The organism is Moraxella sp. K02, assembly GCF_041154755.1.
Taxonomy (GTDB): Bacteria; Pseudomonadota; Gammaproteobacteria; order Pseudomonadales; family Moraxellaceae; genus Faucicola.
This window is the reverse complement of record NZ_AP031590.1, coordinates 2,306,854-2,422,196: the sequence shown is the minus strand read 5'-3', so window position 1 is coordinate 2,422,196 and position 115,343 is coordinate 2,306,854. Positions and strand designations below refer to the sequence as shown.

The 115,343-nt window shown below is 44.7% G+C and carries 106 protein-coding genes, 3 tRNA genes and 1 pseudogene (2 of these 110 only partly in view); 59 read left to right on the top strand and 51 right to left on the bottom strand.

Annotated features, from left to right (window positions below; all coding sequences use genetic code 11):
• Positions 1-1,258: the start of an insulinase family protein gene (locus tag ACAM39_RS10980; protein WP_369627700.1), read on the bottom strand. It extends 1,709 nt beyond the left edge of the window; the window shows 1,258 of its 2,967 coding nt (coding positions 1-1,258); its start codon is at positions 1,256-1,258; its stop codon lies beyond the left edge, outside the window.
• A gap of 281 nt (positions 1,259-1,539) precedes the next feature.
• Here ACAM39_RS10980 and ACAM39_RS10975 point away from each other — a divergent pair, with 281 nt between their 5' ends.
• Entirely contained in the window at positions 1,540-2,553 is a 1,014-nt protein-coding gene (locus tag ACAM39_RS10975; RefSeq protein ID WP_369627699.1) for an adenosine kinase, read from the top strand.
• Between the two features lie 95 nt (positions 2,554-2,648).
• Here ACAM39_RS10975 and ACAM39_RS10970 read toward each other — a convergent pair whose 3' ends face one another.
• From ACAM39_RS10970 to ACAM39_RS10920, 11 genes are all read right to left on the bottom strand, one after another.
• The gene (locus ACAM39_RS10970) at positions 2,649-3,824 is read right to left on the bottom strand and encodes an isovaleryl-CoA dehydrogenase (RefSeq protein WP_062333259.1); all 1,176 of its coding nucleotides are present in this window, start codon (positions 3,822-3,824) and stop codon (positions 2,649-2,651) included.
• 16 nt (positions 3,825-3,840) lie between these two features.
• Positions 3,841-4,773, bottom strand: a complete 933-nt coding sequence (locus ACAM39_RS10965) for a hydroxymethylglutaryl-CoA lyase (RefSeq protein ID WP_369627698.1) — start codon at positions 4,771-4,773, stop codon at positions 3,841-3,843.
• Positions 4,770-6,878, bottom strand: a complete 2,109-nt coding sequence (locus ACAM39_RS10960) for an acetyl/propionyl/methylcrotonyl-CoA carboxylase subunit alpha (protein WP_369627697.1) — start codon at positions 6,876-6,878, stop codon at positions 4,770-4,772. Before ACAM39_RS10960 ends, ACAM39_RS10965 begins: the two co-directional genes overlap by 4 nt.
• 124 nt (positions 6,879-7,002) lie before the next feature.
• A complete protein-coding gene (locus ACAM39_RS10955) occupies positions 7,003-7,797 on the bottom strand; it encodes an enoyl-CoA hydratase/isomerase family protein (RefSeq protein ID WP_369627696.1) in 795 nt (264 codons plus the stop codon).
• 104 nt (positions 7,798-7,901) lie between these two features.
• Positions 7,902-9,518 (bottom strand): carboxyl transferase domain-containing protein, encoded by a 1,617-nt coding sequence (locus ACAM39_RS10950; RefSeq protein WP_369627695.1) that lies wholly within the window; start codon positions 9,516-9,518, stop codon positions 7,902-7,904.
• Positions 9,519-9,606: 88 nt separating this feature from the next.
• Complete coding sequence (locus ACAM39_RS10945) at positions 9,607-11,343, bottom strand: AMP-binding protein (RefSeq protein WP_369627694.1); 1,737 nt, start codon at positions 11,341-11,343, stop codon at positions 9,607-9,609.
• A 442-nt stretch (positions 11,344-11,785) separates the two neighbouring features.
• Complete coding sequence (locus tag ACAM39_RS10940; RefSeq protein WP_036589715.1) at positions 11,786-12,178, bottom strand: hypothetical protein; 393 nt, start codon at positions 12,176-12,178, stop codon at positions 11,786-11,788.
• Positions 12,179-12,210: 32 nt separating this feature from the next.
• The gene (locus ACAM39_RS10935; protein WP_369627693.1) at positions 12,211-12,576 is read right to left on the bottom strand and encodes a SirB2 family protein; all 366 of its coding nucleotides are present in this window, start codon (positions 12,574-12,576) and stop codon (positions 12,211-12,213) included.
• Positions 12,577-12,676: 100 nt separating this feature from the next.
• Positions 12,677-13,012 (bottom strand): BolA family protein, encoded by a 336-nt coding sequence (locus ACAM39_RS10930; RefSeq protein WP_369627692.1) that lies wholly within the window; start codon positions 13,010-13,012, stop codon positions 12,677-12,679.
• 203 nt (positions 13,013-13,215) lie between these two features.
• Positions 13,216-13,671: a DUF441 domain-containing protein gene (locus tag ACAM39_RS10925; protein WP_060996159.1), complete on the bottom strand. Its 456-nt coding sequence runs from the start codon at positions 13,669-13,671 to the stop codon at positions 13,216-13,218.
• A gap of 278 nt (positions 13,672-13,949) precedes the next feature.
• Positions 13,950-14,774 carry a M48 family metallopeptidase gene (locus tag ACAM39_RS10920; protein ID WP_472828212.1) on the bottom strand — a complete coding sequence of 275 codons (825 nt, stop codon included), beginning with the start codon at positions 14,772-14,774 and terminating at the stop codon, positions 13,950-13,952.
• Between the two features lie 367 nt (positions 14,775-15,141).
• Between ACAM39_RS10920 and ACAM39_RS10915 the strand changes: the two genes are divergently transcribed.
• Positions 15,142-15,217 (top strand) — tRNA-Gly (locus ACAM39_RS10915).
• A 350-nt stretch (positions 15,218-15,567) separates the two neighbouring features.
• Here ACAM39_RS10915 and ACAM39_RS10910 read toward each other — a convergent pair.
• From ACAM39_RS10910 to ACAM39_RS10900, 3 genes are all read right to left on the bottom strand, one after another.
• Positions 15,568-17,460 (bottom strand): FtsK/SpoIIIE domain-containing protein, encoded by a 1,893-nt coding sequence (locus ACAM39_RS10910; protein WP_369627691.1) that lies wholly within the window; start codon positions 17,458-17,460, stop codon positions 15,568-15,570.
• A gap of 40 nt (positions 17,461-17,500) precedes the next feature.
• Positions 17,501-17,818 (bottom strand): hypothetical protein, encoded by a 318-nt coding sequence (locus ACAM39_RS10905; RefSeq protein ID WP_369627690.1) that lies wholly within the window; start codon positions 17,816-17,818, stop codon positions 17,501-17,503.
• Between the two features lie 102 nt (positions 17,819-17,920).
• Positions 17,921-18,235 carry a hypothetical protein gene (locus ACAM39_RS10900; protein WP_369627689.1) on the bottom strand — a complete coding sequence of 105 codons (315 nt, stop codon included), beginning with the start codon at positions 18,233-18,235 and terminating at the stop codon, positions 17,921-17,923.
• A 305-nt stretch (positions 18,236-18,540) separates the two neighbouring features.
• Here ACAM39_RS10900 and ACAM39_RS10895 point away from each other — a divergent pair, with 305 nt between their 5' ends.
• Positions 18,541-19,560, top strand: a complete 1,020-nt coding sequence (locus ACAM39_RS10895; RefSeq protein WP_282841997.1) for an IS701 family transposase — start codon at positions 18,541-18,543, stop codon at positions 19,558-19,560.
• Here ACAM39_RS10895 and ACAM39_RS10890 read toward each other — a convergent pair.
• Both ACAM39_RS10890 and ACAM39_RS10885 read right to left on the bottom strand, forming a co-directional pair.
• Positions 19,508-20,146, bottom strand: coding sequence for a phospholipase D-like domain-containing protein (locus tag ACAM39_RS10890; protein WP_369627688.1), 639 nt, complete (start codon positions 20,144-20,146; stop codon positions 19,508-19,510). The two genes, ACAM39_RS10895 and ACAM39_RS10890, sit on opposite strands and share 53 nt — an antisense overlap.
• A gap of 20 nt (positions 20,147-20,166) precedes the next feature.
• Positions 20,167-20,784 (bottom strand): hypothetical protein, encoded by a 618-nt coding sequence (locus tag ACAM39_RS10885; RefSeq protein ID WP_369627687.1) that lies wholly within the window; start codon positions 20,782-20,784, stop codon positions 20,167-20,169.
• Between the two features lie 179 nt (positions 20,785-20,963).
• Here ACAM39_RS10885 and ACAM39_RS10880 point away from each other — a divergent pair, with 179 nt between their 5' ends.
• The 7 genes from ACAM39_RS10880 to ACAM39_RS10850 all read left to right on the top strand — a co-directional run bounded on the left by ACAM39_RS10880 (position 20,964) and on the right by ACAM39_RS10850 (position 29,285).
• A complete protein-coding gene (locus tag ACAM39_RS10880; protein ID WP_369627686.1) occupies positions 20,964-21,743 on the top strand; it encodes a nucleotidyltransferase domain-containing protein in 780 nt (259 codons plus the stop codon).
• A gap of 20 nt (positions 21,744-21,763) precedes the next feature.
• Positions 21,764-22,831, top strand: coding sequence for a DNA polymerase beta superfamily protein (locus tag ACAM39_RS10875; protein ID WP_369627685.1), 1,068 nt, complete (start codon positions 21,764-21,766; stop codon positions 22,829-22,831).
• 134 nt (positions 22,832-22,965) lie between these two features.
• Entirely contained in the window at positions 22,966-25,281 is a 2,316-nt protein-coding gene (locus tag ACAM39_RS10870; RefSeq protein ID WP_369627684.1) for a TerD family protein, read from the top strand.
• Positions 25,282-25,283: 2 nt separating this feature from the next.
• The gene (locus ACAM39_RS10865) at positions 25,284-26,357 is read left to right on the top strand and encodes an HNH endonuclease family protein (RefSeq protein ID WP_369627683.1); all 1,074 of its coding nucleotides are present in this window, start codon (positions 25,284-25,286) and stop codon (positions 26,355-26,357) included.
• Positions 26,357-26,953, top strand: coding sequence for a class I SAM-dependent methyltransferase (locus ACAM39_RS10860; RefSeq protein WP_369627682.1), 597 nt, complete (start codon positions 26,357-26,359; stop codon positions 26,951-26,953). Before ACAM39_RS10865 ends, ACAM39_RS10860 begins: the two co-directional genes overlap by 1 nt.
• Entirely contained in the window at positions 26,950-28,029 is a 1,080-nt protein-coding gene (locus tag ACAM39_RS10855; protein ID WP_369628611.1) for a cysteine desulfurase family protein, read from the top strand. The genes ACAM39_RS10860 and ACAM39_RS10855 overlap by 4 nt, the downstream gene beginning before the upstream one ends.
• 362 nt (positions 28,030-28,391) lie before the next feature.
• Entirely contained in the window at positions 28,392-29,285 is an 894-nt protein-coding gene (locus ACAM39_RS10850) for a RepB family plasmid replication initiator protein (RefSeq protein ID WP_369627681.1), read from the top strand.
• 162 nt (positions 29,286-29,447) lie between these two features.
• On the opposite strand, the gene ACAM39_RS10845 is transcribed toward ACAM39_RS10850, so the two are convergent.
• The 6 genes from ACAM39_RS10845 to ACAM39_RS10820 all read right to left on the bottom strand — a co-directional run bounded on the left by ACAM39_RS10845 (position 29,448) and on the right by ACAM39_RS10820 (position 35,172).
• Positions 29,448-30,638, bottom strand: coding sequence for a S1 family peptidase (locus tag ACAM39_RS10845; RefSeq protein ID WP_369627680.1), 1,191 nt, complete (start codon positions 30,636-30,638; stop codon positions 29,448-29,450).
• Positions 30,639-30,724: 86 nt separating this feature from the next.
• Positions 30,725-31,327: a TerD family protein gene (locus ACAM39_RS10840; RefSeq protein ID WP_313423341.1), complete on the bottom strand. Its 603-nt coding sequence runs from the start codon at positions 31,325-31,327 to the stop codon at positions 30,725-30,727.
• A 67-nt stretch (positions 31,328-31,394) separates the two neighbouring features.
• Positions 31,395-31,973 (bottom strand): TerD family protein, encoded by a 579-nt coding sequence (locus ACAM39_RS10835; protein ID WP_369627679.1) that lies wholly within the window; start codon positions 31,971-31,973, stop codon positions 31,395-31,397.
• Between the two features lie 468 nt (positions 31,974-32,441).
• Entirely contained in the window at positions 32,442-33,731 is a 1,290-nt protein-coding gene (locus ACAM39_RS10830) for a vWA domain-containing protein (RefSeq protein ID WP_369627678.1), read from the bottom strand.
• Between the two features lie 86 nt (positions 33,732-33,817).
• On the bottom strand, positions 33,818-34,960 hold the full coding sequence (locus ACAM39_RS10825) for a glycerate kinase (RefSeq protein ID WP_369627677.1): 1,143 nt from the start codon (positions 34,958-34,960) through the stop codon (positions 33,818-33,820).
• A 38-nt stretch (positions 34,961-34,998) separates the two neighbouring features.
• Positions 34,999-35,172, bottom strand: coding sequence for a GntT/GntP/DsdX family permease (locus ACAM39_RS10820; protein ID WP_369628610.1), 174 nt, complete (start codon positions 35,170-35,172; stop codon positions 34,999-35,001).
• 206 nt (positions 35,173-35,378) lie between these two features.
• Between ACAM39_RS10820 and ACAM39_RS10815 the strand changes: the two genes are divergently transcribed.
• Entirely contained in the window at positions 35,379-37,310 is a 1,932-nt protein-coding gene (locus tag ACAM39_RS10815) for an acyl-CoA synthetase (protein ID WP_369627676.1), read from the top strand.
• 58 nt (positions 37,311-37,368) lie between these two features.
• Here ACAM39_RS10815 and ACAM39_RS10810 read toward each other — a convergent pair whose 3' ends face one another.
• Positions 37,369-38,319: a GlxA family transcriptional regulator gene (locus ACAM39_RS10810; RefSeq protein WP_369627675.1), complete on the bottom strand. Its 951-nt coding sequence runs from the start codon at positions 38,317-38,319 to the stop codon at positions 37,369-37,371.
• A gap of 151 nt (positions 38,320-38,470) precedes the next feature.
• Between ACAM39_RS10810 and ACAM39_RS10805 the strand changes: the two genes are divergently transcribed.
• From ACAM39_RS10805 to urtE, 15 genes are all read left to right on the top strand, one after another.
• Complete coding sequence (locus ACAM39_RS10805; protein WP_369627674.1) at positions 38,471-39,733, top strand: aminopeptidase P family protein; 1,263 nt, start codon at positions 38,471-38,473, stop codon at positions 39,731-39,733.
• A gap of 77 nt (positions 39,734-39,810) precedes the next feature.
• The gene (locus ACAM39_RS10800) at positions 39,811-41,118 is read left to right on the top strand and encodes an MFS transporter (RefSeq protein ID WP_313422011.1); all 1,308 of its coding nucleotides are present in this window, start codon (positions 39,811-39,813) and stop codon (positions 41,116-41,118) included.
• A 140-nt stretch (positions 41,119-41,258) separates the two neighbouring features.
• Complete coding sequence (locus ACAM39_RS10795) at positions 41,259-42,221, top strand: DMT family transporter (RefSeq protein WP_369627673.1); 963 nt, start codon at positions 41,259-41,261, stop codon at positions 42,219-42,221.
• A 128-nt stretch (positions 42,222-42,349) separates the two neighbouring features.
• A complete protein-coding gene (locus ACAM39_RS10790) occupies positions 42,350-43,303 on the top strand; it encodes an urease accessory protein UreD (protein WP_369627672.1) in 954 nt (317 codons plus the stop codon).
• 50 nt (positions 43,304-43,353) lie between these two features.
• Positions 43,354-43,656 carry an urease subunit gamma gene (gene ureA / locus ACAM39_RS10785; RefSeq protein WP_309577455.1) on the top strand — a complete coding sequence of 101 codons (303 nt, stop codon included), beginning with the start codon at positions 43,354-43,356 and terminating at the stop codon, positions 43,654-43,656.
• Between the two features lie 24 nt (positions 43,657-43,680).
• Positions 43,681-45,786 carry an urease subunit alpha gene (gene ureC / locus ACAM39_RS10780; protein WP_369627671.1) on the top strand — a complete coding sequence of 702 codons (2,106 nt, stop codon included), beginning with the start codon at positions 43,681-43,683 and terminating at the stop codon, positions 45,784-45,786.
• Positions 45,787-46,057: 271 nt separating this feature from the next.
• Entirely contained in the window at positions 46,058-46,627 is a 570-nt protein-coding gene (ureE, locus tag ACAM39_RS10775; RefSeq protein WP_369627670.1) for an urease accessory protein UreE, read from the top strand.
• 5 nt (positions 46,628-46,632) lie between these two features.
• Entirely contained in the window at positions 46,633-47,460 is an 828-nt protein-coding gene (locus ACAM39_RS10770) for an urease accessory protein UreF (RefSeq protein WP_369627669.1), read from the top strand.
• Positions 47,461-47,508: 48 nt separating this feature from the next.
• Positions 47,509-48,210 (top strand): urease accessory protein UreG, encoded by a 702-nt coding sequence (gene ureG / locus ACAM39_RS10765; protein ID WP_369627668.1) that lies wholly within the window; start codon positions 47,509-47,511, stop codon positions 48,208-48,210.
• A gap of 27 nt (positions 48,211-48,237) precedes the next feature.
• Positions 48,238-48,906, top strand: coding sequence for a HupE/UreJ family protein (locus ACAM39_RS10760; RefSeq protein WP_369627667.1), 669 nt, complete (start codon positions 48,238-48,240; stop codon positions 48,904-48,906).
• Between the two features lie 582 nt (positions 48,907-49,488).
• A complete protein-coding gene (gene urtA / locus ACAM39_RS10755; RefSeq protein ID WP_051500570.1) occupies positions 49,489-50,742 on the top strand; it encodes an urea ABC transporter substrate-binding protein in 1,254 nt (417 codons plus the stop codon).
• Between the two features lie 356 nt (positions 50,743-51,098).
• Complete coding sequence (gene urtB / locus ACAM39_RS10750; RefSeq protein WP_369628609.1) at positions 51,099-52,676, top strand: urea ABC transporter permease subunit UrtB; 1,578 nt, start codon at positions 51,099-51,101, stop codon at positions 52,674-52,676.
• An 18-nt stretch (positions 52,677-52,694) separates the two neighbouring features.
• Positions 52,695-53,822, top strand: coding sequence for an urea ABC transporter permease subunit UrtC (gene urtC, locus ACAM39_RS10745; RefSeq protein WP_369627666.1), 1,128 nt, complete (start codon positions 52,695-52,697; stop codon positions 53,820-53,822).
• Positions 53,823-53,948: 126 nt separating this feature from the next.
• Positions 53,949-54,767 carry an urea ABC transporter ATP-binding protein UrtD gene (gene urtD / locus ACAM39_RS10740; RefSeq protein ID WP_076774723.1) on the top strand — a complete coding sequence of 273 codons (819 nt, stop codon included), beginning with the start codon at positions 53,949-53,951 and terminating at the stop codon, positions 54,765-54,767.
• A gap of 9 nt (positions 54,768-54,776) precedes the next feature.
• Complete coding sequence (gene urtE / locus ACAM39_RS10735) at positions 54,777-55,475, top strand: urea ABC transporter ATP-binding subunit UrtE (protein ID WP_369627665.1); 699 nt, start codon at positions 54,777-54,779, stop codon at positions 55,473-55,475.
• A 116-nt stretch (positions 55,476-55,591) separates the two neighbouring features.
• Here the strand turns inward: urtE and fumC are convergent, their stop codons facing one another.
• Complete coding sequence (gene fumC, locus ACAM39_RS10730) at positions 55,592-57,007, bottom strand: class II fumarate hydratase (protein WP_369627664.1); 1,416 nt, start codon at positions 57,005-57,007, stop codon at positions 55,592-55,594.
• Positions 57,008-57,396: 389 nt separating this feature from the next.
• On the opposite strand from fumC, the gene ACAM39_RS10725 reads away from it, so the two are divergent.
• Together ACAM39_RS10725 and ACAM39_RS10720 are read left to right on the top strand one after the other, a co-directional pair.
• Positions 57,397-58,773, top strand: a complete 1,377-nt coding sequence (locus ACAM39_RS10725) for an MATE family efflux transporter (RefSeq protein WP_128681592.1) — start codon at positions 57,397-57,399, stop codon at positions 58,771-58,773.
• Between the two features lie 294 nt (positions 58,774-59,067).
• Positions 59,068-59,640, top strand: coding sequence for a MarR family winged helix-turn-helix transcriptional regulator (locus tag ACAM39_RS10720; protein ID WP_369627663.1), 573 nt, complete (start codon positions 59,068-59,070; stop codon positions 59,638-59,640).
• A gap of 39 nt (positions 59,641-59,679) precedes the next feature.
• Here ACAM39_RS10720 and ACAM39_RS10715 read toward each other — a convergent pair whose 3' ends face one another.
• From ACAM39_RS10715 to ACAM39_RS10695, 5 genes are all read right to left on the bottom strand, one after another.
• Complete coding sequence (locus ACAM39_RS10715) at positions 59,680-60,336, bottom strand: trimeric intracellular cation channel family protein (RefSeq protein ID WP_369627662.1); 657 nt, start codon at positions 60,334-60,336, stop codon at positions 59,680-59,682.
• 293 nt (positions 60,337-60,629) lie between these two features.
• A complete protein-coding gene (locus tag ACAM39_RS10710) occupies positions 60,630-61,367 on the bottom strand; it encodes a proteasome-type protease (protein WP_135887651.1) in 738 nt (245 codons plus the stop codon).
• 59 nt (positions 61,368-61,426) lie between these two features.
• Positions 61,427-62,278 (bottom strand): transglutaminase family protein, encoded by an 852-nt coding sequence (locus ACAM39_RS10705; protein WP_369627661.1) that lies wholly within the window; start codon positions 62,276-62,278, stop codon positions 61,427-61,429.
• Between the two features lie 60 nt (positions 62,279-62,338).
• Positions 62,339-64,489 carry a circularly permuted type 2 ATP-grasp protein gene (locus tag ACAM39_RS10700; RefSeq protein WP_369627660.1) on the bottom strand — a complete coding sequence of 717 codons (2,151 nt, stop codon included), beginning with the start codon at positions 64,487-64,489 and terminating at the stop codon, positions 62,339-62,341.
• 521 nt (positions 64,490-65,010) lie between these two features.
• On the bottom strand, positions 65,011-65,442 hold the full coding sequence (locus ACAM39_RS10695; protein WP_369627659.1) for a LysR substrate-binding domain-containing protein: 432 nt from the start codon (positions 65,440-65,442) through the stop codon (positions 65,011-65,013).
• Here ACAM39_RS10695 and ACAM39_RS10690 point away from each other — a divergent pair.
• The 4 genes from ACAM39_RS10690 (at position 65,430) to ACAM39_RS10675 (ending at position 69,447) form a co-directional block, all read left to right on the top strand.
• Complete coding sequence (locus ACAM39_RS10690; protein ID WP_472828211.1) at positions 65,430-65,561, top strand: hypothetical protein; 132 nt, start codon at positions 65,430-65,432, stop codon at positions 65,559-65,561. The genes ACAM39_RS10695 and ACAM39_RS10690 overlap by 13 nt on opposite strands.
• A 344-nt stretch (positions 65,562-65,905) precedes the next feature.
• Positions 65,906-67,771, top strand: a complete 1,866-nt coding sequence (locus ACAM39_RS10685) for an ABC transporter ATP-binding protein (protein ID WP_369627658.1) — start codon at positions 65,906-65,908, stop codon at positions 67,769-67,771.
• A gap of 172 nt (positions 67,772-67,943) precedes the next feature.
• Complete coding sequence (locus tag ACAM39_RS10680) at positions 67,944-68,828, top strand: alpha/beta fold hydrolase (protein ID WP_369627657.1); 885 nt, start codon at positions 67,944-67,946, stop codon at positions 68,826-68,828.
• Position 68,829: 1 nt separating this feature from the next.
• Positions 68,830-69,447 carry an alpha-ketoglutarate-dependent dioxygenase AlkB family protein gene (locus ACAM39_RS10675; RefSeq protein ID WP_369627656.1) on the top strand — a complete coding sequence of 206 codons (618 nt, stop codon included), beginning with the start codon at positions 68,830-68,832 and terminating at the stop codon, positions 69,445-69,447.
• A 28-nt stretch (positions 69,448-69,475) separates the two neighbouring features.
• On the opposite strand, the gene hisA is transcribed toward ACAM39_RS10675, so the two are convergent.
• Positions 69,476-70,225, bottom strand: a complete 750-nt coding sequence (gene hisA, locus ACAM39_RS10670) for a 1-(5-phosphoribosyl)-5-[(5-phosphoribosylamino)methylideneamino]imidazole-4-carboxamide isomerase (protein WP_060995998.1) — start codon at positions 70,223-70,225, stop codon at positions 69,476-69,478.
• Between the two features lie 179 nt (positions 70,226-70,404).
• The gene (locus ACAM39_RS10665; protein WP_369627655.1) at positions 70,405-70,536 is read right to left on the bottom strand and encodes a hypothetical protein; all 132 of its coding nucleotides are present in this window, start codon (positions 70,534-70,536) and stop codon (positions 70,405-70,407) included.
• A gap of 213 nt (positions 70,537-70,749) precedes the next feature.
• Here ACAM39_RS10665 and rpsP point away from each other — a divergent pair, with 213 nt between their 5' ends.
• The 4 genes from rpsP to rplS all read left to right on the top strand — a co-directional run bounded on the left by rpsP (position 70,750) and on the right by rplS (position 73,000).
• Positions 70,750-71,007, top strand: a complete 258-nt coding sequence (gene rpsP, locus ACAM39_RS10660) for a 30S ribosomal protein S16 (protein ID WP_007115987.1) — start codon at positions 70,750-70,752, stop codon at positions 71,005-71,007.
• Positions 71,008-71,041: 34 nt separating this feature from the next.
• A complete protein-coding gene (rimM, locus tag ACAM39_RS10655; RefSeq protein ID WP_062333456.1) occupies positions 71,042-71,599 on the top strand; it encodes a ribosome maturation factor RimM in 558 nt (185 codons plus the stop codon).
• 126 nt (positions 71,600-71,725) lie between these two features.
• Positions 71,726-72,496: a tRNA (guanosine(37)-N1)-methyltransferase TrmD gene (trmD, locus tag ACAM39_RS10650; protein WP_219333364.1), complete on the top strand. Its 771-nt coding sequence runs from the start codon at positions 71,726-71,728 to the stop codon at positions 72,494-72,496.
• A 123-nt stretch (positions 72,497-72,619) separates the two neighbouring features.
• Positions 72,620-73,000: a 50S ribosomal protein L19 gene (rplS, locus tag ACAM39_RS10645; RefSeq protein ID WP_062333462.1), complete on the top strand. Its 381-nt coding sequence runs from the start codon at positions 72,620-72,622 to the stop codon at positions 72,998-73,000.
• A 126-nt stretch (positions 73,001-73,126) separates the two neighbouring features.
• Here rplS and ACAM39_RS10640 read toward each other — a convergent pair whose 3' ends face one another.
• From ACAM39_RS10640 to argH, 3 genes are read right to left on the bottom strand one after another with little or no spacing between them, the layout of a single operon-like run.
• Positions 73,127-73,414, bottom strand: coding sequence for an oxidative damage protection protein (locus ACAM39_RS10640; protein ID WP_007115982.1), 288 nt, complete (start codon positions 73,412-73,414; stop codon positions 73,127-73,129).
• 21 nt (positions 73,415-73,435) lie between these two features.
• Positions 73,436-73,780 carry a gamma-glutamylcyclotransferase family protein gene (locus tag ACAM39_RS10635; protein WP_369627654.1) on the bottom strand — a complete coding sequence of 115 codons (345 nt, stop codon included), beginning with the start codon at positions 73,778-73,780 and terminating at the stop codon, positions 73,436-73,438.
• 1 nt (position 73,781) lies between these two features.
• The gene (gene argH, locus ACAM39_RS10630) at positions 73,782-75,158 is read right to left on the bottom strand and encodes an argininosuccinate lyase (protein ID WP_369628608.1); all 1,377 of its coding nucleotides are present in this window, start codon (positions 75,156-75,158) and stop codon (positions 73,782-73,784) included.
• An 81-nt stretch (positions 75,159-75,239) separates the two neighbouring features.
• Here argH and ACAM39_RS10625 point away from each other — a divergent pair, with 81 nt between their 5' ends.
• The 4 genes from ACAM39_RS10625 to ACAM39_RS10610 all read left to right on the top strand — a co-directional run bounded on the left by ACAM39_RS10625 (position 75,240) and on the right by ACAM39_RS10610 (position 79,373).
• The gene (locus ACAM39_RS10625; RefSeq protein WP_369627653.1) at positions 75,240-76,418 is read left to right on the top strand and encodes a sensor histidine kinase; all 1,179 of its coding nucleotides are present in this window, start codon (positions 75,240-75,242) and stop codon (positions 76,416-76,418) included.
• A 270-nt stretch (positions 76,419-76,688) separates the two neighbouring features.
• Positions 76,689-77,426 carry a LytR/AlgR family response regulator transcription factor gene (locus ACAM39_RS10620; RefSeq protein WP_101964397.1) on the top strand — a complete coding sequence of 246 codons (738 nt, stop codon included), beginning with the start codon at positions 76,689-76,691 and terminating at the stop codon, positions 77,424-77,426.
• Between the two features lie 177 nt (positions 77,427-77,603).
• Positions 77,604-78,563: a hydroxymethylbilane synthase gene (gene hemC, locus ACAM39_RS10615; RefSeq protein WP_369627652.1), complete on the top strand. Its 960-nt coding sequence runs from the start codon at positions 77,604-77,606 to the stop codon at positions 78,561-78,563.
• A 21-nt stretch (positions 78,564-78,584) separates the two neighbouring features.
• On the top strand, positions 78,585-79,373 hold the full coding sequence (locus ACAM39_RS10610; protein WP_369627651.1) for a uroporphyrinogen-III synthase: 789 nt from the start codon (positions 78,585-78,587) through the stop codon (positions 79,371-79,373).
• Here the strand turns inward: ACAM39_RS10610 and mutY are convergent.
• A complete protein-coding gene (mutY, locus tag ACAM39_RS10605; RefSeq protein WP_472828279.1) occupies positions 79,356-80,597 on the bottom strand; it encodes an A/G-specific adenine glycosylase in 1,242 nt (413 codons plus the stop codon). The genes ACAM39_RS10610 and mutY overlap by 18 nt on opposite strands.
• Before the next feature lie 200 nt (positions 80,598-80,797).
• Positions 80,798-81,538, bottom strand: a complete 741-nt coding sequence (locus ACAM39_RS10600) for a dienelactone hydrolase family protein (RefSeq protein WP_248106267.1) — start codon at positions 81,536-81,538, stop codon at positions 80,798-80,800.
• Between the two features lie 218 nt (positions 81,539-81,756).
• On the opposite strand from ACAM39_RS10600, the gene ACAM39_RS10595 reads away from it, so the two are divergent.
• The 4 genes from ACAM39_RS10595 to ACAM39_RS10580 all read left to right on the top strand — a co-directional run bounded on the left by ACAM39_RS10595 (position 81,757) and on the right by ACAM39_RS10580 (position 85,548).
• Positions 81,757-82,230: a YcgN family cysteine cluster protein gene (locus tag ACAM39_RS10595; protein ID WP_278931298.1), complete on the top strand. Its 474-nt coding sequence runs from the start codon at positions 81,757-81,759 to the stop codon at positions 82,228-82,230.
• A 156-nt stretch (positions 82,231-82,386) separates the two neighbouring features.
• Entirely contained in the window at positions 82,387-83,286 is a 900-nt protein-coding gene (locus ACAM39_RS10590; RefSeq protein ID WP_100269391.1) for a CBS domain-containing protein, read from the top strand.
• A gap of 52 nt (positions 83,287-83,338) precedes the next feature.
• Positions 83,339-84,913: an apolipoprotein N-acyltransferase gene (gene lnt / locus ACAM39_RS10585; RefSeq protein ID WP_159768125.1), complete on the top strand. Its 1,575-nt coding sequence runs from the start codon at positions 83,339-83,341 to the stop codon at positions 84,911-84,913.
• Positions 84,914-85,059: 146 nt separating this feature from the next.
• Positions 85,060-85,548 (top strand): hypothetical protein, encoded by a 489-nt coding sequence (locus ACAM39_RS10580; protein ID WP_159768128.1) that lies wholly within the window; start codon positions 85,060-85,062, stop codon positions 85,546-85,548.
• Positions 85,549-85,619: 71 nt separating this feature from the next.
• On the opposite strand, the gene ACAM39_RS10575 is transcribed toward ACAM39_RS10580, so the two are convergent.
• From ACAM39_RS10575 to hisF, 4 genes are all read right to left on the bottom strand, one after another.
• Entirely contained in the window at positions 85,620-86,147 is a 528-nt protein-coding gene (locus ACAM39_RS10575) for a dihydrofolate reductase (protein ID WP_159768131.1), read from the bottom strand.
• A 43-nt stretch (positions 86,148-86,190) separates the two neighbouring features.
• A complete protein-coding gene (locus ACAM39_RS10570) occupies positions 86,191-87,051 on the bottom strand; it encodes a thymidylate synthase (RefSeq protein WP_369627649.1) in 861 nt (286 codons plus the stop codon).
• Between the two features lie 31 nt (positions 87,052-87,082).
• Complete coding sequence (gene lgt / locus ACAM39_RS10565) at positions 87,083-87,982, bottom strand: prolipoprotein diacylglyceryl transferase (RefSeq protein WP_369628607.1); 900 nt, start codon at positions 87,980-87,982, stop codon at positions 87,083-87,085.
• A 145-nt stretch (positions 87,983-88,127) separates the two neighbouring features.
• Positions 88,128-88,886 carry an imidazole glycerol phosphate synthase subunit HisF gene (gene hisF / locus ACAM39_RS10560; RefSeq protein ID WP_062333504.1) on the bottom strand — a complete coding sequence of 253 codons (759 nt, stop codon included), beginning with the start codon at positions 88,884-88,886 and terminating at the stop codon, positions 88,128-88,130.
• A 92-nt stretch (positions 88,887-88,978) separates the two neighbouring features.
• Between hisF and ACAM39_RS10555 the strand changes: the two genes are divergently transcribed.
• From ACAM39_RS10555 to ACAM39_RS10540, 4 genes are all read left to right on the top strand, one after another.
• Positions 88,979-89,965, top strand: coding sequence for a homoserine kinase (locus tag ACAM39_RS10555; protein WP_369627648.1), 987 nt, complete (start codon positions 88,979-88,981; stop codon positions 89,963-89,965).
• Between the two features lie 235 nt (positions 89,966-90,200).
• A complete protein-coding gene (locus ACAM39_RS10550; RefSeq protein ID WP_369627647.1) occupies positions 90,201-90,464 on the top strand; it encodes a hypothetical protein in 264 nt (87 codons plus the stop codon).
• A gap of 18 nt (positions 90,465-90,482) precedes the next feature.
• Positions 90,483-91,367 carry a class II glutamine amidotransferase gene (locus tag ACAM39_RS10545; RefSeq protein WP_369627646.1) on the top strand — a complete coding sequence of 295 codons (885 nt, stop codon included), beginning with the start codon at positions 90,483-90,485 and terminating at the stop codon, positions 91,365-91,367.
• 1 nt (position 91,368) lies between these two features.
• Complete coding sequence (locus ACAM39_RS10540) at positions 91,369-92,271, top strand: histone deacetylase family protein (protein WP_369627645.1); 903 nt, start codon at positions 91,369-91,371, stop codon at positions 92,269-92,271.
• A gap of 107 nt (positions 92,272-92,378) precedes the next feature.
• Here ACAM39_RS10540 and ACAM39_RS10535 read toward each other — a convergent pair whose 3' ends face one another.
• The 5 genes and pseudogenes from ACAM39_RS10535 to ACAM39_RS10515 all read right to left on the bottom strand — a co-directional run bounded on the left by ACAM39_RS10535 (position 92,379) and on the right by ACAM39_RS10515 (position 95,185).
• Positions 92,379-93,521: an aminotransferase class V-fold PLP-dependent enzyme gene (locus ACAM39_RS10535; protein WP_369627644.1), complete on the bottom strand. Its 1,143-nt coding sequence runs from the start codon at positions 93,519-93,521 to the stop codon at positions 92,379-92,381.
• A 131-nt stretch (positions 93,522-93,652) separates the two neighbouring features.
• Positions 93,653-93,814, bottom strand: a pseudogene (locus ACAM39_RS10530) (SEC-C metal-binding domain-containing protein); the annotation flags it as partial.
• A gap of 66 nt (positions 93,815-93,880) precedes the next feature.
• Entirely contained in the window at positions 93,881-94,600 is a 720-nt protein-coding gene (locus tag ACAM39_RS10525) for a metal-dependent hydrolase (RefSeq protein ID WP_062333526.1), read from the bottom strand.
• 398 nt (positions 94,601-94,998) lie between these two features.
• Positions 94,999-95,074: transfer RNA gene (locus tag ACAM39_RS10520), tRNA-Glu, on the bottom strand.
• A 35-nt stretch (positions 95,075-95,109) separates the two neighbouring features.
• Positions 95,110-95,185, bottom strand: a tRNA-Ala gene (locus ACAM39_RS10515).
• A gap of 204 nt (positions 95,186-95,389) precedes the next feature.
• Here ACAM39_RS10515 and ACAM39_RS10510 point away from each other — a divergent pair.
• The 8 genes from ACAM39_RS10510 (at position 95,390) to glmS (ending at position 103,968) form a co-directional block, all read left to right on the top strand.
• Positions 95,390-96,016, top strand: a complete 627-nt coding sequence (locus tag ACAM39_RS10510) for a DedA family protein (protein ID WP_100269401.1) — start codon at positions 95,390-95,392, stop codon at positions 96,014-96,016.
• 173 nt (positions 96,017-96,189) lie between these two features.
• Positions 96,190-97,686 (top strand): glutamate--tRNA ligase, encoded by a 1,497-nt coding sequence (gene gltX / locus ACAM39_RS10505; RefSeq protein WP_369627643.1) that lies wholly within the window; start codon positions 96,190-96,192, stop codon positions 97,684-97,686.
• Between the two features lie 158 nt (positions 97,687-97,844).
• The gene (gene ribH / locus ACAM39_RS10500) at positions 97,845-98,360 is read left to right on the top strand and encodes a 6,7-dimethyl-8-ribityllumazine synthase (protein WP_007115135.1); all 516 of its coding nucleotides are present in this window, start codon (positions 97,845-97,847) and stop codon (positions 98,358-98,360) included.
• Between the two features lie 9 nt (positions 98,361-98,369).
• A complete protein-coding gene (nusB, locus tag ACAM39_RS10495; RefSeq protein WP_369627642.1) occupies positions 98,370-98,930 on the top strand; it encodes a transcription antitermination factor NusB in 561 nt (186 codons plus the stop codon).
• Positions 98,931-98,984: 54 nt separating this feature from the next.
• Complete coding sequence (thiL, locus tag ACAM39_RS10490; RefSeq protein ID WP_369627641.1) at positions 98,985-99,950, top strand: thiamine-phosphate kinase; 966 nt, start codon at positions 98,985-98,987, stop codon at positions 99,948-99,950.
• A gap of 14 nt (positions 99,951-99,964) precedes the next feature.
• Complete coding sequence (locus ACAM39_RS10485; RefSeq protein WP_062333543.1) at positions 99,965-100,543, top strand: phosphatidylglycerophosphatase A family protein; 579 nt, start codon at positions 99,965-99,967, stop codon at positions 100,541-100,543.
• A 45-nt stretch (positions 100,544-100,588) separates the two neighbouring features.
• Positions 100,589-101,947 (top strand): bifunctional UDP-N-acetylglucosamine diphosphorylase/glucosamine-1-phosphate N-acetyltransferase GlmU, encoded by a 1,359-nt coding sequence (gene glmU, locus ACAM39_RS10480; protein ID WP_369627640.1) that lies wholly within the window; start codon positions 100,589-100,591, stop codon positions 101,945-101,947.
• Between the two features lie 182 nt (positions 101,948-102,129).
• Positions 102,130-103,968 carry a glutamine--fructose-6-phosphate transaminase (isomerizing) gene (gene glmS / locus ACAM39_RS10475; protein WP_369627639.1) on the top strand — a complete coding sequence of 613 codons (1,839 nt, stop codon included), beginning with the start codon at positions 102,130-102,132 and terminating at the stop codon, positions 103,966-103,968.
• A gap of 57 nt (positions 103,969-104,025) precedes the next feature.
• Here the strand turns inward: glmS and ACAM39_RS10470 are convergent, their stop codons facing one another.
• The 4 genes from ACAM39_RS10470 to acs form a co-directional block, all read right to left on the bottom strand.
• Positions 104,026-105,813: an FMN-binding glutamate synthase family protein gene (locus ACAM39_RS10470; RefSeq protein ID WP_369627638.1), complete on the bottom strand. Its 1,788-nt coding sequence runs from the start codon at positions 105,811-105,813 to the stop codon at positions 104,026-104,028.
• A gap of 147 nt (positions 105,814-105,960) precedes the next feature.
• Positions 105,961-106,845: an S-formylglutathione hydrolase gene (fghA, locus tag ACAM39_RS10465; protein ID WP_369627637.1), complete on the bottom strand. Its 885-nt coding sequence runs from the start codon at positions 106,843-106,845 to the stop codon at positions 105,961-105,963.
• A gap of 42 nt (positions 106,846-106,887) precedes the next feature.
• Positions 106,888-107,997, bottom strand: coding sequence for an S-(hydroxymethyl)glutathione dehydrogenase/class III alcohol dehydrogenase (locus tag ACAM39_RS10460; RefSeq protein WP_248106446.1), 1,110 nt, complete (start codon positions 107,995-107,997; stop codon positions 106,888-106,890).
• Positions 107,998-108,277: 280 nt separating this feature from the next.
• Positions 108,278-110,227 (bottom strand): acetate--CoA ligase, encoded by a 1,950-nt coding sequence (acs, locus tag ACAM39_RS10455; RefSeq protein WP_369627636.1) that lies wholly within the window; start codon positions 110,225-110,227, stop codon positions 108,278-108,280.
• A 366-nt stretch (positions 110,228-110,593) separates the two neighbouring features.
• Here acs and ACAM39_RS10450 point away from each other — a divergent pair, with 366 nt between their 5' ends.
• Complete coding sequence (locus ACAM39_RS10450) at positions 110,594-111,946, top strand: BaiN/RdsA family NAD(P)/FAD-dependent oxidoreductase (RefSeq protein WP_369627635.1); 1,353 nt, start codon at positions 110,594-110,596, stop codon at positions 111,944-111,946.
• A 169-nt stretch (positions 111,947-112,115) separates the two neighbouring features.
• Here the strand turns inward: ACAM39_RS10450 and ygfZ are convergent, their stop codons facing one another.
• The gene (gene ygfZ, locus ACAM39_RS10445) at positions 112,116-112,844 is read right to left on the bottom strand and encodes a CAF17-like 4Fe-4S cluster assembly/insertion protein YgfZ (RefSeq protein ID WP_369627634.1); all 729 of its coding nucleotides are present in this window, start codon (positions 112,842-112,844) and stop codon (positions 112,116-112,118) included.
• 254 nt (positions 112,845-113,098) lie between these two features.
• Between ygfZ and ACAM39_RS10440 the strand changes: the two genes are divergently transcribed.
• Together ACAM39_RS10440 and lepA are read left to right on the top strand one after the other, a co-directional pair.
• A complete protein-coding gene (locus tag ACAM39_RS10440) occupies positions 113,099-113,464 on the top strand; it encodes a zinc ribbon domain-containing protein YjdM (protein ID WP_248147380.1) in 366 nt (121 codons plus the stop codon).
• 178 nt (positions 113,465-113,642) lie between these two features.
• Positions 113,643-115,343 carry the 5' portion of a translation elongation factor 4 gene (lepA, locus tag ACAM39_RS10435; protein WP_100269413.1) on the top strand. Its footprint extends 105 nt past the window's final position, so 1,701 of the gene's 1,806 nt are visible here — the first part of the coding sequence; it begins with the start codon at positions 113,643-113,645; the stop codon falls past the right edge of the window.

Sequence of the window (115,343 nt, the reverse complement as noted above, 5' to 3'; positions counted from 1 at the left end):
AGCCTTCTAGCATCAAATTTAGACCATATGGCATACTATCGCCACCGATATGACGCTGGTCGATTTCGATTTGGTGCAAAATGGTTTCAATCGCTTCACTGTCCACAGGCTGGTCCGCCACTTGTTTGAGTAAGTCCAAAATTCCTTGCTCAATGGCATCGCCATGCTCAGGCTCAGAGCCACGGACACCCGCATAAAACACCATCTGATAATGGCTGTCATCCAAGCCCAGTAGCGGCGTTGGGGCAGATGCCAGCGGATGGCTATCGAGATACGCCCGCAGCGGCGAACCTGCATGTTCAACCAATACGCCTTCAAGTAGTCGCATAGCCAAGCGCTGCTTACCGTCTAAAATTGATGGTAATAACCATGCCATGACGTGATGGGTTTGTTTGGGTTTCACCATATCGACACTGTAAGTGTCCGTCACGCTGATTGGCGCGGTCAATGATTTTTCGAGTCGTGAGGCGTGTTTTTGCCCTTTAGCAAACGCTTTGCCTGCCACCGCCAATGCATCCTCATGGATACGGGCTTGGGTCTCTGCCACAGGGATATTGCCAAAGCTCATCACCACCGCATTGCTTGGATGATAGTGACTTTGATGAAACTTGACCAAATCAGCATGAGTCAGCTCAGTAATTGCAGCAGGCTCACCGCCAGAATTGTAGTGATAAGTGGTTGTGGGGAATAAATGACGCGCCAGCGTATGATACAACTGGTCAATCTCGCCACTCATCGCGCCTTTCATTTCATTAAACACAATGCCCTTGTAGTGTGGTTTGCCGTCTTCATCAAGCTCCACGCGAATCCCTTCTTGGGCAAAATCGAGCGGATTTAAACTTGGGAAAAATGTCGCATCTAGATACACCGACAACAAGTTAAAATAATCTTGACGGTTTTGGGTGGCAAACGGATACGCCGTCCAATCTGCCGCGGTAAACGCATTCATAAACGTATTGAGCGAGCGCTTAATCATGCTAAAAAACGGGTCGCGCACGGGATATTTTTCAGAACCACACAGACTGGTATGCTCTAAAATATGCGCTTCACCGCGGTCGGTCATCGGCTGGGTGCGAAAGCCAATCATAAAGGCATTTTCATCACTCGGGTGGGCGAGGTGATAATGAATCAACCCAGTGGCGTTATGTTCGCTCACCAGCACATCAAGCGATAGCGCATCGATACGCTCATGAGAGCGTAGGGTAAAAGCAGGGTGCAGGGTCAAATCTAAAGCAGAGTCGTGAGAAGTTGCGGGCATGAAGTTACCTGTGTGTCATCATAATATTTGTCAGAATTTATCAGCAAAACTAACTGTAAAAACAGAAAGTATAGCAGTTTTGTCGGATTTATTTTGAGTTAAATGGGGTCAAAACCTGCTTTATAAAGGCAAAAAACACAGATACCACAGATAACACAGCGCCAATCATTTGCCCGTGTCAGCCAATTTTCAGATATTAACTTTGACGGTTTTAATTTACAATGACACCACGTTGAATTTAACTCATCTATTTTTTTTAAAATCGTTAAAAAGGAACCACAATGGCAAAAATCGTCGCCATCGGCAATGCGTTAGTCGACAGTGAGTTTGTCGTCACCGATGCACAGCTTAACGCCACAGGCCTGAACAAAGGTAACATGACCCTAGCCAGTCACAGTGAGCAAGCTGACCTCATCGCCTCGCTCACTACGCAAAATATCACCGCAACCAAACAAGCCGGCGGTGGCTCGGCTGCCAACAGTATTTATGCCGCCGCAAGCCTTGGTAGCGACTGTTTTTACGCGTGCCGTGTCGGTGAAGACGATGCAGGGCATTTTTATTTGGCGGATTTAAATGCCGCAGGTATCAAGACATCTACCAAGTCATTTGCTGATGGTACCACAGGTAGCTGTATGGTGATGGTGACCCCAGATGGCGAGCGCACCATGCAAACGCATTTGGGCACTTCAGCAGAAATCAGTGAAACCGATATTGACTTTGATGCGCTTAATGATGCTGATTGGTTGTACCTTGAGGGTTATCTTGCTATGTCACCCTCGGTACAGCAGGCGATTGCTCAGCTAAAACAACAAGCCAAAGACAAAGGGGCTAAAATCGCGGTCAGTTTTGCCGACCCTGCCGTGGTCAAATTTGGTCGTGAAGGACTTGATGCCATGCTAGAAGGTGGCGTGGATGCGGTGTTTTGTAACTGTGATGAAGCGCAGCTATTTACCACCCAAACCAGTCACTCGCAAGCGGCAGCAGCGTTATTGTCAGCTGCCAATATGGCAGTGGTGACCAATGGCGCAGCAGGGTCAATCATTGCAGTAAGGGACGATGTTTCACGTGAAACAAAATTGATTGACGTGGCATCGCTACCCGTTGATCAAGTGCTAGATACCAATGGCGCAGGGGATAATTTTGCGGGAAGTTTTTTATACGCGCTATCGCACGGTCATGCTTTGGCAGATTGTGGCAAATTAGCCAGTAGCGTCGCAAGCCAAATCATTCAGCAGTTCGGACCCCGTCTCAAACCGGCGCAATACCAAGCGATTTTACAATCAACCTTAACATAGCAACAGCTGATCAGGCGGATTTTGACAACCTATTTTGACAATCTAATAAAAAAGCCCTAGTTTTAGCTAGGGCTTTTGCTGAAAAACCTAATCAATTAGGCGGTTTCGTTGAACAGCTCACGACCAATCAGCATACGCCGTACTTCGCTGGTACCTGCGCCAATCTCATATAGCTTGGCATCACGCCAAATACGACCCAGTGGGTATTCATTGGTATAGCCATTGCCGCCAAAGATTTGGATACCTTCTCCTGCCATCCAAGTGGCTTTTTCCGCTGTCCACAAAATCACGCTGGCGCAGTCTTTGCGTACTTGGCGCACATGGTCTGAGCCTAGCATATCCAAGTTTTTGCCCACAGTGTAAAGAAAGCTGCGTCCTGCCTGTAAGGTGGTGTACATGTCCGCCACTTTACCTTGAATCAACTGGAATTCACCGATGGCTTGACCAAATTGCTTGCGGTCGTGGATGTAGGGAATGACATTGTCCATCACCGCTTGCATCAGCCCAATGGGACCTGCGGCGAGTACCGCACGCTCGTAGTCCAAGCCACTCATCAAGACTTTAACGCCGTTGTTAAGACCGCCCAAAATGTTGTCGCTTGGGACTTCGACATTGTCAAACACCATCTCGCCTGTGTGGCTGCCGCGCATACCGAGTTTGTCAAGTTTTTGCGCGGTATAAAAGCCTTTCATGCCTTTTTCTACCAAAAACGCGGTGATGCCTTTTGCCCCAAGCTCTGGGTTGGTTTTGGCATACACCACCATCACATCGGCATCCGGTCCATTGGTAATCCACATTTTTGAGCCGTTTAATACATATACGCCACCTTTGTCTTCGGCACGTAGTTTCATACTGGTCACGTCTGAGCCGGCACCGGGCTCACTCATGGCTAAGGCACCAATGAATTCACCGCTGATGAGCTTTGGCAAGTATTTTTGTTTTTGGGCGTCTGTGCCGTTGCGTTTGATTTGGTTGATACATAAGTTGGAGTGCGCGCCATAGCTTAGCGCCACTGAGCCGGATGCGCGGCTGATTTCTTCCATGGCGACCATGTGCGCCACATAGCCCATGTCCACGCCGCCGTAAGTTTCGGGTACGGTGATGCCATGTAGCCCAAGCTCGCCCATTTTTTGCCACAAGTCCATCGGGAATTGGTCGGTGCGGTCAAGCTCGGCAGCGCGTGGGGCGATTTCGGCATCAGCAAAGGCTTTGACGGTTTCGCGTAGGGCGTTGATGTCATCGCCAAGTTGGTAATCGAGTCCTAAGTTCATAGTCATTCCTTGTTTATTAACTGACTGTTAAAGCTTTACGTTTATTTAAAATCGCTGTTGCCACCTTTGAGCCGTTTTGTCTGCCCAAAAACGCGCTAATTTTTTGTCCGACATCGACCAGTTTATCGAGGTCAATGCCCGTCTCAATACCCATGCCATGTAGCAGATATACCACATCTTCGGTGGCAACATTGCCAGTTGCGCCTTTGGCATACGGACAGCCGCCAAGCCCTGCCACCGAGGTATCAAACTGCCATACCCCCATTTGTAATGCCGCTAAGGTATTGCTAAGTGCTTGACCATAGGTGTCATGAAAATGCCCAGAAATATTGTCAATATCAATATAACGCAAGGCAGCATCCAACGCTTTTTGCACCTTGATAGGGGTGCCCACGCCGATGGTATCAGCAATGCCAATATGCTGAGCGTCAATGGCAACGAGCTTTTCTGTCACATAGGCGACTTTATCAGCTGAAATATCCCCTTCATACGGGCAGCCCACGGTACAAGAGATGACACCGCGCACTTTGATGCCATGCGCTTTAGCAGCGTCAGCCACGGGGGCAAAACGCTCGATACTCTCAGCGATGCTACAGTTGATATTTTTTTGGCTAAAAGCTTCACTCGCTGAGCCAAAAATCACCACTTCATAATTGGCAAATTGGTCACGGTGGGCAAGGGCGGCATCAAACCCTTTCATATTGGGCGTGAGTACCGAATAGACCACGTCATCGCGCTTGCTAATGCCATTTAATACGGCATCATTGTCTGCCATTTGTGGTACCCACTTTGGCGACACAAAGCTAGTGGCTTCAAGTTTGCGTACCCCTGCATCAATCAAGCCGTTAATCAAATCGATTTTGACGTCGCTGGGTACGGTTTGTTTTTCGTTTTGCAGCCCGTCTCTTGCACCCACGTCAATGATTTTGACAAAGTTTGGATAGTTCATGATTGGCTGCCCGTATCAAGTTTTAATAGCTCATCGCCATCGGATACCAAATCCCCTGCTTTGAACAGCAACTCTGCCACCGTGCCATCACTAGGGGCATTGATGGTATGCTCAATTTTCATCGCTTCAATCACCGCCAAGGCTTGACCTTTTTTCACTTCATCGCCCACATTGACCCGAAACGCCACCACTTGACCCGGCATGGGCGATTTTAAACTGCCGCCATCTTGGGCTTCCTCACCCACATGCGCCATGCTATCGACTAAAGTAATGGTATCGCTGGCATGATTTGAGAACACATGCATTTGCTCATTGTGTCGCCATGCCTGCATCTGTTGGCGCTTGCCGGCTGTTTCTCCGTCACTTAGCCATAGGGTAAAAGTATCATCGGCAGTGGGCAAATAACGAACATCGCCTTGATAGATGCGCGTGACAACGTCCGCGCCTTGTTTTTCCGCTTTGGCAATGGCGTTAATCGTTAGATGAAATGCTTGATCCTTGGCTTGCCCCTGAACTTGCTTGTTAATTTGGCTGATAACCGCCCACAATGGCTTGTCGTGATACACCAAATCAAACGGACGCTCATAGTGGCTATACGCGCGCCATGCGTCAGTTTTGCTAAAGGGGTCGTGGTTTTGGGTTTGCGTTTCTTGGGCAAGCTCGTTGACAATCGCGGTGGCTACCAGCCAAGGTAGCTCACCACGCTGCTGCCCAAACAGTACGTCTTTTTCACGTTCAATCAATGCGGTGTCAAGATTGGCGTATTTGAACGAATCTGATTGCACCACATGACGCAAAAACGCCACGTTGTTGGGCAGACCGACAATACGGGTTTCTGCTAAGGCTTTGTCTAGTTTGGCAAGCGCTTGCTCACGGGTTGGCGCATGGACAATGAGTTTGGCAATCATCGAGTCGTAGTAAGGACTGATGATATCGCCTTCGCGTACCCCATCATCTATACGCACATCTGACACCCTAAACTCGCTGTGAGTTGGCGTGCGATAAATATTTAGCGTACCTGTGGCGGGCAAGAAGTTGTTGTCTGGGTTTTCAGCATTGATACGCGCTTCAATCGCATGACCGTTGATGGTCAAGTCTGCTTGTTGTTTTGGTAACGGCTCGCCGCTGGCAACACGCAGTTGCCATTCGACAAGGTCAGTACCGGTAATTGCTTCAGTGACGGGATGCTCAACTTGCAGGCGGGTGTTCATTTCCATAAAGTAGAAATTCATGCCGCCAAATTTATCTTCGGGTGAACACTCACGCTGCTCCACGATAAATTCAACCGTACCCGCCCCCACATAATTGACCGCTTTTGCCGCCGCGATCGCCGCCGCGCCCATTGCCTCCCGCATTGCTACGCTGACACCGGGGGCAGGGGCTTCTTCGAGCACTTTTTGGTGGCGGCGCTGTACCGAGCAATCACGCTCAAATAAATACACATAGTTGCCGTGGCTGTCCCCAAAGACTTGAATTTCAATATGGCGGGGACGCAGGGCGTATTTTTCAATCAATACGCTGTCATTGCCAAAGCTACTAATGGCTTCACGTTGACATGAACCTAAGGCATCAATAAAATCTTCAGTTTTTTCAACTAACCGCATCCCTTTGCCGCCGCCACCAGAACTGGCTTTAATCAGCACAGGGTAGCCAATTTTGTCGGCCTCGCTATGTAAAAAATCAGGGTCTTGGTTGGTACCATGATACCCTGGAATGAGTGGTACATTGGCAGCTTCCATCAAGCGTTTGGACTCGGCTTTAAGCCCCATGGCGGTGATGGCAGACGCAGGGGGACCGATAAACACCAAACCCGCATCTACGCACGCTTGGGCAAATTCGTCGTTTTCACTCAAAAACCCATAGCCAGGGTGAATCGCTTGTGCGCCTGTTTGTTTGGCAGCCTCCAAAATGCGCTCCCAACGCAGGTAGCTGTCTTTGGGCGCAGAACCACCTATATAAATGGCTTCATCACACACGGCTACGTGCTTGGCAAAGCGGTCAGCGTCTGAATAGACCGCAACGGTACGCACGCCCAGTTTTTTGGCTGTGGCTGCCACGCGGCAAGCAATCTCACCCCGATTGGCTATTAAGATTTTTGAAAACATAATCGTCCCTTTTTATTTTTTCAACACCGCATCACCGCGGATCTAACTTGGTATTCTGATATAATATAGCTTATAAAACCTAGCTTTTTACCCCAGTCATTTGGGCTCAGTTATTTTGGCTCAGTCATTCAAGCCAGCTTGGTTTACGTTTTTGCAAAAATGACTGTACCCCTTCTTTACCCTCGGCGGATGCACGAATATCGGCAATGCCTGCAACAGTATCTTTGATTAACTGCTCATTAATCTCGGTATACGCCACATCCTCCACCAGTTTTTTACACACCTTGACAGCATTTGGGCTGGCGTTAACCAAGTGTTTGACCAAATTATCAAGGGTTTGTTTAAACTCTTCTTCATCCACCCGCTCATGGATAAAACCGATTTTTTTGGCTTCTTTGGCATCAAATATTTCAGCGGTTAAGAAGTAGCGATGCGCCGCACGTGCACCCATCGCACGAATCACATACGGGCTAATGGTCGCAGGAATCAAGCCAAGTTTGACTTCACTTAAGCAAAAATTGGCATTTTTGACGCTAATGGCGATATCACAAGCTGCAACCAGACCCATACCACCGGCATATACATCGCCTTGAATGGCAGCGACAGTCGGTTTTGGACAGTGGTAGATGGTCGCTAGCATTTGCGCAAGCTTGCCAGCGTCTGCCAAGTTCTCATCGTGGCTATAATCCGCCATCGCGCGCATCCAGTTTAGGTCTGCCCCGGCACAGAAAGCTTTGCCATTGGCAGTCAATACCACCGCACGCACTTCGTCTTGCTCAGCGCAAAATTGAAACACATCGGTTAGTTCTTGAATGACATCGTCATTAAAGGCATTGCGTTTGTCGGGGCGATTGAGGGTAATAGTCGCCACATGCTGGTCAATGTCTAACAGTAAGCTATCATAAGTCGGTAATTTCATCGTGTTCTTCCTTTTTTATTGTTAGGTAAAGTTGAAGCGTTTTTGATGCTTGCTCAATGGTGATAGAACAAACAACCAAGACTTCCGATTTTACACGCTGAAAATTACATTCTAAATACACCAAAGGTGGTGTCTTCAATCGGTGCGTTGTAGGCGGCACTTAAGCCGAGTGCCAATACTCGCCGGGTATCGGCTGGGTCAATCACGCCATCATCCCACAGTCTAGCCGAGGCATAATAGGGATGACCTTGCTCGTCAAATTGCTGACGTACTGGCGCTTTGAACGCTTCTTCGTCCTCGCTTGACCAGTTCTCACCTTTAGCATGGTATTGGCTGCGTTTGACCGTTGCTAATACCGACGCGGCTTGCTCGCCACCCATCACCGAGATACGCGCATTTGGCCACATCCACAAGAAACGTGGACTGTACGCACGACCACACATACCGTAGTTACCTGCACCGAATGAGCCGCCGACAATCACGGTAAACTTCGGCACTTTGGCATTGGCAACTGCCATGACCATTTTGGCACCATGACGGGCAATCCCTTCATTTTCGTATTTGCGCCCCACCATAAAGCCTGTGATATTTTGCAGAAACACGAGCGGAATTTTACGTTTGCAGCATAGCTCGATAAAATGGGTGGCTTTTTGCGCTGATTCGCTAAATAAAATACCGTTGTTCGCGATAATACCCACTGGCATACCTTCAATATGCGCAAAACCACACACCAGCGTCGTGCCAAAACGGGCTTTAAACTCATCAAATTCACTGCCATCGACGATACGTGCAATGATTTCACGGATATCAAAGGGCTTACGGGTCTCAGTTGGGATGATGCCGTACAATTCTTTGGCGTCGTATTTGGGTGGACGCGGGGTTTTTTGCGCGGTAGCGTGGTGGATAGGCATTTTTTGTTGGTTTAAATTGCCGATGATGTTGCGCGCAAGTGATAACGCGTGCAAATCGTTTTGGGCAAGGTGGTCAACCACGCCTGATAGACGGGTATGCACATCGCCACCGCCTAAGTCTTCGGCGGTCACTTCTTCACCTGTGGCAGCTTTGACCAGCGGCGGTCCACCCAAAAAGATCGTCCCTTGATCTTTGACGATAATCGACTCGTCACTCATGGCGGGTACATAGGCACCACCCGCGGTACAGCTACCCATGACGACGGCGATTTGGGGAATGCCTTCGGCGCTCATGTTGGCTTGGTTAAAAAAAATACGACCAAAGTGGTCTTTATCTGGGAATACTTCATCTTGGTTGGGTAAGTTCGCGCCGCCAGAGTCGACCAAATAGATACATGGCAAGCGGTTTTCTCGCGCGATTTCTTGCGCCCGTAAATGTTTTTTGACCGTCATCGGGTAGTAAGTCCCGCCTTTGACGGTGGCATCGTTACACACAATCATACAGTCAATACCAGCGACGCGACCAATGCCAGCAATCACACCTGCGGCAGGGATATCGGCATCATACATGCCATACGCTGCCATCGGTGAGACTTCCAAAAATGGCGTACCGGCATCTAGCAAGCGCTCGACGCGCTCACGCGGCAATAGCTTACCCCGAGCCACATGTTTGGCGCGGGCAGACGCTGAACCACCCTGAGCAATGACCGCAAGTTTGGCTTTGAGGTCATCAACGATAGTTTGCATGGCAGCGGCATTGGCTTGAAATTCCGCACCATTTGGGCTTAATTTACTTTGGATAACCGTCATTGTAAATCCTAATTCTGTCAAAGGGTGCAGCTAAATTGCTATCAGATGCCCCCTGTATTTATGTTAAGTTTTTGCTGAAGTTGAAAATTTAGAGTCCCAATTCTTGTTTCATCGCTTCCACGATTTTGAATTTTTGAATTTTACCCGTGACGGTCATTGGGAACTCGTCGACAAACTTCATATAGGTTGGGATTTTGTAGTGGGCGATATGGTCGCGGCAGAATTCGCGAATTTCTTCCTCGGTTAAGTTACAGTCTTTCTTCGGCACAATCCAAGCCGCCAAGACTTCACCAAATTTCTTGTCAGGTACGCCCACGATTTGGACGTCACGGATTTTTGGGTGGCGATATAGGTAGTTTTCGATTTCAACAGGGTAAATGTTTTCACCACCGCGAATCACCATGTCTTTACTACGCCCGACGATTTTGACATAGCCTTCTTCGTCCATGGTTGCCAAGTCACCGGTATACATCCAGCCATCGACAATGGCTTCCGCCGTTTTATTGGTGTCATTCCAATAGCCGAGCATGATTGAGTAACCTTTGGTACACAGCTCACCTGTCTCACCGATGCCAAGCGTTTCGCCTGTCTCTGGGTTGACGATTTTGACTTCTAGGTTTGGCTGTACCAGACCTACGGTTGAGACTTGTTTTTCAAGTGGCGTGTGCTGGTTGGTTTGACAAGATACCGGCGATGTTTCGGTCATGCCATAGGCAATGGTGACTTCTTTCATGTGCATTTGGTCAATCACGCGGCGCATGACCTCAATCGGACAACTTGAGCCTGCCATGATGCCAGTACGCAAAGTCGATAAGTCATAATTGGCAAAATCTGGGTGGTCAAGCTCGGCAATAAACATGGTCGGTACCCCATGCAGACCTGTACATTGTTCTTTTTGCACGGTTTCAAGTACAGTGATGGGGTCAAAGCCATCATTGGGATACACAATCGTGCCACCGTGGGTCAAGATGGCAAGATTGCCCAGTACCATGCCAAAGCAGTGGTAGAGCGGGACAGGGATACACAAACGGTCATCGGCAGTGAGGTTCATGGCTTCACCGATGAAATAACCGTTGTTTAAAATATTGCGGTGGGTAAGCGTCGCGCCTTTGGGCGTGCCTGTGGTACCACTGGTAAATTGGATATTGATCGGGTTATTGGGGTTGAGCTTTTTGGCACGTTCCGCCACTGCCGGATCATCGGCATCGCCTTCGGCAATCCACGCTGAGAATTTTTGCATATAGCTAAAATCCTCAGTGGACTTTGGGCTATCAATCCAGATGACCCGTTTGAGATTGGGTAATTGCACGAGCTCTAAATTGTGGTAACTTTGGTGACGCGCTTCAGGGGCAAGCTCTTGAAGCATCACCGCATAGTCGCTAGATCTGAAGTGACGCATCAATACCAGCACTTGGCAGTCGACTTTGTTGATGGCGTATTCAAGCTCAAAGATACGATACGCGGGGTTGATGTTGACCAGTATGATACCGGCTTTGGCTGTCGCCAATTGCATGATGACCCATTCAACGTTGTTGTGTGACCAAATACCCACGCGGTCGCCTTTTTGCAGACCCATACGAATCATGCTGCTGGCTAACTGATTGACTTTACGCTGTAGCTCGCGGTAGGTGAGACGAATGTTTTGATGAGCAGAAATTAAGGCGTCTTTATCGGGATTTTGTTCCACCATCTGATCGAAAAAATCACCAATGGTCAATTCTATCAGTGGTGTGACAGGGCCTTTATCATAACTTTGGGTGAGTGGGGCATTGGCAGATTTCGCACCCATTACGATGCGTGGCAGGGTTAGCACGTCTTTGGTCATGGTAGCATCCTTACTATCGTGTCTTTTTATCGTGTTTTTTTATCGTTTTTTTGGGGTGTTTACTAAAGGTATTGACGAAAGCTAGGGAAAACCTCGTGCTTACCTGAGTAAAAAATTTTACCCACTGATTAATACCCAAGTATTCCTTGACTTAAAGTATTGTTATAACACTTGTTTTAATGCATTTTTTTAAAATTTTTACCGTGTTTAACCATCAATATGTGACATATTAATCAATAAATTATGAACTTGTCAATCTAAAACGAGACAATCTTTATCGAAATAAAAATTATCTTTAGGCTAAAAAAATATTCAATAAATATTCCATAAATACTCAATGACACTTACTAGCGCTAACCTAGCCGATGATTTGGCTGACCATAAAAAAACCCATCTCACTATGAAAGATGGGTTTGGGTGTCAACTGGTAAAATGGGATAAATTATTTTTCGCTATAGAGTTTGATGCCGGTAGCAAAGGGGCATTGTTTCAACCGAGCGGCTTGTAGCATGGCATCACGTTGTCCCATAGCAATCGATAGATTATGACGGTTGCCGCCATTGATTGAGCCTAAACCGACACTCACGGTAGGATAAATACCATGGCGATTGCCCGATACGCCAATCCCAATGCCTGAAGCTTGCAAACCGGTGCGCTGGTTGGCATTGGCATCAATGTATTGATTGACGCGTGTGTATTCATTGGCAAGCGCAACACAGTCATAGCTTTGGTAATTGTTGGCGGATACGTATTCAGGGGTAGGCGTGGTCATACACCCTGTCAAACCTGCCGTAGTGGCAGTCGCTAAAAGTATTGAAATAGCTAATTTTTTCATCATCCTACTCCCTTATGTTCACTGCTGCATCCTCAAAATAGGTTGAGCGGTTTAACAAACGCTAGCGTCAAAATACCCAAATAGGCAATAAAAGCAATCAACATACCTATTTTGGCTTGATTGGGCGTAGTCGTCTGCCGCGTGGCTTTGACAGTCGCTGATATGGCAACAATGAGTAACACCATCTTGGCAATCAACCAATGCGGTACTATACCTGCGCCAAACAAAGGCATCGCCGTCACCGCGCCTGTTAAAATCACCAAGGCATACATCACGTGTGCGCCGATTTTGGCAGATCTTGGCAAGCCTTGTCCTTTTGGTGCGGTAAATACCAACACGGCTTGCCACAAGAATAAGGCAATTAAAATCAATGCCATCAGCATATGTGCGTGTTTCATACATCAACCTTTTTTATCATAATATAGCGTAAATTAACTCAAGAGGTCTGTGGTTTTAGCTTATGTTGACACTCTTTTTTATCATGTTACTTTTATCTTGTTACCCTGCGTTTTGTCCCGCGCAATTGGGACTTTCGGGAGATTGCCCAATCGCTTGCCATTCTGCTTGTGTATAAGCATGAATTGAAAACGCGTGAATTTGCCCACCGCCTTGTGACAGTAACGCATGGATAAGTCCATACACCAACTGATGACGCTGTACCAAGCGTTTGCCTGCAAATGCCTCACTGACAATGGTCAGTTTAAAATGGGTTTCTTTGCCTTCAAAATAGCCAGCATGGCGCATTGACTCGTTTTCTAGCTGATAGACACTGGGTTGTAACGTTTGCAAACGCGCCGTCACGGCATCGGCAATCGGGGTAGCAAGTTGACTCATGTCGTCCTCGGTTCACTAATTTTATGCATCAAAAATGGGTAGCCAATGACAAACCTAACTGGTCACCACTTACCGCATTTTAACCATTTTAGCATAGTTTTAAGGTAGCCTAATCTATCAAATTGGCTCGACTGGCAAAAATAATCTTGTGTCAATCGCTCTCAAATTTTCTCTATGTTTGATGGCTCACTAGCTTCTATGATTCACTTAGACCAATATAGCAAGGATAAAATCCCTGCGGCAATTAACGGACCCACCGCCACCCCGCGAAACAATACCACCCCTGCCACTGTGCCAATCATCAAACCCGTGACCACGTTGGGGTCAACTTTCATTAAATTCACTCCTCTTGCGCCCAGCCAAGTCACCAGCAATCCCACGGCGATGGCCAATAATGAGCGCCAACTGGCAAAAGAGGTCATCAAGGCTTTGCTACTGACTTGTTCGGAGGCGATAGGCGCAATGACGGCAATGGTGAGCAGCAAAATACCCAAGTTGAGTCCATATTGCTGAATATAAGAAAAGATAGGTTGGTTGTGGGGTAAAAATTTGATGATAATCAGCGCAGTCGCACTGACCCAAATCGTGGGGTTGTGCACAAAAATACCGCAGCCCAAAATGACGAACAAGACTAGCAAATTAATATCAAGCTGATTCATGAATTTACCCTATAACTGTGACCAAACGCTTATTATGCCACTGACGATGCCGCTGTGCTGTTGAGATAGTTAAAAAACTTCAATCCATCGGTTTTTTTGACAACTTGTTAGGCTGGCTAGATAAATTGATGGGTAGGTAAATTGTTGGGTAGATTGATGGGCAATGGATTATTAGGGATCAGCAATTTTTTAATCAATCCCTTATTTTGATTACTAAATTTGCTCACTAAAAAAGCCAATATCAACCGAATATTGGCTTATAAAATACAAAGTTAAAATTAACGGTAACGGCTTTGTTGGTACAATGGCATCACACGTGGCAATAATGATTGAATGGTGGCAATACGTGTCGAGCTCACCGGGTGAGTACTTAAAAACTGAGGTGGCTCACCGCGACCGCCCGCACTCTGCATTTTACGCCATAGGCTAATTGCTGCATTAGGGTCGTAACCTGCCCGTGCCATCAACTCTAGCCCCATCAAATCAGCTTCCGTTTCTTGGGTACGGCTATTGGGACGGGAAATACCCAAATCCCCAGCTAAGCCTGCTAATTGTGCCTGACCTTGAGATAAACCTAAGACGCTCGCGGCAATACCAATCCCTGTTTGGGTCGCCACCTGACGCGATAGACGCTCACGGGTATGCTCACGCAATGCGTGCGCCATCTCATGACCCATAATCGCAGCAATCTCAGCATCGGTTAGATTCAAGCGATCGATAATACCTGAGTAGAAGACAATTTTACCACCTGGTAGTACGTGCGCATTGAGCTCATTACTCTTAATGACATGCACTTCCCAAGCCCATTGTCTTGCATCGCTGCGATAGGCACCTGTCTGTGCAATCAAACGTTGAGAAATTTTCTTCAAACGTGCCAACTGAGCCGGATTGGTATCAAGCAGACCTTTGGCACGGGCAGCGGCAATTTCTTGTTGAAAAGCTTGATTTGAAAGTTGTTGCACCTGCTGGTTAGATACCACCAACAGCTGATTGCGGTCAACGCCAATTGCACCCGTATCAGTGGTAGTCGAGCAACCGGTGGCACCTACCGCAATGACCGATGCCGCCAAACTTGACATCATGAGTTTTTGTGAAATTTTCATCTTATCGTTATCTCCAAATACAGCAAAAAGGACCAAGAGAAATAGGAAGTTTAAACGCATTATAGCGAAGTCGCTAAAAAACAATCTGCTGAGATTTGCAGTAATTGCGTAACGATAGATACATGGTGTGTTTCAGAGTGTGATAAAACAAACTAATAATTATGGTTAGAAAGGGAAAAGGTCATACGAGAATAGACATTTAAAAAAGCTATTTCTCAATAAAACCCAGTAAAAACAGTTAAATTTAAAAAAAACGTATTTTTTTAAATTTTTTTTGCAAAAATGCTTGACGCAGTGTCAAAAATCCTTATAATACGCATCCACAACGACGCAACAAACATTCAAAATTGCTAGTTGACCACCTAATGCGGGAATAGCTCAGTTGGTAGAGCACGACCTTGCCAAGGTCGGGGTCGCGAGTTCGAATCTCGTTTCCCGCTCCAAATTCAAGAAAGCCTAACTTAACAGTTAGGCTTTTTTATTGTCTATAAATCCGCCTGCATCAAGGCTTTCAAGCTTTGTTCCCCTTTTTTTACTAAAAATGCTTCGTTAATTTAACTAATCAATTTTTTGAAAAATTTTAGACCGTGACCAAAACGTGACCATTTTGTGACCACGCTTTTTTTACAAATTTTTAAACTGACCCCGACCGTGAAATCAGGGTTTTAAATGAATTTAATAATAATTTAAGTTAATCTAAGTTTTGAATTTGTTTGATAGCAAACAAAGTTTGTTTAAATGTTTGGGTTTTGCCGTAATACGGAAATTAAAAATTTTATAAACAATCACTGTCTCAATTTTTTCTTTCAAAATTTGTAAGCATTTGCAATATCACCCTTCTGCCACTTTTATCCATATTACTTACAATGCCTTCCGCTTCCATTCTATCGATTAACCGAGCAGCACGGTTATAGCCGATACTAAATTTGCGCTGAATACTCGATGCTGAAACCTTACCACCTTCTCGGATAAACCTTACCACTTTATCATATAGTGGATCTGGTTGAGATGGGTCATAAAACCGCATGGGTATTTCCTGCATATACGATTCAATCAGTTCATTAATTTCCTGCGACTGAGTCACCACATAATTTTGCCTTTCATCGAGTTGCCATTTTTCACAAGCTTGATTAATTTCAGTTTGTGTTGCAAAAATAGGTTGTAGATATTTTGATTCATCGCTACCAGAAGGTAAAAATAGCATATCCTCACTGGTTAGCAGTTCTGCACCCGAACTATCTAAAATGGTTTGTGAATCAGATTTAGTATTGACTTCAAAGCTTAGCCGAGTTGGGATATTGGCTCTTATTAATTCTGTAATCACATCCACAGAAGGATAATTAGTCGATAAAATCAAATGAATTCCCGCTGCACAGGCTTTCTGCGCAATGTTGATTATCATTTTTTCATTCGATAATGTACCATCTAGTATCAGCTCTTTTAACTCACTGACGATGACCACAATTCTTGGTAAGGGTTGAAATAGGGCTGAAATCTGCTCAAAATCAATAATGGGATTATCAACCACTCGGTAACGAGCTATTAATTTGCTAAGTTCGTTAGTTTCTTCCATCTTTTGATTGAAGTCCACCAAGTTTCTTGTTTTGGTTAGACTCATTAATTGATAACGACGTTCCATTTCTAACTGACACCAAGCCAAATTTTGAGCGGCATTTTTCCTATCATTAATTGGGGCTATCAGATGGGGTAAGTTTTGATAATCCGTAAACACGGGTTTTTCACTATCAATGAGCATAAGCCTAACTTGCTCAGGGTTATATTGCATTAAGATACTCACCATTAAGGTGTGCAACATTTTAGTAATCGTCTCTTTTGAGCGGCCCGCCATTAATAGATGTGGCGCTTTAGTAAGATTTAAATAAGTTGCCTGTTTTGGGTATTGGTACCCCATGAATAAGTAAATGGCATTATTATCAAATGCAGATGGTTTACTGGCTAGTAGCGAGAGCAAGCTCACATCCCATTGCTCTTTGCATAATGGTAATTGGTTTTGTGATTTTTTTGACGACAGCTTTGGTCCGTTATTGTCATACCAAAAAGCGAATGTCGCAATATCACAGCGATTATCTCTACCCGTAAATGAAATACCATAAAAAATACTGCTTTGCTCTGCGATAAATGTTTCCATCGCTTTACTAATCTTTTCTTGGTTACCAAAGTCAAAGTTATCAGCTGCACTAATATGCATAATAAGTGCTTCATATTTTGGTGATAAATCTGCTACAACCTGAAATTTATTAGCATACCTAGATAAATCATTAAAATTATCATTGGTAGTGCGATAAGAAATAAATCTTGCGGTATTAGTATTTTCAAAACAAATCAAAAAATCATTTTTATCAATAATTATAAAGTTCTCATTGCTAGTTACATGGTTGATTGTCGCCACCAAAATATCAACATCATCAGGTTCACACCACATAATTTTGTCAGCGACCTTTACACTGTCGTCACTCATATCATCTTTATTAGTTACGATACCAACTAATAATTCAGCACCGACTTGTTGTTTAAAATCTAGTAATTTTTCGCTATCAAAGTGGGCATTTACAGTAAAAAAAGCAAAATGTGCTTCAACGCCGTTAAAATTACTATCTTGTTGGTATAAGATGGCAGTCACAGGTAGGTCAGTCTTTGGGTAATAGTTAGTCATTAAGTTGTCCATGATTGATAATCCTGTAGTCACTATGACAATGACGAATCATTTATTTAAGTACCCAGCTATGGACAAGATCGTATTCTTCTTGTTCACAGCTAAAGCGTTTTGATATGACGCGGCTTTTCTTGCCCACAGGGGGTAAGCTGTAATCCCAAAATTCCACTTCTAAAATGGCAAATCCTTCATAATCTAAGGCAATTAAAGTAAAACAAAACTTATCATCGCCATAGCCACATTCTTCATTTCTCTCAATTGGCTCTTCAAAGACCACCTTACATTTGAGACTTAATTGATAGCCATCAAATTTTTCAGGGTGCATGGGGAATTCTTTCCACTCAATGTCAGTAATGGTGAAATGATTCATTTTTTTCTCGTGTTGACAGGATGAATATTAGGTTTAAACAAGATGAGAATATATATCTCATCTTGTTCATGTTAAAAAGTGTTAGAAATCTAGAGTTTTTAACTACAGCCCTGATAAATCTTTTTTGAATTCTTTTGATAATTTTATTGCTAGGTCAAAATCAAACTGCTCTGAAAGTTTTTTATCATTTGATATGTCATAGAATAAAGGCTGATATTTGGGCATATCTAGTAGTTTCTTTATTTTTTCCATCATAATCGCAGTGTCAATTTTGAATGGTTTTTTAGTTGGAATTTCTGTTAAGTCATCCTGAATAATCATAATATCGTCATCTTCATTGACACCTTTAGCGATACTATTTATAAATAACCATGAATAAGGCGTTTCAGCCTTTTTTCTCTTATCTACTTGTAGCACCCAAGAATTTAATTTGACTTTCCCATCATAGATTTCCTTATCAAGTACAATTGATTGATAATTATCAAATGCTGCTTCTAAATCTTCGATGTCTCTATACTGCGGATTATTATCTTTAAGTTAGGACTTACGCAAAAAGCATAAAATTTTGCGAAAGCGGATAAAAATATAGTATAGTCAATCCTAAATTATAGTAAGCACCGTTTGCCCTGAGCTTGTCTAAGGGTAACGGTCGTTATGGTTCGACAGGCCTACCACGAACGACCCTGTTCGATATAATTCAGTTTTCACTATAGCATAAAGAGATGAAGAAAAAAGCTATCACCCGCCTAGACTACTGTCAATATTTACTGGTAAGCCAAACCAATTACACCCTTACCAACTACGCAGAACATCATCCTGAATCAATTAGTCATGACCGCATCAATCGATACCTACGTCATGACAAACTAAAACCCAAGCTCGTATGGGAAAAAGTCAAAGACGACATCGTATTAGACGACGATGGCTATCTTATCTTTGATGACAGCATACTCGATAAAAATCATAGTCACAAAATCGAATTGGTTAATCGCCAATACAGTGGCAACGCCCATCGCATTATTAAAGGCATCTGCATCGTTAACTGTATCTATGTCAATCCAAAGACCGAACAATACTGGCTCATTGATTACCGTATTTATGACAAAACCACCGATGGCAAAAGCAAACTTGACCATCTAAAAGACATGCTACAGCACAGTATTGAACACAAACAAATTAAATTCAAATATGTGCTCATGGATACATGGTATGCCACCAAAGACATTATGCTGTATATTGATAACTTACAAAAAATCTATTATTGTCCTTTAAAATCCAATCGCAAAGTCGATGATTCAAAAGGAGTAAACCCTTACAAAGCAGTCAACGAATTAACTTGGACTGACCAAGAGCAACAAAATGGCAAACTGATTAAAATACATGCCTTTCCTAAAGATTACAAAGTGCAACTGTTCCGAGTAGTGGTTAATGAAAACCGCACGGACTGGATTGTCACCAATGACACCAATCAGGATTCATCAGATGGCACACGATTGGTGTGTGCCATCCGCTGGAAGATTGAGCAGTTTCACCGAGAACTTAAACAACTCACTGGTATTGAAGCTAATCAGTGTCGTAAGGCTCGTATTCAGCGGAATCATATTTGTTGTTGTATGCTGGTTTGGCTGCAGTTAGCCAGACAAGCTAAACGGTTAAAACAATCTTTATATCAGGTTAAAAGGGGTTTACTCAGTGATTATTTGCGTGAGCAGTTACGCTCGCCTTCGGTCGTCTTTGCGTAAGCCCTATAAGTAAATCTTCATCATATTCACCATCTTGATTTACTACCATAATATAAAAGTTTTCATCTGTATTATGACCATCCCTATTTGAACTCTCATCACTTACAAAAGTTGAATTATTTTTATAGAAATTTAAAGATTTATGTTTTTCAAAAAGGTTTTTCAGTGCTAATTCTTTTTCTTCAACGGTTCTATACCTATTAATGGCTCTATTTTTACATTGTTCATAAAAACTTTTAGCTTGTTTAATTCCATCGTTAGCGATACAACCAAATTCAACTAATATTTCATCTGCCTCAAAAGCGTTCGCAGATAAATTAAAACTACCAAACGCATATCTATCAGAACCAATATATAATTTGGCATGAAGCTCATCCAAAAAATAAACGTTCTCAAATCCAATTTCTTTCACTATTGATTCGATTGCAAAAGGATTTGAACCTATCGTTGGACTAACAATGATTTCTTTGACAAACTCAATGTCAATATATCTATGCCAGTCTTTGCCAATATAACCTACAGCAATATACTGTGGATTGATCCTTTTCACTTCTTTAGCAATATCACCACCAGATAAAATTTTCATATTCTCTCCTAAATAAATTTTTAAATTTTGTTTGAAATTTTTTGTTTGATAAGAGCCTTACTCTCATCAGACAGACCCAAGAACACCTTATAAATCAACTCCACTAAATCTTTTTCCAGTAACTCATTATCCTCCTCACGTTTGAGAACATTAATACGAAACAACGCATTTATCGTTTTACCAGTTGCAGAAAACACGGCTAGTAATTTACGATTTAAAAAATCGAAATCTTCTTCACTTTCATCTAACATCTCAAACCATTCTGACAAAACCTTTTCCGTTTTTCTTCCATCCATATAGGCGTAGGTTTCTACATATTTACTAGCAGTCATATCTTGATAACCGATATATTTAGACGGAGCAAATAAATAAGTGCCTGTTTTTTCATCTTTATAAGCATACCAAGCTCGATAATGCGACATATTTTCCATCACATAATCAACATATCGGTCACCATCGCCCTCTTCATAAGATTCTAATTCAAGACTAAAGTTCTTAATATTTTCGATTACTTCATCCAGAGAATTAACCAATTTTGGTCTGTCATTTGGTAATAAAACTTCGTAATTAACCATTGATTCAGAGACCTTTGTATTAGTCCGTTTTGTACTTCTTTTTGGTTTAGTTCGTAATGCCACAATTAACCCCTATAAATTTTATTCAAAATATTATTGAATTCATTGTATTCATGAATAGAATATTAAGCAATATAGTTTTTAAAATTTAATTTAGAAATTTTTTAGTATCAAACAAAATTTGTGTAAATCTTTGCGTTTTGCCATAATGCAAAGATTAACAATTTATCTCAAAATGCATAATGACAAATAGTCTATCCAATCATATTCCAATTACCTCAATCATCTATCAAGTCTGCCAAGACAAAGGTGTCAAGCCATTTCATGCCATTGAAAGTGGTAGCAGGGCATGGGGCTTTGCGTCTCCTGACAGCGATTATGACGTGCGTTTGATTTATCGGCATGAGCCAGACTGGTATTTACGGCTGTATGCGGGCAAAGATACCTTTGAATTTATCGAAAATGATCTGTTTGATGTGCCATTTGATATTGGTGGCTGGGAGGTGCGTAAAGCCTTGCAATTATTGCATAAATCCAATGCCGTGATTTTTGAGTGGCTTAACTCGCCGATTGTGTATCATTCGGATAATCAGTTTTTGCAAGCTATGCAAGCGGTACAAAACGAGTTTTTTGATGGGAAAGCAATTTTTTATCATTACCAAGGTATGGCAAAAAATGCCAGTGGCGAGCTTGAGCTGGATAGACCGATTAAACTAAAAAAATGGTTTTATTTGTTGCGGGCGTTATTAGCCAGTATTTGGACACTTGAGCAAGCTTGCTCACCGCCTGTAGATTTTAATTTGATGTTGCCGTTATTGACTGAAGGCGAGAAGCAGGAAATATTGGATTTGGTTAAAGTTAAGCAAAGTCAAGATGAAAATTATCGGCATCAGTTGTCAAAGTCTTTGCAGGATTTGACGGCTAAACTGTGGCAACGTTGTGAAAATCCAAGTTTTCCGGATAAAAAACAGGGTGATGTGGCATTACTTGATACCATTTTTAAAGCAACGGTTTTTAATTAAGCTATTTCATTGAGTAAATTATGTCTCTGACTATTGATGATTTAAAAGCCCAAAACTTAATCCTATTTGAATGTATCTCAGGCTCTCGTGCCTACGGGCTTGATACACCAACATCGGACACCGATATCAAAGGCGTGTTTTATTTGCCCAAAGAACGCTTTTACAGTTTACAAAGCGACTATATCCCTCAAGTCAGCAACGAAACCAACGATATCGTTTATTACGAGCTTGGACGGTTTGTCGAATTACTTTTGCAAAACAATCCCAATATGATGGAACTGCTTGCCACCCCTGCCGATAAGGTGCTGTACCGTCACCCCATCATGGATAGCCTAGAACCTGAATGGTTTATCAGCAAACTGTGTGAAAAGACCTTTGCGGGCTTTGCAAACAGCCAAATCAAGAAAGCCCGTGGCTTAAATAAAAAAATCGTCAATCCGATAGCAAAAGACAAAAAAAGCCTATTGGCTTTTTGCGTGGTGTTTGTCGATGGTAAAAGCATTGATTTACAGCAATGGCTTGATAAAAATAACTTAAACCAATGCCAAATTGGTCTAGCCGTCATGCCCCATGCAACGCAGATGTATGCCATGTATGTTGATGATGGCAATCAAGATTTTCATGGCATTGTGCAGAAAGAAACTACTAACCAAGTGAGTTTATCGAGTATTCCCAAAGGCATGAATCCTGTGGGTTATCTGTCGTGTAATCTCATGGGATACAGCAAATATTGCAAAGACTACAGCGAGTATTGGGATTGGGTCGATAATCGCAACGAAGAACGCTACCAAACGACTGTTTCACATGGCAAGCAATACGATGCCAAAAACATGATGCACACCATTCGCTTGCTACAAACCGCCCTTGATATCGCCAAAACTGGTAAAGTCATTGTTAAACGTGAAAACCGTGATGAACTCTTGGCGATTAAATCGGGACAAAGCGATTATGAAACCTTGGTAAAAATGGCGGATAATTTGACTAATGAGATTAGCCAAGCGTTCGCAACAAGTGATTTGGAAGATGAGCCGAATCGTAAGAAAGTTTTGGAACAGCTGGTAAAAATTAGACAGTATCTTTATAGCTAAAATGTTGAATATATTTATCAACTTGCCTTGAATGTATTGGCTAAATTATATAAATTTGTTCATATCTACTAACTTATGTGCTTTAAATAGAGTATAAGTATCATTATTAGCATGTTTTTTTTTGGAGAAATTTTGTGGATGGACTAGCTGGGCAAACAATGGCACTGAATAACGATGACCCAGAATACAAAATAAAGCTATCTGCATCATCACCGGCTGATTTTGATGTGGCTTTGTTTGGACTGGACAAAGATTTGAAGCTGAGCAATGAGGATTATATGATTTTTTATAATCAGCCGCTTAGTCCTTGTCACAGTTTAGAGCTAGTCGATCATACAAAAAACTTCGCCAGCTTTCGAGCTAACTTGCATACGTTAAATTCCCAAATCCAACATCTGTTTTTAACTTTGACGACTGATAGTCATCAACCCATCTCTAAAATCTCCAATTTACATATACAGCTGTACAATAAACAACATCTCATCAATAAATTTGAAATCAATACCAACCCATTTCAGCAACAGCAATCTATTTTGTTATTTCGGCTTGATAAAGTTGATGGTACTTGGATCTTGAAACCTACAAACCAAGGATTTGATGGGGATTTAGCCGATTTAGTGAAATTTTTTGGCGGGGTAATTGAAGAAGAGAATGATTTGACAAGTGGTAACGAGAGGATATCGCAAAACGAAAATCACAATTACGATGACAGTCACAATTCACTAGCTATTGAAGCGTCGCTATCTACTATAGAAGATAGGCAATCAAATGAAAGTGGTGGCGAGCTACTTTCAAGGGAAGAACCAGTCATGGCCAATCATACAGATACATCATTAGTAGATGATATCAACTTATTACAAGATAAAGCAAAAGATTTTATTAACTATATTAATAGCTTACACAATCTAAATGCGTCAGGTGTTAATGCCTTGGCTGAGTCTCAATCCAACTCACCTTATTTTGACGAGATTTATACGCCTTTTCCTGTGGTCGATACCATCAGAAAATTGATTGAAGGTCATAATAATAACATTGTCGTTTTAACAGGTCATGCAGGCGATGGTAAATCAACGATTGCGTTTGATATCTTAGAAACCTTACAAAAATTAGATACCAGTTATCAGGCTAAAACTTTTAAAGAGTATGAATATGTAGATAAACATAATCTGCACGTGTTAAAAGATATGAGTGAACTGAGTTCCGACACCCGCTCACATTATCTTTCGCAAGCGTTTGGTAGCAAGGGAAATTGGATCACTGTTAGTAATACCGGACCCTTGCTGACTTCAGTAACAGATGCTTTAGAAAACACCAATCTTCAAGGCAAAGACAATTTATCAAAAATTTTAGAAATTCTCAGTCAAGACTTGGATATATTAGACGATGCAGCAGAGCTTGAACGATTAAAACTCGATGTTGATGGTAAAAATCTATACATCATCAATATTGCCAAGCTCGATAACATTGAAATAGCCCTGCAAATTTTTCAGAAAATCATTGAAAATAAAGCATGGGATTTAATCACTCAGAATTATCCAACGCACCCCATCACGTTAAATCGTCAGACAATCTATAATCATTTCGATGAAGTAATAGATAGCATTCGTCTAACCTACCTGTATCTTATCAATTACGAACGCCGTTTAACATTAAGACAGATGCTGGCACATTTAGCGTCATCTATCACGATGGGCTATACATTAACTGACGACATTGAACATACTATTTTGTTTAGTGATGCGTTCTTTGGACGGGTAGAGGCGGATATTTGGCATAAAGCCAAAAATTTAAAATTAATTGAGCTTCTCTCACGTCTAAATCTTGGCGGATATACCAGTTTGGAAGTAGAAAATATCATCACCAGCCATGATGCTTTTAGCGACATTGATGAACCATTAAAATCCATTATACAAGGCTATATTCAAAGGGATAACGATAGCTATTCATCGAAAATCAAATCTTCGCTACGACGTATCCTATTCATGTATGGCTTAAATGCCAAATCGAAAGATGCTAAGGCTCACTTTTTGGGGTCACCGAGCATTCGCAAATTTAGTAACTGGCGATTAGACCAAGAAAGTTTTTCAGACGATGCAAGAAGCATTAAAAAGGCTTGTTTAACTGCCTTAAACCTATTCTATAGTAGTAGTCAAGATGCTAAAAATCTCAATATCACCTTAAAACGCTCGGACTCGTCCGTATTTCAAATAGCCCAATTACGCATTTGTAGTGTTCCTGAAAGTTCGTTTTCTGTGGATTATGATGCTGTCAAAAATCTTCCATTTTTTTATGTCAAATCCAATAAAAAAATTCGTTTAGATTTGAGTTTACCGTTACTTGATTATATCGATAATATTTTGGCAAATGATATTTCAGATTCCTTAAATCCCATCTATAAGACCCAGCTTGAGAAGTTTAAGTTGAATCAAATTGAATTAAAAGCTGCTTAATTATGAACTTTGTCGATGTTGAACCCACGCTAGAAAACTATTGGCGAGCCATTATCTTATTTGGTAAAAATACCGCTTCATACAAATTTGCCCTTGCCAAAAGCTTAATCGATGTCAGTTTGGATAGAAAAAGCGACTTAATTACCCTTGATGATTTGGCGTTGCCGTATGCGTTGCACCTTGCCGAACACCTTAAACATAGTCCTAAACAATCTACTTTTAAAACCAGTCAATTTATCCAAGCTTGCCAAGAATATAACGAAGGCAAAATTGACGAAGATAAATTAATTCAAATTACCAAGAAAGAAGGCTTCAAATATGTTTTAGACGCTTTTCATGTGGTAAATACCAAAGCCATTCAAGAACGATTTTATGACGTTGTTAATAAGGAATTCTTTATTGATGAACGCAAATTTAACAAAGGGATTCGCTTAACCGATAATCTTTTTAAACTATTTTATCTGTATGACAACTCCGCAAAAGATTTAAACCAAGAAACTGAATCTCGTTGGAATTTGGTTGAAAAGGCATGGGAATTAAACCTTAATAAAAACTTGATTGCCGTTGAATTTGACCAAGAAACCAAACAGCTTTTTACCCATGATACCAAGCACCGCAGAACCAATATTACCACCTCTCGTGGGGCGTTAAATGGCTACCAAAAAAGTCGGTGTTTTTACTGTTTTAAAGAAATCAGTATTTCATCAGATGATGATTTACTCGCTGATGTTGACCACTTTTTCCCGCATATTTTAAAACCTGACGTGTCAACCGCTGGGTGTTGTCGTCCTGTTAATGTCGATGGGGTTTGGAATTTGGTTTTATCCTGTTCTGAATGCAATCGTGGCGAGAGTGGCAAGTTTGCCCAAGTACCGACGATTGAGTTGCTAGAGCGTTTGCACACTCGTAATGAATATCTGATAGGTAGTCATCATCCGCTTCGTGAAACGCTTATTATGCAAACAGGAAACAATGAGCGTGACCGTAAATACTTTTTGGACAAATCCTATCGTTTCTCAAAGGAACGCCTTATTCATAACTGGCAACCAAAGCCACAAGGGTTGAGCATTTTTTAATGACTATCTTAGATTACTATCAAACCCATGCTAAAGATTTTTTTAGCCAAACGATTAATGTAGATATGCAAAATGTTTATCAGCCATTTTTAGAGAATTTGCCAAGCGGTAAGCAGACTATTTTGGATGTTGGTTGTGGTTCGGGGCGTGATAGCATTTTTTTCTCAAACCAAGGTTTTGTTGTTACCGCCATTGATGGTAGTCAAAATTTGATTGATTTAGCCAAGCAAACTGATACGCGTATTAATTGGCAATGTTTAACTTTTGATGAAATCACTAATCAAAACTGGCAAAGTCATTTTACAGGTGTTTGGGCGTGTGCGTCTTTGCTTCATGTACCTTTTGATGACTTGCCAAAGATTCTAAATGATTTACTCAGTTGCTTAAAACCCAATGGCGTTCTTTATGCTTCTTTTAAATATGGCGACAGCGAACGAAAAAAGGAGGGTCGATTTTTTTGTGATATCAATGAAGAAAGATGGCAATTTATAACGCAACACCTTAACAAGGTTATTTTAATTCAAAATTGGCACAGCCAAGATAATCGAGCCGACAGAAGGGAAACTTGGTTTAATTGCCTTTTAAGTAAAACATAGCTAGAAACCCTCATTCAAATCATATATTTGGTTATGAGAGGCAGAATGTCATTGACGAATGCATTGAAAAATTAAGTGAAATTTATAATTGTTTAGATGAAAATGTTCTTTTTACTTCAAGTGCAACTGAAGCAAATAATCTAGCGATTTTTTCTGGTATTAAACTGGCAAGACACGAAAATCCGTTGGCAGATACAGTTTTAACCAGTTTTTTGGAGCATAAATCCGTCTTAGCTCCATTAAAGGTTGTTACACAGCAATTAGGTCTCAATTTAGTCTTTTTAAAGCTGACTCAAGAGGGGCGAATTGACTTGGAAGATCTTAATAAAAAAATTGAAGAATATAATGTACTTTGGATATCCGCTTGTATGACAAACGGCGAGATTGGCACAAATCAACCAATACAGCAACTTGCTAAGATTTGTTCCGAGAATGGTATTGTCATTCATGTTGATGCGTCACAAGCAGGATATTGTGACATTGATTTTGATGAATTGGATATTGATTATCTAACGATTTCAGGACATAAAATATATGGACCTACGGGTATTGGCTTACTTATCTCAAAGCATTTGCAAAATTCTAAATTTGAACCGATGATTTATGGTGGAGGACAACAAAATGGACTTCGTTCTGGCACATTACCGACACCATTGATTGTCGGATTGACGAAAGCTGTAGAAATTCTGCAAGAAGTTAAAGAGAGTGAAACACAGCAACTTGCTGAGTTAAAAAGTTATTTATTACGTCAGTTGCAAGCTAAGTTCGAAGTTAAAGTCCAAGGTAGTTTAATTAATCGTCATCCCGGTAATCTGCATGTGTCAATACAAGGGATAGATTCACTACAATTACTCAATAACTTGCAACCTCATATCGCATTTTCTTTAGGTTCTGCTTGTAATGGTTTAAATCGTGATTATCCTTCACTGATGAAGGAAATTGGCGTCGATAAAGACGAGTTTGAAAGTTCATTTCGTATTACTGTAGGACGAATGACAACGAAAGAAGAAATTGATTTTGCTGTTCAGAAAATTACTGATTTCGTAGAATTCCAGAAAAAGAATGCGTCTGTTTAATAAATATCTAGACCATATATTATTAAAGTTATTGAAGTTATAAATATATCGGCACGCTGAAACTCGCTATATTAGCGGTTCTTAGGCTTAATAAGTGTACAATTTGTTTGTTTGCGATGTACAATTTATTGGTTTTTAATGTACAAATGATTGGCTAAAGATGTACGTTTTATTGGTTTGTGATGTACGCTTTATTGGTCGATTTTTAAAAAATAATTATTCATCGAATCTTAAAGATAAAGGATTTTTGTTATTACTTCGTAATCTTTAACAGTTGGTGTAATTTAAGGTATTTTGGCACTTTGCCTCCCAAAAATGGCACTTTTATAATGGATTTCGTAAAATTCATTATGAGTATGACCATGTCTGGGCAAAATTCTTTTTATTTAAAATCTGATTCTATCATGATAACTAAATCAAACACACTGGTGGAAGCTTGCTATGACTTATCTGTAGCCGAACATGATTTGATGACGCTTGCTATCAATAAAATGCACAAACGGCCCACAGGCACCAATAAGGTGACAATTAGTGCCAAAGAATTTGCTACTGCTAATAAGGTGACGGATAACTATGCCTACAAAACCCTAAAAGATACAGCCAAAACTCTAGCAAAAAGAAAACTTAAATTCCCCCTCTATGTTGATAATAACATTCAAGGTGATGATAAATCTCAGAAACTCTGTGTTCTAAAGCCTAATCACAAAAATTTCACCATTCTAAAGGCAGAATATCACTGGCTCCAAGGTATTTCTTACCAAGACCAGGAAGGTTATATTTTACTGCATTTTTCTGACCCACTCGCCTTTTTGATTGACCACACCAATCAAGCCTACACCAAATATGACTACATCAAGACGGTTAATTTTAAAGGCTTTAGCAGTAAAAGAATGTATGAGCTAGTCAGCAAATGGAAAGACTTGGGCAAAACACCCGAGATAAGCGTATTTGAATGGAAAGAATATTTTGGTGTAGCAGACAGCTATCCTAAGGTAGCAGAGTTTAAACGTCGTGTGTTAGATCCTGCCATCAAGCAAATTAATGAGCAGGGTGAATTCAAGCTGACACTTACCTCTAGAAAAGAAGGGCGGGGTATTAGTCATTTTATGATTAAGATTAAAGTATTAAAAAAATCAGTCGCGTTACTTCCAGTTAATGCTGTTTCTCAATCCCAGCCGCCTAGTCGTCTTCTAATCTCCGCCCAAGCCGATATGTTCGCCAAAAAACTCGTCAACGATACTGCTTTCGGCAGTTGATTAATACGTCCAATATCTTCGGCGTTCAAACCATCGATACAATCATCATTTACACCAATCAAGCCTACACCAAATATGACTATATCAAAACCGTCAAGTTTAAAGGATTTAGCAGTAAAAGAATGTATGAATAGCCACCTTCTTGACCCACAGCCAAATCTTTCATACCCCACAACCAACTAACCACAAAGCAGATTTACTCTGTTTGGTAATCTGAGGTGTGGATAGCGGTGTTTGGCTAATATCGTGGGTAAGCTCGCTCACATTAAGACCGCAACTGGTTAAAAGCGCAGATAACAGCTGATATTTGACTGCATAATTCATGTTCTGGGTATTGGCAATGGTGTGGGTAACCATACCGACGACCTCGCCTGTGGGAAGCAGGAGCGGACTGCCACTTGAGCCAGGCTGAATTGGCGCAGTAAACTGCATAAAACGAATATCATTGCCAATCCCTTGTAGCCCTGCGATGTTGCCTTGGGTGACTTGTAATTGACTACCAAGACCTGTTAGCGGAAAACCAAGCGTGGTAATCTGTTCACCCAGCAAATCATAGCCACGTTCTCGCACGGGCAGATAACTTGGTAAAGGCTGATTGACTTTAAGTAACGCTGTATCACTACCTTCATCTGCTAGCACCACTTGGCATTCCATGTCGGGATAACCTTGTTGACGCAGTGCGATTTGCGTTGCGCCGTCCACCACATGCTCACAAGTGAGTAAATGATAGGGGTCAATCGCAAAAGCCGTCCCAGTCCAAGTGTCACCTGGCTGAGGGCGAGGACGTCTAGTGTCTGGTATGGCGTGCAAAACGTTGCCTGTCGTCATGTTATTAGGGTAACGGGCGTCAAGGCTGATTTGTAAACGTTCGGCAAAACTGGCTAGACTTTGACTAGATGTTTCCGCGAGTGCTCGGCATTTATATTGCCCATTACGCTGGTAGATCTCCAGTACAATACTGGCTTTGATATGGCGCTCTGGGGTATGAAACGCATAGTCAATATCGCTAGCGACTTTGATACCCAGATCATTGACTTCCACAGCTGGGGCAATCACACTAGTGTCTTGGTAAGCATACACGATCAGTTGCAGATACTGGGTTTGATTTTGGGAAAACACATTGGCTAAGTCTAATGTCCAAACATGGCTTTTCTCACTCTCGACTGTCACCGCTGCCCAATCTTTGCTTTCATGCAGATAAGCAGGGCTGGTAGTTGCTCGGCGACTTGCATCCATCGCTATCCAAACGCAGCCCATCTCAACCCCAAAACGACTAGCATTTTGGTTAGTTACTACCACTTGGCAAGGCGTGTGGGGGATAGGCGTATTTGCCCCAAGTACCAAAGTTAGCATCGTGTTTCCTTATTATTTTTTTTATTATCCGAATAAAAAAATACCCCATTGACAGCAAATAGGGCATTTTTATCTACAATTAGACGTTAGGCATGTGGTGTAATGGCAGGCATCAAATCATGAAAGGTACGACCACTGGCAATTTCACCAATGGCATGCATTTTCCATTCACCATTATGGCGATAAATCTTTGCTAAAATCAGCGCGGTATGACTGCCTTGGGCTGATAAGTTATAGCGAGCCACTTCGCTATTATTGCCGGCATTAACGATACGACAAAACGCATTGGCAACTTTCTCAAACGTTTGACCCGTAAAGCTATTTACGGTAAACACCAGTGACTGTACATGGTCAGGGATACGAGATAAATCGACATTGATGACTTCATCATCGCCATCCCCTGCGCCTGTGCGGTTATCGCCTGTATGAACGATACTACCGTCCTTTGACTGCAGTTGACCAAACCAAATTGCATCGATGGGCTGTTTGCTCGCGTCAAACATAATGCAAGATGCATCCAAATCGATACTATCATTACTACCGCCGCCACCAAATAGACTGCCCAAAAAGCCACCGGATTTTGGGGTGGATGCAACATCCCACCCTAGACCCATTTTGATACGAGTCAGTGCCGTGCCTGCTTCTTTATCGAGTGAAATTTTTTGTCCTTTTTGTAGACTAACCGCCATCTTCATATCCTTTATTTAATAAGTTTTTATCATTATTTTAATGGTAAATTGCTGCTTAAAATCCGATTTAGCCGATATTTACGCCATATTGTTGGCACATAGCAGCTAAGCCACCTGCATAGCCTTGACCCACCGCACGAAATTTCCATTCGCCATTGTGTTTGTAGACTTCGCCAAATACCATGGCATTTTCGATGGAATAATCTTCTGCTAAGTCAAACCGTACTACCTCTACCCCTGTTTCTTCATTGACCACACGAATGAAAGCATTGGATACTTGACCAAAGTTTTGATTACGGGCTTGGGCATCGTGGATGGTCACAGTGACAGCAATTTTTTCAATATCGGCGGGTACTTGGGAAAGATTGACTTTGATTACTTCGTCATCACCGTCACCTGCCCCTGAGCGGTTGTCCCCGGTATGTTCAACTGCACCGTTGTCAGATTTTAGTTGGTTATAAAAAATAAAATCATGGTCGCCGCGTACTTTGCCCATATTATTAAGCAAAAATACGCTGGCATCTAAGTCAAATTCTGTCCCTGATGTGGCACGCTCATCCCAACCTAGACCAATTAATAACCGTGTTAGGGTAGGATCTGTTTTTGACAGAGATAAGTTACCGCCTTTATTGAGTGAAATGGCCATTTGGCTCTCCTATACTATAGTCTGTATTATCCAAATTTATTTGATAATGTTTTTCTCTATCAAATTAAACAATTATCTGTATAAAGTCAAAGTTCTATTCGTTATTTTAATGCCTTTATCATCATATTTTTTTAGAAACTTAAAAATGAATTAAGTAATAACCTGTTCAAAATCTTTTCAACAATAAAGCAATGAAAGCGAGACTGGTAAATTGAAGGCTTGTATTTAAAAGCGACTTGACTAATCACTGTGTGGCGAAAGCTATGGAAGCTAAAGTCAAGTTCTTCAATTAAACTATCCCACAGTATCGTTGCTAAATTGGCAAAAAAGGTTAAGGGTAATGGCTGATTATTATCACCGATTGAGAATAAGTAGGTATGTTTTAAGCGTCTTTTACGAGCGACAAATTGCTCAAAATTTTCAAATTCAGAAAAGGGCTCGAAAATGGTAAGTTTAGTAATTAAATTGCTATCGCATAATTCTTTTTAATTTAGCCTCATTTAACCAACTGGGGAACTCTTCTAATAGCAGCTCATACAAGCGCTCATCGCTGATACCGGTGATACGCTCTAACTCGAAAAAATTGCAATTATCAATAATACGGCCTGTCATATCATCGAGTTTTTCAAGCACCCCATAATTGCGACCGCCAATCCCAACAAACTGCCAAAAAATGGGTAGCATTGCTGCCTGCGTTAAAACCTTTTGCATTTGCCGGCCACTGCCGACACCACCATCAGAGATAAACAACACATACACAGGAATACCATCGTCAAACTGCTGATAGTAGTTAATTACTGCTTCAATCGCTGGTATCTCTTGATTGATCCTTGCGCCCACCTGCCAGTTGCGCCAACCGCGCTTGGTTGTTTGAATAAATTGATTTACATTGGTTAAAGTGACATCATCAAGCTGCGTGGTATATTGAGCAAATGCCCAACATTCAAAACTACCGTCATTGTCAAAGTTAATTGCCAATGGCATAAGACGATCAACCACTTTTTGCACATCACCATTATGATATTGATGGTTCATTGAGCCTGAGGCATCTAGCACTAAAGCGACACGTGCTTGTACATCAAGTAGGTTTTTCTTTTCCAGTTGTACCAGTGACTTTTTGGTTAAATCAATAATGCTGGCGTTACCTGTTTTCTCTGCTTTTTCTAAGGAAATCTTCTTTTTTAAATCAATTTTGGATAGTTGTGGGGTAGTTGGTGCGGCTTGGGTAGGCGTTTCTTCAGCCACTTCACCACCGAAATGCTTGATTAAGGCTGCCAATCCACCATTAAAACCTTGTCCCACTGCATTCATGCGCCAAATATTATCTTTTTTATAAAGTTCCAGTGCCATTAACGCCTTTTCTTGCTGAAACATACTGCCGTCAATTGGAAAGCTTGCGACCGTCTGCTGCTGAGATTGCAAGTTGATTGCCATTGCTGGCAACTGTGCCATGGTTTGATGGCCATCAATGGTCAAGGTTAATACCAAGCGCTCAATTTGCGGGGTTAAAGTGGCCAAATTGACATCGAAGCTGAGTATTTGACTATCATTTTGGGTGAGCGTTAGGCTACCGCACGGGCTTTGAGGCTGGTTATAAAATATCATGTAGGCTTCGTCGCTAAGCTTACCCTGACTGTCTAAACCAAACAGTGCGATGTCTAAGTTTAAATTGCTTGGTGGAGTAGTTGCTAAGCTAAAAATTAGCTGATTGTTTAATACATCTGATAGTTTAAGTTTTTGTCCACGAATAAGCTGCATCTGTAAATCCTTATTTATTGTTGTTGGTCATTGTTATTTTATTAGCGCAACCAATTAACATGCGAGCATCTTTATAGGGCTAAATACTAACGGTTTAATTGTTGACCCAATTGCATCGCCATCGCGATATTATAGGCAGTTTTTTCAACATTCTGTTTTGCTAAAGCAAGTGCCTCATCAAGCGAGCCTAAAGTTTGAATACTGGGAATCGCTATTGTAAAACCATCGTCTTTCCAATGGCTGTGGGGGTCATCGACCACGCCACAAATGGCGATAACGGGCACATTAACTGCTTTGGCAAGTGATAGCACGCCTGATGCCACTTTGCCCATGGACGTTTGAAAATCCATCTTCCCTTCACCGGTGATGACCAAATCTGCTTGCTGAATCATTTGCTCAAGATTACTAAATTCACTTACCAACTGAAACCCGCCAGTCAGTGTTGCCGATAAAAACGTCATTAACGCAAAACCTAAACCACCTGCGGCCCCTGCGCCTGCTTCATTGCGATTATCGGGGAAATTTTGACGGCTGGCAATATTGGCAAAATGGCTAAGGGCATTATCTAAAATAACGATATCGTCTAGCGTCGCCCCTTTTTGCGGGGCATACACATGGCTAGCACCGAGTTTGCCACATAATGGATTGGTCACATCACAGGCAACGGTAATACTAATATCAGCGATTTTATCGCTAACCCCACTGCTATCAATAAACGCCAATGCCGCTAACGCTTTACCGCCTTGCACAAGCTCATGATGCTGTGCATCCAAGAAACGATAGCCCAAGGCCTTTAGCATACCTGTACCTGCATCATTGGTGGCACTGCCACCGATACCTAGGATAATATTTTTTGCGCCTTTATCAATCGCATCAAGTAGCATTTCACCCACGCCATAAGTGGTAGCGATACTTGGGTCTCGCTCTGATTGTGTCAGCAGGTGCAAGCCAGCACAGCTTGCCATCTCAATAATGGCGGTTTGATTGGGCAGTAACACATAGCTTGCCTCAATCGGGCGCATCAAAGGGTCATGTGCAATGATACGTTGCCATTCGCCAGACAGCGTTTCTTTAAGCGCTGCAGCCGTGCCTTCACCACCATCTGCCATTGGGATTTTAATCATGTCAGCTTCTTTAAAAACAGTGGCAAATCCTGTCTCAATGGCATCACATACTTCACTGGCAGTGAGACTTTCTTTAAATGAATCTGGGGCAATAACAATTTTCACAGTACTTTTCCTAAAGTTATTTTATGACAGGCTATGACTTAAAGTAGAATAATCGATAATAACCAGATAAACACCATGCTAACGACACCTTGAATACCTGTAGTGACAGTATGTGCTTTATAGGCTTGTGGTACACTCATACGACTAAACTGACTGACAACCCAAAAATAGCTATCGTTGGCATGTGATACGGTCATCGTGCCTGCCCCAATAGTACAATCATCGGAACATCCTTTTTACCGTAGTTTCATGAGTTAACTGAGTTTACCCATCACATCAGCTAACTGTAGCAAATATGTACGAAATAATATCAGAACTTTTGACTGACATACCGTATTATTTCTAGAGACAATTTTTTCTAGAGGCAATGTTAACGTATTGCGATAATTCATTTAACACTAAAAAGGACTTTGACACGATGAACCATCAAATAGAAAATCAGCACGACCTTAGACAGTATGAACAAAATTTTCCTTTAAACCTCCCTAGCAGCACCTATCAGATGCTATGTGAGAGCGAAGCTCAGTTTAGCGATAAAAAAGCACTTACCTTTGTTTTAAATGCTACGCAGTATCAAAACAGCACAAGCTATAGCTATCGGGATTTATTGGAATATATACGTCAAACCGCCAATATGCTTTATTCATTGGGCGCGGATAAAAATACGGTTATCGCGATTTTATTGCCAAATTTACCCGAAACCCATTTTTGTATCTGGGGTGGCGAGGCAACGGGTATTATTTTTCCGATTAACCCATTGCTTGAACCTTCTGTGATTGCCGGCTTATTAAATGAAGTCAAAGCCACGTTACTCATCACGCTTGCGCCATTACCCCATCAAGATAATAAGCCGCAGCTTTGGGACAAGGCGGTCGCGGTTGCCAAGCTTACCCCAAGTTTGCAGCATATGATTGGGGTGACGATGGCTCATCATGTTGCGCATCAACTTAATATAACCCTGCCAGATACAAGTAAAGAATTTGTACAGCAATTACCAGAGAGGGTAACCTATCATGATTTTTACACTGGGATTGCAAACCAGCCTAAAGATAGATTAATTAACCCCCGTACCATTGTGCCTGAGGATCTATCTTCATTCTTTGGAACCGGTGGTACAACTGGCATGCCCAAAATCGCCATGCGTAATCATAAAAATGAAGTCGCCAATGTCTTACAAGCACGGGCATTGTTTGGTGATGACATGCTAAATCAGGGCAATGTCGTGCTGTGCGGACTACCCCTATTTCACGTCAATGCCGTCATGGTTACAGGATTATTACCGTTATCGATGGGTGGTGAAATTTTGCTAGTTTCGCCAGAGGGCTATCGCGGCGATGGGATTATGGCAAACTTTTGGGCGATTATTGCGCATTATCGCGTAAACTTTTTTAGTGGTGTACCCACGCTTTTTGCTGGATTATTAAATCTACCAGTTGGCGACCATGATATTGCTAGTTTAAAGCACTGTTTGTGTGGCGCGGCCCCGATGCCGATAGAAGTATTTAAACAATTTGAAAAACACACAGGGGTACAAATCATTGAAGCGTACGGTATGACGGAAGGTAATTGTGGTAGTTCAGCCAACCCAAGATTTGGGGAGAAGAAAATTGGTTCAATAGGGCTACGTTTCCCGTATCAGCCTATGCAAGTGATGATGCTTGATGATAATGGCAAGTTTGTGCGAGTTGCTAACACAGGCGAGGTGGGCAATATTTGTATTCGCGGCGATAATGTGTTTGTCGGCTATTATTTGGCGCAGCAAAATCAAGGAATTTGGGTAACTGACTCTGACAATCAAACTTGGTTTAATTCCGGCGATTTGGGCTATCAAGATGCAGACGGCTACTTTTTCTTAACGGGTAGAAAAAAAGAGTTAATTATCCGTGGGGGACACAACATTGACCCAAAAATGATCGAAGAGGTGGTTTATCAATATGACGGGGTAGCTGGCTGTGCCGCCATTGGTAAGCCTGATAGCTATACAGGCGAGTTACCTGTTTTATTCGTTGCCCCTAAGCCGGGTGTTAGCTTAGATACTGATAAACTCATGCAATTTTGCCAACAAAATATTGGCGAAAAAGCGGCAATTCCTAAAGCCATCTACGTGATTGATGCATTACCTTTAACGGCAGTGGGTAAGGTATTTAAACCTGCACTAAAACGTCAAGCGACCGTGATGGCTGTCAGTGAATTACTGCAACAACATCATATCAAGGCTACTGTCAGCAGCAAAGACCACCCTACTTATGGGTTTATTGTGCTAGTCAACCTAGAGGGCGATGCTTCACATCAACAACAAGTCAAAACCGTGTTAGACCAATTGGCGATTCATTGGCAGTGGGATGAATAGGTTTTTAAATAATAAAAGCAATAACCTGATTAAGCGATGGTACAAGACGCATTAACCCTTACAGCGCTTTTCGAAAATCACTGGCTGACATATGAAACTGCTGTTGAAAGGCTCTGGAAAAAGATGCCAGATTAAAAAAGCCAGTCGCCATTGAAATGGTGGTCACTGGCATGGTGGTATGTTTGAGTAGGTTTTTAGCATGCTCTAATCGTAAATTCAGATAATACTGTTGGGGTGAGACCCCTAGCTGTTTGGCAAATTGCCGCTGTAGTTGTCTTTCAGAGACGCCGACGTATTTAGCAATGTCCGCTAGCGTGAGCGGTTCTTCGATATTGGTTTTCATTAACGTGATAGCATCGATGACATGAGCGTAGCTATGACTGAGGGTTTTTGGTTTGGGTAAATGCTGGATGCTCGCTGGCTCTCGGATAGCCGTGATGACAAACATGTCTTGAATTTTTTCAACGATTTCTCGCCCGAAGTGCTGCTTGATGATGTGCAGGGTCATATCGAGCGCACATACTCCGCCAGAGCAGGTGTAGAGCCGATCACCAATGGTAAAAATATGGTTTAAGAATTTTACATTGCCAAATTGTTCCTGAGCCAGCGTAACATTTTCCCAATGCAGCGAGGCTGATTGATTGGCTAACAACCCTGCATTCGCCAGCGCTATTGCCCCCGTACAAAGCCCCCCTAACGCAATATCCCGAACGGCTAAACGCTCCACAATTCCCTTTAGCGCTTCTGTCATTAAATTTTCGGCTTCATAGCCACCGCAGATAAACACGAGTTCACAATCAAATAGATGTTTGATTTCAGCGGTATGAGTGACTTGTACCCCATTACTGGCACTGGTCTGATGACCCGAAAAGCCACTAATAATCCAGCTATATAGTGGCTGACTACTGACATAGTTTGCCATTCGTAACGGCTCGATGACATTGCTAAAAGCCATCATGGTAAAGCCATCAATCAATAAAAAACCAATTTTTTTAATATTCGCTGTCATAAATAAAGTATGAATGGACAAGCTGTGTTGTCGTAATTAGTCAAAAAAATGTCGTCTTATGAAAAACTGACTTTTTAAATTTGCGTATGATGAGGGATGTGGAGAGCAAAGAGTTTCTTAACATCAACCTAAACCTAGTGAGGCGCAAACAATGAATCAGTCAGTTGAACATATGATAAGTAAAGCGGTTAGCCTAGATACTGCACTTAGCATGCCAAGCTTAATCCAAATCAAAAACGGCGAGAAAGTCAAGCCGACTTTTAGCGCCCAAGAATATCAAAACCGCCAACAAAAGCTTAAAGCCTATATGGCAAAAAGCGACATTGATAGCGTGTTATTCACCTCCTATCACAATATCAACTACTACGCAGACTTCTTGTATTGCTCATTTGGACGCTTCTATGGTCTGGTCATCGACCAAGACAAAGTAGTGACTATTTCTGCCAATATAGACGGTGGACAGCCTTGGCGACGTACCATGGGCGATGACAATATCGTTTATACCGACTGGCAACGTGATAACTATTTTAAAGCCGTGGCAAGTCAAATCAAAAATAAGGGCAGAGTGGGGATTGAATACGATCACTTACCCATCGAACGTTTGAAAAAACTACAAGACGCCTTGCCCAATGTCGAATTTGTCGATATCAGCCAAGCTTGTATGAAAATGCGAATGGTGAAATCAGCCGAGGAAATCGCCCTTATCAAGCAAGGTGCACAGGTTTGTGACATTGGCGGTGCAGCGCTCGTCAACGCCGTGCATGAAGGGGTTCCTGAGTATGAGGTGGCGTTAGCCTCTACCCAAGCGATGGTACGAGAAATCGGGCAGCGCTTTGAGCATGTCGAGCTCATGGATACTTGGACGTGGTTTCAATCAGGTATCAACACCGATGGCGCACACAATCCTGTGACCAATCGCAAAGTGCAGCGCAATGATATTTTAAGCTTAAACTGCTTTTCGATGATTGCAGGCTACTATGTGGCGCTTGAGCGTACGCTGTATTTTGGTGAACCTGATGCGGCAACGCTCAACTATTGGGAAATTAACTGCAAAGTGCATGAAGAAGGCATAAAACTCATCAAACCTGGCGTTCGTTGCTGTGATATCGCTTTAGAGCTCAACAAAATCTATGCCGAATATGGCATTTTAGACCGCCGCACCTTTGGTTATGGGCATTCATTTGGCGTGTTGTCACACTATTATGGCCGTGAGGCAGGGTTAGAACTGCGTGAAGACATTGATACGGTACTTGAGCCAAATATGGTCATCTCAATGGAACCGATGATTATGATTCCAGAAGGTATGGCAGGGGCAGGCGGTTATCGTGAACATGATATTTTGGTTTTAACTGAAACAGGCGCTGACAATATCACAGGCTTCGCCTATGGCCCTGCGCATAACATTATCAGTTAGCTTACTTTAGCATGACTTACTACCAACCAAGGGGAAACTAAATGACAACTTTTGCACTTTCACCCACTGCCGTAGCAATGCAACAACCAGCTGCAGAGCCGTATGTTAAAGATCCTGTGTTACTCAAAAAAGCCGCCAAAGCCAGTTTTATTGGTAACTTTGTCGAGTGGTTTGATTACGCATCGTATGGTTATTTTGCCACTGTCATCGCCAGCGTATTTTTTGCTAAAACCGATGCAACCGTCGCATTGATGTCAACTTATGCAATTTTTGCGCTATCCTTTATTGTCCGTCCGTTTGGGGGTATTTTTTGGGGACATATTGGCGATAAATACGGTCGAAAAGCGGCTTTATCTTGGTCGATTTTGATTATGTCGGGTGCTACTTTCTTAATCGGATTGTTGCCAAGCTATGCCACCGTGGGTATCTTAGCGCCTGTGTTGTTGTTATTGTTACGCATGATTCAAGGTTTTTCAGCCTCGGGAGAGTATGCAGGGGCATCAGCATTTATGGCAGAGTATGCACCGCCCGACAAAAAAGGGTTTTATACCAGTATCGTACCTGCCAGTACATCGGCCGGTCTATTATTAGGTTCGCTGATTGCTGCAGCTATGACCGCCTTTATGGATGCTGACTTTGTACAAACTTGGGGATGGCGTATTCCGTTTTTATTGGCTGCACCGCTGGGCTTGGTAGGTCGATATATGCGGTTGAATCTTGAAAAAACCCCGGCTTTTAAGGCGTTTGAAGAAAGCACCATTGAAAAACCCGTGCCAATCAAAAATTTGTTTGCCAACCATAAAAAAACCTTGTGCATTGCGTTTATGTTATGTAGTTTGAATGCGGTGGCTTTTTACTTAATCCTAAGCTATATGCCGACTTATTTATCGACCCAAATGCACATCAATGAAACGCAGTCGCTGCTAGCTGCCTCCATTTCATTAGTCGCTTATATCGGTATGATTTTCACCATGGGTAAACTGTCAGACAAATATGGTCGCAAAACCATGCTGATCATCGCATCTGTATTGTTTATCGCGTTGACAGTGCCTTTGTTTCATATGCTAAGCCTGGGTGGGTTTTTAACCATTGTGTTGATTCAACTGGTGTTCTCGCTCTTATTATCCGTCAATGACGGTACACTACCGGCATTTTTAAGTGAGATTTTCCCAGTCGAGGTGCGTTATTCAGGTTTTGCTTTCACCTTTAACTCAGCCAATGCGCTACTCGGTGGCACAACCCCCTTGATGGCAACTTGGTTAATGAGCAAAACAGGCAGTCAAATCGCACCAGCTTGGTTATTGGTGATAGCAAGCGTAATCGCGCTGGCAGCAACGGTGATGTATAAAAAATCCGATAGTGTGTCGATGTTAGAAAAAGGTTAGAAAGACGTTAGAAAAATAATTGATTAACCAAGGTTATCAATAACCCCATGAAGTTAAGTTAAGTTTTTTCCCAAAGTGGTTTTAGCCAACCTTGTTTGCTAGAATCACTTTTTTTATCCCCCATTTTTTAGGAATTGCCAGTGACTCGTAAACCTGCTTTCGCTACCAACCAATCCCCTAACACGCGCAATCATGCGACAATGGGTGGCTTGCAAGTCATTGTGGCGGCTATCTGTTGGGGCACGCTTGGTATCTTTACCACCTATCTACATCAACTGGGTTTTGATAGTGTGCAAATTGCCATTTTAAGAGTGGTGACGGCTGCTATGATGCTACTGATGTTATTGCCATCTTTGTGGCCGTCTATTAGGCAGTTGTCATTTGGCGAGATATTACAGTTGAGCCTGCAATCGTTGATTGGCGTGCTAGGCATGACGGTTTGCTATTTTATCGCGGTCAATTTTGTGGGGGCGGGCATTGCGGTATCGCTACTATATACGGCGCCGATTTTTAGTTTGGTACTGGCATTTTTTTTATTAAAAGAACCGATAACAAAAAAATCATTTACCTTAGCTTGCATCGCGGTATTAGGCGTGGCACTGACAACGCTCAGTAAAAATTTTACATTGAGTTGGGGGATTGTGTTTGGTCTATTGTCTGGGGTGTGCTATTCACTGTATGGCATTTTAGGAAAAAAAGCCTTACACAAACACTATCCACCGACCTTGGTGTTTTTTAGCTCAGTGGTGATTAGTGCGATAGCTTTATTATTCCTACCGATGACCTATCAAACCTATGCCAAAGCGCTCAGCATGCCTGCCATCACTTGGTTGTGGGTGATGGGGCTCAGCCTAGTGGGTACCGTGATTCCGTTTTTCTTGTATATGTCAGCTCTGCACAAACTCCCTGCGACCAAAGCCTCGGTATTCACCGTGTTTGAGCCGTTTACCGCGATTGTATTGTCGATCGTATTACTGCACCAATCGCTCAATGGCATGCAGTACTCAGGGATGGTATTAATCCTTTTAGCCACCCTCCTAAACTCTATCAAATTGCCCATGCAGCGTCATCGGCAACTGACAGAAGTCGATACTCAAGTCTAATAACAGCCCAAACCGTGTAAACATCCCTGATTTGGGCCTCACCATATTAGTATCAATGCTCAATGCCGCAATGTGGCACAGCCCTTGCATTCTATAAAACCATATATTTTTCATATAGTTAGATAGATATGGCTTGGCACTCAGTCCTTACCTTAGCTTTTGACACCCAACATGCGGGTGAGCATGCGCGCACCAATTTGGTACAACGCCACCACCAAGGCGCCTTGCGGGTACAAAAAGCCTTGTATCCTGAAAGCGGTGAACAGCAAGGTATTTGTCATGTCATTATGCTGTATCCACCCGCCGGCATCGCCTTAGGCGATAAACTCGATATTGACATTGGCGTAAAACATTACGCCCACGCCGTGATTACCACGCCCGGGGCAAATAAATGGTACGGTAATTTACCAAGTTACACCGCTAACAAGCAAACCGATGATAGTCCATCAGCCAAAAAAACTCAACAGACCCAAAAATCTCAAATAACCCAAGAAAATTCAAATGGTTATGCTGTACAAAATGTCACGGTTTATCTGCAAGATGACAGCCGTTTTGAATGGCTACCGCAAGAAAACTGTTTTTATAACGCAAGTTTTGCCCATGCCACCAATCAGTTTTTTATCAGCCCAGCTGCCAGTGTTATCGCTTGGGAAATTAACCTGTTAGGGCGAGAGCATCATGGCGAGCGCTACAGTACAGGTGAGATGCGGTTATCAAACCTATTTTGGCGCGTAGATAAGCAGCCCAAATTGCTGCTTGCTGATACCTTACATCACTGTGCCGAACACGATTGGTATGCCTCACCCGTGGGGCTAAATAACCACAGTGTCTTTGCCAGCTTATGGGTTGTGCCAAGTGTTGATGCGCAAAAACAGCTGATTGAATGGGTTAAGCAATTACGATTATTTATCGACCAGCATAGCTTGCCTGTCTCTTGCACCCAAACAGGGGAGGTGATGATTATTCGCTATTTAGGGGATGATGTCCGCCAATGTTTTGACAGTTTTGGTGCAGTTCGTGATGAAATTCGCACTTTAATGTGGCAACAAGCCAGTTATTTGCCCCGAATTTGGGCAACCTAGTGGCAGTGAAGGTCTAATTTTTAACACTAAAAAAATAATTGGAGTAACCCATGCATTTAACCCCCGCCGAAAAAGATAAATTACTCATTTTTACCGCAGGACTGGTTGCCGAACGCCGCAAACAACGTGGCTTAAAACTTAACTATCCAGAAGCAATAGCCTATATCAGTATGTTGGTACTCGAAGGGGCAAGAGAAGGCAAAACAGTGGCACAGTTGATGGGCGAAGGCACCACGTGGCTGACGGGTGAGGATGTGATGGAGGGCATCGCCGAGATGATTGACGATGTACAAGTGGAAGCCACCTTTCCCGATGGTACTAAACTGGTGACCATTCACCAACCGATTGTGTAATTTAAACAGTATAAGGGGTAAACCATGAAAGTTGGCGAATATAAGCTAAAAGACCAAGCCATTATCCTTAATGAAGGACGCGCCGTCCAAACTATTTTGGTCAAAAACACTGGCGACAGACCGATTCAAATCGGCTCTCACTACCATTTTGCCGAAGCCAATGACGCACTGGCGTTTGACCGTGACAAGGCGCTTGGGTTTCGCTTAAATATCTTATCGGGTACGGCCGTGCGCTTTGAGCCCGGGCAAGCGCGATCAGTCGAACTGGTCGAGTTTGGTGGCAATAAGGCGATTTTTGGGTTTGCTGGGCGGGTGATGGGACAAGCCACCGCATCTGTTGATATCGCAAGTTTACCAAAATCACAAAAAACCGTACCCCGCCAAATGTATGCCGAGCATTTTGGCTTAACCGTGGGCGATAAACTGCGCCTTGCTGATACCGAGCTGTGGCTCGAAGTGGAAAAAGACTTTACCAGCTATGGTGAAGAGGTCAAATTTGGCGGTGGCAAAGTGATTCGTGACGGCATGGGGCAAGGTCAGCGCCCGTTTGCCGAAGTGGCTGATACCGTGATTACCAACGCGCTTATCTTGGATTATACCGGGATTTATAAAGCCGATGTGGCGATTAAAGATAGCCGAATTTGGGCGATTGGCAAGGCGGGTAACCCCGATATTCAGCCCAATGTTACCATTGCCATTGGCGCAAGCACTGAGATTATTGCAGGTGAAGGCAAAATTTTGACCGCGGGCGGGATTGATACGCATATTCACTTTATCGCGCCACAGCAGGCGGAAGTTGCGTTGATGTCTGGGATAACCACCATGATTGGTGGTGGTTCAGGGCCTGCCCAAGGCACGCTTGCCACCACCTGCACCAACGGCAAATACCATATCGAAACCATGCTCAAAGCCCTTGATGATATGCCCATGAACATTGGGCTACTTGGCAAAGGCAATGTCAGCTTGCCGCAGCCGATTATCGAGCAAATCGAAGCGGGCGTGGTCGGGCTAAAACTGCATGAAGACTGGGGCACCACGCCGCAAGCGATTGACAACTGCTTGAGCGTTGCCGAAGAGTATGATGTGCAAGTGGCGATTCATACCGATACGCTCAACGAAAGTGGCTATCTAGAAAGCACGCTAAATGCCTTTAAAGACCGCTGTATTCACACCTTTCACACCGAAGGCGCAGGCGGCGGGCACGCCCCTGATATTTTGCGGGCGATTGGCGAGCCGCATGTGTTGCCGTCTTCGACCAACCCCACGCGACCGTTTACTATCAACACCATCGATGAGCATCTCGACATGCTGATGGTCTGTCACCATCTGAGCCCTGCGATTGCCGAAGATATCGCCTTTGCTGAGAGCCGTATCCGCCAAGAAACCATCGCCGCTGAAGATATTTTGCATGATTTGGGGGCAATCTCGATGATGAGTAGCGACTCGCAAGCGATGGGACGAGTGGGCGAGGTGATTATTCGCACTTGGCAAACGGCGGATAAAATGAAACGCCAACGCGGATTTTTAGCACCCGATACAGTGAGCCAAAATGCGTTTAACAGTGACCTTCATGACATCGACCCAGTGACCGAAGATACAGTGACAGAAAATGACAATTTTCGCATCAAACGCTATATCGCCAAATACACCATCAATCCCGCCATTACCCACGGTATTGCCGAGGAAGTCGGTTCGGTAGAAGTCGGTAAATGGGCGGACTTGGTGCTATGGTCGCCCAAATTCTTTGGGGTCAAACCTGACACGATTTTAAAAGGTGGTAGCATCGCCGCTTATCCGATGGGTGATATTAATGCCTCCATCCCAACCCCGCAGCCGGTGCATTATCGTCCGATGTTCGCAAGCTTTGGCAAAGCCACCCACCAAACCAGTATCACCTTTGTATCCAAAATCGCCTTTGACAACAATATCCAACACAAACTTGGTTTGCAAAAAGTGATTCGACCCGTGCAGGGTATTCGCAACATTCGCAAAAAAGATATGCGGTTTAATAGCTATTGCCCTGAGATGTCGATCAACCCAGAAACCTATGAAGTGCGGGCGGATGGTCAGCTTCTCACTTGCGAGCCGTCGGCCGTGTTGCCAATGGCACAGCGGTATTTTCTATTTTAACCATTTGAATGTAGGGGCGTATCGCATATTCCCAATGCAAAGTTAGGCATTAAATATATGGTAAAACAAAATATAACTATCAAAACTTGCGATGAATGCAGTAGTGAATTTTTTGAATAAGTTTCACCGATGTCAAATTTATGTCCTAACTGTTCACATCAACTTTATGGGTATGAAAAGTGCGTGCATGAATTAAAAAATGGTCGTTGTCAAAAATGTGGTTGGAATGGCAACATTTCTGAATATCTAGAGAAATTAGAAAAGAGTAACAATGAAAATTTATAACAAGCGAATCAATCCATCAGATTTAACCCAAAATCAGATTGAAAAATTAAAGCATCAAAAAGAAAAAGGAAATTATCTACAAATAGACTTTGACACACGCCAGCGGTCACGCTTTCGTGCGAACCTGCAAAATGGTGAAGCCATTGGCATAGATTTGCCCCGTACTGGCACGTTAAAAGATGGTGATGTGGTACAAAATGCGTCAGGCGACATGATACAAATTTTTGCCAAACCACAAACCCTCACCAAAGTCACCGCCGACAATGCCTTTGAACTGATGCGCGGGGCGTATCATTTGGGCAATCGTCATGTACCACTGATGCTCGTTGAGCAGGGTCAAGCGCAGTATGCCTTGTACTTTGAGCCCGATTATGTGCTTGCCGATATGCTGGTGAAGTTAGGCTTAACCGTGAGCGAAGTGGCACACGCTTTTGAACCCGAAACAGGGGCGTATGGGCATGGCGGGCATTCACATGGGCATGATAATCGGTTAAGCCATGCCGACACGCAAAGCCCAATCGTCGGTGATTTAACCAAAGCCACGTTTTTTTTATGAAAACGATGACAACAACATCGCACCTCACACAGACGACACCGCCACAACAATTGCTTAAGCTGATGATGCTGGCGTCGAGCAATTTGCCAATTGGTAGTTATACCTATTCCCAAGGCGTGGAGTCTGCCATTGAGCAAGGCTTTATTCATGATGAAGCCAGTAGTTTGGCGTTTTTGCAGGCGTATCAGCAAGAAGTCTTACTGAATTTTGAATTGCCGCTGATGGCAAGTATGATGCAGCTATCAGCGTACAAAAATCACCACAGCTTGGTGGATAGTCTAGCCAATTTTTATGGGGCAAGCCGTGATAGCCATGAATTTTTATTAGAGAGTCAACAATTGGCGCAGGCATTTTGTGCTTGGCTCGATGGCGTGCTCGACCTTGCGATGCCACAAGATTGGATAGCGCAAGGCTATTTACCGTTATTCGCTCGCTTGGCGTATTTTTGGCAACTGCCGATAGCCGATAGCCTGACGACCTATGCGTTTGCTCAAATGGAAAATCTGACCTTAGCGATTGTCAAAACCTTACCGCTGGGACAAATGGCAGGTCAACGTATTATTTGGCAATTGGGGCAAGCGATGGATGAACCGATTGCCAAGCTTTGCCAAACGCAAGCCAGCAAAGTCAAAATGGCATTGACAGCCATCAATCATCCGCAAGATGTTATGGCTGCTCTAAAAGACATTGCGCCACAATTTTTACAAGCACAGCAGCATGCCCAAACATTACTTATTTTAATCAACCACTTGCAACTATCAGCGTCTGTACCGTCGTTGGCAGAATTATCCTGTCATCATGAACAACAATATAGTCGTCTGTTTCGTTCCTAAACCCTGTCTTTAACAACCCGTCTTCAACATCAATCACAAGGAAACCCCATGACTGGCTTTACCCAAAAAACCTCAACCCAACAACCTCGCTTATCCCCGTTACGCCTTGGCATTGGCGGGCCTGTTGGCTCTGGCAAAACCGCTTTGACCTTGAGTCTGTGTCGCCGTCTCAAAGACGTGTACAACATGGCGGTGATTACCAACGATATTTATACCAAAGAAGATTCGGAGTTTTTGACCCGCCATGATGCCATGCCCGCTGAGCGGATTATTGGGGTGGAAACGGGCGGCTGTCCGCACACGGCGATTCGTGAAGATGCGTCGATTAATCTTAATGCCGTGGCCACCTTGCAAAATCGCTTTGACGGTCTTGAGCTGATTATCATTGAATCAGGCGGTGATAACTTGGCGGCGACCTTTAGCCCAGAGTTGTCGGATTTGACTATTTATGTGATTGATGTGAGTGCAGGCGACAAAATCCCCCGCAAAGGTGGACCCGGGATTACCAAATCAGATTTGCTCATTATCAATAAAACCGACCTTGCGCCACTCGTGGGCGCGGATTTGTCGATTATGGACAAAGACGCCAAAAAAATGCGCGGCGATAAGCCGTTTGTGTTTAGCAACATGAAAACTCAAGACGGTTTGGATGACATTATCAAATTTATCCAACAACAGGGCATGCTAACAGCGCTAGAGATTCCGTCACAGCCTGTCCAACATTTACCCAGCTCAAGCGAAAATATGTAAAAAATGCGATAAAATCAAGGAGACCTAATGAAAACTTTAAACCAAAAAACAACCCAAAAAACAACCCAAAAAACGATGTTGGCAACCGCGCTTGTTAGCCTTTCAAGTGTGGCAGTGGCGCATGTCGGTCATGGTTTAACCCAGCATGCAGGTGCAAGTTCGGTAGATTTAATGCAGGCCGTCACCGCAGGGCTCATGCACCCAATTTCAGGTCTTGACCACGTGGTGCTTGCAGTTGGCATGGGCATGGTGTTTGCCCGTCACAAAAAACTGGGTCTAGGCTTGTTGGTGACAAGCTTACTGTCAGGCTTTGCTTTGGTGCAACTATTTCATGTGGCGATTGGCTCATCGATTATTGAAGGTGCGATTTTGCTATCGGTGGTGTTGACAGCGGTCGCAGTTTTGGCGCAGCGCACCAAGATAGCACAAGCCAATCAGAAAAGCTTTTCGCTCATGATGGCGCTCAGTTTATTTGGTTTGACGCTATTTCATGGTATGGCGCATGCCGTGGAGATGCCAGTCAGTAGCGTGAGTCAAGGATTTGGCTTAGGCATGATAACCGCGATGTCCGCCTTGTTTGCTGTGGGTGCAGGGGTGATGAATTGGGTAAAATCACAATCCCATGCGCATCCCAAGCTGTCTTGGCTACCTTCAATTATGGCGGCATTGGGCATGGCACTGGTATTGGCTAACTAGGGATTAACAACATTTTTGATAAAGAGTGCAAGCTGTCGGGCTTGCACTTTTTTTATGCAACAAATTGGGTAATGTCATAAAGACACTGACGATAAAGCGTTGTTTAGCGTCAATCAATGCTAGATGAATGCCATAGGAATGCTAGAGCAATGTCAAATAAATGACAGGTGAATGGTAATAGTGCAAAAAATCCCTCCAGTTCATCAGATTGGTGAAATCGCTAAGGTCGCCAAAGTTTGCCCATTTTTTACCTAGTAGCAGCATTTAGGCAATGGGCGATTGTTTGAAATAACTGTTTTTAACTATTCCAATTCAACCTTTTGATTTAATTGATAAAATTTTCAAAAATAGCTTTTAACATGCAGATTGGCACACTAATTGAATTGTCATTATAGTCAGTTAAGACAACCAGCAACCGATAGCCAAAGCCTATCCGTTACGCCCTACCTTAAAACGGCAATCCATCTATTTTAGGAGTGACACATGTTAGACAAAAAAACCACCGAGCTAACCACGACTGAGCCTCAATTAAGCCGTCGTGCATTTGGCAGATCCTTGGTTGCCCTAGCGGTAACGGGCAGTATGATGTTGACAGGTTGTTCAAAACCGCAATCATCAAGTGACGCCAAACCAGCCAGTGGCACGTCAACCACTGCTGCCACCGGTAGTGCACCTGCCCCTAGCAATGGTGATACCATCAAAGTGGGTATCTTGCATTCACTTTCAGGCACCATGGCAATCTCTGAAACATCGCTCAAAGACACCGCATTGATGGCGATTGACGAAATCAATGCCAAAGGTGGGGTGATGGGCAAAAAACTTGAGCCTGTGGTTGTCGACCCTGCCTCAGACTGGCCATTGTTCGCCGAAAAAACGCGCCAGCTACTGACACAAGACAAAGTCGCGGTTATCTTTGGTTGCTGGACATCGGTTTCTCGTAAGTCCGTGTTGCCTGTGGTTGAAGAATTAAACGGCTTATTATTCTACCCTGTGCAGTACGAAGGACAAGAGCAGTCCAAAAACATCTTTTATACTGGCGCCGCGCCCAACCAACAAGCCATTCCTGCGGTTGAATACTTGATGTCACCAGAAGGCGGCGGTGCCAAACGCTTTGTGTTATTAGGGACTGACTATGTATATCCCCGTACCACCAATAAGATTTTACGGGCTTTCTTAAAGTCTAAAGGCGTGGCAGATAGCGACATCATGGAAGAATACACCCCATTTGGCTTTAACAACTACCAAACCATCGTGGGTAATATCAAAAAATTCTCAGCGGGTAAAAAGACTGCGGTTATCTCCACCATCAATGGTGACTCAAACGTCCCTTTCTACCGTGAGCTGGGTAACCAAGGCATCAAAGCGGCGGATATTCCTGTGATGGCGTTCTCTGTGGGCGAAGAAGAACTTCGTGGTATCGACACCACGCCATTAGTCGGACACTTGGCCGCATGGAACTACTTTCAATCAGTCAAAAACCCTGTAAACATCAAGTTTGTGAACGCTTATAAAAAATACGCCATTGACCACAAACTGCCAAATGCCGATAAAGTAGTGACTAATGACCCCATGGAAGCCACCTATGTGGGTATCAATATGTGGAAACAAGCGGTTGAAAAAGCGGGCTCCACCGACGTGGATAAAGTCCGTGCTGCCATGGCAGGTCAAAGTTTTGCCGCGCCATCGGGCTACACGCTAACCATGGATGCCGAAAATCACCACTTACACAAACCTGTGATGATCGGGCAAATCCGTGCCGATGGTCAGTTTGATGTGGTTTACAAAACCAAAGATGCCATTAAAGCGGAACCTTGGAGTCCTTATATTCCAAAATAAGTATCCCGAAATAAGCTTTTCAAATAAGCTTGAATGAAGTTAACAATCGATGTTGTGACAGCCATACCGCGCATCAATACCCCAGCTGGTATGGCTTATTTTTTTGCCAAAATTTTACGATTTCACCTTTTATTGATTTAAACATTGATCCGTCACACCACCAAACAGATGGACTAATCATAAAGATTAATCATACAGACTAAGGAGCGACCATCATGCTCAATGGTAATCATTCTCTCGGGCAGTTTTTGCAAAAAAGTAAAAAAATTGTGCTCGGCATGTCGCTAGCGACCACGATGGGCATTGCGTTGCCAAGCGTGAGTAATGCACAGGCAACTACCGCTTCGGCCACTACGATGACCCCTACAGTAACCACAGCAGTCCCAACTACCGCAGCTACAACCACTACAGCCAGCGCAGGCGATGATATTCAAAAATTCGTAGCCGCCGATTTTGCGGGGCGTCAAGCCATGCTCAACAACTGGACAGGCACCAGCCAATCCTATGACAAACTGGTCGAGCTGATTAACAAAGACGAGCTGTACCGTGATGATGCCGGCAATGTCTATACCCTAGAAAATACCGACCAACTCTACCGCTATCCTGCCCATACCTTGGTAAGCAATTGGCCAAGCGACCTAAACCAAGTCACACTCAATAACGCGCTGCGTTCGGCGTTGACACTAGGGCAGACCAAAGCCAAACTCAAATCCGACGATGCCAGCGAGCGTCTTAAAGCGGTGGATATCTTAGCCGACAACATCGCCACACTCGATAAAAAAACCGTTGCCGATATTTATGCCAATGAAAAAGACAGTACGGTAAAAGCAGCATTGGCGCAACTGCAAGCGCGTATGGATTTGCAATCGGGCGATGAGATGGCCCAGATTGCGGCATTAAAAACCTTGGCGTCCAGTAACAGTCCCGATGTATTAGCCGATATCGAAGGGATGGCAAAACAAACCAGCCATTCACCCGAGCTCAAACAAGCCTTACAAACAACCCAAGACAAAGTCAAATCGCGTATCAAAGCCAGTGAGTGGACAGGACACGTGTTTTCTGGCTTCAGCACCGCCAGTATTTTGTTGTTGGCGGCGTTGGGGCTTGCCATTACTTACGGTCTATTGGGTGTCATTAACATGGCGCATGGTGAGCTCATTATGATTGGTGCCTATACCACCTATGTGGTGCAAAGTTTTTTTAAAAGCCATTTGGCAGGCTATGTCGATTGGTACATGCTTGCAGCGATTCCGCTGGCGTTTTTGGTGAGTGCGGTCATTGGCATGATTATTGAGCGGGTGGTGATACGTCCGCTATATGGCAGACAGCTAGAAACCTTGCTTGCCACGTTTGGGGTGAGTTTGATTCTGATGCAGTTAGTTCGCATGATTTTTGGGGCACAAAACGTCGAAGTCTCCAATATTTCATGGCTAAGCGGTGCTGTCGCCTTGACCCCAAGTTTGATGTTGCCATATAACCGTATTGCGATTATCGGTTTTACCATTATCGTATTGTTGTTACTGGTGTTTTTACTCAAATACACCCGTTTTGGTTTGTTTGTACGTGCCGTGACCCAAAACCGGCAAATGGCGCGCGCAGTGGGTATTCGCTCTGCGCGTGTCGATATGATGGCGTTTGGGCTCGGCTCTGGCTTGGCAGGTTTGGCAGGCTGCGCTTTGGCGCAAGTGGGCAACGTCGGTCCTGATTTGGGGCAAAACTACATCATCGATGCTTTCTTGGTAGTAGTGGTCGGCGGTGTCGGTCAAATTTGGGGGGCAGTACTGGCAGCCTTGGGTCTAGGCGTGAGTGGCACCGTGCTTGAGATTGGCATGGGTGCGGTAATTGCCAAAATCATTTTGTTGGTGCTGGTGGTGCTATTTATCCAAAAACGCCCACAAGGTTTGTTTGCCCTTAAAGGTCGTTTTGTCGAGTAATCATTGGAGAGTTAAAAAATGCGTATTTTACAATTATTTGCAGATAAACCAGTGAGTCGCTTGGCAATTATGGGCTGTTTTGCGGTGTTGATGGTATTGCCTTGGTTGCATTTGCTGCCTGCCGATTCGGCGCTGCATTTATCCGCTTATTGGGTCACTTTGATTGGCAAAATCATGTGTCTGGCGATGGTTGCATTAGCACTGGATTTGGTATGGGGATATGCGGGGATTTTGAGCCTTGGGCATGGCTTGTACTTTGCCCTTGGCGGGTATGCGATGGGTATGTATCTGATGCGCCAAGCATCAGGCAACAGCTTACCGGAGTTTATGCGGTTTTTGAGCTGGGATAAAATGCCTTGGTTTTGGGCAGGTACAGACAACTTTGCTTGGGCGGCGATATTGGTGGTGCTGGTGCCGGCATTGGTGGCTTTTATATTTGGGTTTTTTGCTTTTCGCTCAAAAATCAAAGACGTGTATTTCTCAATTATCACCCAAGCCATGGTGTTTGCCGCATCACTCCTATTTTTCCGTAACGAAACTGGGTTTGGTGGTAACAACGGTTTTACCGGGTTTAAAACCATCTTGGGCATGGATATCGCTGCTCCCATGACGCGCACCTTGCTATGTTTTGCCACAGCGCTCGTGCTGATGCTTGCCTACCTTGGCTTGCGTTATTTGATGCACAAGCCGTATGGTCGCGTATTGGGCGCCGTGCGTGATAGCGAAAACCGTTTGCAATACCTTGGCTACCGTACCCTATGGTACAAGCTATCTGCGTGGGTGTTATCGGCGATTATCGCAGGGATTGCTGGCGCGTTGTATGTACCACAAGTGGGCATTATCAACCCCAGTGAGATGAACCCTGTCAACTCGATTGAAATGGCGGTCTGGGTTGCCACAGGTGGACGCGGCACGCTGATTGGGGCGATATTGGGCGCAGGTGTGGTCAATGCGGTGAAAACTTACTTTACCGTGGCATATCCCGAAGCTTGGCTATTGATTTTGGGCGGGTTGTTTGTGGTCGTCACCTTGTTTTTACCCAAAGGCATTATTGGTCTATTGGACAACATCACGCATGGCAAAAAAACGGTCGAGCCAAGCGTAAAAAATATGGAAACAAACATAGAAGCAAAAAAAGAATCTTAGGCAGCAGGGGCTTCAGGGGCGGCAGCGGCGTCATGCTGACCGCCTGCAACCAAGTAGTTAGTTTGATTATACTCGATGACTAATACCCCATAAACACCCCATTAATAACACATCAAAGAGTCTGTTATGAATACAAACGATAATAATATCAATGACTTTGCTGAGAGCAACTACGGACGGCTAAAGTCACCAGAAGCGGATTTTAGCAAAGGCATTGCCCTATATATGGAAGATGTCAGCGTGTGGTTTGATAAATTTCGCGCCTTAAACAACTTATCCTTGTACATCAAAGAAGGCGAGCTGCGTTGTATTATCGGACCTAACGGTGCGGGTAAAACCACGCTGATGGACGTGATTACCGGTAAAACTCGCCCCACGGAAGGGTCAGTATATTTTGGACAAACCCACAATCTTGCCAGCATGACCACCGAGCAAATTGCCGAAGCTGGCATTGGGCGAAAATTTCAAAAACCCACGGTGTTTGAAAATTTTACCGTCATGGAAAACCTATTGCTTGCCGCACCCAAAGACAAGCGGGTCAAAAAAAGCCTGTTTAGCAAGCTTGACCCAGATGCCCAAAATGCCCTTGACCAGACTTTAGCCACGATTCGCTTGGGTGAGTTTGTCAATAAACCTGCAGGATTGTTGTCGCACGGGCAAAAACAATGGCTGGAAATTGGGATGCTACTGATGCAGCGCCCCAAGCTGATTTTGCTCGATGAGCCAGTGGCAGGCATGACCGATGCCGAAACCGAACGCACCGCCGAGCTATGTTTGGAGCTCAAAAAAGACCATACCTTGGTGGTGGTTGAGCATGACATGAGCTTTATTGACACCATCAGTGAGCAAGTGACGGTATTGGCGCAAGGGGCAATTTTGGCAGAAGGGACGCTTGCTGAAGTACAAGCCAACGACGATGTCATCGAAAAATATCTAGGGCGATAGGGGATAGCGATGTTAGAAGTAAACACAATCAATCAATATTATGGCGGTAGTCATATTCTGCGCGATGTCAGTTTGACCGCGCCTGTGGGTGAGTGTTCTGTGGTACTTGGTCGCAATGGCGTGGGTAAAACCACACTGTTAAAGTGCCTGATGGGGGTTTTACCGATTAAATCGGGTCAAATTTTGCTCGATGGTAAAGACATCAGCAAATTATCGCCCGAAAACCGTGTGCGCGCAGGCATGGCGTATGTGCCACAAGGGCGAGATATTTTCTCAACCTTAACCGTAGAAGAAAATATCTTGATTGGCATGGCAAAGTTTAAAGGTAGCAAAGCCAAAAAAGTCCCAAGCCATTTGTACGAGATTTTTCCCGTGCTCGATGAGATGAGCCAGCGCCGCGGCGGTGACTTGTCAGGCGGTCAACAACAACAATTAGCGATAGCCAGGGCGCTGGCTTCTGAGCCACGGGTGCTGATTTTGGACGAGCCGACTGAAGGGATTCAGCCATCGATTATCAAAGATATCGGGCGGGTGATTCGTCGCTTGGCTGACCAAGGTGATATGGCGATTATTTTGGTCGAGCAGTTTTATGACTTTGCCGAAGAACTTGCCGACAACTATACGGTTATGTCACGGGGGCAAGTCATTGCCCAAGGCATGGGCAGTGATATGCCAGAAAAAGGCATCAGGGAGCTAGTGGCGATTTAGTAAATAGCCAACGATACGTGAGTTAGCTTTTAGCCAGAAGGTTGTCATCTGGCTAAAAATTTGCTGATAAAAATTGATTGATCAAACAGTGCGATTACGCTGCATTAACCTTCACATTACTTTGGACTCGTCATGGCTTCAGGTTTGACCCACTCATCAAATTGGGCGTCAGTCAATAAACCTAACTCAACCGCGACTTGTTTTAAGGTTTTATTTTCTTTATAAGCAGTTTTGGCAATTTTTGCTGCATTTTCATAGCCGACATGGCGATTGAGCGCGGTGACTAACATCAACGAGTTGTGCAAGAAATAATCAATTTTTTCTGTCACAGGCTCGATGCCTACCGCGCAATGTTCATTGAAGCTGTCACAAGTATCGGCCAGTAAGCGAATCGATTGTAGTAGGTTGTAGCCGATGACTGGCATAAATACATTGAGTTCAAAATTACCCGACGCCCCCGCCATATTGATGGTGACATCGTTACCCATCACTTGTGCCACGACCATCGTCATAGCTTCAGACTGGGTCGGATTGACTTTACCTGGCATGATGGATGAGCCTGGCTCATTTTCAGGGATTCTAAGCTCGCCAATCCCACATCTAGGACCTGAAGCCAGCCAGCGCACATCATTGGCAATTTTATTGAGGCTCGCTGCCAAGGTTTTTAGGGCACCTGAGGCAAAAACTTCAGCGTCTCTGGCCGCTAACGCTTCAAATTTATTGGGCGCGGTGACAAAAGGTACACCGGTCAACGCAGCTAGGGTTTGCGCGACCTGCTCGGCGTAGTCAGGGTGAGCGTTTAATCCGGTACCCACTGCAGTACCACCTAAAGGCAGTTCATACAGACCCTGTAGCGCGGCATCTAGACGAATGAGCGCATGATCTAACTGACTGACATAGCCGCTAAACTCTTGTCCTAGCGTCAAAGGGGTGGCGTCTTGCAGATGGGTACGTCCGATTTTTACAATGCCAGCAAACTGCTCGGATTTACTTGCTAAGGTGTTACGCAGTTTTTGCACTGCAGGGATAAGCAGATAGACAATCTGACGCGCCGCCGCTACCCGAATCGCGGTGGGAAAACTGTCATTGGTAGATTGTGCATGATTGACATCGTCATTGGGATGAATCGGCTGATAACGACCTTTGCCTTGACCGACAAGTTCATTGGCACGGTTGGCAATCACTTCATTCATGTTCATATTTGACTGGGTGCCAGAACCTGTCTGCCAAACCACCAAAGGAAATTGGTCACGCAGCGCCCCGTTGATGATTTCATCGGCGGCCTGCACAATAAGGTCACGTTTGTCATCACTGATACGCCCTAATTTGGCATTGGTGATGGCGGCGGCTTTTTTGACCAGTGCCATGGCTTCAATCAGCGGCTGTGGTAGGGTTTCGCCACCGATTTTAAAGTTATTGCGGCTACGCTCGGTTTGCGCGCCCCAGTAGGCATCTATAGGGACATTGACGGCGCCCATAGTATCTTTTTCGCTGCGAAATTGCTGGGTATCGGTTTGGTTGTCGGTTGTCATTATTGTTCTCTTTTTTAGTGAGTTTTTTGATTCTGTCATTATCAAAGCGGCTGGTTATCGCCACTTATGCACCAAAGCACAGGATAAAGTTTAACAGAGTTATCGACCATAAAAGTTTGAGAATATGTGTCGTTTGTTATCTTTGTTAAAGTAAGCGGTAAAATGACGAGTGATAACGAAAGATAGTTAACATTTTATTGCGATATGTTGTTGGGCAATCGTTTACCATGAACGAAATTTTGCCAGCGTCGGTAGATTTTGGCCTTTCGATACGCTTTGGGTTGACATCTAACATTGTATAAAACTTACCTAGCAGGTCAGTAATAAAAAAATAATTAAATTAGCCATCGTTATCATTATTATTAAGATTATTAAGTAAATTTGACGGTATGAAAAAATCACAACAACTTCCAGATTTTAGTTCAGTTGGCACGCTATGGCGACCGTTTTTGTTTTTCTTGTTGCCTTTACTGCTGACCAATATCTTGCAATCGCTGTCAGGGACGATTAATACCATTTTTGTTGGGCAGATGCTAGGGGTACAGGCGATTGCCGCCGTATCGGTGTTTGCGCCAGTGCTGTTTTTTTTGATGGCATTTATCATCGGTATCGCTTCAGGCTCATCGATTTTGGTAGGGCAGGCTTGGGGTGCCAAAGAGTTGGATTTGGTCAAACGAATTACGGGCAATAGCTTTGCAATTATTTTGATATTAGGGGTGATGATTGCGATTGCAGGTAGCTTGCTCAGTCAATTTATCATTGTGCAGATGGGCGTCCCTACTGAGATTCAAGGCTTGGCAAACCGTTATGCCAAGTTGATGTTGGCAGGAAGTCCGCTACTGTTTTTATTTATCGCTTATACTTCGTTATTGCGCGGGGTTGGCGATTCGGTGACGCCCCTGTTTGCCGTGGGTATTTCCATTGTGATTGGGATTGTGGTGACGCCTGCGCTCATTCAAGGTTGGTTTGGGTTACCCAAGCTCGATATCCAAGCCCCTGCGATTGCGACTTTATTGTCACAGTTGTTGGTATTGCTGTTTTTGTTTTTTTATACCCGTGCCAAAAATCACCCCTTACAAATTGATACTCAATTGCTCAAATATATACGCATCCAACCTGATATCGCGCGTAAAGTGATTCGGTTGGGTTTACCTACCGCGTTTCAGATGGTCACGGGCGCGATATCCGGTTTGGTGATTATTGGGCTGGTCAATGGCTTTGGTACCAATGCCACCGCAGCTTATGGCGCAGTCAACCAAGTGTTGAGCTATGTGCAATTTCCTGCCATGTCGATTGCGATAGCGGCATCAATTTATGCCTCGCAAGCGATTGGCGCAGGTAAGGCGACAGCCCTAAACTGCGTCACTCGCACTGCCATGATGACCAATCTCATTATTACGGGTGGGTTGATTGTTTTGGCGTATCTTTTTTCCCGTTATTTGATGGCGATGTTTATCACGGTGGAAGGCGTGATTGTACTGGCGCAGCAGTTATTACATATTGTGTTATGGAGTTTGCTTTTCTTTAGCAGTGGCATGATTTTTAGTGGCATGATGCGCGCAACGGGCATGGTGTGGCAGCCCATGTTTATCAGTATCGGCACTATCTTATTGGTAGAGATTCCCAGTGCGATTTTACTCAGTCGTCATTTTGGACTCCAAGGCATTTGGTGGGCGTATGTGGCGAACTTTATAGTGATGAGCGTTTTACAAGGCTTGTACTACCAATTTGTTTGGAAGAAAAAAGCGGTCGAGCGATTGGTGTAAGCTTGATTGTTTTTAATAGCGACTTAGCCGTCATTGACGAGACGATGGATATCGACGATGGAATAGCATCAAATGGGGTTGTTAAAAATTTTTTCATGGTGGCGACCGCTATCAACCTCATCAATCAAACCTAATGAATTAAAGGAATCAAACTCAAGCAATCAAAGTTATCTTTAATCAGCGAGCTATAATAATCAATGCACTATGTAGAGTTTTGCTGAGCAACTGGTATGGGAAATGCAAGCTTTCGGCTATACTGTGGAATAAATCATCTGACAAAAGTAAGCCATCTCTATGCCGACACCGACTATTGCTCGCAATACCCATACGCCAAGCTTAGATAGCGACAGTGAGATGTCGCTGTATCATTATCTGGCAGCGGCAGCGCTTGACATCCCAACCCCAACCAACAATCATGCCTATCTGACTTACAAGCTTGACGTCATCAAAATCCTTGTGCTTAATGCCGCCGAGCCATTGTACCGTAAAGCTTGCGGGCTGCGAGTCAAAGAAATACGTCTACTTAGACTGATTCATGATTACCCAAATATCACTTCAAGCGAACTTAAAGTAAAATTAGTACTGGATAAAACGCTGTTATCCAAATATTTAGCCGGGCTTGAGCAGCGCGGTATGATAGAAAAAATTCCAGATAAACAAGATAACCGTATTCAGCAGCTACGCTTGACAGCGACAGGTGAAGAGGCTTGGCAAACTTGTGAGACGATTGGTCGCGGGCTTGAAGCAAAGTTTTTTAATCAGATGAGCGGGCAAGAATGGGATCAGTTGCATCGTCTGCTTGATAAAGCCTTGAATTCATTAACGGATTGGCACAGCCAAGCCACATCTTATGGCTACCAAATCTGATGGATGGCTACCTAATCTGTTAACTACCCTATCTGTTGACTAAGAGGCGCTTTTTTTCCAACCGGGTAAATGATAATTAAACACCAGCGCGGCAATACGCAGCCCTGTGGTAGTGACGGTACTGATGAACATAATCACCCAAGCGGCAAGCGAGCTGTAAACCGCCAAAATCGCATACACCCAGCCGCCAACCAACGCACACATGGCATACGGACGATGGTCAAAAAACGCGGTGGGCATCTCACCACAGGCGATATCACGCATCACCCCGCCGAATACCCCAGTAATAATCCCCATAATGACTGATACCGCCATCGGCATACCGCTTGCCAGTGACGCTTGTACCCCAGAGGCGACAAACAAGCCCAACCCTAACGCATCTGCCAATTGAATCGCCGCAGGCGTGATACGAAACGGGCGGCGGCTATTGACTAGCATCACCACAATACAAAGCGCAAACACCAGCCATAACATCAGCTCTTGGGACACCCAAAAAAACGGCCGCCGCTCTAGCAAAATATCACGCAGCGTGCCACCCCCATACGCCGATAAAAATCCCAGCACCGCTACCCCAAACATATCCATACGTTTGCGCACGCCTGCCAAGATACCTGACAAGGCAAAAGCAATGGTGCCGATGACTTCTACGGCGATTCTGAGTGATTCACCCCAAGGTGCCAAATCAGTTAGCTGCATAGCATAAAAACCAAACAATCATAAAAAATCACATGATAGCATACCCACCAAAATTATCGCCTACCAAAAACCCAAGGTATTTGCATTATCTATGGCAATATAGCCATTCAATTGCCTAGGATTGATCGATATAGACGGGAGCACATTATGTCTCAAGAACGGTATATGCCAAAAACGCTATAACCAAAAGCGCGGTATAACCAAAAAAGCGGTATAAATCGACAGGCGAGGGCACAGTGAAGAACCTGCTAGATGGTTTGACGTATGGTTGATTTTTAACTGTGTGACACTTGCTATTGCCAATAGCTCACCGGTGAGTCTTCAAGTTCATTCAGAATTTTTCTCAGCCCATCTGACCAATGTTGGCGGATGCTAGCAAAGTACTCATCGTTTTCATCAATGCGATACCCTTGTGGCATCTGTAGGCTGTCATTGTGATAGACCAACACATCAATGGGCATACCGACGGATAGGTTGGAGCGGATGGTTGAATCAAAAGAAATCAGAATGGCTCGCATTGCTGATTTGAGTGATGCGTCATAATTCATGGAACGGTCTAAAATAGGTTTGCCATATTTACTTTCCCCTAACTGGAAAAAAGGCGTATCGGTCGTTGCTCTGATGCAATTGCCTTCAGGGTAGATAAAATAAATTTCGGGGGATTGCCCCTTGATTTGCCCACCCAAAATAAAACTGCTTCTAAACTTGGTATCCGTTTCTTGTGCGATGGTTTGGGCATGGATGGTGGTTTCTCGCAGGCATTCACCCACCAATTGCGCAGCATCATACAGGGTAGGGACGGTATGCAAATTACGCTCTTGCGCAAGTTTGATGGCGTTATCTAATTTGGTAAATACCGCTTGTGACGTAGCCAAGTTGCCTGCGGTTTGTAGCACCAAAAACCGCTCGCCTTCAATGCCGTATTGATACATTTTGCGAAACATCGATACTTGGTCGACGCCCGCATTGGTGCGAGTATCACTGGCGAAAATCATCCCGTCTTTGAGTCTGATACCCACACAATAGGTCATGGTTGTTCCTTTTTAGCAAATATTGGTTTAGCAAATATTGGTGAATCAATAGTGGCAAATTACTGCTGCGCTGCAAACTGCGCGTTAAGCTGCGGTATGTACTGGGGGCTTGTAGATACCATGACTTGACTATAAAGTCGCTCATCACCGCCCCCTGTGCGCACCCCGCGCACTGGCGCCGCATCGGCATAGTCACGCCCAAAGGCGATATAGACATGGGAATTGGGGGTAAAATGTTGGTTAGAGATATCAAAGGTGTACCAATTACCCGCAAGCCAGACCTCTGCCCATGCATGGCTTGCCATATGCGCTTGGGTCGCTTCATAAATATAACCCGATACATAGCGCGCTGCAATGCCTTTATCCCGCAGCAGCGCCAAAAATACATGGGTATGATCTTGGCACACCCCAGCCGCCATCGCAAACGCTTGCTCTGCTGTGGTGCCGACATGGGTCACGCTTTTGGTATAGGGCATTTTATCGAGCAAGTCTTTTGCCAATGACTTGAGGATGGCTAACTGCGTATCGATGTCCTCACTTTGCAAAAACTGCGCAAGCGCGTCATGAGCAAAGTCACGCATGGCTTCGGAGCATTGGGTCAGCTTGGTGGGTACGGCAAAAATCTGATATGGCACTTGCTGATTATCAGGGATCAATAAGGTATCAGCGTTAATTTCCACTTCGCCAAAGGCTTGAATTTGCAAGTTGTTGTGCGGTTCATGACGGCTTAGGGTGAGCCATTGGTTGCCAAAGCCATCCGTTTGCATTTGTGCGACTTTAGGCAGCATCACTTGCCAGTTATGGATGGTCTGGTGGGGTAGTGTCATCGGCGTCATGCGGATGTATTGCACACTGCGTAAGGCAAGTTGTTCATAAAAATAATTGGTTTGGTGGCTGATTATAAGTCTCATTGTGCTCTCACTAACTGCTTATTTTTGTCGAAATGATGGTAGTCATCTAATAGATTTGGCTTATACACCTTGCTGTAAAATATTTGAAAACGCACCTGATAGTGACTGAAAATCTTTGGGTTGATTAGACTTTAACAGTTGATTGACCAATCGATCCAGCTCACGCCAGCGGGTGTTTTCTGGCAAGGTATTAACAACTTCTTTAAGTTTTTGCACGCACTCACGGCAATCTTTTTTCATTAGTATATGACAGTCCAGCGATTCAAAACATTGTCCGAGTTGCCAAAACGTGACCACAATCGGGTTTTCTTGTTGCATTGACGCATTGCAGGCATAGAGCTGTAGGCTAGCAGCGCGGTAAGCTCCCGTATTGGCCAAACGTTTGATAAGGTTATAGAGTTCAGCCGTATCTTTACCAATAACGCCTTTGACGTCTTGGACATTTTGCTCGATAAAGCCGATGGTTTCAGGCACCTTTTTGTTGGCAAGATAGTCATACAAGGCATCGGCATCGGCTGAAATCGGCAAGCCAAGATTGTGCACGATTGCATCGACGTCTATTTGGCTGCACTGGTCATTTGACAGCCGTGTAATGATTTGTTCATAGTAGCGTAAGCGCTCACTGTATCGACCTAGCCACACTAAGTAACTCGCTGTTGATAACAGTAAAATTAAGCGATTATGGTTGATATTTTCATACGCCAATAAAGTCGATGATTGCGATTTTCGTTCATGGTTGGTTTGAATGGTGCCCAAATGAGCAGTGCCTTGTTTGCCGCTGAGTTTGCCATTGACGGTATCGACCACCCAAGTGTCTTTGACCCCGCCGCCTTGGGATGAGTTGACCACCAATGAGCCTTCGGTCATTGCCACCCGCGTCAATCCGCCAGGTACAATATCCACCGTACCGTCGCCATGCGACAATACAAAAGGACGCAAATCAATATGGCGCGGTGCGATGCCACTGGCGACCGCGGTTGGGTTGGTGGACAAGCTAATGGTCGGCTGGGCGATAAACCCTGCTGGGTTATCTAGTAAACGTTTGCGGTAAGCGGCAATTTGCTCTTTGCTTGACGTCGGTCCTATCAGCATCCCATACCCCCCCGAGCCCTGCGTTTCTTTAATCACCAACTCTGGCATATGGTCGAGCACATATGCCAACTCATCGGCATCACTGCATTGATAAGTTTGCACATTGGGTAAAATCGGTTTTTCACCCAAATAATATTCAATCATCTTGGGTACAAACGGATACAGGCTTTTATCGTCAGCAATCCCTGTGCCTGGGGCGTTGGTAATCACCACATTGCCTGCGCGATACGCGCTCATCAGCCCTGACACCCCCAAGATTGAATCGGGTAAAAACGCCAACGGATCCAAAAATGGGTCGTCAATACGGCGATAAATCACATCTACTTGTACCTTGCCGCGTACCCCTTGGATATAGACATGGTTGTTTTCTACAATCAAATCATAGCCATGCACCAAGGGCACATTCATCTCACGCGCCAAAAACGCATGCTCATAATAGGCACTGTTAAAACGTCCTGGGGTGAGTACCACGATTTGTGGGTCGTATTTGTTGGTGGTGCTCGATAGACACGCCTTTAACCGTTGTGGATAGTCCGCCACCGGCAACACTGACTGAGATTGGTAGAGTTTGCTTAGTAGGGTTTGCGACACATTGCGGCTCTCGAGCATATAAGAGACGCCAGAAGGGGTGCGCAAGTTGTCCTCGAGCACACAATATTGTCCGTGCTGGTCGCGAATCAAATCAATGCCGCTGATATGGGCATAGACGGGTTTATCCAAGTTGATACCTAGCATCCACGGCTCGTAGCCACTGTTTTTAAACACAAACTCGCTTGGCACAATGCCTTCTTTGACAATCGTCTGTTCGTGATAAATATCATGGATAAATTGATTGAGCGCGCGAATACGTTGTTGGCAGCCTTTTTCCATCACTTGCCATTCTTGAATGTCAATGATGCGCGGGATGATATCAAAGGGTATCATGCGCTCAATGTTGCTGGCATCGCTATACACAGTGAAGGTCACGCCGCGGCGATAAAAAATATCCGATGCTTGGTTATTCAAACTAATTAACGTGTCTGAATTCATCTCTTGAAGCCAAGCACCCACCTGTTGTGCCGAGTGTCTATATTGTCCATCGGCGAGTTGCAGTTCATCAAATGCTTTGGCAATTGGCATTATTGGCTCCTTATGTATGACAAAAGATGGAATAGTTTTTGCCTCACGATGGCAGACATTTTCTTGATAAATTATTCTATAGATAACTTATTAAATAATTCATCAAGTTTCATGCCAAAAAAAGCAAAGCGAAAGGCAATTAAATAGTTGAAAAATAAATTAAAAATCGCTCAATTTTGCCCCAAAATTAATCGAATAATTGAAGTTGGTGCAGTGTAAAACAAAAAATCTATGCCATAGGCACATAAAAATCATGACATGAACCAAATTGATGCACGAGAAATATTTTGGTGAAAAATTAAACCAATATTTTTCTACTAAGTTGTTATATGAAAAATTTTTTTATTAAAAATTATTGCAATACATCATCAGATAATGCGCATACTAATAGCAATAGTCAATACCCAACTTGTACAATTCAAACAACATGAACCAGTCAGATGCCGGCTTCGTCGATTACTCGACCCTAAGGCTCGTGAGCTAAAGGATAAAAACAGTTAACAGGCTAATCGTTTTTTACGCTAATCGTTTTGTATTAAGTTATCCCCCAAAAAATCAATGAATAAGCGTATTTTTAAATTTAAAAATGCCCGATTCATATAGACCGCATAGATTGATACGCTGCTAAATGGCTGCTCAAACAATTTGACCAGTCGTCCTTGCGCAATCTCATCCTCAATCAGCCATTCGGGCAATATCGCAGCGCCCATGCCTGTCAGTGCCATCTGTGCCATCATCACGGTGTTATTACTGCTGTTATAAGGTTTGAGTGTGGTTGCCATGTGCGTATAGTTGGGTAAAATCCCTGGCAGTTTACTGAGCGTGTCTGCAGACGTAGGCGGCTCGTGCTGCGCAAGAAAACGCGGACTTGCGACATAATAAAAATCTATTTTGCCCAGCGGTTTGACAATCAAATTATCTTGTGGCGATGTTTGATGGCTTGCAATACTCATCAACGCCCGAGCATTTACTGCCTGTATTTTTTGCGCGAGGGGCAGGGGATGTGATGTCGGTGGTGCATGAAAGCTTTGCTCACTACAATCTGGGTATGGATATTTATCGGTTTGATTAGTGGCTATAAAAAAGGCGAATTAACCGTAACCGCAGTAAATTTACCTTATCATCAATCTATCGCACAAGCTTTATAAGGTTTCATAAGAATGTCATTTGTATTGCTTTATTTTAGTACTTTTACCCAATATTGTAGCGGCTAAACAAACCTCAAAAAAAGCTATTATTCTAGGATAATGGCTTTTTTATGGCGATAGAAAAGTTTTGATAACTACCGCTTAGGGATTAAGTTGAAAATTGTTTACTTGTATGTAAAGGATTGTAGCTCGCCGTCAGCAACCCTGCTATCAATCCTCAATATCTGCTAAAATAACACAGATAATTTTAAACTACTGATAATCAATTATGGGTTTATTTCGTTTTTTTGAAAATCGTCTGGAAGTCTATCCAGAAGACAATTACAACCTACCGACGGATAATTTTTTGAAGTTTCTGTGGGCGTGTACCAAGGGTCTGCGCGGTTGGATTTTTGCCTTCATGTTCTTGACAGGCTTGATAGGTGTGTATGAGTCGCTACTGTACAAGTGGATTGGCGATATCGTCAATTGGCTGGGCGCTTATACGCCCGCTAATCTGTGGGCAGAAAAAGGCGATAGTTTGCTAATGATGGCGGCCGTGTTGGTGGTCAGCCCGATTTTGGTGGGGTTAAGTTCGCTGATTCATTTTCAGACCTTGCAAGGCGTGTTCCCGATGCAGATGCGCTGGCGTTTTCACCGTCAAATGCTCGGTCAATCGATGCAGTTTTATCAAGACGAGTTTTCCGGTCGGGTGTCTGCCAAGGTGATGCAAACCGCGCTTGCGGTGCGCGATACCATTATGACCATTGCCGATATGCTGGTGTATGTGTTGGTGTATTTTGTCAGTAGTGGCATTATTTTATTTCACCTTGATGGTTGGTTACTTATCCCATTTTTGTTGTGGATGGTGATGTTCTTTGCCACTGTGGCGTATTTTATCCCCAAGCTTAAAAACTCTGCCAGTCGCCAAGCCGATGCGCGTGCTTTGATGACAGGGCGGATTACGGATGCGTATGCCAATATCACGACGGTAAAATTATTTAGCCACTCTCGCCGTGAGCTGACTTATGCCAAAGATGCGATGAGCCAGTTTTTGGGTACGGTGCATGAGCAAATGCGCTGGGTGTCTCGCCTTGAGCTGGTCAATCATTTGATTAATGTGGTGTTGGTCGGTACTACGGTAGCCCTCGGTTTGTACCTGTGGTATTACAATGGCCTAAGCGTGGGAGCGATTGCGGCAGCGACTGCGATGGCGATGCGTCTTAACGGCTTGACCCATTGGATAATGTGGCAAACGGCGGCATTGTTTGAGAATATCGGTACCGTGCAGGACGGCATGAAAACCTTGTCAAAACCGCATACCGTGGTGGATAAGCCGAATGCTAGGGATTTAATCATCACGCAAGGCGAAATCAACTTTAGCCATGTCGATTTTAATTATGGTCGCAGTGGCAATAAAACCAATGACGCCGATGCCAAGCAAAAACTACTCGATGATTTTAACCTTGAGATTAAAGCAGGGGAAAAAATCGGTCTAGTGGGACGCTCTGGGGCAGGTAAATCAACCTTGGTGAATTTGCTACTGCGTTTCTATGATGTCGATGGTGGCGCGATTTTGATTGATAATCAAAATATCAGCGATGTCACCCAAGAGAGCTTACGCCAACAAATCGGCATGGTCACTCAAGATACCTCACTACTGCACCGCACCGTGCGAGAAAATATTGCCTATGGTCGCCCAGATGCCACCGATGAAGAAATCATCAGCGCCGCCAAACAAGCGCATGCGTGGGAGTTTATCCAACATTTAAGTGACGCCAAAGGCAATGTCGGCTTGGATACCCAAGTCGGTGAACGAGGGGTCAAGCTCTCGGGCGGACAACGCCAGCGCATTGCCATCGCCCGTGTGATGCTCAAAAATGCGCCGATTTTGCTGCTCGATGAAGCGACCTCAGCACTCGATAGCGAAGTGGAATACGCCATCACTGACAGCCTTAACGATATGATGGCAGGCAAGACGGTGATTGCGATTGCCCACCGATTATCGACGATTGCGTCGATGGATAGATTGGTGGTGATGGATAGAGGGCAAATCGTCGAGCAAGGTAGCCATGCCCAGCTTTTAGCTCAAAATGGTGTGTATGCCAAATTATGGGCAAGACAAAGTGGCGGTTTTCTTGGCGAAGATGATTAAATAAAGGCAGTGCTAACTTACGCTAAATTTGATACTACCTAACGGCAAGCGTGAATGCTAAGTCACAAAAGGCTTAGTCATAACTTTTCACTGGGTCTTATAATCAAGTCACCAAGTCAACTTTTTAGTCACTAAAAAGTGGCTAAAAAAGTGATTAATTAGGACAATTGGCATGGAAGAACAACGCATCAATCTAAACGGCAAAAACGCCAAATACTATAACATCAAAAACCCCACCGCCAGCCAGAATGCCCACTTTTACGGCGGTAACGGTTTTGCATTAGGCGTCTACGAGCCACTCTTGAACGACTTAGCGCAACATCTTAACATCACCGCGCTAACCATGCGGGGGGAATGGGACGATAAACCGACCGAAAACGCGCTGACGCGGGAACAAGACGCCGATATCTTGATTGAGTTCTTACAAGCCACCCTAGCAGAGCGAGACGGCAAGCCCGTCATCGGTATCGGGCATTCACAAGGGGCAACTGCCACCACCATGGCGGCTGCCAAACGCCCAGATTTGTTTAGCGCGCTTTATTTGCTTGAGCCTGTCACCTTTACCAACCAGCAAGGCAAGCTTTATAGCTTGGTGCCACGCGTGGTGAAAATGACCCGAGAACCCTTTAAAAGCACCCAAGTCAAACAAGCCGACTGGCCCAGTGTGGATGCGTATTATCAGTTTCTTCGCCGTCATAAAGCGTACAAACGTATCACCGATGAAAACCTTTTAACCTATGCCAAAAATAGTTTAGAGGCAGGTGAGCAGGCTGAACTCACGCTACGTTTTTCACCCAAGCAAGAACTCGCCAATTATTTTGGCACACCGCTGATTATGAAGCCATTACAACAGCTCATTGCCGACAACAAAGTGCCTGTGCAGTTAATCATCGGTAAGCCGTCGATGTTTATCAGTCAGCAAGTGCGCCAAATGTGGGATAAATTCGTGCCCAGTGAGCAAATGACGGTGCTCAATGACTATGGACATTTACTGCCACTTGAAGCACCAGAATTATGCGCCAAGCTCATTTTTCAAAAGCTGAAGTTGACCTTCTAATATGACATTATTTACCGCCAATCCCAACGAGAATTTGTTGCCATACGATGGCATTGTCAATGATTTTGGGCAGGTTTTTGACAGCCCCGCTGATGAGCCCAATGCGCTTTATCGGCATTTTTTAACGCAGTTACCTTGGCAGCATGACGTTGTCACAATTTTTGGCAAAACCCATGTCACCCACCGCCAAATCGTGTGGATGAGTGAAAACGATTATCACTATTCTGGACAACGCAAGACGGCAACGCCTTGGACAGCGGATGTTTTGGCATTAAAACAGCACATACAATTGTTGCTGGCTGAGCAACACATGAGCGCAAATTTTAACGCCTGTTTGTTTAATTATTACCCCACAGGCGATGATGGTATGGGCTACCATGCTGATAATGAAAGCGAACTGGGCAATGAACCCATTATCGCCTCTGTCTCATTAGGGGCAACCCGTAAATTTGTATTTAAGCACCGCATCAGCAAGGAAAAAGCCGAGATTGCCTTGCAAAATGGACAGCTAATTGTCATGCGCGGACAGACCCAGCGCCATTGGTTACACAGCCTACCTAAGACCAAAAAAGTAACGGAAGGTAGAATTAATCTGACCTTCCGTCATATAGTGAATTAAATGTCATTTAGTTGTCGAGTAGCGCCTGCTAGCTATCGAGAAGCGCCTGCGCCGCAGCAATATCGAGGGTACCTTCATAAATGGCACGCCCTGTAATGATGCCTTCAAGATAATCACTGTAGGGTTTTAGATTTTCGATGTCTTGTAAATCCGTCACCCCACCCGAGGCAATCACCGGAATACCGCCTTCTTTTGCCAAGTTGACCGTTTGCTCGACATTAACGCCTTGCATCATACCATCACGCGCAATATCAGTATAGACGATAGAAGATACGCCTGCATCAGCAAAGCGTTTTGCCAAATCCACCGCTTTAACATCGGTGACATTTGCCCAGCCATGCGTCGCTACCATACCGTCTTTGGCATCAATACCCACAATGATATGACCGGCAAATTGTTGACACGCTTGTTCAACAAATTCAGGTTGTTCGACTGCTTTGGTACCGATAATAATATAGGTCAAACCTGCTTCTAGATAATGACGGATGGTATCAAGGCTACGGATACCGCCACCGAGTTGAATAGGTAAATTTGGGTAGGCTTTGGCAATCGCGGTGACGACGTCTTTATGCACCGGCACGCCATCGAAAGCACCGTTTAAATCCACCAAATGCAAGCGTCGAGCACCTTCTTTTACCCAGCGGCTTGCCATTGCGACAGGGTCGTCACTAAATACGGTATCGTCTTCCATACGCCCTTGTTTTAGGCGCACACATTTGCCGTCTTTGAGGTCAATGGCAGGGATAATTAAAGTTGGCGTAGTTGATAACGTCGTCATGGGGTTGTCCTGTTGTCGGTTAGCGCAAATTGAGCTAGGTTGGTCAAAATACGTGTTGCTATAATTTGGCGATAATTTTACCGTATAATGCCAGCTAAGGTTAAGATATTTTGCATGTGGGTATTAGCATAACAGGGGTCGTGATAATGTTATACGTGGTGATAGCAGGGATTTTTATATTAGGGTACATGGCGATTGCCTTTGAGCACAACATCCATGTCAACAAAGCTGCGCGCTACTGACTGCGATTGCGTTATGGGTACTGCTGAGCTTTGGTATCGATACGCTTGGTCACCTGTGGGTGGTGGCATCGCTTTAATGTGATTAAACTTGCGCTAACTATAAAAAGTCAAAATTTAGCCCAAAAAGCTATTGATTTTGATAAAAATATGCTAAACTACTGCCCTTTTTGGTGTACCTAAACTTTGCTAAAACTGTATTTATGCTGTTTTTCAATTGTTTGGGTCTTTTAGGCTCTAACCACTGAACTAGATTCAATTGATTGCATTTACAGAGAGAACATTATGGTAGTTATCCGTTTACAACGCGGTGGTGCGAAAAAACGCCCATTTTATCAAATCGTGGTAACCGACTCACGCAATGCCCGTGACGGTCGTTACATCGAAAACATCGGGTTCTTTAACCCACTAGCGCAAGGTCAAGAAGTGCCATTACGCATCAACGCTGACGCTTACCAAGCGTGGATCAACAAAGGTGCCCAACCTTCTGACCGTGTTGCCGCTTTATTTAAAGCAGCTAGCAAAGCACAAGCAACGGCTTAATTTTTTATAAAAATTAGGTACAGCGGACTTTAATATGGCAAAACAACCGACAGACTTGCATACCAATGAGGCTAACGCATCGCTGTTTAAAATCGGCGAGCTAAAAAAGCCTTATGGCATTCATGGCTGGCTATGGGTATTTAGCTTTACTGAAGACCGTGAAGCGATATTTCATATGCAGCCTTGGGTCATCAATACTGCCATGGGTCAAAAGACCTTAACGGTAAAAAACTGGCGACAACAAGGTAAAGGCTACGTGGTACAACTTAACGAAGTGCCCGACCGCAATATCGCAGAAACTATGTTTGGCGTGAGCCTTTGGGCAGAAAAAAACAATCTGTCTGAGCTTGCAGAAGACGAATATTATTGGTCAGATTTGATTGGTTTGACGGTGATTAGCCAGTCAGAAAATGTCATTTTAGGACGGGTAAAAGAGCTGTTTGAAACAGGGGCACATGCCATTATGGTGGTCGAGCCGACTGCTGATAGTGTGGATGGCGAAGAACGATTGATTCCTTGGCACAAACAGACCATTGGCGAGGTAAATTTAGCCAAGCAAACCCTGATGGTTGATTGGGGCAGTGATTATTAAACGTTGATAACTAGCATTGATGATTAATCATTGCGTATTTATCCTTGATGGGTGCTTAGCATTTATTTGATGGGAGTTGTCAATCAACAAGGCGTTGTTAATGCCAAGCTAAAGTGAGTGTAGCGTATGTTTTTTGCGGTAATAACCATTTTGCCCGAAATGTTTGCTAGTATTACTGATTTTGGCATCACTGGGCGGGCGCTGGCTCGCAAGCAAGCGGAAATCTTGCTGATTAACCCAAGAGACTTTACCACAGACAATTATCGGCGTATCGATGAGCGTCCGTTTGGTGGAGGGCCTGGTATGGTAATGATGGCAGAGCCTTTACAAAAAGCCATCGACTACGCCAAAACGCAAGCCAATGCGCGCGGTAAAACCTGTCCTGTGGTGTATTTGTCGCCACAAGGCAAGACACTGAGCGAAAGTGGGGTGCTTGATTTTTGCCAATATGACGGCTTGATTTTGTTATGCGGTCGTTATGAAGGCATCGATGAAAGACTACTGAGTCAGTATGTCGATATCGAATGCTCAATTGGTGATTATGTGCTGACAGGGGGCGAATTGCCCGCGATGGTATTGATGGATAGTGTGATACGCCGATTGCCCAATGTGATGGGCGATGATTTATCGGCGCAGCAAGACTCCTTCGTGGATGGCTTGCTCGATTGTCCACAATATACCAAACCGACTGAATTTCAAGGCATCAAAGTGCCTGACGTGCTGTTGTCAGGGCATCATGCCAATATCGCCAAGTGGCGATTTATTCAGCAGGCAACACGCACCCAGCTAAGACGTCCTGATTTGTGGCAAGCCTTTGTGCCAACCAAACAGCAACAAAAATGGCTGACAGAAGCAGCGCAATCTGCTAAAGACAGCCACCCAGATTCATCCACTTGACGGATGCCTAATCGTGTCGATTGCTATCAAGACACATAAAATTAGCGGGGAGTATGCGCATTTGCTGACATCAACTAACTTTAGTCAGCTTAGCCTCTGTCCCCAGTGAGAGGAGAAAATCTCATGAGTAACAAACATCCTTTGGTTCAACAAATCGAAAATAGCCAGCTTAAGCAAGACGTACCAAGTTTTGGTCCTGGTGACACTGTTGTCGTACAAGTAAAAGTGCGTGAAGGCGACCGTGAGCGTCTACAAGCATTTGAAGGTGTTGTTATCGCTAAACGTAACCGCGGCTTAAACTCTGCGTTTACCGTACGTAAAATCTCTAGTGGTGTAGGTGTTGAACGTGCGTTCCAAACCCATTCACCACAAATTGCAAAAATTGAAGTAAAACGTCGTGGTGATGTACGCCGTGCCAAACTTTACTACCTACGTGAACGTTCTGGTAAATCAGCACGTATCCGTGAAAAACTGTCAGTGCGTAAAGAAGAAGCGCAAGCTTAAGTCTTTAACTGCGTTATTTATTATTTGCCTAAATGGGTTAAACTTTGATTATCATGGTTTAATCAACACCAAAAAAGCAAAAACCCCAAATAAATCTATTTGGGGTTTTTTGTTGTTAGCGATTATTTACTTTTGCGCTGTCCAGCCTTTTGGGCGTTCATAGTCTTCATTATCCAAAAATTTATTGCGCTGCTCGGTAATAAATTTTTTGGCTTCTGGGTCAATCATGCTTAAGTGATTTTCATTGATGAGCATGGTTTGGTGCTCTAGCCATTCGTTCCACGCTTTGGCAGACACGGTGTTTTGCAATTCTTCACCAAGCTTGTTAGGAAACGGCGGTTTTGGCATTTTGGGTAGCTTTTGTTTGTATTTACGGCACATGACCATGTGGTCAGCGGGGTTATAAGTTTCCATTTGTTATCCTCTTAATAGTTGCTAGGCTGTGTCTCTTGCATCGGCGTAAATCCACGCGGTAGCGCCACTGTCAAAGTGACCTTCCACTCGTGCGTAGGCATCGACTTCGTAGCGGTCGGCTTGGGCAAGCTCATCATCGGTAATGTCAAAAATCACACCTGCCACTTTGTCAGCTGAGTTATTGGTTTTAAGTAGTATCGGATGAAAACGTTTGCCACTTGTGGCGAGCACATCTTCATCGGTGATTTCAATTTCACCCAACTGGTAGCCAATGAGTTGGTCTTTACTACCCACCAGTGTACGCCCAAAGGTGGCAAGCTGTACATTTTCTTGTTGTAGTGTGCCATACGAAAACAGTTTTGGCATATTAATGACCTAATTGTTCGATACGATGACGCCCACGTTCAATCGCCATTTTGACTTGATTAGGCGCTGTACCGCCGATGTGGTTACGGGCATTGAGCGAACCTTCAAGGGTCAGATATTCAAAAACGTCCTCACCAATCAAGTCGCTAAAGCCTTGAAGCTCATCAAGCGATAATTCACTCAAATCTACGCCTTTTTGCACACCTAACGCTACTGCTTTACCCACTACTTCATGCGCGTCGCGGAAGGCTAAGCCTTTACGCACCAGATAATCCGCCAAATCAGTGGCGGTCGCATACCCTTTCATGGTCGCGGCACGCATGTTTTCTTTGTTTGGAATCAAGTTTGGCAGCATATCAGCAAAGGCAAGTAGTGAGCCGGTTAAAGTATCTACCACGTCAAATAGCGGCTCTTTATCTTCTTGGTTGTCTTTGTTGTAAGCCAGCGGTTGGTTTTTCATCAAGGTCAATAGGGTAATCATATCGCCAAACACGCGTGCTGCTTTACCCCGTACCAGCTCTGGCACATCGGGGTTTTTCTTTTGTGGCATAATCGATGAACCCGTGCAAAAACGATCGGGGACGACCACAAACCCAAATTGCGCTGACATCCACAAGATGATTTCTTCACTCATACGTGACAAGTGCATCATTAACAGGCTTGCGCTACTGGCAAATTCAATGGCAAAATCACGGTCGGATACGGCATCTAATGAGTTTTGACAAATCCCTTCAAAGCCTAATAGCTGTGCGGTAAATTCCCGCTCAATCGGATAAGTCGTACCTGCCAGTGCTGCGGCGCCTAGGGGCATTTGGTTGATACGTTTTCGACCATCAATCAAGCGCTCGCTATCCCGCATTAGCATCTCAAACCATGCCATCACATGATGACCAAAACTGACAGGCTGCGCGGTCTGCAGATGGGTAAAGCCTGGCATGATAGTGTCGGTATGCTGGCTTGCCAAATCCAGTAAGCCCGTTTGTAGACGTTTTAGTAATCCTAAAATAATATCGGTTTGGTCACGCAGATATAAACGGATATCGGTTGCAACTTGGTCATTACGGCTACGCCCTGTATGCAGTTTTTTGCCGACATCGCCAATAATAGCGGTCAGACGAGACTCTACATTCATGTGCACGTCTTCAAGCGCCACCGACCAAACAAATTTGCCATCGGCGATTTCTTGTTTGATTTGGGTCAAACCGCCAACGATTTGGTCTTTGTCCGCCTCGGTAATAATCCCCGCTTTAGCAAGCATAGTGGCATGAGCAATCGACCCTGCGATGTCTTGATTGGCAAAACGTTGGTCAAATCCGACAGACGCGGTAAATTCAGCGACAAAACTGTCAGTGGCTTCGCTAAAACGTCCACCCCACATACTAGATGTGCTAGAATCAGCGGAAATTTGATTGCTCATAATACGTCCATTTTTTGTGTAAGTGTGAAAGGAATAAAGGCAATGAGATTGCTAGAGCTGCTAATTCCCTCTGCAAAATCTAGGGCTAGTATAGCAAAAACTGAGGATGCCTCACAAATTTCACTCAAGCGGATTAAAGAGCCGCTCACCAGTGCCTTTTTCCTACCCAATCTAAGTGAAAAACAGACCATCAAACTGTGGGCAAGTTATATCGCGTTTTTCTCACTGGTTTCGATTTTAACCTATTTAACTTTTACCAATGATATCAGTTTGATTATCCGCCATAGTATTGAAACGGTGGTGATGACTAGCTTAGTTGTGACAGGTGAAATGGTTTTTGTGGCGAATTCTGCCAAAAAATTCAGAGAATTTAATTGGCGTTCAAAACAAATCACCGCCTATCTGCTGTCAACCGTGTTTATTATCGTGCCGGTACTGAGCTTGCTAGGTCGGTTGATTTTATTCTTTACGCTCGGCTATGAAGTCAGTTTAAATGCGCTGATCCTAGAAACCATTGCGAATACTTTGTTTGCTTTTTTGATGATAGCGGTGCTGCTCACTTATTTTGAGATACAGTACCAAAATATTCGCCGCGTTGAACTGCGTACCCAACAAAAACTTATCGAACAAAACGAGCAGTTGAAAGCGCGTATCACCCCGCATTTTTTCTTTAATTTACTCAATACTATGCAGTATCTGATAGAAACCGATCCGTATGAAGCAGAGAGAATGATTCGTCATATCTCAAATCTGTATCGGGTGAGCTTTGATGAAACGCGTGAGATTGCGCTCCTTGATGAGATGGCGCTATGCGAAAGCTATTTGAGCATTGAAAAATACCGTTTTGATAAAAAGCTGAAAGTAACTTGGCAGTTGCCCGATGAAGATTTGCTCTATGATATGGTGATTACCTCGTTATCGCTGCAAATGGTGATTGAAAAACTGATTGTACTGATTGTTGAAAACAGCACCGACCCCATTCACATTACTATTAGTATCGATTGGCAAAACGATGTTGCCAAAATTGATATCGAAATTGAGCTGCCAACCACGACGTATCCGCTGATTTGTCAAGATATTCACCAAAAACTGCAGTTTAACAGTCAACTGGCAATTCTGCGTCAGTATTTTGGTCATGAAGCTAGCATTCACTTTGAATTATCTGGACATGTGTTAGTGACTCAAATTCGCTATCCTCTCAAAGATGTCGCGGCTTTTTAGCCCAGTCATTTTGTTAGTCGAAATGGGCATAAAAAAGTCACCAATCTGACGCGGCATTTCACATTTTATCTAACAAACTATGGTATATTAATTTGCGTCTACTTAAAACAATGCGTTTATTAGTTTATCTAATCAGTTAAGCGCTATTTTATGAGTGTTTGATTGCTCACCAAGCGGTTGTGTTGGATTTGGCATTAGATTGTGAAGAAAGTAAGACTTGTAGGGTCGAATACAGGTGTTTTTGACCTCAAAGTAGCAAAGGAGTAAACAATGAGAGTTGTGATCTGTGACGATGAGCCACTGGCCCGAGAGAGGCTAACGCGCATCGTAAGAGAAGAAGGACATGAGGTTGTTGCACAGGCAGCCACAGGTATTGAGGCCATTGCAAAAGTCAAAGAAACCGCACCCGATGTAATTTTGTTAGACATTCGTATGCCAGAAATGGATGGTATCCGCTGCGCTAAAGAGCTCAATGAACTTAACAATCCACCAGCCATTATTTTTGTGACCGCGTACGACCATTATGCGATTGCCGCATTCAAAGCACATGCGATTGGCTATTTGCTAAAGCCTGCCAACAAAGAAGAGTTGTTACAGGTACTATCAAGAGCGTCATTGCTTAGTAATGCACAGCTCAATGAAATCAGTCGATTAGAAGACCCGTTAGCACAGTCCAATCGTCAGCATATTGCAGCGCGTACCCATCGAGGGGTGGAGCTGATTGCGCTGCAAGATATCTATTACTTTACAGCGGACCAAAAATACGTGCAAATCCGTCATAAAGGCGGCACGGTTTTAATTGATGAAACCCTCAAAGAGCTTGAACAAGAATTTGGGGATGCGTTCTTTCGTATACATCGCAATGCGTTAATCAATGTTAACTACCTAGAAATGCTTGAAGCGATTGACCAAGGTCAGTACCAAGTGCGTTTCAAAGGTTTGCCCGACCAGCTTGCCGTTAGTCGCCGTCATTTGCCATTACTACGGGATAAAATCCAATCAATGTAGTGTATGTAGTGTCGTCTTTCGTATGTTTGCGTGTGCTTTAGCGAGCAGTCAGAGAAATTATCCTGACATTTTGCTATACTGATGGCTAACTCGCTGAATTAATGACAGATACCCATCTGACAAATGCCTAGCTTAGAGAGTTAGGCATTTTTATTGCTTGCTAAAAAAGATACTGCTATGACTACGTTAACCACTTTAAATATCGCCACTCGCCAAAGCCCGCTTGCATTGTGGCAAGCTGAACACATCCAAGCGCGTTTGCAAGCGCTGTACCCAAGCCTGACCGTCAATCTAGTACCGATGGTCACCAAAGGTGACAAAATCCTAGATACCCCGCTAGCCAAAATCGGCGGAAAAGGTCTGTTTGTCAAAGAGCTTGAGCAAGCCTTGTATGAAAAACGTGCCGATATCGCCGTGCATTCACTCAAAGACGTACCTATGGTGCTTCCTGAAGGTCTGACGCTTGGCGCTTATTGTGAGCGTGAGCAGCCAACCGATGCCTTCATCTCCAATCACTATGTGAGTCTAGATGCGTTGCCACAAGGGGCTAAACTTGGTACATCAAGTTTACGCCGTCAATGCCAAATTCAGCAATATCGTCCTGACTTAGAGATTATCAGCTTACGCGGCAATGTAGGCACGCGCTTATCCAAGCTAGATGCAGGTGAGTATGATGCCATTATTTTGGCGACCAGTGGCTTGACGCGTTTGGGGCTTACCGATCGTATTCGCCATGAACTTGATACGCATATCAGTTTACCAGCGGTCGGACAAGGTGCGCTTGCCATTGAATGCCGAAGTGATGATGCCGATGTGCTGGCACTATTAAAACCGCTCAATGACGAGCCAAGCCGTCTATGCGTGATGGCAGAACGCGCCATGAATCGTCATTTGCAGGGTGGTTGCCAAGTACCGATTGCAGGCTTTGCTACCATTCAAGATGGACAAATTTATTTACAGGGTCGTGTCGGCAGTGTAGATGGTAAAACCTTGTTAAAAGCTGAGCATCATAACGCGTTAGTTGATGATGCACGCGAGTCTGAGCAAATTGCTGAAGCCATGGGCGTGGTGGTGGCTGAAGCGCTGATTGCACAAGGTGCGGACAAAATCTTGGCGCAGATTTATCAAGACCGCTGATATTGAACGATACGCATAGCCATGCAATTTATCAATACCAGACCCGATCATCGAGCCAAGGCACTAAGTCTATTTTTGCGCCAGCATGGCGTTAAAGTGATTGAGCTGCCGCTGTTGGCATTGGTAGAAAAGCCGTTGACAGTGGCAGAGTGGGCAGTTTTACAATCGATTGACCGTTATCAAGTGGTGGTGCTAGTCAGTGAAGCGGCAGTAAAGTATGGCTTAGCGAGGCTTGCCGCCTTAGTTAAGCTAACGGAATTATCCAAAAAGATTACATGGGTGGCTGTGGGTGACAAAACCGCGAATTACTTTAACCAGACCTGGCAGCAGCTCACAGAGTTGCCACCACCTACCATTATTTTTCCTGATGAAAGACGCGCGCAAAACAATGAAGGGCTATTAAATTTGCCGGTAATCCAAGCGCTTGGTAAAGGCAACTATTTGCAAGTATGGCGTGGCATCGGCGGACGAGAATTATTGGCGGATACGTTGACGGCAAAAGGTGTGCAAGTGCATTTGCTAAACTTGTACCAACGGGTTTTACCAAGCGCAACCACCCAAGCATTCGCGGTTTGGCAACAAACGCAGAGCCACAACCAACCCATCATTGTACTCATCTCAAGTTTGACCGCCTGGCAAAACTGGCAACAACTAACAGCAGACAATGAAATGGTTGCCAGTTGTTATTATTTGGTATTGCAATCGCGTATTGCAGAGCAAATGTTATTACAGCAGGCTAATCTTAACATAACTATCATCCCTGATTTAATGCCTGAGACGATTTTACACGCACTAACCACTCACCAATAGCTGCATGGCTTTCGGTTTTGCCAAACTATTTATCTGCGTATTTTTCACCCAAGACAACGACTGCATCGCTTGTTGCAATTTTTTAGTCAATTTTTCATGTTGCTCGGCGTTCAACGAAATCGTTAAGGGGGTTAACAACCAATGAAAATGGGTAAGGCTATGTTTGACAGTATCAGCGCTATCTAAATTAACCTGCTCGATATTTAGCAGCTGCTCGGCTTGTAAAAACTCAAAAATAATCTGCTCAGCGATATTGTATTCTGCTTCAAACGTCGCCTCTTGCTGCCAGGTTGCCAGTAGTGGCGCGCCTGTGCTTTTTTCGCCCGATTGTTTTTTGACAAATGCCAATGGTAGACACCACAGTCCACCCCAAATCCCATTGTCAGGACGTTGTAGCCACAAGGTTTTGTCATCGCAAACCAGCTTTAACGCTAGCGAAAACTTAGACGGATTGGGCGATTTTTTACTTTTTACCGGATAAAAACTTTGCTTGCCTTGGGCATTTGCCACGCAGTCGCCTTGCACGGGACACAGTAGGCAGGCAGGTTTGGCTTTGGTGCACAGCGTCGCCCCCATATCCATCATCGCTTGGGCGTAGTGCCCGCTATCACGGGTCGGTGTTAGGCGCTCGGCGAGTTGCCAAAGCGCTTTGGTTGTGGCAGTTTTGGTGATATCACCGTCAATACCTGCCCAGCGGGTCAGCACACGTTTGACATTACCATCGCAAATCACCCCCCTGTCACCGCCATATTGGTCAGCTCTGACACCCATCGCCACAATCGCGCCTGCCGTAGATTGCCCCACCCCTGAAATCTGCTCCCAGTGGGCAACCGTTTGCGGAAATTTACCAGTTTGCTCGATGATATCCACCAGCTGCTTGGCACCTTTATGCAGATTGCGCGCACGCGCATAGTAACCCAGTCCTGCCCAGTGCTCAGCGACTTGCTCCCAAGATGCGTTTGCCAAATCCTGCACGGTGGGAAAACTTGCTATAAATCGCTCAAAATAAGGAATCACCGTCGCCACTTGGGTCTGCTGTAGCATGACTTCAGATAACCACACCGGATAGGGATCTGGCGTGTCAAGCTGATGCTGTTGCCATGGTAAATCATGACGCCCGCTATGGTCAAACCAGGTCAAAATACGCGGTGCAAAACTATCAAGCTGCGTTTCGGTATGCGCTTTGGTATAATTGTGGCTTAAGTGTTGATTGGGACTTGGCATCGTTGAGTGGCTGGTGTTCGGATGTGCGTTCAAAATTCACCATCGGGTTACTATCGTGATAGCTATATAAGACTTTCTAGTTGGGATTCAATAGTGACTGACAACAGACTTAACAAAGCTGCACTCAAACTGGGACATAGACATAAAAAAAGCAATATCGTCACAGATATTGCTTTTGGGACTAACGATGCAACTGTATGTTATACAAGATTGTCTTGCATAAACGCAATCATTTCATCCCAGCTGGCTTTTGCGGCATCGGCATCATAGCCCAAGTCCACGCCATTTTCTTCGGCGCGTTTGTCAGCATTAGGATTGGTAAAGCCGTGTTTGGCACCTTCGTACACATCGACTGTGTACTCTACATCGGCGTTGTCCAACTCTTTTTTTAGCCCTTCAATGGCATCCATTGACACCATGCTATCGGCTTCACCATGTGCCACCAACACTTTGGCGGTGAATTTGCCTTTTTGTGCCGGTTGTTTTGGGTCAGGGTTGCCGTGGAAAGTCGCCACTGCTTTGAGTGGGAAGCCTTCACGCGCCATGTCTAAGACGATTTTACCGCCAAAGCAAAAACCAATCGCGCCCAGACGGTTTTTGTCAACCGCTTCAAGGTCGGTAAAGTCATCCATAATGAGTTTACAGCGCGCCATCAACATGTCTTGGTCAGCGAGCATTTGGCTCATCCATTCATTGGCTTGGGCGGCATCTGTGGTCAGTTTACCTTCGCCATACACATCCATGGCGACGGCAGCAAAACCCGCTTCGGCTAAACGCTCAGTGACTTTTTGTGGGTGCGCGGCGGCGCCCCACCATTCAGGCGCCACCAAAATTGCTGGGGCAGGGTTGTCATGGCTCGCTGATTCTGGTAGACAGACATAGCTTTTAAGCACCACGCCATCGCTGGTGGTAGATTCGAGTTGTAAAATTTGAATTGGCATCATGCATCCTTATGTTACGGTAAATGATATGATTGATTGCTATTGTTATAAAAAGCTGGCGTTATAAAAACGCTGGATTCATACGTTGCTTTATACGCTAATGAGAGCGTGGCAAGTCAGTGCAACGGTTAATACAGGCACTACTGTATACTGAAATCATGGCATTTTCCGTTATAATACTGTCACTGTTTTATACAAGCCAAAAGTTGAAAAAAATAATGAGCCAATCTGTTACCTTACGCCCGCAATTTTGGGAGCGATTTTCGTTAGAACAATTGACCCAAGCTGAATGGGAAGCCTTGTGCGATGGCTGTGGGGCGTGTTGTTTGATTAAATTTAAAGACGATGACACCGATGAAGTTGAATACAGTGATGTCGCCTGTCGACTGCTCGATTGTGCCACAGGGGCTTGCCAGCATTACCCAACAAGGCGCGACTATGTGCCCGACTGCATCAGCCTAACCATCGATAACATTGGCGAGATGTACTGGCTACCGGCAAGCTGTGCCTACAAGCGCTTGTATTACGGGCAACCACTGCCAAGCTGGCATTTACTCCTCACTCAAGATGCTGCCGTGACACAAGCCATGATGCGCCAAAAAAATATCAGCGTGGCAGGCCGCTGTCAGTCTGAAACAGAAGTTTCTGAGCTAGAGCAAGAACAACGGGTAATCCATTGGATTTGCCAATAGTGCTTGTTTACTCAAGGCTTTACTAGCACTGAACAAGCTGATAGGTGAGTAAAATCAGCCAAAAAATACAATAAAATTAAGAAAAATACCATTGCAATCATCATGGGCTTAAGGTAAGGTAAAAAAATCTTTCGCCATATGAGGGTCTCGTCGGCTATGTCAGACGACAATTCGAGTTCACACCTGTCAAACAAACAGCAAAGCAGTAGCTGGTCACGCGGTCTGAAACGCTGGCTATCCACCGCCCCTGAAACCCGTGATGAACTAGTCAAATTGGTACATGATTCACGTCGATTTTTGGCGCCCGACACCGTCGATATGTTAGAGGGTGTCTTAGATTTACCCGCCATTCAAGTGCGAGAAATCATGACCCCTGTCAGCCACGTTGCAGGCATCACCCAGCACCAAAACTTGCAAGACATCATGTCGCTCTATATGGAAACCGCCCACTCGCGTTATCCCGTATTTACCGATGACAACAAAGACACGGTAATGGGTATCTTACTTGCCAAAGATTTGATTCCGTTTTTGGTCGCCAAGGCGCAAGGTCAAAATATTGACCATTTTAATCTTGAAGCGATTGTACGCCAGCCAATTTATATCAGTGAAACTGCGCGCTCTGACAACCTGCTGCGTCTGTTTCAAAAAAACCAAATTCACATGGCAATCGTCATCGATGAGTTTGGGGTGACAGCAGGCGTGGTGACGATGGAAGACTTACTCGAAGAAATTGTCGGTGATATCATCGATGAGCATGACGACATCGAAGAAGATACCGATATTAATCATATAGTGCCGGTGCCCAACCAGCCTGACACATGGATTGTGCAATCCATCACCTCAGTCTCAGACTGTAATGAACAGTTAGGTACCCATTTTGATAGTGAGGATGTCGCTAGTATGGGCGGACTGGTCATGCAAGAGCTTGGCGAAGTCAATGAGGTGTTGGGTCAAACCGTCTTTATTGACGATTGTCGTTTGACGGTATTGTCAGCAGATGGTCGATTTATCCAAGAAATTGAACTGGTTAAAGGGTATAATCAGCTCGACGATTAGTCCCATTACTTATGTTTGCAAAACCGTTTAACCCTAAAGGCAATACTCGCCAATGCGTCTTACTACCCAGTCCCTAAAAAAGCAACTTTCTGTACAATCTCATCACGATAGTGCCACATCTGCAAATACCAAACAGCCCCTGTTACCCAAACTGGTGCTGGCTTGGCTTGCGGGTGCGGCATTTGTCTTCGCCTTAGCGCCTTACGATTTTTGGATAGTGGCACTGTTGTCGCCACTGGTGCTGTATTGGCTATTATTGCCCACAATGTCAAATTGGCGGGCGTTTTGGCTTGGTGAAATGTATGGCATGGGATTGTGGAGCGTGGGCGCGTTTTGGTTGTTTACCTCGATTCATACCTATGGTGATACCCCTACCTTGTTAGCCTTGCTGATGATTGGTTTTGTTGGCTTGGGGATGGGATTGTTTCATGGCGCCTTGGCGGTCATTTTTAACCGCTTTGTGGCAAAACAGCCGCTAAGCTTTGCATCATTATGGGTGGTACAAGAGTGGTTAAAGACCTGGCTATTTACAGGTTTTCCTTGGCTATTTGTGGGCTATGCTTATACAGCGCAACCTTGGCTGACGAGCCTTGCGCCAATTTTTGGGGTGTTGGCGCTGAGCTTTGTATCAGTGTTCGTCTCAGCCAGTCTGGTGGAAGCGGCGCGAAAAAAATACCGTTTTTTAATTCCCTCGTCTGTGATGTTACTGGCAAGCGTGGCGCTGTGGCTTATTGCCCCGCAATGGACGACCCCCAAAGGCACACCAAATCTGAAAGTCTCCTTAGTACAAGGCAATATTCCGCAGGACTTAAAATGGCTGCAAGAGTACCAAATCCAAACGCTGGGTATCTATGCAGGTTTAAGTAAAACAGAATGGGGGCAGGACATTATCTTATGGCCAGAGTCGTCGATTCCGATGTTTCAAACCGACGCCATGCCCTTTATCAGTCAAATTGCTGCCCAAGCCCGCGAAAGCAATACCGCATGGCTCACCGGTATTCCGTATGTGGATGTCAATGAATACGACCCAAAAGTTGATAAGTACGAGCCATTTTACAACAGTGTGATTGCTTTGGGCGCCGATGCCAAAGGCTTATACAAGAAACAAAATTTGGTACCCGTGGGCGAATATATCCCATTTGAAGGAATGTTAGATTGGGCATTGCCAAACTTGATGGGCGGCACCATGAGTTTTCGCAGTGGGTCTGCGCACCAAGCACCCTTGCAAGTCAAAAATCACCCAGTTGGCGTGGCGATTTGTTATGAAGTCGCCTATCCTGATACCACCCGCCGCAATGCCAAAAATACCGACTTTTTATTGACCGTATCCAATGATGCTTGGTTTGGCACATCGGCAGGTCCATTACAGCATCTACAAATGGTGCAAATGCGCTCGATTGAAACCGGTCGCTGGTTTATGCGCGCGACCAATACGGGCGTGACCGCAATCATCAATGATAAAGGCAATATTGTTGGCAAAGCGCCAGCCTTTGAGCGCACGGTGTTACGGGGTGAGATCCAATCGCGCGTTGGTAATACGCCATTTATGCGCTGGGGTAGTTATCCTATCTTGGCACTGGCAGCGCTATTGCTACTGATTAGTTGGCTGATTCGTAAAACACGTTAAAAACCTTAGATGCAGTAAGGTTTTGTCACCAATTGCAAAAATTTAGTATATAATGGTTACAAAGTTCCGTATAATAGTTAAAAATTAGACTTGAATTCATTTAGATTCAACAACTCTTGACCCAATGATTTACAGTGAGGTTTACGATGGCTCATCATGAAGTCGTGGAAAACAATGTCAAAAAAGAACTGAGTTACTCTTTAATTGGCGTTTTAGCGTTTCTAGGCGTGGTTTTATTAATCCTTATTTCAGCAATTGTTCGCCCCGCTGGTAACCACGTTGACGTTGCAAAACTCAATGCTGAAGTGGAAGCCAAAGCCGCCGCATCTGCTGCTGCCGCTGCCAAACCAGCGGGTTCGACGCCTGCGGCAACCTCACCTGCGGCGGGTGAAATCACCACCGCCACTGCCAATGCAGACACCGCAACAGGTCCAAATACCACGGTTGCCAGCCCAGACAATGCCTCTATGACGCCATCTTCTGCACCAACGGCTACTGCAAAAACATCGACCATTGAAGCGCGCAATGCCTCAACGGCTGAAGCCAAAGCAGAGATTAAAGCCAAAACAGGTGAAACCCCAAATATCGCACCACCTGTTGCCTCAGCGGTCAAATCTCAAGAACAATCAAAATAATACATTGGCTGCATAAAAAAACCACGTTAGATAACGTGGTTTTTTTGTGCGCTAAGTCGTCACTGTCAAGTTTAAGCTTTTTGGTAAGTGACAAACTGATAACTCAACCCACTTTGCTCATCCGTGAATTTTTCACTTTCTGATGTTTTGACAAAATCACTGGTAATCTCTGGATAAAATGCCGTTGCGTTGTCAATCACGGTATCGACCTGAGTGATTTCTAAGCGATCACTAAACAGTAGGGCTTGTTGGAAAACTTTTTCACCACCAATCACCCAAATCGTTTGCAAACCTTTACCATGCGCGAGCGATGAGGCTTGGGTCAGTGCGTCATCTAGGTTGTGCATCACAATGACGGCATCATCATCCACTTGGTAATCCAAATTGGTGGTAATCACAAAATTGGTACGGTTGGGCAAGGGTTTTGCACCCATGGATTCAAAGGTCTTGCGACCCATAATCACGATACCGCCATTGGTATGTTTTTTAAAATGTTTCAAGTCCTCAGAGATGTGCCAAGGTAATTGATTGTCTTTGCCAATGGCGCGATTTTGGCTCATCGCCACGATTTGGGCGACTTCCACATTAGAATAACTCATGATTTATCCTTATTGCTGTGAGTTTTGGTATTAGGCTGCAAGCTTATACAGAGACTTCAGCCTTAATTGTGGCATGGCTTTGATAATTTTCAATTTTTATATCGTTAAAATCAAACGCAAAAATGTCAGTAATGTCAGGATTGAGCCAAAGTTTGGGTAGGGCAAACGGCTCGCGGCTAAGCTGCTCATGCACTTGCTGTAGATGATTGTTATAGATATGACAATCACCGCCCGTCCACACAAACTCACCGACACAAAGACCCGTCACATGGGCTATCATATGGGTAAGCAAGGCATAGCTGGCAATGTTAAAAGGTACACCCAAAAACAAATCCGCCGAGCGTTGGTACAACTGACAAGATAATTTGCCATCGGCGACAAAAAACTGAAACAGGGTATGACAAGGGGGCAAGGCGACTTCGTTGGCCTCCAAAGGATTCCAGCCCGAGACAATCAAACGGCGCGAGTTTGGGTTGTTTTTGATTTCATTCACCACCCAACTGATTTGGTCAAAACCGTCTGAATGGTAGCTGCCGTCCGCTTTTTTGCTTGCCCCGAAGTTGCGCCACTGGTGTCCGTATACCGCGCCAAGTTCGCCTTCAGGCTTGCCAAAGCGGGCAGTTTGCTCGGCGGTTGCCCATTCATTCCAAATGCGTACCCCATTGTCCTGCAAGTATTGGACATGGGTATCGCCTTTTAAAAACCAAAGCAGCTCATAAATCACGCTTTTGGTATGGATTTTTTTGGTGGTCAGTAGTGGAAAACCCTCATTCAAATCAAACCGCATCTGCGCGCCAAAATAGCTGATGGTGCCGGTACCCGTACGGTCGCCTTTTTGTACGCCGTTATCTAGCACCAGTTTAAGTAAATCCAAATAGGCTTGTTCATTTTTTGACGTAATCATGGGTGATGAGTTCCTTGGTTAGTTTTGTTTGTTAGTCCGCATTCTTTTGACTGCCCCAATCGTAAATTTGGTTTTTATACGCCCAAATCAATAAAACCAAACCCCCGATAATCATCGGTAGGCTCAAGATTTGCCCTTTTGTCATCCACCCTAATAAAATAAAACCTTGGTCAGCATCAGGTTGGCGGAAGAATTCGGTAATAAAACGTGCAATACCGTAGCCCATCACAAACAAACCACTAACCGCCATACGCGGACGCGGCCGGCTGGCAAACCACCAAACCAAAACAAACAGTACCACCCCTTCGGTAAAAGCTTGATACAGCTGTGACGGATGGCGCGGGAGTAACAAATAATTGTTGCCATCAATCATAAAGGTTTGCGCAAGGCTTTGCAGGGCAGGGCTTTGTTTGAGCAGTTCATTGTCTTCATTGACCGCTTGCGGGAACAGCATCAGCCAGTTGTAACCACCATCAGACACCCGACCCCACAATTCGCCATTGATAAAATTGCCAATACGACCAAACAGCAGTCCGGTTGGCACGCAGGGAATAATAAAATCTAGCACATTCCAAATATTCTTTTGATATTTGCGGGCAAAAAATAGCATTGCGATGGCAACACCCAAAAATCCCCCATGAAACGACATGCCGCCTTGGTTGATTTTGAATAAATACATCGGATTGGCTAAAAATTCGCTCAATTGATAAAACAGCACATAGCCGATACGCCCGCCTAGAATCACGCCCATCGCCCCGTAAAATACCAGGTCAGCGACCATGTCGGCATTCCAGTCTGGGCGTGACTTAGTGCGATACCAAGCCAACGCATAAGCGGCAGCAAAAGCCAGTAAATACATTAGCCCGTACCAGTGGGCTTGGACAGGTCCCAAATGCAGAGCGACAGGATCCCATTGCGGGTGAGTTAAAATTAGTGGAAACATGGCAATTTAGTCATTATCGAAAATGCCAATATCATAGCAGTTTTGGCTAGTTTGGGCTAGCTTGGGCTTGGGCTATTTTTTGCTGTGCCCTTTTAGTTATTACCAGCGGCTATCATTCTCACAAGGCTCGCCATTACAGGCGCATTTCAATGCCTTGCTGTGCCATAAACTGCTTGGCTTCCCCCACGGTATATTCGCCAAAATGGAAAATACTCGCCGCTAGTACCGCATCAACACCGCCTTGCAGCACCCCATCTGCCAAGTGTTGCAGATTGCCGACCCCACCTGAGGCAATCACTGGCACATTTACGCTATCTGTAATGCGCTTCATCAAGGCGATATCATAGCCGTTTTTGGTACCATCTGAGTCCATCGAGGTCACAAGCAGTTCACCCGCCCCAAAATCTGCCATTTTGACCGCCCATGCCACCGCATCAATGCCAGTCGCTTTGCGTCCCCCATGGGTAAAGATTTCCCATTGATTGTCAGCCACTTTTTTGGCATCAATCGCTACCACGATACACTGACTGCCAAAACGCGCTGCCGCTTCACCGACAAATTCAGGGTTAAAAATCGCGGCTGAATTAATCGATACTTTATCCGCGCCCGCGTTTAGCAAGTGACGAATGTCATCGACTTTACGAACCCCGCCGCCCACAGTCAGCGGTACAAATACGGTTTCTGCCATGCGTTCAACCGTGTGATAGGTGGTGTCGCGTCCATGATGGGTAGCGGTGATGTCCAAAAAAGTGATTTCATCCGCGCCTTGTTCGTTGTAGCGCTGCGCCACTTCAACAGGGTCGCCCGCGTCTTTGATGTCGACAAATTGCACACCTTTGACCACCCGACCATTGTCAACATCAAGGCAAGGGATAATTCGTTTTGCTAACATATTCGATTTCCTTCTATAATAGCCGTAAGTTTATCAAATTTACTTTGCCATTACCGCAGTTTTATCGGTGTGCTGCGCTTCAAGGATGCCTTATGTCTGTATATACCCAGTTGACTGACCAACAATTTAGTGATTTTTGCCAACAATTTGGCGTGGATTTTGCCAAAGCCATACCTATCACACAGGGTATCAAAAACAGTAATTGGTTTATTGAAACAACCACGGACAAAGCCGGCGAGCCGTCTTATGTATTTACCTTGTTTGAAGAACGCAAACCGCATGAAATTCAAAAAATGGCGATTATCCTAAACCGCCTAAAAGACCAGCTACCCGTAGCCGCCCCGCTAGCCGCCAAAAACGGCGAGTTTTTGCTGTATTTTGACAACAAAGCCATTGTGGTGTCACCAAAACTCTCGGGCGGTCACCCGAAAGCAATCACGCCTGATATGTGCCGTCAAATGGGCGAGGCTTTAGCCGTTCTTCACCAAACCTTGCAAACCTTGACCCCTGCACAAAACTATGGCGTTGAGTTATATCCTTGGCATTTGGTGCGTGACCGTGAAACCAAGTTTATGCCAAGCGATGAAGCCAAACTGATGAATGATATTTGGCAAGCCTACGAAACGGTAGCAAGCAAAAATTTGCCAACAGGCTTATGTCATCTGGACATGTTTGCCGATAACACGCTGTGGGATTTTAGTGATGAAACTCAGCCAACACTCACAGGTTTGCTTGATTTTACCGAAGTCAGTGTTGAGCATTTTGTGATGGATGTGGCGATTACCATTAATGATTTTTGCACCACTTGGGGTAACGCCAATGATGGCGAAGCGGTGAATTTTGATGACGCCAAGATGCAAGCGTTTTTACAAGGGTACGAGAGTAAACGCGCTTTGAGCGATGATGAGAAAAAGGCATTGCCGATTATGCTTGCCATGGCGGGCGTGACGTTTTGGCTGCTGCGTTTGAATGTGATTTATTATAACCGTCAGCAAGGTCGTACGGGCGATAATATTATGGTGAAAAATCCTGATTTGATGAAACGCCTAGCCAGCTTTCATTGGGGGAAGGTTAAATAAGGCATTGCGGTGTTTTTTTCGCATGGCATAATTTACCAAATCGTCAATAGGCACATTAATAAAACAAATAAATTGGTAAAACAAATAGATTGGTAAAAAAAGGACAAAAGAGAGCCCCGATTACGTTTATCCTAAAAAGAATAACGCAGGGTTGGGGGTGTATTACCTCTAATTGTTATACTATCTTCACAGTCAAACCCATGTTTACAGGACATATGCTTACAGGACAATAGAGATGAACGATAGCAATCACTGGCAAAAACTTGCCCAATACCCGACCAACTTATTGGCAGAAACCCACGCCATCTATTTACAAAACAACGGCATCAACGTACAGACTCAACTCGTTGATTTGATGGGATTAAACACAGGCGGTGTGCTATGGGTTGCCCCTGAAGATGTTGAGCAAGCCAGAGCTTTGCTCGATAATATCGATGACACCTCGCAACTAGCGGATGACGACTTGGTAGACCATAACGACTCAGCAAAATTGCAGTAGAAAGGAACCCTAATCACCATGTGCCAACTTCTGGGTATGAATTGCAACACACCCACTGATATTCATTTTAGCTTTGCCGGGTTTCGTCAGCGGGGCGGGCAGACCGATATCCATACCGATGGGTTTGGTATTGTGTTTTTTGAAAAAAATCCCGACCCATCACAGGGTAATCGTAAAGCTGGAGTACGTCAATTTCACGATGACAAGCCCAGTTTCTGCTCACCGGTGGCGGATTTAGTCAATAGTTATCCGATCAAGGCAATGAATGTGATTAGCCATATTCGCAAAGCCACGCAAGGCACAAATTGCTTGGCTAATACCCACCCATTTGTCCGTGAGGTATGGGGCGAGGAATGGGCGTTTGCGCATAATGGGCAGCTGCAGATGGATTTTATGGACCAGCTCAGCCCTGTGCCCACCCACTATCAGCCCGTAGGTACAACCGATTCGGAGATGGCGTTTTGTTATCTGCTCAATCGCCTCAAATCACAGTTTAGTGAGCCGCCCAGTTATGAGGTGTTATTCCAGTTTTTGACCAAGATTTGTCGTGAGTTATCGGTGCTGGGCTTGTTTAATTGTCTCATTAGCAATGGTGATTGGCAGCTAGCCTATGCAGGGAGTTTGCTATTTTTTATCACCCGTAAAGCGCCATTTGGTGAGGCGAAACTCGCTGACAGTGAGTTGGCGATTGATTTTAGTGAAGTGACCTCGCAGACCGATAAAGTGACCTTGATTACCACCATTCCTTTGACTTACAACGAACACTGGCAACAGCTGTATGTGGATGAATGTTTGATGTTTCGGGATGGTGATATTTTATTTAAAGATACCCCTAATAATCCGATCCGCTTAACGATTGAAGAAGGCATTGCCATCGCCCGCAAAGTGGGGGCGAGCTTATAATATGATAAAAGTCGCTTATTCTGATATTTTTAAATATGACGTTCCTGAGCGTCACCGTTTCCCTATGCAAAAATATCCGATGATTGCGGCGCGGTTATTGGCGGAGGGTACATTCAACCCAGCCAATTTTTTTACCCCGCAGCGATTGAGCGAAGACGAAATTCTCACCACACATACACAAAGGTACTGGCAGCATCTAAAACAGCAAACATTGCCCGCCAAGGACGCGCGTGCCATCGGCTTTGAGATGACGCCAAGGCTCGTTGAGCGGGAACGTGTGATTGCCCACGGCACTTATGAATGTGCGCTATTCGCCAAACAATTCGGTGTCGCGCTCAATATCGCAGGCGGTACCCACCATGCGTTTGCCGATCATGGCGAAGGGTTTTGCGTGTTTAACGATGTGGCGGTGGCGAGTAATTTATTGTTGGCACGTGGACAGGCGACCCAGATTCTGACCGTGGATTTGGATGTGCATCAAGGCAACGGTACAGCGCATTTGATGGCAAATGAACCCCGAGTATTTACCTTTAGCATGCATGGCGCAAAAAACTATCCGTTTCGCAAGCAAGCATCCGATTTGGATATTGATTTGCCAAACGAGACAGGCGATGAGGCGTATTTAGCCATATTAATGGATACACTGCCCAGACTTATTGCAAAAGTGAAACCCGATATGCTGTTTTACCAGTCCGCTGTGGATGTGCTCGCCACCGATAAGCTCGGTAAACTTGCGCTCACCCGTGACGGCTGTGCCAAGCGTGATGCGTTTGTATTTAGCCAAGCCAAAGCCCATGGGATCCCAGTGGCGGTGGTGATGGGTGGCGGTTACTCAGAAAACATCGACGATGTGGTGGAAGCCCATTGCAATACCTTTCGCACGGCAAAAAGGCTGTATGAGTGAGTGTTAAGAGATAAAAAAAGCCCTGTTTCCCAGAGCTTTTAAATTTACAGAGCTTTTAAAATAAACCGTTGTTCTGCTAATCAATGCGCTAACACGTACGTTGATAATTAGGCTAATACTTTCTCAAGCGCTTGCTTAAAACGGCTGACTGTACCGTCGACATCCGTTAGTTTATCTAACCCAAATAGCCCCAAACGGAATGTTTTAAAGCTGTCGGGTTCGCCAACTTTCAGTGGCACGCCGCCTGCAATTTGTAAGCCTTGGGCTGCAAATGCTGCACCTTTGTGCATATCATCACGGTCAGTGTAGACCACAATCACACCGGGCGCTTGGTAGCCTTCAGCTGCGACGCTGATAATATCATGTTGATTGAGGACAGTGAGTACTTTTTGACCCAATTCAAATTGGGCACTTTTGAGTTTATCAAGTCCAATCGCTTCGGCTTCTTTGACGGTATCGCGGAATTTGGTCAGCCCATCGGTTGGCATCGTCGCATGATACATGTGACCGCCATTTTCATAAGCGCGCATGATAGTGAGCCACTGTTTGAGATCGAGCCCAAAACTGGTCGATTCGGTGGCTTCCACTTTGGCAACGGCTTGTTCATTCATCATCACTAGCCCCGCACATGGCGTGCTTGACCAGCCTTTTTGTGGCGCAGAGATGAGCACGTCAATGCCCAACGCTTTCATATCAAGCCACACGCAGCCTGAGGCGATACAGTCGATAACCAGTAAACCACCGACGCTATGCACCGCATCGGCAAGTTGTTTGATGTAGTCATCAGGCAGCATCAAGCCTGCCGCGGTTTCGACATGGGGGGCAAATACTACCGCAGGTTTTTTGGATTGAATCTCAGCGACAGCCGCCTCGATTGCCACTGGCTCAAACTGCTGTTGTTGCACAATTGAATCGCTGTTGTCACCGATGTGTGCAGTCAGGACAGTCACGTCATCCGTAATACGACCTTTTTCAATGATTTGCGTCCAGCGAAAACTAAAAAAGCCGTTGCGGATGATAAGCACCGTTTGGTCAGTGGCAAGCTGGCGCGCAACCGCTTCCATACCGTAACTCCCTGTACCGGGCACGATTGCCACCGCATCGGCGTTATACACGTTTTTTAAACTTGTGGACAAATCATTCATCACGGTTTGGAATTTTTTGGACATGTGATTGAGCGAGCGGTCGGTGTAGACCACAGAGTATTCTAATAAACCGTCTGGATCAATATCTTGGCGTAGCGCTGGCATGGGACTCTCCTTTAATATCGTTGTCGTTATCGCAAAATCGCAAATAAAATTAGTCTAGCAAAAAAGCCCTTTTAAAAAACAAAAAAATTGTAGAGCGGTTGTTAAAGTTTTTGTTATCAATGGCGCAGCGATTAATGCAAAAACTGTCCACAGCAGCGTTTGTATTTCTCACCACTGCCACAGGGGCAAGGCTGCTTTTGGGTGACAGGCATGACCACTGTCGGATCCAAAAAATACCAACGGCTGGTGCCATGGGTGGGAATATTCACAAAGGTGGATAGCTCATGATGGACGCCTTTGCTGTCTAAAACCGCTAAGTCCAAACCCGCTGCATGAGGCAAGGTGACATATGTATCATGTTAATGAATGTTCGGTAGGTTGATGGCGGTAGGCAAGATATTTTTCTTTAAAATAAGCCAACTAATCGGGTCTTGTAGCGTCTGCCAAAATAGTTTAAACGGCGGGGCAAACACAATCAGGGCAGCCAACACGGCATATAAGCCCAAATACCAGCCTACTTGATCGAATTTAAACACTTTAAACGCAGTACCAAAAGATTTTTTGACACTCAGCCCTAACAGATTGACGCTAAACATCTCATCTAACAGCAGATGAACAATGGCGCCAAACATCAAAAACAGCCCCAAAAACCAACTGATAACAGCGCCTTGCTTAAACCCATAAAAGCTGGCGTACACGAGGGTCATCGCCATAATCCCCAAATAGGGAATCGAGTGCACGATACCGCGATGCACCGTCAATTTGCTATATAAATTAAACACACCGTAGCGCATCAGCAAATAAGAGGCTAACCACAATCCTGCCAATGCCACCAACGAAAACTGCCCGACACACAAGATAACAATAAAAAATGCCGTCAGCAGCGATACGACATTAAATCCTACGGTCGCGGGTACCGAGTGGTCCAAATCAATATCGGGCAGCAAGCCACCAATGGTACCAGCCACCACACACATCAAATATTCAGGCGCGGTCAGCATCCCTGCCTTATAAATCACCAAGCCAGTGACGCCACTTGCGACAAAAGCGACGCTTATGTGGGTGTTAAAATTTGCCATAGTGTTCGCCCAGTTTCCCAATAGCTTAAAATCAGCGAGTCAAAACTCAAGTGGTAAAATCCCGAGTGGTAAAATTTAGTGGCTTAAATCAAGTAGCTAGAATCAAGTAGCTAGAATCAAGTAGCTTAAAGCAGATAGCCAAAAATTATTTATCACATACGCAATTGCGCGCTCAATTATATGCTAATTTTGATGACAAAGCGTCAACTGAGCGCAAGGAAAATTGATTTTGTGGGGTAGGGCATACGGCATAGAGAAAAGCAAAACATTGTAAGCTATGTAACCTATTTAACCTAGGATGTGGCAAGGCAACACTACACACCAAAAACGCCGACTATAGACAGATAGCAAAAACAAAAAAGCCATCGTCCGTCAGACAATGGCTTTTTTAAAATAAGTGGCGTCCCCACGGGGATTCGAACCCCGGTTACCGCCGTGAAAGGGCGATGTCCTAGGCCTCTAGACGATGGGGACGCAATCGCACGAGGTGCTCTAAGCAGACTTAATAGTGGTGGAGCTAAGCGGAGTCGAACCGCTGACCCCTTGCATGCCATGCAAGTGCTCTACCAACTGAGCTATAGCCCCATTTTTGGGAATTATTTAGACTGCTTTGCCTAAGAGTGCGCGTATTTTATTGAAAACTGATTTTGCTGTCAAGATGATTTTTGCCTAAAAACACAAAATTTTTACCCATTCTTGCTATAATGATGGCTGCTTAATGTTGCCTTCATATAACGACTGTAGATTAGTTATATTTTGTTGTTTTGTCTAAATTTATAAGGATAGCCCATGTGGTTGGTTGATTTTATTTTGCATATTGGTGACCATTTACAAGAATTGGTCAAAAATTATGGCAATTGGATTTATGCGATTTTGTTTGCCATTGTGTTTTGCGAGACGGGTCTGGTGGTGTTACCATTTTTGCCCGGGGATTCGATGTTGTTTGCGGCAGGCACCATTGCCGCAGTGGGCGATATGAATATCTTTGTGCTGATTGGTTTATTGATTGTGGCGGCAATATTGGGTGATTTTGTCAATTTTGAGATTGGCAAACACTTTGGACAAAAGTTATTTTCTAATCCCAATTCCAAGATTTTTAAGCAAAGCTATTTGCAAAAAACCCACGATTATTATGAAAAATACGGCGGACGCACCATTATTATTGCCCGTTTTATTCCCATTGTACGCACGTTTGCGCCGTTTGTAGGCGGTATGGGTAACATGAATTATGCCCAGTTTGCTCGCTATAACATCGTTGGCGCGGTATTATGGGTGGTATCTTTTACCACGCTAGGCTATTTTTTTGGTCAATTACCCTTTGTCAAAGAACATTTTTCGTGGATTATGATTGCCATTATTGTGTTTTCGGTGGTACCAATGATTGTCGAAATCATTCGCCATCGCAAGGATAAATAATTGAATTAGTGTTCAAAAATAACGCTAACTGCCAAAGTCAATCTAGCATTTAGCGTTGCCTTCCAAATTTATATTTTATCAGCCAGCTATCATCGCTAGGATTCAATTTATAAAAATTCGATAGTCGGCTATAATAGCCGCTAATTTGAAATTTTTGTAAAATTGAGAAATCCATGTCAAAAGTCCGCACCCGTATTGCCCCAAGCCCCACAGGCTTTCCCCACGTTGGCACCGCATATATCGCCCTATTTAACCTTGCCTTTGCCAAAGTGCATGGCGGTGAATTTATCCTACGCATTGAAGACACCGACCAAACGCGCTCCACCGCGCAATCTGAACAAATGATTTTGGACGCGCTGCGCTGGGTCGGTCTTGACTGGTCAGAAGGTCCAGACGTCGGCGGTCCACATGCACCGTATCGCCAAAGCGAACGCAAAGACATCTACAAACAATACGCCGAAGAACTGTTGGACAAAGGTCATGCATTCCGCTGTTTTGCCACCAGTGATGAACTCGACCAAATGCGAGCCGAACAAATGGCGCGGGGTGAAACCCCAAAATATGACGGTCGCTATGCGAACATTTCCCGTGAACAATCGGACAAGCTTGCCGCCGAAGGCAAACCATTTGTCATTCGTATGCGTGTGCCAGACGAGGGTGTATGTAAGTTTGACGATATGCTACGTGGCGAGGTCGAGATTCCTTGGTCACAAGTGGATATGCAAGTGCTACTTAAAACCGACGGTCTACCAACCTACCATTTGGCAAACGTCGTCGATGACCATTTGATGCAGATTACCCACGTCATTCGTGGCGAAGAGTGGATTAACTCTGCCCCAAAACATCAACTGTTGTATAAATATTTTGGTTGGGATATGCCAGTGCTTTGTCATATGCCACTGCTCAGAAACCCAGACAAATCCAAACTATCGAAACGCAAAAATCCAACGTCTATCACTTATTACCGTGATGCAGGTGTGTTGCCAGAAGCCTTGCTCAATTATTTGGGACGGATGGGCTACTCCATGCCAAATGAAGCCGAAAAATTCACGTTGGATGAAATGATTGCCAGTTTTGACATTAAGCGGGTGTCGCTTGGTGGTCCGATTTTTGACGTAGAAAAACTCACTTGGCTCAATGGCGAATGGTTGCGCTCACTGTCACCCGAAGCCTTAAAAACCAAAATTCTTGATTGGGCCAATGACAGCGACAAACTCACCGCCATTGCCAAAGCCATTCAGCCACGCATTAACTTGTTGTCGGATGCGGTGAATTGGTCGGGCTTTTATTTCCAAAACTTGCCAACCATTAGTGAGGTGGACTTTGTACATAAAGTGTTATCCACTGAGCAAACCGTGGAGATTCTACAACTTGCGCAATGGCAGTTAGAAACCCTGCCTGTGTGGACGGAGGAGCATATCCAAGCGGTATTGTCTGGTTTGGCAGGCGAGATGGGCATTAAATTGCGTGATTTTATGTCGCCATTTTTTATTGCCATCGCAGGTAGCAAGTCAAGCACGCCTGTGATGAATTCAATGTATTTGATTGGGGCGGATATGACATTGCAGCGCCTGCGTCATGCCATTGAGGTATTGGGCGGTGTCAGTAAGAAAAAAGCGAAAGAATTGGAAAAACGTCATAAAGCATTGCCAAGCTTTTTGACCCAATAAGCTTAATTGTTTTTTATAAAAGTCCGTCGCTATGGCGGATTTTTTATTTTAATGGCAGTAACCTAGGGTCATGCTAAATAACATGAATAAACCTAACAAAAATGGTATCATACCTAGCAAAATCAGATTCTAATTTTTACAATTTAAAGGTAATCATCATGGCAAATCTTCAAAACGAGCTCGCCCAAGTACAGCATATCAGCGGTGAATTACACACCAATGCCCACGCCAAAATCGGTATGGTGGTAGGACGTTTTAACAGCTTTGTGGTAGAAAGTTTGGTCAGCGGCGCGATTGATACCTTACTGCGTCATGGTATCGCAGGCAGCAATATTACGGTCGTGCGTGTACCGGGTGCTTGGGAAATTCCACTGGCGGTTGCTCGTATGGCACAAACCGATAAATTTGACGCTATCATCGGTTTAGGCGCGGTCATTCGTGGTAGCACGCCGCACTTTGATTTTGTCGCTGGTGAATCTGCCAAAGGTTTGGGCGCGATTGGGTTGGATTATGACGTGCCTGTTATTAATGCGATTTTGACCACAGACAGCATCGAACAAGCCATTGAGCGCTCTGGCACCAAAGCAGGTAACAAAGGCTCAGAAGCAGCCATGGTCGCGCTTGAGATGATTAACGTATTGGGTCAAATTGACGCACAAATGGCTGGTGAATAAGGTAGCGATATGACTGACAATTCAACCCACACCACACCACAGCAGGCGAGTCAAGACAACGCCGTCAATTATAAAACCAGCCTGACCGCGATTCGTAAAGCACGCCGTTTTGTGGTGCAAGGGTTATATGAGTGGCTGTTGACAGGCAACCCATCGCACGAAATCGAAGCGCATACCCGCAGTGAGAATGCCATGCACACGGTGCATTTGGGCTATTATCACGAGCTACTAAGCAAAATCATTGAGCAAAGCGATGACTTAATCGCCTATATCGACAGCCTACTTGATCGCCCTTGGACACGTCTAGATAAAGTTGAGCAAGCGGTACTGCTTGTCGGTGCCTATGAGATGAAGCAGCACTTGGAAGTGCCTTACAAAGTAGTGATTGATGAAGCGATTCAGCTCAACACCCATTTTGGCTCATCAGATGGCTATAAAATGATTCATGTGGTGATGGATAAAATCGCAAAAGACGTGCGTATGCCTGAAGTAGAGGCAGATGCCAAAAAAGCCAAAACAGAGGACGCGCCGCAGCCGCCATCTGAAACGACCACTCAAGAAGAAAAATAATACCGTAAAGGGCGTACTCGCTACGCCCTTTTATGCTCGCTACGGATGGCTAAGATGTCCGAATTTTCTTTGATTTATCAACATTTTCAACACTGTACACGCAAAAATCCTTTGACCCAAGTGGGTATTGGGGATGATTGCGCGATAAGCAGTATGCCAAGTGATTGCGAACTGGTGAGCTGTATTGATACGCTGGTTGCAGGTCGACATTTTCCCTTATCAACATCCGCTTATGCCATCGGCTATAAATCGGTCGCGGTCAATTTATCCGATTTAGCAGCGATGGGTGCGACGCCCTATGCGGTATTGCTAGGCATTAGTTTGCCCGCTAAGCTTGCACAGGATGACTGGCTCAAACCATTCGCCCAAGGCATCGCGGACATCTGCAACCGATTTGATGTCGAGCTTATCGGTGGCGATACCACCCAATCAAACACTTTAACCATCTCTGTCACTGCACTGGGCTTTGTGCCAACTGGGCAAGCTATTACCAGAGGTGGCGCAAAAGTCGGTGATATCATCTGTGTGAGCGGTGAGATTGGCTCAGCAAGTTTTGCCTTACAGCAGATTTTAAACGCTGAAAAATCTGAGCAGCACAATATCGCTTTACAACCAATCGCTTTACAGCCGGCACTCGATTTACCTGTTCCGCAAGTTGAGCTCGGGCAAAAATTACGTGGGTTTGCCCATAGCATGATTGATATTTCAGACGGGCTAGGGCAGGATTTGGGTCATATTCTAACCGCATCACAGGTGGGTGCGGTGGTTGATTTAGCCAATATTCCAACGCATCCACAATTACAAGCCTTGCCAAATACTGAAAAGTGGCAACATCAGCTCAACGGCGGTGATGATTATCAGCTGTGTTTTACTATGAGTGAGCAAAGTTTTGTCAAATTTAATCAACAGTTTTCGGATAAAATTTTTGCCATTGGCAAAATTGTCACAGAAAACGGCTTGAGGCTGACTTATAATAACCAACCAATTGAATTTTCGATTACTGGCTATCAGCATTTTTAGCCAAAGAACGCCCTATGACTCAACTGCATAAACCCGACGTCCGTAAAGCCAATGTTTGCCCGCCTTGTCCGCCAACCGCGAGCGTTTGGGAAAAGCTGATTTATTGGCTCGGTATCGGCTTAGGCTCAGGATTGCCAAAGCGCGCTGCTGGGACGTGGGGCACGGTGGGTGGGCTAGTGGTTGCCATTCCGATGTTATGGCTGGGTTTTTGGGGGTTTTTGGCAGTTACGGTGGTGGGCGCTCTAGTCGGTAGTTATATCTGCGGTAAAACGTCTGATTTGATGGGTGTACATGATGACCCGCATATCGTGTGGGATGAATGGGTCGGCATGTGGGTGTCACTCCTGCCAATTTTATGGCTGCATTTCTACGATGATGCTTTATTGCAAGGTCATCAGTTAAGCTTACTGCTACTATACTTTGCTGCATTTGTCGCGTTTCGTTTTTTTGATATTTTAAAACCTTTTCCGATTAAATGGGTGGATAAAAATGTGAGCGGCGGTTTTGGTATTTTGATTGATGACATTTTGGCGGGGCTGATGGCGGGGGTTGTGCTAATAGTCTTTGTGAGTGTGCTCGTTACTTATGTTTAACCTGTTGTATCATTAAAATTAGTTTAAAAAAAATAAGGGATTCCCATGACCAACTTAACCACCATTATCATGGCAGCGGGTAAAGGCACTCGCATGAAATCGAGCAAGCCAAAAGTACTACAACCGCTGGCAGGCAAGCCTTTGCTACATCACGTACTCGCCACTGCCAAACAATTGGGTAGCCAAAAGAATATCATTATCTATGGTTTTGAAGGTCAGCAAGTCAAAGATGCCTTTGCCGATGAACAAATTGATTGGGTCGAGCAAGCTGAGCAATTGGGCACGGGTCACGCGGTGCAAATGACTTTACCAGTGTTGCCTACGGATGGGAAAAGCTTGATTTTATCAGGGGATGTGCCACTCATTGGCGTCGATACCTTAGAGAAATTGGCAAATACAGACAGCCGTTTTGCCATGCTAACCCTAAACTTAGCCAACCCATTTGGCTTGGGTCGTATTGTGCGTGACAACAACCAAGTAATCGCCATTGTCGAAGAAAAAGATGCCAACGATGAGCAAAGAAAAATCACTGAAATCAATAGCGGTGTGTACTGTGTCGCCAATGATATTTTGCATCAATATCTCAATAACTTGACCAATAACAATGCCCAAGGCGAATATTACCTGACCGATATCGTCAAAATGGCGGTGGATGATGGCATCGAAATTGCCACCGTATCGCCGACCCATCAGTTTGAAATCGAAGGCGTGAATGACCGTCTGCAGTTGGCAAATCTAGAGCGTACTTGGCAAACGCATCAAGCCCAAGCATTGATGCAACAAGGCGTACATTTGATTGATCCAAGCCGTTTTGATTTACGCGGTTCGCTCAAAGTTGGTAGAGATGTGCAAATTGATATTAATGTCATCATTGAAGGTGACTGTGAGATAGGTGATAACGTCAAAATCGGCGCAGGTTGTATCATCAAAAACAGCAAAATCGCCAGTGGCACTGTGGTGCAACCTTACAGTTTATTTGACAATGCGGTAGTAGGCGCAGACAACCAAATCGGACCTTTTGCCCGTTTGCGCCCCGATGCAGTCACCGCCAATGACGTGCATATCGGTAACTTTGTCGAGCTTAAAAACACCCAAATGGCAGCAGGTGCCAAAGCCAATCACTTGGCATACCTAGGTGATGCCACGATTGGACAAAGGACCAATATCGGGGCAGGTACGATTACTGCCAATTATGATGGCGTCAATAAGTTTAAAACCGTGATTGGTGAAGAAGTACGTATTGGCTCAAATGCGGTACTGATTGCCCCTGTGACCATTGGTGACCGCGCCACCATTGGGGCAGGCAGTGCCATCAGTAAAGCCTGCCCTGCCGAAAAACTGTCTATCGCCCGTGGTAAACAAGTCACGATTGAGGGTTGGCAACGTCCTGAAAAAAAATCTTGATATTTGAATTTTTGCCTAAATTTAACAAATTCTTGCTTAATGCGATAAACTTGCTTTATAAGATAAAGCCGTTTGGTTAAGCAACAATGAAACAATCTAACGACTGTGTAAACGGGGGGATTGTTTTTCACAGCAATCAAAGTTGATTGCTCACACCAAAAACTGGATACTAAGGAACAGTTATGTGCGGTATCGTTGGCGCCATTCGTGCGCAAGACAATGTGGTAGATTTTTTAACCGATGGCTTAAAACGCCTAGAATATCGGGGTTATGACTCATCGGGTATTGCAGTGCAAACCGATGAAGGACTCAAACGCGTGCGCCGAGTGGGGCGTGTTGCCTTGATGGAAGCCGCTGCCAAAGAGCGTGGCGTGTATGGTCACACCGGCATCGGTCATACTCGCTGGGCGACCCACGGCGGCGTCACTGAGCCAAATGCGCATCCGCATATCTCGGGTGATTTGATTTCGGTGGTACATAATGGCATCATCGAAAACTTTGAAGCTGAGCGCGCCCGCCTTCAGCAAAATGGCTATCATTTTGAGTCACAAACCGACACCGAGGTCATCGCCCATGCGGTGCATCAGCACTATGTACAAAACGGCGGTGATTTATTCAATGCAGTACAAGCGGCGACCGAGCAATTTCATGGCGCGTATGCGATTGCGGTGATTGCCAACGATAGGCCACAAAACATGGTGGTGGCGCGTATGGGCTGTCCATTACTCATTGGCTTAGGTGAACATGAAACCTTTATCGCATCGGATGTCTCAGCAGTCGTCGCCTTTACCCGTCAAATTATGTATCTTGAAGATGGTGATATTGCCCAGTTGACGGCAGATGGCGTGGCACAAATGATTGATAAACAAGGCAATCCAACGACCCGCAAAGCTACCACTTCGCAAGTGTCCTTAGCGTCTCTTGAACTAGGGGCTTATAGCCACTTTATGCAAAAAGAAATCTACGAGCAGCCAAAAGCGGTGTCAGATACCGCCGAAATTTTTTTGGATGCCGGGTTTATCGCCAACAATTTTGGTGAAAATGCTGAAGCCGTTTTCAATGATATCGACAGTATTAAGATTCTTGCCTGTGGCACGTCGTATTATGCTGCATCGACCGCCAAATATTGGTTGGAAAGTATTGCCAAAATTGCCACCGATGTCGAAATCGCTAGCGAATACCGTTATCGTGAGGTGATTGCCAATCCAAAACAATTGATTATCACCATTTCGCAATCAGGGGAAACGCTAGATACCATGGAAGCGCTAAAATACGCACAAGCCATGGGGCACAAACACAGTCTATCCATCTGTAACGTGATGGAATCTGCCTTGCCTCGCGCCAGTGAGCTGGTAGTCTACACCCGAGCCGGTGCAGAGATTGGGGTCGCCTCAACCAAAGCCTTTACTACCCAGTTAGTGGCTTTATTTGGTTTGGCGGTGACACTTGGTCGTGTGCGTGGCTATGTGGATGACACTAAACTGGTCGAATACACCAATGCGCTGCGCAGCTTGCCCAATGATATTCAATATGCGCTCAATCTTGAGCCACAGATTAGCAGCTGGTCAAGCAAATTTGCTGATAAGCCAAGCGCGCTGTTTTTGGGACGTGGTATTCATTACCCAATTGCATTAGAAGGGGCATTAAAGCTCAAAGAAATCACCTATATCCATGCAGAAGCCTATCCCGCTGGCGAGTTAAAACACGGTCCACTGGCATTGGTTGATGAAAACATGCCTGTGGTGGTGATAGCGCCAAATGACAGCCTGCTCGACAAAGTCAAAGCCAATATGCAAGAAGTCTCGGCGCGTGGCGGTGAGTTGTTTGTATTTACCGATCTTGACAGTGATTTTTCCGATAGTGAGGGCGTACACGTGATTCGCACCCCACGTCATATTGGCGTGTTATCGCCCATAGTACACACCATTCCCGTACAGTTGTTGTCTTACCATGTTGCGCTTGCCAAAGGCACAGACGTTGATAAACCCCGTAATTTGGCCAAGAGCGTCACGGTGGAATAAGCTAAGCTGATACGAAAAAAACCGCTAATCGTTAGCGGTTTTTTTGTGGACAAAGTATTAAGAAGGGTCATCATCATAGGTATAGTAGCTATTTGCGGTTTCATCAAAGCTGTCGATACGCTCAGGGTAATTGCCTTCATTAAAGCGCTTTTCGTTGTGCTCATGGGCGTGACGCACATCGTGATTATAAGCAATTAACGCCTCGTTATTTGCCAAAAAGCTATCAGGATTTGCCATGACCCACATTTGGTTAAAAACATCTGAGCGCGCCGACAAATTCAGTAACACGCCAGGTTCCGTAAAATAATAAAACTTGGATAATAGCTTAATCTGCCCATTTTCCAGCCGTCTGGCAATATGATATGCTTGTAAATCTTTTGGGTGGTGTAAACCCACCGCACCCACAATCGCTGCCAATGATTTAAGCGTGTTTTTATGAAAATTATAGACCCGCTGTGCCTTATCAGGAATATGTAATGCCCGCTGACGATAGGGGTCTTGGGTGGCAACCCCAGTTGGGCATTTGTTGGTATGACAGGCACGTGATTGGATACAGCCCACCGCAAACATAAAGCCACGCGCTGAGTTACACCAATCTGCACCTAGCGCTAGCATGCGCGCGATATCAAAGGCAGAGATGATTTTACCACTGACACCGATTTTGATTTTGTCACGCACCCCCGCACCCACCAACGTGTTGTGTACAAGCAAGAAGCCATCGAGTAGCGGCATGCCAACATTATCCATAAACTCAACAGGCGCAGCCCCCGTGCCGCCTTCTGCACCATCAACCACGATAAAATCAGGGTAATTATCTGCTTCAATCATGGCTTTGACAATCGCCATAAACTGCCAAGGCTGCCCGACACACAGCTTAAAACCAACCGGCTTGCCCCCTGATAGTTCACGCAGCTGTTGCCAAAACTGCACCATTTCACGCGGGGTAGTAAAGGCTGAATGGCTGGCTGGGGAAACGCAGTCTGCATCCATCGGCACATCACGGGTTTCGGCAATTTCGGGGGTGATTTTTTCCTTGGGCAATACCCCGCCTTTACCAGGTTTTGCCCCTTGCGACAGCTTGATTTCAATCATTTTGACTTGCTCAAGGCGCGAGCGTTCAGCGAATTTTTCGGCGCTAAACGTACCATCGTGATTACGGCATCCAAAATACCCGGTACCCAGCTCCCAAATCAAATCGCCGCCGTGTTTTTTATGGTACGGACTAATCGCACCTTCACCTGTATCATGAGCAAATCCACCAAGTTTTGCGCCCTGATTGAGCGCTTCGATTGCCGCGGCTGACAGGCTGCCAAAACTCATGGCAGAGATATTAAACACCGACATCGAGTAGGGCTGTAGACATCGTTCACCGCCCACCATAATACGAAAATTGGTTTCTTTGAGAGGATAGCTAAGGGTGGATTGTAAAAACCATTCTTTGCCAGACTGGTATAAATTTTCTAACGTACCAAAAGCATTGGTATCACTGACGTTTTTGGCACGTTGATAGGCAAGCGCACGCTGCTGGCGCGAAAACGGCACGGCGGCTTGGTCATCTTCAATCAAATACTGGCGCAGTTCAGGTCGGAATTCTTCCAATAGGTAACGAATATGTCCCGAAATTGGGTAGTTACGCAAGACGGCATGGTGTACTTGCATCAAATCATAAATGCCCACCACAAAGCCCACCAGACCAATCACTATCAGCCACCATTTGAGTAGCACAATACCCAAAGCAAGGATAGCAAAGGCAATGGCAAACACACTGTAGCGAAACATAACGCCTTGCAAATAGGGCTCTTTATGGGTAGGGGTTACCGTGATATCAGTGCGCTTGTTAACCATGACAATCTTCCTTATCAGATAAGATCGCGGACAAAATAATCATCGCAAATTTGTTATTTTAAATGATGGAGGGGGTAATGCGATGGCAAAATGAAAATGGTCAATCACTTGTCAGCCGTGTGGTGTGACAAGTGATTGTGTGTGTGCTTAAGCTTGAAGGGCAGCGGCGTGGTGCGCAAAATGGTCAGCGATAAAACTACTGATAAAATAGTAGCTATGGTCATAACCGTCCTGCATACGCAGCGTCATCGGATAATTGGCATCTTTGGCAGCTTGCGCAAAGAGCTGAGGTTTGAGCTGCTCAGCCAAAAACTCATCCCCGCTACCTTGGTCAATCAATAGCGGTAATTTTTTGCTATGCGCTGACTGCTTCATCAACGCTAAGCTATCGTAATTTGCCCAGGTGCTTTGGTCATCGCCTAGATAAGCGCTAAAGGCTTTTTGTCCCCAAGGCACTTGTGACGGTGCGACGATGGGGGAAAAAGCCGACACGCTGGCATAGCGCTGCGGATTGCGCAGGGCAATCATCAGCGCACCGTGTCCACCCATACTATGACCAAAAATACTGCGCTGGTCATTGGCAGGAAAGTGCTGTTCGATGAGATTAGGCAACTCATCGACGATATAATCATACATCTGAAAATGCGTTGCCCAAGGCGCTTGGGTGGCATTGACATAAAAGCCTGCCCCTTGCCCCAAATCATAAGCGCTGTCATCAGGCACATCGTTACCGCTTATATCGACACCCCTAGGACTGGTATCGGGTGCCACCACAATCACGTTGTGACGACTGGCATACTCAGCAAACCCAGATTTTTGAATAAAGTTTTGCTCAGTACACGTCAGCCCTGATAGCCAATACAGCACCGCAAATTTTTGAGCTGTTGTTTCAGCTGTTTCAGTGGCTTCATGGGCGATGGCTTTGGGTGGCAAATAGATGGCAAATTTCATCTCCGTGTGTGTGGTCACACTGGTATGCTGCCACACTTGTAGGTCACCACCGTGCAATTTATGCGATTCAACTTTTTTCATGGTGAATTTCCCATTCTGTTTAATGCTAAGTTCGGTAATGTTTTAGTAATGCAACACTGAACGAATGGACTTACCTTTATGCATCAAATCAAATGCGGTATTGACATCTTCAAGACCCATGGTATGGGTGACAAAAGGTGCCAGTTGGATATCACCGTGCATGGCTTGCTCAACCATACCTGGCAGTTGTGAGCGACCTTTCACCCCACCAAATGCAGAGCCTAACCAGCGGCGACCCGTCACTAATTGGAACGGACGAGTGGAAATCTCTTGACCTGCAGCTGCGACACCAATAATCACGCTTTGACCCCAGCCACGATGCGCGCATTCAAGTGCCGAGCGCATGACATTGACGTTACCGATACATTCAAAACTGTGATCCACACCCCAACCTGTCATCTCAACAATCACTTGTTGAATGGGTTGGTCATAATCTTTTGGATTAACAAAATCAGTCGCGCCAAACTCACGGGCTAACTCAAATTTTTCGGGATTGGTGTCAACCGCAATAATACGGCCTGCTTTGGCAAGTTTGGCACCTTGAATCACAGCAAGCCCAATACCGCCAAGCCCAAACACCGCGACGCTATCGCCTTCTTGTACTTTAGCGGTGTTTTTTACCGCACCTAGTCCTGTGGTCACGCCGCAACCTAATAGACAGACCTGCTCAGGATTGGCTTCAGGATTGATTTTGGCAAGCGACACCTCAGCAACGACAGTATATTCACTAAATGTTGAACAGCCCATATAGTGATAAATTGGCTGACCTTGATAGCTAAAACGGGTGGTACCATCAGGCATCACCCCTTTACCTTGGGTAGCACGCACCGCGATGCATAGGTTGGTTTTGTCACTTTTACAAAATAAACATTCACCACACTCAGCCGTATATAGCGGAATGACATGATCACCAGGTTGTACACTGGTTACCCCTTCACCGACTGCCATCACAATACCTGCGCCTTCATGACCCAAAACCGCTGGAAAAACCCCTTCAGGGTCATCGCCACTCAAGGTGAATGCGTCTGTGTGGCAAACGCCCGTATGGGTAATTTTGACGAGTACTTCGCCTTTACGCGGTGGCTCAACGTCGATTTCGACGATTTGTAATGGTTCTCCCGCAGCGAAAGCTACCGCAGCACGGGATTTGATGGGTTTGCTAAAATCTAATGGCGCTGTGGCCGCAGTCATATCAGTCATCGGTTTATCCTTGTTTATCGGTTTTATTAAAAATGCCTTTGATCGGCATTATAACATAACCAATTATCGCATGATTAAGCGCAAAATTGTAAGCAATTGAGTTTAATTAAATCATCATTAAAATTAAAAATTTGAATTGGATTTTTAAATATATTTAACAATTGAAAAACATTGAAAAACGATGAAAAAAAAACGCCTGTAGCTACAGACGTTTTTTAAATCTAAGCAGAAATTAAGCAGGTTGTTTATCAGATTTAACCACATTGATGAGGTTATCAACCACCTCGGGTTCTGCCAAGGTTGAAGTATCACCCAAACCTTCAAATTCATGCGCGGCAAGTTTACGCAGAATACGGCGCATGATTTTACCGGAGCGCGTTTTTGGTAAGGCTTCGACCAAATATAGCGAGTCTAAGTTGGCGATTGGACCAATCTCACTACGGACATGACGGTTGATTTCACCTTTGAGCATCTCGCTTGGCTCTTCGCCTGATTTTAAGATGACGTAAGCGGCAATGCCTTGTCCTTTGAGCTCATGCGGCATACCCACAATCGCCGCTTCAGCGACTGAAGGGTGCGATACTAAAGCACTTTCAATCTCTGCTGTACCTAGGCGATGCCCAGAGACGTTTAAGACATCATCCACACGACCTGTAATCCAATAATGACCGTCTTCATCGCGCAGGGCACCGTCACCTGTGAAGTAAGCGCCGGGATAGGTGCTAAAGTAAGTTTCTAAAAAGCGTTTATGGTCTCCCCAAATGGTACGCATTTGACCTGGCCAACTGTCTTTGATGATTAAATTGCCTTCGGCGGCGCCCGTTAATTCAGCACCTTCGGCATCAACAATCGCTGGCTTGATGCCATACAGCGGATTCATCGCGGCGCCTGGTTTGAGATCAACCGTATTGGGGATTGGCGTCATCAAAATACCGCCTGTTTCAGTTTGCCACCAAGTATCAACAATCGGACAACGACCTTCGCCCACCACCTTATAATACCAGTTCCAAGCTTCAGGATTGATAGGTTCACCCACCGAGCCCAACAGACGTAAGCTGGAACGGTTTGATTTACGAACGTAATCATCGCCTTCTTTCATCATCGCGCGAATAGCAGTTGGCGCAGTATACAAGATGGTAACGTCATGCTTATCAACGATATGACCGATACGCGCCCAATCTGGGTACTGCGGCACCCCTTCAAACATCACGGTTGTTGTGCCGTTGGCAAGCGGCCCATATACCACATAGGTGTGACCAGTGACCCAGCCCACATCCGCGGTACACCAAAATACGTCATTGTCTTTAATATCAAACACGTCACGGAAGGTGGATAGCGCATAGGTCAAATAACCACCGGTGGTGTGTACCACGCCTTTAGGCTTGCCAGTTGAGCCTGAAGTGTAAAGCAAAAATAGCGGGTCTTCGGCATTCATTGGCTCTGGTGGGCAGTCTTCAGAGGCGTTGTCGATTAAGTTGTGATACCAAATATCGCGGCGACCGCTCATTGGGATGGATTCACCGGTACGGTACACCACAATGACATTTTCAACACATTCGGTACCGTCATGGTCTAGCGCACGATCCACATTTTGTTTAAGCGGCGTATGTTTACCACCACGCACAGATTCATCAGCGGTGATGACAATTTTTGATTGGCTATCGATGATACGGCTAGCTAGACTGTCTGCTGAAAACCCGCCAAATACCAATGAGTGAACCGCGCCAATCCGCGCACAAGCCAGCATCGCAACCGCCGCTTCAGGAATCATCGGCAAATAAATGGTGACGCGGTCGCCTTTTTTGACGCCTTTACGACGCAGTGCGCTACCAAGGCGGCATACTTCTGAATGTAGCTCTTTGTATGAGACAATTTTATGAAGTGAGGGGTGGTCGCCTTCCCAAATAATCGCAGGCTTGTAAGGGTTTTCAGCAACGTGACGGTCAAGACAGTTGACCGATAGATTAAGCTCACCATCTTCAAACCATTTAATGCTAAAATTGTTTAGGTCATAGTTGACGTTTTTGATTTTGGTGGGTTTTTTTATCCAATCAATCCATTCAGCGCGTTTTGCCCAAAACGCTTCGTTATTTTCGACAGATTCTTGATAGGTTTCGGCGTATTTTTGGGGAGTGGTATTGGCTTTAGCGGCAAATTCAGCGCTATGAGGGTAGCTCTTCATAAAACATTCCTTGTTATGACTCGTAGGTTGGTGGGGTAATACTCTAAATGGCTACGAACTGACAAACGGCTCAAATAGGTAGCGGGCTTAACTTCAAAAATAACATTTTCACGTTGATAAGCTAACAGTAACACGGGGTATCAACAGAGCGATGAAACGAGCCATCAATAAACGTCCGCTCACTATGAAAATGCAATACAATCTAATCCTTGATTCTAGAGTGCCTTTTCCTTAGTTTGGCAAAAAATCACAAATTTTGCAATGTTACTCAGGATATTTTTAAGGATATTTTTTCAGATATTGGGCAAATATCCTTATTGTAAGCGGATTCTTATTTGGTCTTTTACCTGATAAATAGCGGTCATCATGCAGCAACAACATACTTCACCAAATACTTCACCAAAGATTGACACGGCTCAAAATCATGCTGGGTCAACAAACGCACCATCCACGTTTGCGTATGATGTCATCATCATCGGGGCAGGGGCATCAGGGCTATTTTGTGCATTGACAGCGGGCAAGCGCGGACGGCGTGTGCTCGTGGTAGATCATGCCAATAAAGCGGGCAAGAAAATCCTTATGAGTGGCGGTGGGCGCTGTAATTTTACCAACTATGACATTGAGCCCAAGCATTATTTAAGTAGCAATCCGCACTTTTGCAAATCGGCGTTGTCACGCTATCTAAATTGGGATTTTATTGGCATGGTTAGCCAGTATCAGATTCCCTATCATGAGCGTGAGCATGGACAACTGTTCTGTGATACCTCTGCCAATGATATTTTGCAAATGCTGCTGACCGAATGCCGCGCCAACCAAGTAACTATTCAACTAAAAACCGCCATCCAGCAAATCCAAGCGTTACCCGATAATACGGGGTTTGTTTTAACTGTCAATCAACCAGCTAGTCAACAGCCTCATCAACAGGCTAATCAACAAGCCAATCAAAAAAGTAGCGAGCAAATCTTAACTTGTCAATCCTTGGTAGTCGCCACAGGCGGGCTGTCAATTCCGACCATGGGTGCGACAGGGTTTGGTTACCAAGTAGCGCAGCAATTTGGGCATACCATTGTGCCAACATCGGCAGGACTCGTACCCTTTACCTTTACCGATAAGATTGGCGATGCGATTAAATCGTTATCGGGGGTTAGTTTTGAGGTCATTGCGTTTAACGAGCGTATCAGTTTTAGGTTGCCCGTGCTATTTACCCATCGCGGTTTATCCGGGCCTGCGATGTTACAGCTATCGAATTATTGGCACGTGGGCGAGCCGATTTTTATCAATTTATTCCCAAGCCTTGATATGGCAGCATTTTTAGCTGAGCAAAAAAAACAGCACCCAAAACAGCTGATCAGAACCGTACTAAATGACCACATAGGCGCGGCGGCGCTACCTAAAAAAGTGGTGGCTACTTTGCAAAATTTATTGTGGCAAGACATGGCTGAGACTGAGCTTGCCAATATCAAAGACGAGAAGTTAGCGCAGCTTGGTGAGCAGCTCAATGCTTGGCGTTTGACGCCATCAGGCACTGAAGGTTATCGTACAGCTGAAGTCACCCGTGGTGGCGTTGCTACTGATAAAGTTTCTTCAAAAACCATGCAAAGTCAGTTACAACCGAATTTGTATTTTATCGGCGAGGTGCTCGATGTTACTGGTTGGCTAGGTGGCTACAATTTTCAGTGGGCTTGGGCAAGCGGGTTTGTGGCTGGCGAAGTGGTTTAGCTATAAATATAAAATGAAAGCGGTTTAGCTATAAAATAGGTTAGGTTTGAAGTGGTTTAGCTATTAATAAACCTAAAAAAACGGTTAAAAAAGGCATCAGCAAAATGCCTTTTTTATTTTAACCCACATTTATTTTCACTTATTTACGTTAATCAAATTTGCTGGGTGTTTAATGTTGGCGCGCAACCGGTTGTTGCAGTGCTTGAGGTAACTCAAGAATGGTCAGGTTACTAGCGGCAATATCATCGGGACGCGCCACCACCAAGGCTTCAAAACCTGTCTCAGTAGCAATGCTATTGACCACATCGACACTGCCAATTTTTTCACCTGCGTTGGGTACATCACCGGTACCTGCTACGCGGTGGAGCCAAGCTTTTGGGCTGGCTTTAAAATATAACCGCGCAATGATTTCTTGGCCTAAATAACAGCCTTTATCGTAGTCAACCCCGCCTTGTTGGTGTAGACGCAACTCTTGGGGTTGCCACAAGCCTGCGGTGGCTTTGACAATCCAGTAATTGCCTGTAGCGATACTCGCTTTTTGCCATGCTTTGCGGTTAGCGTCGCTGTCAGAGCCATTCTCTGATTCACTAAAACTAGGTACCCCATTGTCCACAACCGTAAAAATATCACGTGGGGCTGATAGGGTAAGTTTTGAGAACGCCGCATATTTTTTGATATGCTTGGCAAACTCATCGGCACAGTCTTGGCTGATGACGATTTGGTAAGCGTCATCCGCTATTTTTCTAATCCAAATACCCAATGCAACGCGCCCTTTGAGATTACTAATCGCGGTCGCTTGGTATTGGTCGCTGAGTTTGGTGACGTTGCAGGTTACTTGTCCTTGCAAGAATTTTTGGGCATCGGCACCGGTTATATCAAAGACGACGAAATCTGTCATGGTGGTTCTCTTTTTATTTGCTAAAAAAATTATGATCAAAGTTTTGCACAATTGGGCTCGGACTGCAATCATGCTTTATTAGGTTATGCTTAACTAAGTTCTGCTTTAAGTTCTGCTTGACTAAGTGCTGTTAGTAGGTCATTTGTCAGAGGATTTGTCTGTGCTGGCTGATTACTATTATTGGGGCGACTTATCGCGTACAATACCCTACCTAACGACTGTTAAATTCTTTCTAAGATAATTGAGCGTGTGCTATGAGTTTACCTGCCTGTCCCCCATGCCCCAAGTGTAAAGAAAATTATACCTACCAAGATGGTGATTTACTGATTTGCCCGATGTGTGGCTTTGAAGCACAGCAGCAGGCATGGCAAGCGGGCGAAACCGAAGCAGCCAGCGAACAAGTTATTAAAGATGCCGTCGGCAATGTGCTACAAGATGGGGATAGTGTGACGGTTATTAAAGACTTAAAAGTCAAAGGCGCAAGTACCCCCATTAAAGTTGGCACCAAAGTCAAATCCATTCGCCTGCTCCATGATGCGCCCGATGATCATGATATTGATTGTAAAATTGACGGTTTTGGCGCGATGAAACTCAAATCCAGCGTCGTCAAAAAAGCCTAGTTCGGGGATGGTTTGGGGCTCTGGGTTTGCAACAGATATTGACACCCAAAGCTTATCTTTTTTTATGGCCTCCCAAAAGCTGTCGCAATAAATTCAGTAGGTGATTGTAGAAAAATACGTTACAATAAGGCTATTTTTCTACAAATTTAATCATATACTTTTTTGTTAGTAGGTAATTGTGACCGCCTTATCTCATATTCGTAATTTTTCTATTATTGCCCATATTGACCACGGTAAATCCACGCTTGCCGACCGCATTATCCAAATGTGTGGTGGTCTACAAGCACGTGAAATGCAGGCGCAAGTACTTGACTCGATGGATATTGAGCGCGAGCGCGGTATTACCATTAAAGCCCAATCTGTCACGCTGTATTATAACCACCCAAACGGTGACAAATACCAATTTAATTTTATTGATACCCCAGGGCACGTCGATTTTTCGTATGAAGTGTCGCGTTCACTGGCAGCTTGCGAAGGCGCTTTGCTGGTGGTTGATGCCGCACAAGGCGTAGAAGCGCAGTCGGTTGCCAACTGTTATACCGCGATTGAGCAGGGGCTTGAAGTATTACCGGTACTCAACAAGATTGACTTACCGCAAGTCGATCCTGAACGTGTGATTCAAGAAATCGAAGACATTATCGGGATTGAAGCGATGGATGCACCGCGCGTGTCGGCCAAGACAGGGGTGGGCGTGGATGATTTGCTACAAGCGATTGTTGAGCGTATTCCCGCGCCTGAAGGCGACCGTGATGCCCCTTTGCAAGCGTTAATTATTGACTCATGGTTTGACAATTATCTTGGGGTTGTGTCACTGGTACGTGTGCGCCAAGGCACGCTCAAAAAAGACGATAAAATCTATATCAAATCGACCAAAGGCACCCATATTGTGACGTCAATTGGGGTATTTACCCCAAAATCGTTTGAGACCAATATCTTAGAAGCCGGCGAAGTGGGGTTTGTGATTGCCGGTATCAAAGACATTGGCGGCGCGCCTGTGGGTGATACCATTACCCTTGCCAAAACCCCAGATGTCGATAGCATACCAGGGTTTAAAAAGGTCAAGCCGCAAGTTTATGCCGGTATGTTCCCTGTCGATTCGAGTGATTTTGAGGCGTTTCGTGAAGCGCTACAAAAACTGCAAGTCAATGACGCTGCGTTGTTTTTTGAGCCTGATACCTCTGATGCACTTGGGTTTGGTTTTCGCTGCGGTTTCTTGGGGATGCTGCATATGGAAATCATCCAAGAGCGTCTTGAGCGTGAATATGACTTAGATTTGATTACCACCGCCCCGACCGTTATCTACGAAATCAAAAAACGCGATGGTGAGATTATCCAAATCGATAACCCATCAAAAATGCCTGACCCAGGTCTGATTGATGAGTTTCGTGAGCCGATTGCGCGCTGTCACATTCTGGTGCCACCCGATTATCTGGGTAACGTGATGACATTATGTATCGAGCGTCGTGGTATCCAAGTTGATATGAAGTTTATGGGACAGCAAGTGCAGTTGACCTTTGATATTCCGATGGGCGAAGTGGTCATGGACTTTTTTGACCGTCTAAAATCGGTGTCACGTGGCTTTGCGTCACTTGATTACGGTTTTGAGCGCTTTGAAACAGATAAATTGGTGCGGGTAGATGTACTCATTAATGGCGAAAAAGTTGATGCGCTGGCGATGATTTGCCATGCTGAGCAAGCGCGCTATCGCGGTAATCAGCTGGTTGAAAAAATGAAAGAATTGATTCCGCGCCAAATGTTTGATGTGGCAATTCAAGCGGCGATTGGTAGCCAAATCATCGCCCGTAGCACCGTCAAAGCCATGCGTAAAGACGTACTTGCCAAATGTTATGGTGGTGACGTGTCACGTAAGAAAAAACTA

What these genes read in the sequence shown, in the direction of transcription:
- thiL (WP_369627641.1), top strand. Translation starts at nt 98,985, where the DNA reads ATGTCCGAATTTTCTTTGATTTATCAACATTTTCAACACTGTACACGC.
- ACAM39_RS10970 (WP_062333259.1), bottom strand. Translation starts at nt 3,824, where the DNA reads ATGAACTTAGGACTCGATTACCAACTTGGCGATGACATCAACGCCCTA.
- ACAM39_RS10760 (WP_369627667.1), top strand. Translation starts at nt 48,238, where the DNA reads ATGAAAACTTTAAACCAAAAAACAACCCAAAAAACAACCCAAAAAACG.
- urtB (WP_369628609.1), top strand. Translation starts at nt 51,099, where the DNA reads ATGACCCCTACAGTAACCACAGCAGTCCCAACTACCGCAGCTACAACC.
- ACAM39_RS10705 (WP_369627661.1), bottom strand. Translation starts at nt 62,278, where the DNA reads ATGAGACTTATAATCAGCCACCAAACCAATTATTTTTATGAACAACTT.
- rimM (WP_062333456.1), top strand. Translation starts at nt 71,042, where the DNA reads ATGGCAAAACAACCGACAGACTTGCATACCAATGAGGCTAACGCATCG.
- ACAM39_RS10440 (WP_248147380.1), top strand. Translation starts at nt 113,099, where the DNA reads ATGAGTTTACCTGCCTGTCCCCCATGCCCCAAGTGTAAAGAAAATTAT.
- ACAM39_RS10945 (WP_369627694.1), bottom strand. Translation starts at nt 11,343, where the DNA reads ATGACCAAAGACGTGCTAACCCTGCCACGCATCGTAATGGGTGCGAAA.
- ACAM39_RS10680 (WP_369627657.1), top strand. Translation starts at nt 67,944, where the DNA reads ATGGAAGAACAACGCATCAATCTAAACGGCAAAAACGCCAAATACTAT.
- ACAM39_RS10600 (WP_248106267.1), bottom strand. Translation starts at nt 81,538, where the DNA reads ATGCCAATTCAAATTTTACAACTCGAATCTACCACCAGCGATGGCGTG.
- ACAM39_RS10835 (WP_369627679.1), bottom strand. Translation starts at nt 31,973, where the DNA reads ATGGCCATTTCACTCAATAAAGGCGGTAACTTATCTCTGTCAAAAACA.
- ACAM39_RS10635 (WP_369627654.1), bottom strand. Translation starts at nt 73,780, where the DNA reads ATGCCAAAACTGTTTTCGTATGGCACACTACAACAAGAAAATGTACAG.
- trmD (WP_219333364.1), top strand. Translation starts at nt 71,726, where the DNA reads ATGTTTTTTGCGGTAATAACCATTTTGCCCGAAATGTTTGCTAGTATT.
- ACAM39_RS10910 (WP_369627691.1), bottom strand. Translation starts at nt 17,460, where the DNA reads ATGGACAACTTAATGACTAACTATTACCCAAAGACTGACCTACCTGTG.
- ACAM39_RS10675 (WP_369627656.1), top strand. Translation starts at nt 68,830, where the DNA reads ATGACATTATTTACCGCCAATCCCAACGAGAATTTGTTGCCATACGAT.
- rplS (WP_062333462.1), top strand. Translation starts at nt 72,620, where the DNA reads ATGAGTAACAAACATCCTTTGGTTCAACAAATCGAAAATAGCCAGCTT.
- ACAM39_RS10685 (WP_369627658.1), top strand. Translation starts at nt 65,906, where the DNA reads ATGGGTTTATTTCGTTTTTTTGAAAATCGTCTGGAAGTCTATCCAGAA.
- ACAM39_RS10850 (WP_369627681.1), top strand. Translation starts at nt 28,392, where the DNA reads ATGTCTGGGCAAAATTCTTTTTATTTAAAATCTGATTCTATCATGATA.
- ACAM39_RS10845 (WP_369627680.1), bottom strand. Translation starts at nt 30,638, where the DNA reads ATGCTAACTTTGGTACTTGGGGCAAATACGCCTATCCCCCACACGCCT.
- ACAM39_RS10590 (WP_100269391.1), top strand. Translation starts at nt 82,387, where the DNA reads ATGTCAGACGACAATTCGAGTTCACACCTGTCAAACAAACAGCAAAGC.
- ACAM39_RS10815 (WP_369627676.1), top strand. Translation starts at nt 35,379, where the DNA reads ATGAACCATCAAATAGAAAATCAGCACGACCTTAGACAGTATGAACAA.
- rpsP (WP_007115987.1), top strand. Translation starts at nt 70,750, where the DNA reads ATGGTAGTTATCCGTTTACAACGCGGTGGTGCGAAAAAACGCCCATTT.
- ACAM39_RS10640 (WP_007115982.1), bottom strand. Translation starts at nt 73,414, where the DNA reads ATGGAAACTTATAACCCCGCTGACCACATGGTCATGTGCCGTAAATAC.
- ACAM39_RS10710 (WP_135887651.1), bottom strand. Translation starts at nt 61,367, where the DNA reads ATGACCTATTGTGTGGGTATCAGACTCAAAGACGGGATGATTTTCGCC.
- ACAM39_RS10935 (WP_369627693.1), bottom strand. Translation starts at nt 12,576, where the DNA reads ATGAAACACGCACATATGCTGATGGCATTGATTTTAATTGCCTTATTC.
- ACAM39_RS10595 (WP_278931298.1), top strand. Translation starts at nt 81,757, where the DNA reads ATGAGCCAATCTGTTACCTTACGCCCGCAATTTTGGGAGCGATTTTCG.
- ACAM39_RS10895 (WP_282841997.1), top strand. Translation starts at nt 18,541, where the DNA reads ATGAAGAAAAAAGCTATCACCCGCCTAGACTACTGTCAATATTTACTG.
- ureE (WP_369627670.1), top strand. Translation starts at nt 46,058, where the DNA reads ATGAAAATTTATAACAAGCGAATCAATCCATCAGATTTAACCCAAAAT.
- fumC (WP_369627664.1), bottom strand. Translation starts at nt 57,007, where the DNA reads ATGACAACCGACAACCAAACCGATACCCAGCAATTTCGCAGCGAAAAA.
- ACAM39_RS10950 (WP_369627695.1), bottom strand. Translation starts at nt 9,518, where the DNA reads ATGACGGTTATCCAAAGTAAATTAAGCCCAAATGGTGCGGAATTTCAA.
- ygfZ (WP_369627634.1), bottom strand. Translation starts at nt 112,844, where the DNA reads ATGACAGATTTCGTCGTCTTTGATATAACCGGTGCCGATGCCCAAAAA.
- ACAM39_RS10880 (WP_369627686.1), top strand. Translation starts at nt 20,964, where the DNA reads ATGACAAATAGTCTATCCAATCATATTCCAATTACCTCAATCATCTAT.
- hisA (WP_060995998.1), bottom strand. Translation starts at nt 70,225, where the DNA reads ATGACGACGTTATCAACTACGCCAACTTTAATTATCCCTGCCATTGAC.
- ACAM39_RS10450 (WP_369627635.1), top strand. Translation starts at nt 110,594, where the DNA reads ATGCAGCAACAACATACTTCACCAAATACTTCACCAAAGATTGACACG.
- ACAM39_RS10860 (WP_369627682.1), top strand. Translation starts at nt 26,357, where the DNA reads ATGACTATCTTAGATTACTATCAAACCCATGCTAAAGATTTTTTTAGC.
- hemC (WP_369627652.1), top strand. Translation starts at nt 77,604, where the DNA reads ATGACTACGTTAACCACTTTAAATATCGCCACTCGCCAAAGCCCGCTT.
- lnt (WP_159768125.1), top strand. Translation starts at nt 83,339, where the DNA reads ATGCGTCTTACTACCCAGTCCCTAAAAAAGCAACTTTCTGTACAATCT.
- ACAM39_RS10840 (WP_313423341.1), bottom strand. Translation starts at nt 31,327, where the DNA reads ATGGCGGTTAGTCTACAAAAAGGACAAAAAATTTCACTCGATAAAGAA.
- ACAM39_RS10920 (WP_472828212.1), bottom strand. Translation starts at nt 14,774, where the DNA reads ATGAAAATTTCACAAAAACTCATGATGTCAAGTTTGGCGGCATCGGTC.
- ureC (WP_369627671.1), top strand. Translation starts at nt 43,681, where the DNA reads ATGAAAGTTGGCGAATATAAGCTAAAAGACCAAGCCATTATCCTTAAT.
- urtC (WP_369627666.1), top strand. Translation starts at nt 52,695, where the DNA reads ATGCGTATTTTACAATTATTTGCAGATAAACCAGTGAGTCGCTTGGCA.
- ACAM39_RS10800 (WP_313422011.1), top strand. Translation starts at nt 39,811, where the DNA reads ATGCAACAACCAGCTGCAGAGCCGTATGTTAAAGATCCTGTGTTACTC.
- ACAM39_RS10725 (WP_128681592.1), top strand. Translation starts at nt 57,397, where the DNA reads ATGAAAAAATCACAACAACTTCCAGATTTTAGTTCAGTTGGCACGCTA.
- ACAM39_RS10830 (WP_369627678.1), bottom strand. Translation starts at nt 33,731, where the DNA reads ATGCAGCTTATTCGTGGACAAAAACTTAAACTATCAGATGTATTAAAC.
- glmS (WP_369627639.1), top strand. Translation starts at nt 102,130, where the DNA reads ATGTGCGGTATCGTTGGCGCCATTCGTGCGCAAGACAATGTGGTAGAT.
- ACAM39_RS10905 (WP_369627690.1), bottom strand. Translation starts at nt 17,818, where the DNA reads ATGAATCATTTCACCATTACTGACATTGAGTGGAAAGAATTCCCCATG.
- ACAM39_RS10695 (WP_369627659.1), bottom strand. Translation starts at nt 65,442, where the DNA reads ATGAGTATTGCAAGCCATCAAACATCGCCACAAGATAATTTGATTGTC.
- ACAM39_RS10540 (WP_369627645.1), top strand. Translation starts at nt 91,369, where the DNA reads ATGATAAAAGTCGCTTATTCTGATATTTTTAAATATGACGTTCCTGAG.
- ACAM39_RS10550 (WP_369627647.1), top strand. Translation starts at nt 90,201, where the DNA reads ATGAACGATAGCAATCACTGGCAAAAACTTGCCCAATACCCGACCAAC.
- ACAM39_RS10525 (WP_062333526.1), bottom strand. Translation starts at nt 94,600, where the DNA reads ATGGCAAATTTTAACACCCACATAAGCGTCGCTTTTGTCGCAAGTGGC.
- ACAM39_RS10485 (WP_062333543.1), top strand. Translation starts at nt 99,965, where the DNA reads ATGACTCAACTGCATAAACCCGACGTCCGTAAAGCCAATGTTTGCCCG.
- ACAM39_RS10930 (WP_369627692.1), bottom strand. Translation starts at nt 13,012, where the DNA reads ATGAGTCAACTTGCTACCCCGATTGCCGATGCCGTGACGGCGCGTTTG.
- ACAM39_RS10805 (WP_369627674.1), top strand. Translation starts at nt 38,471, where the DNA reads ATGAATCAGTCAGTTGAACATATGATAAGTAAAGCGGTTAGCCTAGAT.
- ACAM39_RS10965 (WP_369627698.1), bottom strand. Translation starts at nt 4,773, where the DNA reads ATGAACTATCCAAACTTTGTCAAAATCATTGACGTGGGTGCAAGAGAC.
- ACAM39_RS10570 (WP_369627649.1), bottom strand. Translation starts at nt 87,051, where the DNA reads ATGATTACGTCAAAAAATGAACAAGCCTATTTGGATTTACTTAAACTG.
- acs (WP_369627636.1), bottom strand. Translation starts at nt 110,227, where the DNA reads ATGAAGAGCTACCCTCATAGCGCTGAATTTGCCGCTAAAGCCAATACC.
- ACAM39_RS10665 (WP_369627655.1), bottom strand. Translation starts at nt 70,536, where the DNA reads ATGCCACCACCCACAGGTGACCAAGCGTATCGATACCAAAGCTCAGCA.
- hisF (WP_062333504.1), bottom strand. Translation starts at nt 88,886, where the DNA reads ATGTTAGCAAAACGAATTATCCCTTGCCTTGATGTTGACAATGGTCGG.
- ACAM39_RS10535 (WP_369627644.1), bottom strand. Translation starts at nt 93,521, where the DNA reads ATGCCAGCGCTACGCCAAGATATTGATCCAGACGGTTTATTAGAATAC.
- ACAM39_RS10790 (WP_369627672.1), top strand. Translation starts at nt 42,350, where the DNA reads ATGGCTTGGCACTCAGTCCTTACCTTAGCTTTTGACACCCAACATGCG.
- ACAM39_RS10620 (WP_101964397.1), top strand. Translation starts at nt 76,689, where the DNA reads ATGAGAGTTGTGATCTGTGACGATGAGCCACTGGCCCGAGAGAGGCTA.
- ACAM39_RS10940 (WP_036589715.1), bottom strand. Translation starts at nt 12,178, where the DNA reads ATGAAAAAATTAGCTATTTCAATACTTTTAGCGACTGCCACTACGGCA.
- ureA (WP_309577455.1), top strand. Translation starts at nt 43,354, where the DNA reads ATGCATTTAACCCCCGCCGAAAAAGATAAATTACTCATTTTTACCGCA.
- glmU (WP_369627640.1), top strand. Translation starts at nt 100,589, where the DNA reads ATGACCAACTTAACCACCATTATCATGGCAGCGGGTAAAGGCACTCGC.
- ACAM39_RS10810 (WP_369627675.1), bottom strand. Translation starts at nt 38,319, where the DNA reads ATGACAGCGAATATTAAAAAAATTGGTTTTTTATTGATTGATGGCTTT.
- fghA (WP_369627637.1), bottom strand. Translation starts at nt 106,845, where the DNA reads ATGAAAAAAGTTGAATCGCATAAATTGCACGGTGGTGACCTACAAGTG.
- ACAM39_RS10975 (WP_369627699.1), top strand. Translation starts at nt 1,540, where the DNA reads ATGGCAAAAATCGTCGCCATCGGCAATGCGTTAGTCGACAGTGAGTTT.
- ACAM39_RS10865 (WP_369627683.1), top strand. Translation starts at nt 25,284, where the DNA reads ATGAACTTTGTCGATGTTGAACCCACGCTAGAAAACTATTGGCGAGCC.
- ACAM39_RS10510 (WP_100269401.1), top strand. Translation starts at nt 95,390, where the DNA reads ATGTGGTTGGTTGATTTTATTTTGCATATTGGTGACCATTTACAAGAA.
- urtD (WP_076774723.1), top strand. Translation starts at nt 53,949, where the DNA reads ATGAATACAAACGATAATAATATCAATGACTTTGCTGAGAGCAACTAC.
- nusB (WP_369627642.1), top strand. Translation starts at nt 98,370, where the DNA reads ATGACTGACAATTCAACCCACACCACACCACAGCAGGCGAGTCAAGAC.
- mutY (WP_472828279.1), bottom strand. Translation starts at nt 80,597, where the DNA reads ATGCCAAGTCCCAATCAACACTTAAGCCACAATTATACCAAAGCGCAT.
- ACAM39_RS10470 (WP_369627638.1), bottom strand. Translation starts at nt 105,813, where the DNA reads ATGGTTAACAAGCGCACTGATATCACGGTAACCCCTACCCATAAAGAG.
- ACAM39_RS10555 (WP_369627648.1), top strand. Translation starts at nt 88,979, where the DNA reads ATGTCTGTATATACCCAGTTGACTGACCAACAATTTAGTGATTTTTGC.
- ureG (WP_369627668.1), top strand. Translation starts at nt 47,509, where the DNA reads ATGACTGGCTTTACCCAAAAAACCTCAACCCAACAACCTCGCTTATCC.
- gltX (WP_369627643.1), top strand. Translation starts at nt 96,190, where the DNA reads ATGTCAAAAGTCCGCACCCGTATTGCCCCAAGCCCCACAGGCTTTCCC.
- ACAM39_RS10960 (WP_369627697.1), bottom strand. Translation starts at nt 6,878, where the DNA reads ATGTTTTCAAAAATCTTAATAGCCAATCGGGGTGAGATTGCTTGCCGC.
- ACAM39_RS10625 (WP_369627653.1), top strand. Translation starts at nt 75,240, where the DNA reads ATGAGATTGCTAGAGCTGCTAATTCCCTCTGCAAAATCTAGGGCTAGT.
- ACAM39_RS10575 (WP_159768131.1), bottom strand. Translation starts at nt 86,147, where the DNA reads ATGAGTTATTCTAATGTGGAAGTCGCCCAAATCGTGGCGATGAGCCAA.
- ACAM39_RS10955 (WP_369627696.1), bottom strand. Translation starts at nt 7,797, where the DNA reads ATGAAATTACCGACTTATGATAGCTTACTGTTAGACATTGACCAGCAT.
- ACAM39_RS10580 (WP_159768128.1), top strand. Translation starts at nt 85,060, where the DNA reads ATGGCTCATCATGAAGTCGTGGAAAACAATGTCAAAAAAGAACTGAGT.
- ACAM39_RS10770 (WP_369627669.1), top strand. Translation starts at nt 46,633, where the DNA reads ATGACAACAACATCGCACCTCACACAGACGACACCGCCACAACAATTG.
- ACAM39_RS10700 (WP_369627660.1), bottom strand. Translation starts at nt 64,489, where the DNA reads ATGCCAATTGCCAAAGCATTTGATGAACTGCAACTCGCCGATGGACAA.
- urtA (WP_051500570.1), top strand. Translation starts at nt 49,489, where the DNA reads ATGATGTTGACAGGTTGTTCAAAACCGCAATCATCAAGTGACGCCAAA.
- ribH (WP_007115135.1), top strand. Translation starts at nt 97,845, where the DNA reads ATGGCAAATCTTCAAAACGAGCTCGCCCAAGTACAGCATATCAGCGGT.
- argH (WP_369628608.1), bottom strand. Translation starts at nt 75,158, where the DNA reads ATGTGGGGTGGACGTTTTAGCGAAGCCACTGACAGTTTTGTCGCTGAA.
- ACAM39_RS10715 (WP_369627662.1), bottom strand. Translation starts at nt 60,336, where the DNA reads ATGCAGCTAACTGATTTGGCACCTTGGGGTGAATCACTCAGAATCGCC.
- ACAM39_RS10875 (WP_369627685.1), top strand. Translation starts at nt 21,764, where the DNA reads ATGTCTCTGACTATTGATGATTTAAAAGCCCAAAACTTAATCCTATTT.
- urtE (WP_369627665.1), top strand. Translation starts at nt 54,777, where the DNA reads ATGTTAGAAGTAAACACAATCAATCAATATTATGGCGGTAGTCATATT.
- ACAM39_RS10720 (WP_369627663.1), top strand. Translation starts at nt 59,068, where the DNA reads ATGCCGACACCGACTATTGCTCGCAATACCCATACGCCAAGCTTAGAT.
- ACAM39_RS10925 (WP_060996159.1), bottom strand. Translation starts at nt 13,671, where the DNA reads ATGAATCAGCTTGATATTAATTTGCTAGTCTTGTTCGTCATTTTGGGC.
- ACAM39_RS10610 (WP_369627651.1), top strand. Translation starts at nt 78,585, where the DNA reads ATGCAATTTATCAATACCAGACCCGATCATCGAGCCAAGGCACTAAGT.
- ACAM39_RS10545 (WP_369627646.1), top strand. Translation starts at nt 90,483, where the DNA reads ATGTGCCAACTTCTGGGTATGAATTGCAACACACCCACTGATATTCAT.
- ACAM39_RS10890 (WP_369627688.1), bottom strand. Translation starts at nt 20,146, where the DNA reads ATGAAAATTTTATCTGGTGGTGATATTGCTAAAGAAGTGAAAAGGATC.